The sequence below is a fragment of the Pseudidiomarina fusca genome, from assembly GCF_032227045.1.
GTDB classification, from domain to species: domain Bacteria; phylum Pseudomonadota; class Gammaproteobacteria; order Enterobacterales; family Alteromonadaceae; genus Pseudidiomarina; species Pseudidiomarina fusca.
On record NZ_JANFPJ010000001.1, the window covers coordinates 1 to 115343 of the forward strand.

At 47.3% G+C, this 115343-nt stretch carries 107 protein-coding genes, 9 tRNA genes, 3 pseudogenes and 1 riboswitch (1 of these 120 running past the window's edge); of the genes and pseudogenes, 97 read left to right on the forward strand and 22 right to left on the reverse strand.

Annotated features, from left to right (window positions below; all coding sequences use genetic code 11):
- The first annotated feature begins 69 nt into the window (after nucleotides 1-69).
- The 14 genes from NOG12_RS00005 to dnaB all read left to right on the forward strand — a co-directional run bounded on the left by NOG12_RS00005 (nucleotide 70) and on the right by dnaB (nucleotide 11057).
- A complete protein-coding gene (locus tag NOG12_RS00005; RefSeq protein WP_110076166.1) occupies nucleotides 70-426 on the forward strand; it encodes a hypothetical protein in 357 nt (118 codons plus the stop codon).
- Nucleotides 427-559: 133 nt separating this feature from the next.
- Nucleotides 560-1039, forward strand: coding sequence for a hypothetical protein (locus NOG12_RS00010; RefSeq protein WP_313932084.1), 480 nt, complete (start codon nucleotides 560-562; stop codon nucleotides 1037-1039).
- A 496-nt stretch (nucleotides 1040-1535) separates the two neighbouring features.
- On the forward strand, nucleotides 1536-1937 hold the full coding sequence (locus NOG12_RS00015) for a hypothetical protein (protein ID WP_110076169.1): 402 nt from the start codon (nucleotides 1536-1538) through the stop codon (nucleotides 1935-1937).
- A gap of 194 nt (nucleotides 1938-2131) precedes the next feature.
- Nucleotides 2132-4486: a ribonuclease R gene (gene rnr / locus NOG12_RS00020; RefSeq protein ID WP_313932085.1), complete on the forward strand. Its 2355-nt coding sequence runs from the start codon at nucleotides 2132-2134 to the stop codon at nucleotides 4484-4486.
- Nucleotides 4487-4515: 29 nt separating this feature from the next.
- On the forward strand, nucleotides 4516-5259 hold the full coding sequence (gene rlmB, locus NOG12_RS00025) for a 23S rRNA (guanosine(2251)-2'-O)-methyltransferase RlmB (protein ID WP_110076171.1): 744 nt from the start codon (nucleotides 4516-4518) through the stop codon (nucleotides 5257-5259).
- A complete protein-coding gene (locus tag NOG12_RS00030) occupies nucleotides 5252-5680 on the forward strand; it encodes a hypothetical protein (protein WP_313932086.1) in 429 nt (142 codons plus the stop codon). The genes rlmB and NOG12_RS00030 overlap by 8 nt, the downstream gene beginning before the upstream one ends.
- Nucleotides 5681-5817: 137 nt before the next feature.
- Nucleotides 5818-6192, forward strand: coding sequence for a 30S ribosomal protein S6 (rpsF, locus tag NOG12_RS00035; RefSeq protein WP_110076173.1), 375 nt, complete (start codon nucleotides 5818-5820; stop codon nucleotides 6190-6192).
- 34 nt (nucleotides 6193-6226) lie between these two features.
- On the forward strand, nucleotides 6227-6529 hold the full coding sequence (gene priB / locus NOG12_RS00040; RefSeq protein WP_110076174.1) for a primosomal replication protein N: 303 nt from the start codon (nucleotides 6227-6229) through the stop codon (nucleotides 6527-6529).
- Nucleotides 6530-6539: 10 nt separating this feature from the next.
- Nucleotides 6540-6767, forward strand: coding sequence for a 30S ribosomal protein S18 (rpsR, locus tag NOG12_RS00045; protein WP_006956988.1), 228 nt, complete (start codon nucleotides 6540-6542; stop codon nucleotides 6765-6767).
- 43 nt (nucleotides 6768-6810) lie between these two features.
- Entirely contained in the window at nucleotides 6811-7263 is a 453-nt protein-coding gene (rplI, locus tag NOG12_RS00050; protein ID WP_110076175.1) for a 50S ribosomal protein L9, read from the forward strand.
- A gap of 155 nt (nucleotides 7264-7418) precedes the next feature.
- On the forward strand, nucleotides 7419-7991 hold the full coding sequence (locus NOG12_RS00055; RefSeq protein WP_162014578.1) for an RNA polymerase sigma factor: 573 nt from the start codon (nucleotides 7419-7421) through the stop codon (nucleotides 7989-7991).
- Nucleotides 7975-8520 (forward strand): hypothetical protein, encoded by a 546-nt coding sequence (locus NOG12_RS00060; RefSeq protein ID WP_313932087.1) that lies wholly within the window; start codon nucleotides 7975-7977, stop codon nucleotides 8518-8520. The genes NOG12_RS00055 and NOG12_RS00060 overlap by 17 nt, the downstream gene beginning before the upstream one ends.
- Nucleotides 8521-8546: 26 nt before the next feature.
- Nucleotides 8547-9497: a DUF4097 family beta strand repeat-containing protein gene (locus NOG12_RS00065; protein ID WP_313932088.1), complete on the forward strand. Its 951-nt coding sequence runs from the start codon at nucleotides 8547-8549 to the stop codon at nucleotides 9495-9497.
- A 129-nt stretch (nucleotides 9498-9626) separates the two neighbouring features.
- On the forward strand, nucleotides 9627-11057 hold the full coding sequence (dnaB, locus tag NOG12_RS00070; RefSeq protein WP_313932089.1) for a replicative DNA helicase: 1431 nt from the start codon (nucleotides 9627-9629) through the stop codon (nucleotides 11055-11057).
- 26 nt (nucleotides 11058-11083) lie between these two features.
- Here dnaB and zur read toward each other — a convergent pair whose 3' ends face one another.
- Nucleotides 11084-11527, reverse strand: coding sequence for a zinc uptake transcriptional repressor Zur (gene zur, locus NOG12_RS00075; RefSeq protein ID WP_110076179.1), 444 nt, complete (start codon nucleotides 11525-11527; stop codon nucleotides 11084-11086).
- A 76-nt stretch (nucleotides 11528-11603) separates the two neighbouring features.
- On the opposite strand from zur, the gene NOG12_RS00080 reads away from it, so the two are divergent.
- From NOG12_RS00080 to NOG12_RS00195, 24 genes and pseudogenes are all read left to right on the forward strand, one after another.
- On the forward strand, nucleotides 11604-13136 hold the full coding sequence (locus NOG12_RS00080; RefSeq protein ID WP_313932090.1) for an amidase: 1533 nt from the start codon (nucleotides 11604-11606) through the stop codon (nucleotides 13134-13136).
- 62 nt (nucleotides 13137-13198) lie between these two features.
- The gene (gene dusA, locus NOG12_RS00085) at nucleotides 13199-14263 is read left to right on the forward strand and encodes a tRNA dihydrouridine(20/20a) synthase DusA (RefSeq protein WP_153826737.1); all 1065 of its coding nucleotides are present in this window, start codon (nucleotides 13199-13201) and stop codon (nucleotides 14261-14263) included.
- 165 nt (nucleotides 14264-14428) lie between these two features.
- Nucleotides 14429-14734 (forward strand): hypothetical protein, encoded by a 306-nt coding sequence (locus NOG12_RS00090; RefSeq protein ID WP_313932091.1) that lies wholly within the window; start codon nucleotides 14429-14431, stop codon nucleotides 14732-14734.
- Nucleotides 14735-14923: 189 nt separating this feature from the next.
- Entirely contained in the window at nucleotides 14924-16168 is a 1245-nt protein-coding gene (locus NOG12_RS00095) for a dipeptidase (protein WP_258306617.1), read from the forward strand.
- Between the two features lie 331 nt (nucleotides 16169-16499).
- Nucleotides 16500-16811, forward strand: coding sequence for a 30S ribosomal protein S10 (gene rpsJ / locus NOG12_RS00100; RefSeq protein ID WP_008488677.1), 312 nt, complete (start codon nucleotides 16500-16502; stop codon nucleotides 16809-16811).
- A gap of 38 nt (nucleotides 16812-16849) precedes the next feature.
- A complete protein-coding gene (rplC, locus tag NOG12_RS00105; RefSeq protein WP_110076183.1) occupies nucleotides 16850-17494 on the forward strand; it encodes a 50S ribosomal protein L3 in 645 nt (214 codons plus the stop codon).
- Between the two features lie 18 nt (nucleotides 17495-17512).
- Nucleotides 17513-18118 carry a 50S ribosomal protein L4 gene (rplD, locus tag NOG12_RS00110; protein WP_110076184.1) on the forward strand — a complete coding sequence of 202 codons (606 nt, stop codon included), beginning with the start codon at nucleotides 17513-17515 and terminating at the stop codon, nucleotides 18116-18118.
- A complete protein-coding gene (rplW, locus tag NOG12_RS00115; protein WP_110076185.1) occupies nucleotides 18115-18417 on the forward strand; it encodes a 50S ribosomal protein L23 in 303 nt (100 codons plus the stop codon). The genes rplD and rplW overlap by 4 nt, the downstream gene beginning before the upstream one ends.
- Nucleotides 18418-18431: 14 nt before the next feature.
- Nucleotides 18432-19256: a 50S ribosomal protein L2 gene (gene rplB / locus NOG12_RS00120; RefSeq protein ID WP_110076186.1), complete on the forward strand. Its 825-nt coding sequence runs from the start codon at nucleotides 18432-18434 to the stop codon at nucleotides 19254-19256.
- Between the two features lie 16 nt (nucleotides 19257-19272).
- The gene (gene rpsS, locus NOG12_RS00125; RefSeq protein WP_026860408.1) at nucleotides 19273-19551 is read left to right on the forward strand and encodes a 30S ribosomal protein S19; all 279 of its coding nucleotides are present in this window, start codon (nucleotides 19273-19275) and stop codon (nucleotides 19549-19551) included.
- Between the two features lie 12 nt (nucleotides 19552-19563).
- Nucleotides 19564-19896, forward strand: coding sequence for a 50S ribosomal protein L22 (gene rplV, locus NOG12_RS00130; RefSeq protein WP_110076187.1), 333 nt, complete (start codon nucleotides 19564-19566; stop codon nucleotides 19894-19896).
- A gap of 10 nt (nucleotides 19897-19906) precedes the next feature.
- The gene (gene rpsC / locus NOG12_RS00135) at nucleotides 19907-20596 is read left to right on the forward strand and encodes a 30S ribosomal protein S3 (RefSeq protein ID WP_110076188.1); all 690 of its coding nucleotides are present in this window, start codon (nucleotides 19907-19909) and stop codon (nucleotides 20594-20596) included.
- Nucleotides 20597-20607: 11 nt separating this feature from the next.
- A complete protein-coding gene (gene rplP, locus NOG12_RS00140; RefSeq protein ID WP_110076189.1) occupies nucleotides 20608-21021 on the forward strand; it encodes a 50S ribosomal protein L16 in 414 nt (137 codons plus the stop codon).
- The gene (gene rpmC / locus NOG12_RS00145) at nucleotides 21021-21212 is read left to right on the forward strand and encodes a 50S ribosomal protein L29 (RefSeq protein ID WP_110076190.1); all 192 of its coding nucleotides are present in this window, start codon (nucleotides 21021-21023) and stop codon (nucleotides 21210-21212) included. The genes rplP and rpmC overlap by 1 nt, the downstream gene beginning before the upstream one ends.
- Nucleotides 21212-21475 carry a 30S ribosomal protein S17 gene (gene rpsQ, locus NOG12_RS00150; protein ID WP_110076191.1) on the forward strand — a complete coding sequence of 88 codons (264 nt, stop codon included), beginning with the start codon at nucleotides 21212-21214 and terminating at the stop codon, nucleotides 21473-21475. Before rpmC ends, rpsQ begins: the two co-directional genes overlap by 1 nt.
- Before the next feature lie 155 nt (nucleotides 21476-21630).
- Entirely contained in the window at nucleotides 21631-23613 is a 1983-nt protein-coding gene (locus NOG12_RS00155; RefSeq protein ID WP_153826739.1) for a BCCT family transporter, read from the forward strand.
- Nucleotides 23614-23625: 12 nt separating this feature from the next.
- Nucleotides 23626-25008 carry a carbohydrate porin gene (locus NOG12_RS00160; RefSeq protein WP_194928197.1) on the forward strand — a complete coding sequence of 461 codons (1383 nt, stop codon included), beginning with the start codon at nucleotides 23626-23628 and terminating at the stop codon, nucleotides 25006-25008.
- A 53-nt stretch (nucleotides 25009-25061) separates the two neighbouring features.
- On the forward strand, nucleotides 25062-27083 hold the full coding sequence (locus NOG12_RS00165) for an NADPH-dependent 2,4-dienoyl-CoA reductase (protein WP_162014579.1): 2022 nt from the start codon (nucleotides 25062-25064) through the stop codon (nucleotides 27081-27083).
- Nucleotides 27080-27907, forward strand: a complete 828-nt coding sequence (locus NOG12_RS00170) for a PHP domain-containing protein (protein ID WP_153826740.1) — start codon at nucleotides 27080-27082, stop codon at nucleotides 27905-27907. Before NOG12_RS00165 ends, NOG12_RS00170 begins: the two co-directional genes overlap by 4 nt.
- Before the next feature lie 34 nt (nucleotides 27908-27941).
- On the forward strand, nucleotides 27942-28565 hold the full coding sequence (locus tag NOG12_RS00175) for an L-threonylcarbamoyladenylate synthase (protein WP_313932092.1): 624 nt from the start codon (nucleotides 27942-27944) through the stop codon (nucleotides 28563-28565).
- Between the two features lie 8 nt (nucleotides 28566-28573).
- Entirely contained in the window at nucleotides 28574-29392 is an 819-nt protein-coding gene (locus tag NOG12_RS00180; protein ID WP_416380904.1) for a segregation and condensation protein A, read from the forward strand.
- Nucleotides 29373-29954: an SMC-Scp complex subunit ScpB gene (gene scpB / locus NOG12_RS00185; RefSeq protein WP_110076197.1), complete on the forward strand. Its 582-nt coding sequence runs from the start codon at nucleotides 29373-29375 to the stop codon at nucleotides 29952-29954. Before NOG12_RS00180 ends, scpB begins: the two co-directional genes overlap by 20 nt.
- 6 nt (nucleotides 29955-29960) lie before the next feature.
- Nucleotides 29961-30776 (forward strand): annotated as a pseudogene (rluB, locus tag NOG12_RS00190) (23S rRNA pseudouridine(2605) synthase RluB); the annotation flags it as partial.
- 281 nt (nucleotides 30777-31057) lie between these two features.
- Complete coding sequence (locus NOG12_RS00195; protein ID WP_153826742.1) at nucleotides 31058-32095, forward strand: agmatine deiminase family protein; 1038 nt, start codon at nucleotides 31058-31060, stop codon at nucleotides 32093-32095.
- A 40-nt stretch (nucleotides 32096-32135) separates the two neighbouring features.
- Here the strand turns inward: NOG12_RS00195 and NOG12_RS00200 are convergent, their stop codons facing one another.
- Complete coding sequence (locus tag NOG12_RS00200; protein WP_153826743.1) at nucleotides 32136-32852, reverse strand: SIMPL domain-containing protein; 717 nt, start codon at nucleotides 32850-32852, stop codon at nucleotides 32136-32138.
- An 84-nt stretch (nucleotides 32853-32936) separates the two neighbouring features.
- Here NOG12_RS00200 and NOG12_RS00205 point away from each other — a divergent pair, with 84 nt between their 5' ends.
- From NOG12_RS00205 to NOG12_RS00255, 11 genes are all read left to right on the forward strand, one after another.
- Nucleotides 32937-33425 (forward strand): regulatory protein RecX, encoded by a 489-nt coding sequence (locus NOG12_RS00205; protein WP_153826744.1) that lies wholly within the window; start codon nucleotides 32937-32939, stop codon nucleotides 33423-33425.
- Nucleotides 33426-33503: 78 nt separating this feature from the next.
- Nucleotides 33504-36104 carry an alanine--tRNA ligase gene (alaS, locus tag NOG12_RS00210; protein WP_313932093.1) on the forward strand — a complete coding sequence of 867 codons (2601 nt, stop codon included), beginning with the start codon at nucleotides 33504-33506 and terminating at the stop codon, nucleotides 36102-36104.
- A 226-nt stretch (nucleotides 36105-36330) separates the two neighbouring features.
- Nucleotides 36331-36525 (forward strand): carbon storage regulator CsrA, encoded by a 195-nt coding sequence (csrA, locus tag NOG12_RS00215; protein ID WP_110076203.1) that lies wholly within the window; start codon nucleotides 36331-36333, stop codon nucleotides 36523-36525.
- 193 nt (nucleotides 36526-36718) lie between these two features.
- A tRNA-Ser gene (locus NOG12_RS00220) sits at nucleotides 36719-36811 on the forward strand.
- A gap of 19 nt (nucleotides 36812-36830) precedes the next feature.
- Nucleotides 36831-36907, forward strand: a tRNA-Arg gene (locus NOG12_RS00225).
- 44 nt (nucleotides 36908-36951) lie between these two features.
- Nucleotides 36952-37028, forward strand: a tRNA-Arg gene (locus NOG12_RS00230).
- Nucleotides 37029-37072: 44 nt separating this feature from the next.
- Nucleotides 37073-37149 (forward strand) — tRNA-Arg (locus tag NOG12_RS00235).
- Nucleotides 37150-37193: 44 nt separating this feature from the next.
- Nucleotides 37194-37270: transfer RNA gene (locus NOG12_RS00240), tRNA-Arg, on the forward strand.
- A 263-nt stretch (nucleotides 37271-37533) separates the two neighbouring features.
- Nucleotides 37534-37755, forward strand: coding sequence for an OadG family protein (locus tag NOG12_RS00245; RefSeq protein WP_110076204.1), 222 nt, complete (start codon nucleotides 37534-37536; stop codon nucleotides 37753-37755).
- Nucleotides 37756-37779: 24 nt separating this feature from the next.
- Entirely contained in the window at nucleotides 37780-39579 is a 1800-nt protein-coding gene (gene oadA / locus NOG12_RS00250) for a sodium-extruding oxaloacetate decarboxylase subunit alpha (RefSeq protein ID WP_313932094.1), read from the forward strand.
- Nucleotides 39580-39583: 4 nt separating this feature from the next.
- Nucleotides 39584-40714, forward strand: coding sequence for a sodium ion-translocating decarboxylase subunit beta (locus tag NOG12_RS00255; RefSeq protein ID WP_313932095.1), 1131 nt, complete (start codon nucleotides 39584-39586; stop codon nucleotides 40712-40714).
- Nucleotides 40715-40807: 93 nt separating this feature from the next.
- Here NOG12_RS00255 and NOG12_RS00260 read toward each other — a convergent pair whose 3' ends face one another.
- Together NOG12_RS00260 and NOG12_RS00265 are read right to left on the reverse strand one after the other, a co-directional pair.
- On the reverse strand, nucleotides 40808-40981 hold the full coding sequence (locus NOG12_RS00260) for a hypothetical protein (RefSeq protein ID WP_181394933.1): 174 nt from the start codon (nucleotides 40979-40981) through the stop codon (nucleotides 40808-40810).
- Nucleotides 40978-43263, reverse strand: a complete 2286-nt coding sequence (locus tag NOG12_RS00265; RefSeq protein WP_313932096.1) for a response regulator — start codon at nucleotides 43261-43263, stop codon at nucleotides 40978-40980. The genes NOG12_RS00260 and NOG12_RS00265 overlap by 4 nt, the downstream gene beginning before the upstream one ends.
- Nucleotides 43264-43311: 48 nt before the next feature.
- On the opposite strand from NOG12_RS00265, the gene gshA reads away from it, so the two are divergent.
- Both gshA and NOG12_RS00275 read left to right on the forward strand, forming a co-directional pair.
- Nucleotides 43312-44928 (forward strand): glutamate--cysteine ligase, encoded by a 1617-nt coding sequence (gene gshA, locus NOG12_RS00270; protein ID WP_313932097.1) that lies wholly within the window; start codon nucleotides 43312-43314, stop codon nucleotides 44926-44928.
- Nucleotides 44925-45548, forward strand: a complete 624-nt coding sequence (locus NOG12_RS00275; RefSeq protein WP_313932098.1) for a transglycosylase SLT domain-containing protein — start codon at nucleotides 44925-44927, stop codon at nucleotides 45546-45548. Before gshA ends, NOG12_RS00275 begins: the two co-directional genes overlap by 4 nt.
- On the opposite strand, the gene NOG12_RS00280 is transcribed toward NOG12_RS00275, so the two are convergent.
- On the reverse strand, nucleotides 45525-46802 hold the full coding sequence (locus NOG12_RS00280) for an HlyC/CorC family transporter (RefSeq protein ID WP_110076210.1): 1278 nt from the start codon (nucleotides 46800-46802) through the stop codon (nucleotides 45525-45527). The two genes, NOG12_RS00275 and NOG12_RS00280, sit on opposite strands and share 24 nt — an antisense overlap.
- 119 nt (nucleotides 46803-46921) lie before the next feature.
- On the reverse strand, nucleotides 46922-47710 hold the full coding sequence (locus tag NOG12_RS00285) for a cytochrome C assembly family protein (protein WP_313932099.1): 789 nt from the start codon (nucleotides 47708-47710) through the stop codon (nucleotides 46922-46924).
- A gap of 142 nt (nucleotides 47711-47852) precedes the next feature.
- On the opposite strand from NOG12_RS00285, the gene ffh reads away from it, so the two are divergent.
- From ffh to tyrA, 6 genes are all read left to right on the forward strand, one after another.
- Nucleotides 47853-49226: a signal recognition particle protein gene (gene ffh, locus NOG12_RS00290; RefSeq protein WP_110076211.1), complete on the forward strand. Its 1374-nt coding sequence runs from the start codon at nucleotides 47853-47855 to the stop codon at nucleotides 49224-49226.
- A 105-nt stretch (nucleotides 49227-49331) separates the two neighbouring features.
- Nucleotides 49332-49580: a 30S ribosomal protein S16 gene (gene rpsP / locus NOG12_RS00295; RefSeq protein WP_110076212.1), complete on the forward strand. Its 249-nt coding sequence runs from the start codon at nucleotides 49332-49334 to the stop codon at nucleotides 49578-49580.
- A 23-nt stretch (nucleotides 49581-49603) separates the two neighbouring features.
- Nucleotides 49604-50134, forward strand: a complete 531-nt coding sequence (gene rimM, locus NOG12_RS00300; protein ID WP_110076213.1) for a ribosome maturation factor RimM — start codon at nucleotides 49604-49606, stop codon at nucleotides 50132-50134.
- Nucleotides 50134-50910, forward strand: a complete 777-nt coding sequence (gene trmD, locus NOG12_RS00305) for a tRNA (guanosine(37)-N1)-methyltransferase TrmD (protein WP_110076214.1) — start codon at nucleotides 50134-50136, stop codon at nucleotides 50908-50910. The genes rimM and trmD overlap by 1 nt, the downstream gene beginning before the upstream one ends.
- Before the next feature lie 20 nt (nucleotides 50911-50930).
- A complete protein-coding gene (rplS, locus tag NOG12_RS00310; RefSeq protein ID WP_110076215.1) occupies nucleotides 50931-51296 on the forward strand; it encodes a 50S ribosomal protein L19 in 366 nt (121 codons plus the stop codon).
- Between the two features lie 102 nt (nucleotides 51297-51398).
- Nucleotides 51399-52526, forward strand: coding sequence for a bifunctional chorismate mutase/prephenate dehydrogenase (gene tyrA, locus NOG12_RS00315; protein ID WP_313932100.1), 1128 nt, complete (start codon nucleotides 51399-51401; stop codon nucleotides 52524-52526).
- Here tyrA and NOG12_RS00320 read toward each other — a convergent pair.
- Nucleotides 52491-52883 carry a response regulator gene (locus NOG12_RS00320; RefSeq protein ID WP_313932101.1) on the reverse strand — a complete coding sequence of 131 codons (393 nt, stop codon included), beginning with the start codon at nucleotides 52881-52883 and terminating at the stop codon, nucleotides 52491-52493. The genes tyrA and NOG12_RS00320 overlap by 36 nt on opposite strands.
- Before the next feature lie 57 nt (nucleotides 52884-52940).
- Between NOG12_RS00320 and NOG12_RS00325 the strand changes: the two genes are divergently transcribed.
- Nucleotides 52941-53573, forward strand: a complete 633-nt coding sequence (locus NOG12_RS00325) for a cytochrome b/b6 domain-containing protein (protein ID WP_110076218.1) — start codon at nucleotides 52941-52943, stop codon at nucleotides 53571-53573.
- Between the two features lie 8 nt (nucleotides 53574-53581).
- Here the strand turns inward: NOG12_RS00325 and NOG12_RS00330 are convergent, their stop codons facing one another.
- Nucleotides 53582-54058: a c-type cytochrome gene (locus NOG12_RS00330; protein WP_313932102.1), complete on the reverse strand. Its 477-nt coding sequence runs from the start codon at nucleotides 54056-54058 to the stop codon at nucleotides 53582-53584.
- Nucleotides 54059-54187: 129 nt separating this feature from the next.
- Between NOG12_RS00330 and NOG12_RS00335 the strand changes: the two genes are divergently transcribed.
- The 4 genes from NOG12_RS00335 to NOG12_RS00350 all read left to right on the forward strand — a co-directional run bounded on the left by NOG12_RS00335 (nucleotide 54188) and on the right by NOG12_RS00350 (nucleotide 60771).
- Nucleotides 54188-57301, forward strand: coding sequence for an amidohydrolase family protein (locus tag NOG12_RS00335; RefSeq protein ID WP_313932103.1), 3114 nt, complete (start codon nucleotides 54188-54190; stop codon nucleotides 57299-57301).
- Between the two features lie 11 nt (nucleotides 57302-57312).
- The gene (locus NOG12_RS00340) at nucleotides 57313-58599 is read left to right on the forward strand and encodes an amidohydrolase family protein (protein ID WP_153826755.1); all 1287 of its coding nucleotides are present in this window, start codon (nucleotides 57313-57315) and stop codon (nucleotides 58597-58599) included.
- A gap of 151 nt (nucleotides 58600-58750) precedes the next feature.
- Nucleotides 58751-59056 carry an STAS domain-containing protein gene (locus NOG12_RS00345; RefSeq protein ID WP_110076222.1) on the forward strand — a complete coding sequence of 102 codons (306 nt, stop codon included), beginning with the start codon at nucleotides 58751-58753 and terminating at the stop codon, nucleotides 59054-59056.
- Between the two features lie 50 nt (nucleotides 59057-59106).
- The gene (locus NOG12_RS00350; RefSeq protein WP_313932104.1) at nucleotides 59107-60771 is read left to right on the forward strand and encodes an ATP-binding SpoIIE family protein phosphatase; all 1665 of its coding nucleotides are present in this window, start codon (nucleotides 59107-59109) and stop codon (nucleotides 60769-60771) included.
- Between the two features lie 42 nt (nucleotides 60772-60813).
- Here NOG12_RS00350 and NOG12_RS00355 read toward each other — a convergent pair whose 3' ends face one another.
- Entirely contained in the window at nucleotides 60814-61155 is a 342-nt protein-coding gene (locus NOG12_RS00355; protein WP_258306620.1) for a translation initiation factor, read from the reverse strand.
- A gap of 98 nt (nucleotides 61156-61253) precedes the next feature.
- On the opposite strand from NOG12_RS00355, the gene cysB reads away from it, so the two are divergent.
- Nucleotides 61254-62228, forward strand: a complete 975-nt coding sequence (gene cysB / locus NOG12_RS00360; RefSeq protein WP_110076224.1) for an HTH-type transcriptional regulator CysB — start codon at nucleotides 61254-61256, stop codon at nucleotides 62226-62228.
- A 64-nt stretch (nucleotides 62229-62292) separates the two neighbouring features.
- Here the strand turns inward: cysB and NOG12_RS00365 are convergent, their stop codons facing one another.
- Genes NOG12_RS00365 through pabB form a run of 3 tightly spaced genes read right to left on the reverse strand, consistent with a single transcriptional unit; the run spans nucleotide 62293 to nucleotide 65646 of the window.
- On the reverse strand, nucleotides 62293-63666 hold the full coding sequence (locus NOG12_RS00365) for an L-serine ammonia-lyase (protein WP_313932105.1): 1374 nt from the start codon (nucleotides 63664-63666) through the stop codon (nucleotides 62293-62295).
- Between the two features lie 22 nt (nucleotides 63667-63688).
- Complete coding sequence (locus NOG12_RS00370) at nucleotides 63689-64285, reverse strand: CoA pyrophosphatase (protein WP_153826758.1); 597 nt, start codon at nucleotides 64283-64285, stop codon at nucleotides 63689-63691.
- The gene (gene pabB / locus NOG12_RS00375) at nucleotides 64282-65646 is read right to left on the reverse strand and encodes an aminodeoxychorismate synthase component I (protein WP_418055290.1); all 1365 of its coding nucleotides are present in this window, start codon (nucleotides 65644-65646) and stop codon (nucleotides 64282-64284) included. The genes NOG12_RS00370 and pabB overlap by 4 nt, the downstream gene beginning before the upstream one ends.
- A 221-nt stretch (nucleotides 65647-65867) precedes the next feature.
- Here pabB and NOG12_RS00380 point away from each other — a divergent pair, with 221 nt between their 5' ends.
- Nucleotides 65868-67379 (forward strand): fumarate hydratase, encoded by a 1512-nt coding sequence (locus NOG12_RS00380; protein WP_110076228.1) that lies wholly within the window; start codon nucleotides 65868-65870, stop codon nucleotides 67377-67379.
- Entirely contained in the window at nucleotides 67372-68751 is a 1380-nt protein-coding gene (gene rmuC / locus NOG12_RS00385; RefSeq protein ID WP_313932107.1) for a DNA recombination protein RmuC, read from the forward strand. The genes NOG12_RS00380 and rmuC overlap by 8 nt, the downstream gene beginning before the upstream one ends.
- Before the next feature lie 70 nt (nucleotides 68752-68821).
- Here rmuC and rimO read toward each other — a convergent pair whose 3' ends face one another.
- Together rimO and cysZ are read right to left on the reverse strand one after the other, a co-directional pair.
- Nucleotides 68822-70171: a 30S ribosomal protein S12 methylthiotransferase RimO gene (gene rimO / locus NOG12_RS00390; RefSeq protein WP_110076230.1), complete on the reverse strand. Its 1350-nt coding sequence runs from the start codon at nucleotides 70169-70171 to the stop codon at nucleotides 68822-68824.
- Nucleotides 70172-70239: 68 nt separating this feature from the next.
- On the reverse strand, nucleotides 70240-71004 hold the full coding sequence (gene cysZ, locus NOG12_RS00395) for a sulfate transporter CysZ (protein WP_313932108.1): 765 nt from the start codon (nucleotides 71002-71004) through the stop codon (nucleotides 70240-70242).
- 170 nt (nucleotides 71005-71174) lie between these two features.
- On the opposite strand from cysZ, the gene NOG12_RS00400 reads away from it, so the two are divergent.
- The 3 genes from NOG12_RS00400 (at nucleotide 71175) to ligA (ending at nucleotide 77830) form a co-directional block, all read left to right on the forward strand.
- Entirely contained in the window at nucleotides 71175-74645 is a 3471-nt protein-coding gene (locus NOG12_RS00400; protein WP_313932109.1) for a chromosome segregation SMC family protein, read from the forward strand.
- A gap of 69 nt (nucleotides 74646-74714) precedes the next feature.
- Nucleotides 74715-75743, forward strand: a complete 1029-nt coding sequence (zipA, locus tag NOG12_RS00405; protein ID WP_313932110.1) for a cell division protein ZipA — start codon at nucleotides 74715-74717, stop codon at nucleotides 75741-75743.
- A gap of 26 nt (nucleotides 75744-75769) precedes the next feature.
- The gene (ligA, locus tag NOG12_RS00410; protein WP_110076234.1) at nucleotides 75770-77830 is read left to right on the forward strand and encodes an NAD-dependent DNA ligase LigA; all 2061 of its coding nucleotides are present in this window, start codon (nucleotides 75770-75772) and stop codon (nucleotides 77828-77830) included.
- On the opposite strand, the gene NOG12_RS00415 is transcribed toward ligA, so the two are convergent.
- On the reverse strand, nucleotides 77827-79443 hold the full coding sequence (locus NOG12_RS00415) for a LysM peptidoglycan-binding domain-containing protein (RefSeq protein WP_313932111.1): 1617 nt from the start codon (nucleotides 79441-79443) through the stop codon (nucleotides 77827-77829). The genes ligA and NOG12_RS00415 overlap by 4 nt on opposite strands.
- A 44-nt stretch (nucleotides 79444-79487) precedes the next feature.
- A complete protein-coding gene (gloB, locus tag NOG12_RS00420; protein ID WP_313932112.1) occupies nucleotides 79488-80231 on the reverse strand; it encodes a hydroxyacylglutathione hydrolase in 744 nt (247 codons plus the stop codon).
- Nucleotides 80232-80343: 112 nt separating this feature from the next.
- Between gloB and NOG12_RS00425 the strand changes: the two genes are divergently transcribed.
- The 6 genes and pseudogenes from NOG12_RS00425 to NOG12_RS00450 all read left to right on the forward strand — a co-directional run.
- Nucleotides 80344-81069 (forward strand): methyltransferase domain-containing protein, encoded by a 726-nt coding sequence (locus NOG12_RS00425; protein ID WP_313932113.1) that lies wholly within the window; start codon nucleotides 80344-80346, stop codon nucleotides 81067-81069.
- 2 nt (nucleotides 81070-81071) lie between these two features.
- Entirely contained in the window at nucleotides 81072-81815 is a 744-nt protein-coding gene (locus tag NOG12_RS00430; RefSeq protein WP_110076238.1) for a sulfite exporter TauE/SafE family protein, read from the forward strand.
- A gap of 93 nt (nucleotides 81816-81908) precedes the next feature.
- On the forward strand, nucleotides 81909-82304 hold the full coding sequence (locus NOG12_RS00435; RefSeq protein ID WP_153826766.1) for a rhodanese-like domain-containing protein: 396 nt from the start codon (nucleotides 81909-81911) through the stop codon (nucleotides 82302-82304).
- 602 nt (nucleotides 82305-82906) lie between these two features.
- Complete coding sequence (locus NOG12_RS00440) at nucleotides 82907-83182, forward strand: hypothetical protein (RefSeq protein ID WP_137910630.1); 276 nt, start codon at nucleotides 82907-82909, stop codon at nucleotides 83180-83182.
- Nucleotides 83172-84566, forward strand: coding sequence for an ISL3 family transposase (locus tag NOG12_RS00445; RefSeq protein WP_105793888.1), 1395 nt, complete (start codon nucleotides 83172-83174; stop codon nucleotides 84564-84566). Before NOG12_RS00440 ends, NOG12_RS00445 begins: the two co-directional genes overlap by 11 nt.
- 16 nt (nucleotides 84567-84582) lie before the next feature.
- Nucleotides 84583-84789: pseudogene (locus NOG12_RS00450) on the forward strand (IS4 family transposase); the annotation flags it as partial.
- Nucleotides 84790-84923: 134 nt separating this feature from the next.
- Here NOG12_RS00450 and NOG12_RS00455 read toward each other — a convergent pair.
- A pseudogene (locus NOG12_RS00455) lies at nucleotides 84924-85844 on the reverse strand (FAD-dependent oxidoreductase); the annotation flags it as partial.
- Between NOG12_RS00455 and NOG12_RS13345 the strand changes: the two are divergent.
- A complete protein-coding gene (locus tag NOG12_RS13345; protein WP_418055291.1) occupies nucleotides 85838-86020 on the forward strand; it encodes a LysR substrate-binding domain-containing protein in 183 nt (60 codons plus the stop codon). The pseudogene NOG12_RS00455 and the gene NOG12_RS13345 sit on opposite strands and share 7 nt — an antisense overlap.
- A 71-nt stretch (nucleotides 86021-86091) precedes the next feature.
- A riboswitch (yybP-ykoY riboswitch) is annotated at nucleotides 86092-86266 on the forward strand.
- Nucleotides 86267-86273: 7 nt separating this feature from the next.
- Complete coding sequence (locus NOG12_RS00460) at nucleotides 86274-86846, forward strand: manganese efflux pump MntP (protein WP_008984046.1); 573 nt, start codon at nucleotides 86274-86276, stop codon at nucleotides 86844-86846.
- A 12-nt stretch (nucleotides 86847-86858) separates the two neighbouring features.
- On the opposite strand, the gene NOG12_RS00465 is transcribed toward NOG12_RS00460, so the two are convergent.
- From NOG12_RS00465 to NOG12_RS00480, 4 genes are all read right to left on the reverse strand, one after another.
- Nucleotides 86859-87347, reverse strand: coding sequence for a methyltransferase family protein (locus tag NOG12_RS00465; protein WP_008984045.1), 489 nt, complete (start codon nucleotides 87345-87347; stop codon nucleotides 86859-86861).
- A 1-nt stretch (nucleotide 87348) separates the two neighbouring features.
- Nucleotides 87349-89367 carry a heavy metal translocating P-type ATPase gene (locus tag NOG12_RS00470; RefSeq protein ID WP_313932114.1) on the reverse strand — a complete coding sequence of 673 codons (2019 nt, stop codon included), beginning with the start codon at nucleotides 89365-89367 and terminating at the stop codon, nucleotides 87349-87351.
- An 82-nt stretch (nucleotides 89368-89449) separates the two neighbouring features.
- Nucleotides 89450-91150, reverse strand: coding sequence for a phosphoethanolamine transferase (locus tag NOG12_RS00475; RefSeq protein WP_008984043.1), 1701 nt, complete (start codon nucleotides 91148-91150; stop codon nucleotides 89450-89452).
- A 115-nt stretch (nucleotides 91151-91265) separates the two neighbouring features.
- Complete coding sequence (locus tag NOG12_RS00480; protein ID WP_050979281.1) at nucleotides 91266-93254, reverse strand: LTA synthase family protein; 1989 nt, start codon at nucleotides 93252-93254, stop codon at nucleotides 91266-91268.
- Nucleotides 93255-93363: 109 nt separating this feature from the next.
- Between NOG12_RS00480 and NOG12_RS00485 the strand changes: the two genes are divergently transcribed.
- The 11 genes from NOG12_RS00485 to NOG12_RS00535 all read left to right on the forward strand — a co-directional run bounded on the left by NOG12_RS00485 (nucleotide 93364) and on the right by NOG12_RS00535 (nucleotide 104806).
- Nucleotides 93364-93720 (forward strand): diacylglycerol kinase, encoded by a 357-nt coding sequence (locus NOG12_RS00485; RefSeq protein WP_008223741.1) that lies wholly within the window; start codon nucleotides 93364-93366, stop codon nucleotides 93718-93720.
- 20 nt (nucleotides 93721-93740) lie between these two features.
- Nucleotides 93741-94409 carry a response regulator gene (locus tag NOG12_RS00490; RefSeq protein ID WP_008984041.1) on the forward strand — a complete coding sequence of 223 codons (669 nt, stop codon included), beginning with the start codon at nucleotides 93741-93743 and terminating at the stop codon, nucleotides 94407-94409.
- Entirely contained in the window at nucleotides 94399-95793 is a 1395-nt protein-coding gene (locus NOG12_RS00495; RefSeq protein WP_008984040.1) for an ATP-binding protein, read from the forward strand. Before NOG12_RS00490 ends, NOG12_RS00495 begins: the two co-directional genes overlap by 11 nt.
- Before the next feature lie 84 nt (nucleotides 95794-95877).
- Entirely contained in the window at nucleotides 95878-96156 is a 279-nt protein-coding gene (locus tag NOG12_RS00500; protein WP_008984039.1) for a metal/formaldehyde-sensitive transcriptional repressor, read from the forward strand.
- 78 nt (nucleotides 96157-96234) lie between these two features.
- Nucleotides 96235-96549 carry a hypothetical protein gene (locus NOG12_RS00505; RefSeq protein ID WP_008984038.1) on the forward strand — a complete coding sequence of 105 codons (315 nt, stop codon included), beginning with the start codon at nucleotides 96235-96237 and terminating at the stop codon, nucleotides 96547-96549.
- A 44-nt stretch (nucleotides 96550-96593) separates the two neighbouring features.
- Nucleotides 96594-97928 (forward strand): TolC family protein, encoded by a 1335-nt coding sequence (locus NOG12_RS00510; RefSeq protein ID WP_008984037.1) that lies wholly within the window; start codon nucleotides 96594-96596, stop codon nucleotides 97926-97928.
- Entirely contained in the window at nucleotides 97925-98905 is a 981-nt protein-coding gene (locus NOG12_RS00515) for an efflux RND transporter periplasmic adaptor subunit (RefSeq protein ID WP_313932115.1), read from the forward strand. The genes NOG12_RS00510 and NOG12_RS00515 overlap by 4 nt, the downstream gene beginning before the upstream one ends.
- 140 nt (nucleotides 98906-99045) lie before the next feature.
- On the forward strand, nucleotides 99046-102165 hold the full coding sequence (locus NOG12_RS00520) for an efflux RND transporter permease subunit (protein ID WP_008607707.1): 3120 nt from the start codon (nucleotides 99046-99048) through the stop codon (nucleotides 102163-102165).
- 320 nt (nucleotides 102166-102485) lie between these two features.
- Nucleotides 102486-102788, forward strand: coding sequence for a DUF6172 family protein (locus NOG12_RS00525; protein WP_313932116.1), 303 nt, complete (start codon nucleotides 102486-102488; stop codon nucleotides 102786-102788).
- A gap of 41 nt (nucleotides 102789-102829) precedes the next feature.
- Nucleotides 102830-104122 carry a DEAD/DEAH box helicase gene (locus NOG12_RS00530; RefSeq protein ID WP_313932117.1) on the forward strand — a complete coding sequence of 431 codons (1293 nt, stop codon included), beginning with the start codon at nucleotides 102830-102832 and terminating at the stop codon, nucleotides 104120-104122.
- Nucleotides 104123-104407: 285 nt separating this feature from the next.
- On the forward strand, nucleotides 104408-104806 hold the full coding sequence (locus NOG12_RS00535; protein ID WP_313932118.1) for a hypothetical protein: 399 nt from the start codon (nucleotides 104408-104410) through the stop codon (nucleotides 104804-104806).
- A gap of 215 nt (nucleotides 104807-105021) precedes the next feature.
- Here NOG12_RS00535 and rnhA read toward each other — a convergent pair whose 3' ends face one another.
- Nucleotides 105022-105492, reverse strand: coding sequence for a ribonuclease HI (gene rnhA, locus NOG12_RS00540; RefSeq protein ID WP_110075435.1), 471 nt, complete (start codon nucleotides 105490-105492; stop codon nucleotides 105022-105024).
- Nucleotides 105493-105699: 207 nt separating this feature from the next.
- Here rnhA and dnaQ point away from each other — a divergent pair, with 207 nt between their 5' ends.
- The 10 genes from dnaQ to NOG12_RS00590 all read left to right on the forward strand — a co-directional run.
- On the forward strand, nucleotides 105700-106383 hold the full coding sequence (gene dnaQ / locus NOG12_RS00545; protein WP_110075434.1) for a DNA polymerase III subunit epsilon: 684 nt from the start codon (nucleotides 105700-105702) through the stop codon (nucleotides 106381-106383).
- Nucleotides 106384-106554: 171 nt separating this feature from the next.
- Nucleotides 106555-106631 (forward strand) — tRNA-Asp (locus NOG12_RS00550).
- 29 nt (nucleotides 106632-106660) lie between these two features.
- Nucleotides 106661-106737: transfer RNA gene (locus NOG12_RS00555), tRNA-Asp, on the forward strand.
- 29 nt (nucleotides 106738-106766) lie between these two features.
- Nucleotides 106767-106843: transfer RNA gene (locus NOG12_RS00560), tRNA-Asp, on the forward strand.
- Between the two features lie 29 nt (nucleotides 106844-106872).
- A tRNA-Asp gene (locus NOG12_RS00565) sits at nucleotides 106873-106949 on the forward strand.
- Between the two features lie 40 nt (nucleotides 106950-106989).
- The gene (locus tag NOG12_RS00570) at nucleotides 106990-107337 is read left to right on the forward strand and encodes a YkgJ family cysteine cluster protein (protein WP_110075433.1); all 348 of its coding nucleotides are present in this window, start codon (nucleotides 106990-106992) and stop codon (nucleotides 107335-107337) included.
- A 104-nt stretch (nucleotides 107338-107441) separates the two neighbouring features.
- Complete coding sequence (locus tag NOG12_RS00575; protein ID WP_313932119.1) at nucleotides 107442-109619, forward strand: M3 family metallopeptidase; 2178 nt, start codon at nucleotides 107442-107444, stop codon at nucleotides 109617-109619.
- 96 nt (nucleotides 109620-109715) lie between these two features.
- Nucleotides 109716-110924, forward strand: coding sequence for an EAL and HDOD domain-containing protein (locus NOG12_RS00580; protein ID WP_313932120.1), 1209 nt, complete (start codon nucleotides 109716-109718; stop codon nucleotides 110922-110924).
- Nucleotides 110925-111050: 126 nt separating this feature from the next.
- Nucleotides 111051-113276, forward strand: a complete 2226-nt coding sequence (locus tag NOG12_RS00585) for an NADP-dependent isocitrate dehydrogenase (RefSeq protein ID WP_313932121.1) — start codon at nucleotides 111051-111053, stop codon at nucleotides 113274-113276.
- 153 nt (nucleotides 113277-113429) lie between these two features.
- A protein-coding gene (locus NOG12_RS00590) for an AAA family ATPase (RefSeq protein WP_313932122.1) crosses the window boundary here: on the forward strand, nucleotides 113430-115343 show its 5' portion. Its footprint extends 1398 nt past the window's final position; the window shows 1914 of its 3312 coding nt (coding positions 1-1914); the start codon lies at nucleotides 113430-113432; the stop codon falls past the right edge of the window.

Below are 115343 nucleotides of genomic sequence, written 5' to 3' on the forward strand. Positions count from 1 at the left end.
GCCGAAATCTATAAGGCGTCAATACGTCCTAAAATGGACGCTTACTCTAACTGTTCATAAGGAAATGCTATGAAGATTACTCTGTACTTTTTATTCGCGTTAATGATGATGTCGTGCTCAGAGAACATGCAAATTGACAGTGAGATGGCATCAGGAATCGAGAAGGATTCTATTGAATTACTAGGATTATACCCATCCGAAAATTTTGGCGTAGACATTACGGGTAGCGTTGTGATCAGTGATTTGAATCCTGAAAAAGTTTATGTTTCTGATAAGGGAATTTATATTGTTTTGAATTCTTCGCTAGCTACAGAAAGCGGTATCTATGTACCTAGGCCTGAGGTACAGGTTGATACATCAAATGGTAATGATCCTAGCTATGAACATGTGAGCGGAAGAGTATATAAATACAAAATAAAAGGGTAATAATTCATTCTAAATCCAAAGCCCCACCCTCACCAGTAACTCGGTGTCGGCGGGGCTTTTTGTTACCAAAGCAGACAACACTCTTCAGCAAATTCGCCATCTTTCCACTGGCCGAGAGACTTTTTGCCATCGGGTGTGGTTCGAACAAGGTGATTTGGGTAATCCGGCAGATGCAGCAGTGCAATACGCAACTTCAGGCTCAGTTGACTTAAAACAGTCGTTAATAAGTGGTGCTGTTGGAGCCGTAACGGGAGGACTAACTTCTTTAGCAAAGTCAGGATTAACTGTGGGAGGGAAAGTTGTCGCAACTCAATTTGAAAAAGCAGCTGCTGGAGCATTAGTTACTTCAGGTAGCGCCGTTGCTGGTACAGGCGGCTATGCAGTCAATGAGTCGCTGAACGGAAATACCCCTACTGCTGGGAATACTGCTGTAAATGGATTATTGTCAGCGACTGGCCCCGGTAAGCAAGTAGGCAATGCTATTGGAAAGGTTGCCGGTTTTACGAAAGACACATTCCGCTCCCTAGACAATCAAGCTACTGATCTTGCGACTCAAGCAACTTCAGAATTGGCTGGCAAATCAGTTGATGAGGCAATTAAAAAAGATGAATGATTCGACTAAAAAAAGCATCTTTATAAGAGCAATTAAGTTTAGCCTTATATCATCGGTAATTATCATATTACTGGTTATCTACAGGATGCTTACTTCAGACGTTGTTGGAACTCCAACAGAGATAATTATAAGGTTTATTGTTACATGCCTAAGTGTGGTAGGAGCAATGTACATTGTTTTTGTTATCTATCTTTACTTAAATCCTGAGGCAGATAAACCAAGAAACTGATAATTACTTCTGAAGTAAAAAAAGTTTGAATCCAAGCCTCTCCCTCAGGTGATGCTCAAGGACGGGTATATGTCACCACAGACCAGATTTCTGCGGCTGATGCTAACAATGCATTGTTTATGGGGCAAGGTGGAACAAAGGGAACCCATAGAGTTGAAATCACTCCTGACGATAATTTACCATTGCAGGGTGGTACGCAGCCAAACGAATTGATACACCAAGGCTCTATTAGAGATGGGCGTCAAGGAACCATTGAGGTAAAAGAAAATGACTTTTAAGTTATCAACTGACAATTATTACGAGTTATTAGCTCTACATAGAGCTTTATTGGAGTCTAAATTCAATAATGCTCCAAATGATTTTGATGTTTCTAAGAGTCCTATTGTGAATAAATTATATGCTGAGGTTCTCGAAACTCTTCTGCAAGCAGAATTAGAAAAAAATGGGGAAGCTGGAAAAAATAGATGGATTTCATGGTTTCAAATGGACAAAGCCAAACGTGAATGGAATGTTGCACTTAATACAGTAAAACGCGAACGTTTATGGTCTGATTGGGATAACCAAAAAAAGGAAGACTTTACAAAAGCAGTTGTCTACCCGTTTCAGCTTAATGAAGAAAACCTGCAAATGTTTATTACAGAAGCAGACAATTTAACCTGTAGCCAGTAATACTGACTTGAATCTAAAGCCTCGCCCTCGCAGTCACAATGAAGGCCAATAATCTTCTCTTTTCAATTCAAATCGTGGCATATTGCTTAAGTAACTAGCGTGACAGTCTTGACTAGCGCGGCTACTATGGAAATCTGTTATAATGCCCGCAATTACCCTGTTGCAACAAGGCTAACATGGGATATCGAGGAATTATGAGCACTAACGACCAATCATCTAATGCAGATACCATTCAATACGAAGTTGAAATCCCTTCTCGTGAAGAGCTTTTACATGCTGTCACAGCTAGATTAAAGCCGATAAGCTTTGATGAACTTGTCAAACATTTTAACTTGGCTGATGAACGGCAACTCGTTGGGATGAAACGTCGCTTGCGCGCGATGGAACGAGATGGCCAATTAATTTATACCAAAGCCAATGCTTATGGTTTACCAGAGCGAATGAGCCTAATTAAAGGACGTATTATTGGTCATCGTGAAGGTTTTGGTTTTTGTCGCCCAGACGAAGGTGGTGCAGACTTATTCATTCCTCACCACCAAATGTATAACGTTTTGCATGGCGATATTGTGTTAGTGCAGCAGCAAGGAACAGATAGCAAAGGTCGAGCCGAAGGACGCATTGTCCGCGTGATTGAACCGCGTTCAGGAGATATCGTTGGGCGTTATTTTGTTGAACACAATATTGGTGTGGTGGTACCAGATGATAGTCGTATAAGTCAGGATCTTATCATCCCCGAAGGCCAAGCAAATGGCGCTCGACATGGGCAAATTGTCGTAGCTGAGGTGACGCAACGACCAACTCGACGGAGTAGTCCAATTGGCACCATAACTAAAGTCTTGGGCGAGCATATGGCGCCTGGAATGGAAATTGAAATAGCCATTCGTGAACATAATATCCCAACGCAATGGTCATCAGCAGTTTCCCAAGAGTTAGAAAGCTTTGGAGAGGACGTGCCAGGTGAAGCTTATCAAGACAGGAAGGACCTGCGTAGCTTACCGCTGATCACAATCGATGGTGATGATTCGCGTGACTTTGATGATGCGGTTTGCGCAGAGCCGCATGGTGACGGTTGGAAGCTGTGGGTTGCCATCGCGGATGTGAGCTACTATGTAAGACCTAATAGTGCGTTAGACAAAGATGCCTTAGAGCGGGGAAATTCTGTTTATTTTCCGAACTTTGTCGTACCTATGTTACCGGAGAAGCTGTCTAACGGGTTATGTTCGTTGAATCCTAACGAAGACCGCCTATGCATGGTGGCGGAAATGACAATCAACAAACGAGGCAAATTAACGCACTCAGAGTTCTATCCTGCCGTGATGAAATCCCACGCCCGGTTAACTTATAACAAAGTAGCCGCAATATTGGCTGGGGATCCGACATTACGCTCTGATTATGCTTCAGTTTTAAGCAACATCGAGCATTTGCATGACTTATATAAGATACTTAAGCAAGCACGACAGCAGCGTTCAGCAATTGAGTTTGAAACTCTTGAAACGCGATTTATTTTTAATGCTCAGCGTAAAATTGAATCGATAGAACCTGTTCGCAGGAATGTAGCTCACACCATCATCGAAGAATGCATGATTATGGCGAATGTAGCGACGGCACGCCTGATTGAGGGCGATGATGAGGCGGGTGCACTATTTCGCATCCATGAAACTCCAAGCAGTGAAAAGTTAACGGCATTTCGTGGCTTTCTAGCGGAACTGGGGCTGCGCATGAAAGGTGGTGATGAGCCTAGTCCACGAGATTATGCGGAGGTGCTTGAACAAGTTGCTGAACGTCCTGATGCAGAATTGATTCAAACCATGTTGCTTAGATCGATGCAGCAAGCAGTCTATAGTCCTGATAACGTTGGTCATTTTGGCTTAGCGTTAACTGAATACGCTCATTTTACCTCACCGATTAGACGTTACCCAGATTTGATTTTACATCGGGCAATTAAAGCCATATTAAAAAAACAGCAAGGACCTTCGCCCGCCTTGAGCGGTGCTTGGATGTATCCAGACGAGCAATTGGATCATTTGGGTGAGCACTGTTCAATGACGGAGAGACGTGCTGATGATGCTACTCGTCAAGTGGATGAGTGGCTTAAATGCGAATTTATGCGCGACCACGTGGGGACTGAATTTACTGGCGTTATTGCAGCGGTAACTAATTTTGGCTTATTTGTTCGGATTGATGACTTACAAATTGACGGACTAGTGCATATTAGTAACTTGGATAATGATTATTATCACTATGATAGTGCGAAACATTTATTGATAGGGGAGAACAGTCGGCGGGTATTTCGGTTAGGTGATAAAGCTCGCATCCGGGTAAAATCAGTTAACCTTGATGAACGTAAAATTGATTTAGAATTACTCTCAGCGGAGAGCCCAACAGGGGTAACTCGCATGAATGAATCGTCTCCCCGAGCGTCACGAGATGGCACCTTAGCCCCTAACAAAAAAGTCAAAAAAGCAAAAAAAGAGAAAACAAAAGCGCGCATTAAATCCAAGCGCAAACAAAAAGAATCAGCACGTAAGGCGCGCAAACCTCAACGCTGATGGTCCTGTTTTATATCGATGAGTGAGTTATGAGTAAAAAAATAACGATTTTTGGAATGCACTCTGTGCGTGCTATTCTTGAACAACATCCTGAACGACTGGTTGAGGTTTTCGCTACTCGTGAGCGCCAGGATAAGCCTTTACAAGACTTGGTAAGTCAAGCGCAGCGATTGGGATTACGGGTACAGTTTGTGCCCAAAGCAACCCTCGATAAAAAGGCCGACAATGGCAATCATCAAGGTATTGCTATTACCGCTTTAGAAGCTCCACAGTTGACTGAGAATGATCTTGATGCGCTTTGTGCAAAAGCTGGCAAAGCTGCTTTGTTTTTAGTTTTAGATGGAGTAACCGATCCGCACAATTTAGGTGCGTGTTTGCGTACTGCTGATGCCGCGGGAGTAACCGCGGTGATAGCTCCAAAAGATAAATCAGCCTCACTCAACCCTACGGTGCGCAAGGTTGCTAGTGGTGCAGCAGAGACAGTTCCTTTTGTCCAGGTCACTAATCTTGCGCGTACTTTACGTCAGTTACAAGAAAACCAAGTGTGGGTTATTGGCACCGCCGGTGAAGCGAATGATAGTGTCTACCAAGTTGATTACACGGGGCCTGTGGCGATAGTGATGGGAGCCGAGGGCGACGGTATGCGTCGTTTAACTCGTGAAACCTGTGATCAACTGATAAAAATTCCATTGCTAGGTAGCGTAAGTAGTTTGAATGTCTCCGTTGCTACTGGAGTTTGTTTGTATGAAGTAGTGAGACAGCGTCATGTTTAATCGTCGCCGTATTCGTCCCATTATTATTTCGCTAATCATTATGGTGTTGCTGGCGTTGGCTTGGTTACCTACCGGTGACTTGCTCCCTGAACAGCGCAGTAATAAACCATTTTTATTTATCAGTTATAGCACACCAGTGCCGAATAATAGTGCGCTACAAGACGTGTTGTTTGATGTGCAGCAGCGCCTTGAACAACGTCATGAATGGAAGCTTATCGATGAGCCGGCAGATTATGCATGGCAATTAACGGTATCCGTTAGCCAACCCGATAATCTTGAATTATTAGGTGAACTTACAGGTCCTAATGCGGATCTTCAACGCTTTAAGATTCAAGGGCGCCCAGAAGCTATGGGAGCATTACCGGAGCAGTATGTAAAAGTATTGATAGATCTAGTAGAAGCCGGAGATAACGCACAATGATGCTTGTGATTGTGTGCTTTTTCGGCTAAGATCCCGCCGCTTAAATCAGTCTGAAGTTTTCATTCATCTAAAAAGCGTTCCTTGCTGCTGAGGGTGTGACTGAGCCCGTTAGTAGCTATGAACCATAAGGAGCAGAAATGCGTCATTATGAAATCGTATTCATGGTCCATCCAGACCAGAGCGAGCAAGTACCTGGCATGATCGAGCGTTACAGCGAGACCATCAAAGCAGGTAACGGTACCATTCATCGTTTGGAAGACTGGGGCCGTCGTCAATTGGCTTACCCAATCAACAAGTTGCACAAAGCACACTACGTGTTGATGAACATCGAAGCGACTGCTGAAGTTGTAGACGAGCTAGAAACAGCTTTCCGTTACAACGATGCGGTTTTACGCAACATGATCATGCGCAAGAAAGAAGCTGAATCTGAAGCATCTGTTTTGAGCAAGAAAGATGAGCCGCGTAAAGCTGATAGCCGCAACGAAGAGCAAGACGACAACGACGCAGCGTAAGCTGATAATCGTTGTGTCTACTATTGTGTAGTCTGTGCAAAATCACTTTGTTGTCAGTGGTGCAGTTGTTAAACCACCGCAATTAACCCACAGTCCGGCTGGCATTAGCCACTTGAAATTTGTTTTAGAGCATCGCTCAGAACAAATAGAGGCTGGATTACCACGACGTGCCTATGTACGCATGGTCACCGTAGTGAGTGGGGCATTAGCAACACAATGGGCAAATGAATTAAACGTTGGAAGTGACATACAAGTTTCAGGTTTTTTGAATCGAATAGAAGATAAAAACGGTATTGGTAAACTGGTATTGCATGCCCAGCAACTTGTGAAGATTTGAGGAGACCATCATGGCTCGTTTTTTCCGTCGCCGTAAATTCTGCCGTTTTAAGGCTGAAGGCGTTAAAGAAATTGATTACAAAGATATCGCTACTCTGAAAAACTACATCACTGAGAGTGGCAAAATCGTTCCTAGCCGTATCACTGGCACTTCTGCGAAGTATCAGCGTCAGTTGGCGCGTGCAATTAAACGTGCACGTTATTTGTCTTTGCTGCCTTACACTGATTCACATCAGTAAGCCGGCATTGCGAACGATCTCAAGAACTCAGAGGTAGCGAACAATGGAAATTATTCTGTTAGACAAAATTGCCAACTTAGGTGGCCTGGGTGACCAGGTTTCTGTTAAGTCTGGCTACGCACGTAACTTTTTGTTCCCGCAAGGTAAAGCAGTTCCTGCAACCGCTGCGAACATTCAAGTTTTCGAAGAGCGTCGGGCTGAATTAGAAGCTAAATTAGCTGCTGACTTAGCTGCCGCTCAAGAACGTGCAGAGAAAGTAAATGCATTAGAGCCAGTAGTTATTAGCTCAAAAGCTGGTGACGAAGGTAAACTGTTTGGTTCAATCGGTACTCGTGATATCGCTGATGCGGTAACTGCTGCAGGTGTTGCGGTAGTAAAATCAGAAGTATTGTTACCGAACGGCACGTTACGTGACGTTGGCGAATATGACATCGAGTTGCACTTGCACTCGGACGTATTTGCAACCGTTAAATTGCAGGTTGTTGCTGAAGATTAATTCAGCTGCTGCAAGCAAACTAGAAAAGCTGTCCATTTGGGCAGCTTTTTTTTTGGGATTTTTTATGACGCATTGTAAACCTTGCATGAGGAACGTGCGACATACTGATTAACTTAATAAGAATCGCTGTACAAAATACCAAGATAGGAATTCCCGTGACAGCTCAAACTTTAACAGCATCATATTTTGATGACCCGGATGTAAAGCTTGCGCAGCAGGCCGGACAAGGCGATTTGAAGGCGTTTCGTGAAATATATGAACGGCATCATCGGCGTGTTTACGGTTTGGTGATGCGTCTTGCAGGTGATTTGGATACGGCGAATGATGTGACCCAAGAAGTGTTTATTCAGCTATGGAAGCACTTAGCGAGTTTTCGCGGCGAAAGTAAATTTAGTACTTGGCTGTATACCGTCGCTACGCGCGTAGTCATAACTGAGTTGCGTAAACAAAACCGTCGTGTACAGCAGTTGCAGCTGGTCGGAGACGGACAAACTGAATTCGAACAGAACTTGGTACATAGTGATGGGCCAGATTTGGGGCGCCTTGATGGTTTGATTCAGCGACTGCCCTTGCAAATGCGCTGGGTGTTTGTTCTGCATTGCCTAGAGGGAATGCGTCATGAAGATGTAGCCGAAGAGTTAGGAATAGCGATAGGCACCAGTAAAGTTCAGGTGCACCGTGCCAGAGCGTTATTAGAGGAGTGGTTAAGCGATGACAACGCCGAATAGTAGTTCAAGCAACGCATTAGATTCGTTGATAGACGAAACGATGCGAAATGGTGGTGAGATAACGCCACCCAAAGACTTGTGGCGTGGCATTGAGGCGAGTATTAGCCGACAACAGCTCGGTTCGCAGTTGCAAGTAAACAATAACAGACGTTGGGTGATAGGTGTTGCTGCGTCATTATTCGTTGCCATCGGAGTGTTTATGGGTACTCACCATGTGCAAAAGTTGAGTCCAGGTAACAGGTTGCAAACCGAGGCGCAGATGAAATTGCTGACGATGGTAACCCAACAGCACCAGCAACAGCGTGAGTTGCTATTAAGCAATTACCAAGATGCCGGTTTTACGCCCTCATTTAGTGAATTAGAAGTAGAGTTACAACAACTACGTGAAGCAGCAATTAAAGTGACTCAGCAACTGCAACAAGAGCCCAATAATCTGGAGCTATGGAAGTTTTTACAGTGGTTGCACCAGCAGGAGCTTGAGCTATTGAAAACTATGTATATGCAGCCGCGCACTTATCGGCAGGTTTAAACAAAGCACAATAGAGGAATGTATCAATGAACAAATTAATTCAATTAGCCATGGTCGGCACGTTATTACTATTACCGAATTTAGCTTTAGCCAAAGGTGAACCGATAAACCAGAAACTTGAAATTCCTGCCAATACGCGGGTCGTGATTGATACGATGCGCGGCGAGGTTGACGTACGTGGCACTGATTCAAATATCGCTGAGGTGGTAGGTAACCTTGATGAAAGCGCGGAAGAATTTATTTTTGAACTGAATGGTAACACCTTAACTATTCGCGTGAAAATGCCAAACGATGGCAACTTCTCAAACAGCGACGGTAATGATTTGAGAATAACCTTACCGAAGACCGTGAGAGTTGAAGCGCAAAGCGTTTCGGCTGACTTTGTTTTTAATCGTTTTACGGGCAAGGTGATAATTAACAGCGTTAGTGGTGATATTACAACTTCTTATTTAACCGGTGGGGTGAATTTAGAATCGGTAAGTGGTGACATTAAGGGACGAGAATTAGCCGGTGAAATCACCTTAAACAGTGTTAGTGGTGACATAGAAGATCAGGGGAGTGATAGTTCGCGTGCAACATACGCCACTGTTAGCGGTAACGTAAAAGCTAAGACTAATGCTCGTGTAGTGCGTGCTGAAGGGGTATCAGGTGATGTGCAACTAACTCTGGCACATGTCGATTCACTAGACATTAATAATGTTAGTGGAGACGTTAATGTAAATACAGCTCTAAATGAAGGCGCACGAGTGAATGTAGAAACCGTGAGCGGCGATACGACGATACAATTAGGCAAGGTTATTCATGCCGATATTGAAGTGCGCACAAGCGCCGGTGGTAACATTATTAACCGCTTGAATGGCGTGAAAGCGGCAGAAAGTGAGTTCGGATTAGGACAAAGCCTGAAACTCGAGCTTGGCGAACGCAACAGCACAGTGAGTCTGCACAGTGTAAGTGGCAATATTGTTTTACATAAGTAAATGAATTAACGCCAATGTCTCAGAGCCAAGCTAAGCAAATCAGTAAATTTATGCTGATTTGCTTTCTTCGCGCTCGCTGATTTTGTATAGTCTCAGGTGAATTATTCATCTTCACTCACTGAGAGATACATGGCAGAAAAGCGCACTACCAAGCAAGCCTGGCAGGGACAGCAAAAGCTCAAAGACGCCAAGCTTGATGCAATAAAAACCCCTCCACATTCCATTGAAGCAGAACAATCCGTATTGGGTGGACTGATGCTGGATAACCAAGCGTGGGATACTATTGCTGGGGAGTTAATTGCCGATGACTTCTATCATCGCGGTCACCGCTTGATCTATCGTGCTATGCATCATTTAGCCGAGCGAAGCCAACCGATTGACTTAATTACGGTATCAGAAGTACTCGAGGCAAATAATGAATTGCAAGATGTGGGTGGTTTTGCCTATCTAGGTGAAATTGCAAAAAACACCCCGAGCGCAGCTAATATTAGGGCCTATGCACAAATTGTGCGTGAGCGAGCGATTTTGCGCGAGATGATCGCCGTTGCAAATGATATTGCTGAAGCTGGATTTGATACCCAGAATCGCACCAGTGCTGAGTTACTTGATATGGCTGAAACAAAGGTTTTAGCTATTGCTGAGAAGCGTACTAGCGAAAATGATGGGCCCCAAGCTATCTCTCCGATTTTGGCCAGAACTATTAGTAAAATTGAAGAGCTTGGTGCTATTAAGAATCATAATGGCGTAACTGGTGTTGCTACTGGCTTCTTAGATTTGGATCAGATGACAGCAGGTTTGCAACCATCCGACTTAATTATCGTGGCAGCACGGCCATCGATGGGTAAAACAACCTTCGCCATGAATTTAGTCGAAAACGTTGCCATGAGAAACGATAAACCGGTAGTGGTTTTTAGCCTAGAGATGCCTGCAGAACAAATCATGATGCGGATGATGGCGTCCTTAAGTTCTGTCGATCAAACTAAGGTTCGGACCGGCCGGTTGGATGAACAGGAATGGTTGAGAATTGCATCAACAGTCAATATTTTAAAAGAAAAGAATAATATTTATATCGATGATTCGTCTGGCCTGACTCCGACTGAAGTGCGCGCTAGAGCACGACGTATTCACCGCGATCATGGGGGTTTAGGCTTGATTATGGTGGATTACTTGCAGTTGATGACGGTACCTGGAATGTCTGAAAATCGGACGCTAGAAATAGCAGAGATTTCGCGCTCCTTGAAATCGTTAGCGAAAGAATTGAAAGTACCTGTCATTGCCTTATCTCAGCTTAACCGTTCACTCGAACAGCGTTCTGATAAACGTCCGGTGAACTCGGATTTGCGCGAGTCTGGCTCAATTGAGCAAGATGCCGACGTTATCATGTTTATTTATCGAGACGAGGTTTATCACCCGGAATCAGAAGAGAAGGGGATTGCCGAAATCATCATAGGTAAGCAGCGGAATGGTCCGATAGGACGGGTTAAATTGAAGTTTAAAGGGCAGTTTTCAAGATTTGATAATTTGGCCAAGATGGATATACCAGACGGGCCAGACTATTAATTGATTGAGCTAGCAGTTGCCAACTGCTAGCTCACGCAATCTCGACAGAGACCATGAGCTTCGATGGTTTGTGAAACGACCACAAACCCTTGGTCTTCTGCTTGTTTACGCAAAGCCTCGTAAACCCCATCTGATTGAATTTCTTGTACCGCACCACATTGCTCGCAAATCAACATTTGTACTGGATGCTGATGATCAAAATGAGAACACAAAACGTAGCTGTTTGAGGACGTGATTTTGTGCACAAAGCCCTGTTCTTGAAGAAAATCAAGAGCACGGTAAATGGTCGGTGGTTTAGCGTTAGGTACAGCCGCTTTAAGCTTGTCTAATAAATCGTAAGCTCCGATAGCGCCTTCTTGACCTGCTAAGATTTCAAAAACTTCGCGCCGTGCGGGCGTTAGTCTAGCCCCACGTTGTTCGCATAATTTTTCGGCCTTGTTTATCAGGCGTTGGGTTTCTTGTGTGTTCATGCAACGAAGTTTATCATCGCTTATGGATACGGCAAAGTATAACCTTTCATCAAACGTTTCGTGCTAGGAAAAATCAATGAAAATAATAAGAACATTAAGCACTGCCTTGGCTTTTGTTGCTTTGTTAACGACAGCACAAGTTCTGGCGCATGAGCGGACTATTTCTGATATTCAGGCGGAATTTCAATCGGGTAAGCTCACAAGCGTGGCACTGGTTGAAGAATATTACGCTACCATCAAAAAGCACAACACCGATGGTGCTGATCTACGTGCTGTGATTAGTTTAATCGATTTAGATACCTTACGAGAGCAGGCGCGGCAGTTGGATAACGAGCTAGCTGCTGGTCATAGTCGCGGTGAATTGCACGGTATTCCGGTATTGTTGAAAGATAATATTGATACCGCAGACGGTCTCGCCAATACTGCCGGTTCGTATTTATTACGTGATCATATGCCCCCTGATGATGCCTTTATTGTGCAACGGCTTAGAGCAGCAGGGGCGATTATTATGGGCAAAGCCAATTTAAGCGAGTGGGCCAACTTCCGCTCCACCAACTCGGCATCGGGGTGGAGTAGTTGGGGCGGCTTAGTTAAAAACCCTTACGATACTAGCCGTACAGCTTGTGGGTCGAGCTCGGGTTCGGCGGTTGCAGTTAGCGCTAATTTCACAGTGTTGGCCGTAGGAACTGAAACCGATGGTAGCCTTATTTGTCCAGCAGCTATCAATGGAATTGTCACCATCAAACCTACGGTCGGGTTGCTTAGTCGCGACGGTATTATTCCTATCTCTGCGAGCCAGGATACAGCCGGGCCTATGGCTCGCAATGTCACAGATGCGGTGTACATGCTTGATGCGATGGTAGGAAAAGATTCGGCTGATAGCGCCAGTTTTGCTCCGACTGCAAATTACAGTCGTCATTTGCGTGTCGATGGCTTGGCTGGGAAACGTATTGGTGTGGTGCGAGAGTTGATGGGCTACAACCAGGCGATGGATGCTATTTTTACTGAGCGTTTAGAACAACTAAAAGAAGCCGGCGCAGTTATAGTGGACGACGTGAAATTCACACAGGGACGTAACTGGGGTAACGACGAGTTCGCCGTTCTCTTATATGAGTTTAATCAAGGCATGACAGAGTACTTTGCCGCTAGCCCCCATACGCAGTATAGCTCGCTGCAAGACCTGCATGATGCAAACATAGCCCATGCTGAAACGACCATGCCTTGGTTTGGGCAAGAACTCTTTACTATGGCGCTAGCAGCTACGGATAAAGAGGCTTACCTAGCGGCGAAGAAAAATGCACGAGAAAAAGCTGGTAAATTAGCCATAGATGCCGCTATGGCTGACTATGATCTTGATCTACTAATTGCTCCATCGGTGTCGCCAGCTTGGAAAATTGACTTGATCAATGGCGATAACTTTAGCGGGTCAGCCAGTGGTGCTGCAGCTGTCGCTGGTTATCCACATATCACGGTACCCATGGGATTTGTCGAGCATTTGCCGGTAGGAATGAGTTTTTTTGGGACCGCAAAATCTGAACCTATCCTGATTGAAGCCGCCTATGCTTTTGAGCAGTTAAGCCAAGCTCGTCGCGCACCTGTCTTGCGGTAGTAGCAGGCAAAGGGTGCTTCAAGGTATACTATGGGGCTAATGTATTAACAAGAGTTAGCCCCATGTCTGAGCTGTATCACTCGCCTGCTGGTCCATCCCCTGAAGTTGCCAACGCCTATGCGTGGAACCGTCTCGTTTCCGTAGCCCCGATGCTGGATTGGACGGATCGCCACTGCCGTTACTTTCATCGACTGCTAAGTCAGCAGGTGGTGCTCTATACGGAGATGGTGACCACAGGTGCAATCATTCATGGCAAGGGCGATTTCTTACGATACGCTGCTGCTGAACAACCGCTGGTGCTGCAATTGGGAGGTAGTGATCCGGCTGCGATGGCGCACTGCACAGCCGTCGCTGCAGAACGTGGTTATCAAGAAGTGAATATTAATGTTGGTTGCCCATCAGATAGAGTTCAAAATGGTAGTTTTGGCGCCTGCCTCATGGCTGAGCCAGAAACCGTTGCCGCATGTGTTGCAGCCATGCAAGCAGCGGCACCAGAGACGGTGATTTCGGTTAAAACGCGGTTAGGTATAGATGAGCATGATAGTGACGACTATTTACAGCGTTTCTTAGAGCCGGTGATGGCTGCTGGGTGTCAATTTTTCACTCTACACGCCCGCAATGCGTGGTTAAAGGGCTTAAGCCCAAAACAAAATCGAGAAGTACCACCGTTGCGCTACGATCGTGTTTATCGCATGAAAGAGCGCTATCCCCAGTTACATATAACGTTGAACGGCGGGGTAAAGACTGTTGCTGAGATTCAACATCATTTAGAGTTTGTTGATGGTGTGATGATTGGCCGCGAAGCTTATCAAAATCCCACGCTACTTACTGAGTTTGATGCTCTGTGTGGTGACAGCCATCGCCCTGACTTACAACAAGTGATAGCGCAAATGGCTGACTATACTCAAGCCCATGTGGCTGAAGGCGGACGGGTCTGGCATGTTGTAAGGCATATGTTAGGACTGTTTCAAGGTGGCCCCGGTGCTAAACGTTGGCGTCAGGTCTTAAGCCAATACGGGCCTACAGCTAGTGATGCGCATGAGCTGTTGCAAATGGCTCTGCATGAGGTTGAAATAGCTCGTGAAAGAATTGCTCAAAAAATGGCGGATTACGCTAACGGTAGTTAAAAGTTGACATTAATTCTCAGCAAAGGCACTCCATCATCAGGGTGCCTTTTTTATTTATCTTTATAAAATACCTATTAATCATTGGTTTATGATAGTTGGCATGCTCTTTGCTTAAGTCTTAGTACCGAATCGTCGGTTTCACAATGGTACAAAAGGAGATAAGCAATGAAAACTTCAGTAACTATGTTGGTAGCATTAGGTGTCTTAGTAAGCCAGCTCTATGTAGGTGTAGCATCTGCACAAACAGCGGATCAAACCACCGATAATGTAGCGGTCGAACCGTTACTAACTGAATTAGTTCATGCCGATGCACAAGCTGTTAGTAGCTCAGTAAAGCAAGCAGCTGACAACGAACTCTTAGATTGGGTTAATGATATTAAGGTATCCTTGTCATTGCCTGCAATTGTTCGTAGTGCCGCTGATTATGCCAGTGAGATGTTGCCTAGCTTAACTGGTCAGCAGCCAGAATAAGGAGGTGGCATGCAGCAGAGTATCTTAGTTATGTTAATGATTGCGCCGGTAGTTGGTACCGTTGTTGCCGGTGCGGTCGTTACAGTTTCAGCTGCGGTGAGCGCCGGTAAATCTGAGTGATTGGAGATTAGAGCTGTGGTAGGCTGATGTTCCACCGCTCATAATCATAACAACAGAGGATACTGCCGCGTGAATAAATCCGTTACTTTCACTTATAGCTTGGCAGCACTTGGCGTAGCCAGTTTTCTTGGTCTAAGTGCTAGCAGCGCACTTGCACATGATGGTAAAGAAGGCCACAAACATTATACCGCCAGCGCAAAAGCGCATCAGATTGCGCAACAGAATTTAATTATTGATACCCATATTGATGTGCCTTATCGCTTAAAAAAGGATTGGGAAGATGTCACCAAGGCCACGGCTCGCGGTGATTTTGATTACCCGCGCGCCAAAGCAGGCGGTTTGAATGTACCTTTTATGTCCATTTACATTCCCGCGAATTTAGAGCGCACTCCCGGTGCTAGTTATCAGCTCGCGCATGAGTTAATTGATAGCATGGAAGCCCTTGCCTATCGAGCTCCAGGTAAATTTGCCCTAGCGGCAAGTGTTGACCAAGTGATGCAGCAGCAAGAGCGTGGCGTTATTTCTATCGCAATGGGGATGGAGAACGGCTCTCCGATAGAGGGTGACCTTAACAATTTGGTGAAATTCTACAACCGTGGCATTCGTTATATCACCTTAGCTCACAGTGAATCTAATCATATTGCTGATTCATCTTATGACATTCGCAAGCAGTGGAATGGTCTCAGCCCGTTCGGTAAAGAATTAGTAACAGCCATGAATGAGATTGGAGTGATGATAGACATATCTCATGTCTCCGATGATGCGTTTTGGCAGACCATCGAGTTATCCAAAGTGCCGGTCATTGCCTCGCATTCCTCTTTACGTAAATACACTCCCGGTTTTGAGCGAAACATGAGCGACGATATGATCAAAGCGCTCGCCGAAAACGGTGGAGTGATTATGATTAACTTCGGCTCATCTTTTGTAACCCAACAAGCCAACCGCTATGGTGCCATGATTCGTGGTCAAATCGAAAAAGTCCAAGAGCAATATGGCGCGGACTCTGATGAAGCCAAGCAGCGTATAGCTGAGCTACGAGCTAAAAACCCTTATCCGTTTGCTACCTTAGAACAGGTACTTGATCATATTGACCATGTGAAAAACCTTGTGGGTATCGACTATATCGGCATAGGTTCGGACTATGATGGGGTGGGTGATTCTCTACCTGAAGGCCTAAAGGATGTGTCGAGCTATCCTAATTTGGTGCAAGGTCTTTTAGACCGTGGTTACAGCGAAGCAGACATCGAAAAGATTCTCTACAAGAATTTTGTTCGAGTATGGCGTGAGGTAGAAGCCTACGCTGCTGCAAACTAACAGCGATGCTCGTTGCTCGTCCGTTTGCGTTGCTCACTGTTCAGGTTTGGTTTTTCGAACAGCGTGAAACGCGGACGACCAGCGAAGCGCACGAATAACGAATAACGAATAACGAATAACGACGTTGCTTTTTAACTACGAAAGTGTATAATTCGCGGCCACAGTTGATGAACTCCTTGGAGCTCTCGCGACTGTAATTGGTTGCCACAGCAGTCCCGATAGGGGATTGAATGGATTTTCGTTGAAAATACCTCGCCCGGTATGTGCCAGGGTGTAGGTTTTTTTCTGTGCTCTTTTTTAAATGCTCTTTTATTGAGGCTTTGATTTTATTATGGCTAATCAAAGAATTCGGATTCGCTTGAAAGCGTTCGATCATCGTCTGATTGACCAGTCGACTGCAGAAATCGTAGAAACTGCAAAACGCACTGGTGCTCAGGTACGTGGTCCAATTCCACTGCCAACGCGCAAAGAACGTTTTACTGTGCTTATTTCTCCGCACGTAAACAAAGATGCGCGTGACCAGTACGAGATCCGTACCCATAAGCGTCTGATCGACATCATGGACCCAACTGACAAGACTGTTGACGCTTTAATGCGTTTAGATCTTGCGGCGGGTGTAGATGTACAGATCAGCTTGGGCTAAGCGGGCAGTAATAGGATTACACACGAGAGGTTTTAACAATGGCTATTGGTCTAGTCGGTCGTAAAGTAGGAATGACTCGCGTCTTCCAAGAAGACGGCGCTTCTGTACCTGTTACTGTGATCGAAGTGACAGCAAACCGTGTGACTCAGGTGAAAACTGAGGAAACTGACGGTTACCGCGCGCTTCAAGTGACTGCAGGTACTAAAAAAGCAAACCGTGTTACTAAACCACTTGCTGGTCACTTCGCAAAAGCGGGTGTTGAAGCAGGTCGCGGTCTCTGGGAATTCCGCCTAGAGGACGGTGAAGGTGAAGAATACGCAGTAGGTTCTGAAATTACTGTAGAAATTTTCGCAGACACCAAAAAAGTAGACGTTACCGGTACCTCAAAAGGTAAAGGTTTCCAAGGTGCTATTAAGCGCTGGAATTTCCGTACTCAGGACGCTACCCATGGTAACTCGTTGTCGCATCGCGCGCCGGGTTCTATCGGTCAAAACCAGTCTCCTGGTCGGGTTTTCAAAGGCAAGAAGATGGCAGGTCAGATGGGTAACAAACAAGTAACCGTACAAACTCTTGATGTAGTACGTGTTGACGCAGAGCGTGGTTTGTTGCTGATTCGTGGCGCTGTCCCTGGTGCTACTGGCGGCGATGTAATCATCAAGCCAGCAGTCAAGGCTAAGGCGTAACGTCTGAGGAGAATGGTGATGGAATTAACATTAAAAGACGCAAAAGGCGCTCTTGAAGTTTCCGAAGCTACCTTTGGACGTGAGTTCAACGAAGCTTTGATTCATCAGGTAGTAGTTGCCTATGCAGCTGGCGCTCGTCAGGGTACCAAAGCGCAAAAAACGCGTTCTGAAGTATCTGGCGGTGGCAAAAAGCCATGGCGTCAAAAAGGAACTGGCCGTGCTCGTGCTGGTACTATCCGTAGCCCTATTTGGCGCTCAGGTGGTACTACTTTCGCAGCGAAACCACGCAGCCACGACCAAAAAGTAAACAAGAAAATGTACCGCGGTGCAATGAAGAGCATCTTGTCTGAATTAGTTCGTCAAGATCGTCTAATCGTGGTTGAGAGCTTTGCAGTAGAAGCTCCAAAAACAAAAGAATTAGCAGCTAAACTGAAAGCTATGGATTTACACGATGTATTAATCGTGACTAAAGAAGTAGACGAGAACTTGTTCTTAGCATCACGTAACCTACACAAAGTAGACGTGCGTGACGTACAAGGTATCGACCCAGTAAGCCTGATTGCTTTTGAAAAAGTATTGATGACTGCTGACGCAGTGAAGCAAATTGAGGAGGTGTTATCATGATGCGCGAAGAACGTTTGCTGACTGTAATCCTAGCTCCTCATGTTTCTGAGAAGTCTACTATGACTGCAGAAACTGCTAACACTGTCGTGTTCAAAGTAGCAACGACTGCAACCAAAGCACAAATCAAAGCAGCAGTAGAAAAGCTGTTTGAAGTTGAGGTTGATAGCGTTCGTACTGTGAACGTAAAAGGCAAAACCAAACGTACCGGTATGCGCTTCGGTAAGCGTAGCGACTGGAAAAAAGCGTATGTCACCCTGAAAGAAGGTGCGGACATCGACTTCGTCGGCGGCGCTGAGTAACAGGAGGAATTCACATGGCATTAGTTAAGTGTAAGCCTACGTCTCCAGGTCGTCGCCACGTTGTTAAAGTGGTTAACGAAGACCTGTACAAAGGTAAGCCTTACGCCCCATTGTTGGATAAAAACAGCAAAAATGGTGGTCGTAACAACAATGGTCGTATTACTGTTCGTCATATTGGCGGTGGTCACAAGCATCACTACCGTATGGTTGACTTTAAACGCGACAAAGACGGCATCCCTGCAAAAGTAGAGCGTTTGGAATATGATCCAAACCGTTCAGCTAACATTGCATTGATTCTGTATGCAGACGGTGAGCGTCGTTACATTCTTGCTCCTAAGGGCATGAAAGCTGGCGATAAAGTACAGTCTGGTTCAGATGCACCAATCAAAGCGGGTAACGCTTTGCCACTGCGCAATATCCCAGTGGGTGCAGTTGTACACGCAATTGAAATGAAGCCTGGTAAAGGTGCTCAGCTAGCTCGTTCAGCTGGTGCGTCAGTACAGGTATTGGCTCGCGATGGCGCGTACGTAACAGTACGTCTGCGTTCTGGCGAAATGCGCCGAATTCAGGCGGATTGCCGTGCAACCATCGGTGAAGTAGGCAACGCAGAACACATGCTGCGTCAATTGGGTAAAGCTGGTGCGAAGCGCTGGCGTGGTGTTCGTCCTACCGTACGTGGTGTGGCGATGAACCCGGTTGATCACCCGCACGGTGGTGGTGAAGGTCGTACTTCTGGTGGTCGTCACCCGGTTACCCCATGGGGTACTCCGACTAAGGGTTATAAGACCCGTAAGAACAAGCGTACTGATAAGTTCATCGTACGTCGTCGCAACAAATAAGAGTTGAGGATTAGACATGCCACGTTCTCTTAAAAAAGGTCCATTTATCGACCTTCACCTATTGAATAAGGTGGAGAAAGCGTTGGAAGCCGGGGACAAAAAGCCAATTAAAACTTGGTCCCGTCGTTCAATGATTATCCCTGATATGATCGGCTTAACTATCGCTGTTCATAACGGTCGCCAGCACGTGCCAGTATTCGTTTCTGACGAAATGATTGGTCACAAGCTTGGTGAATTTGCACCAACCCGCACTTATCGTGGCCACGCCGCTGATAAGAAAGCCAAGAAACGCTAAGGGAGAGTTGAAATGGAAGCTATTGCTATTCACAAATTTGCTCGCCTATCAGCGCAGAAAGGCCGGTTGGTTGCTGACCAGATTCGCGGTTTACCAGTAGCGAAAGCTCTGGAAATTTTGGCTTACAGCCCTAAAGATGCAGCTGGCCTGCTGAAAAAGGTGTTGGAATCAGCCATTGCGAATGCTGAACACAACGAAGGTGCCGACATCGACGAGTTAAAAGTTGCAAAAGTAATGGTAGACGAAGGTCCTACTATGAAACGCATCATGCCTCGTGCGAAAGGTCGTGCTGATCGTATCTTTAAGCGTACCAGCCACATTACTGTGGTTGTATCGGATAGCTAGGAGATAAGTTATGGGTCAGAAAGTACATCCTAATGGTATTCGCCTAGGTATCACCAAACCATGGAATGCAACCTGGTTCGCGAATACAAAAGATTTTGCTGATAACCTGCACAGCGACCACTTGGTTCGTAAAATGTTGCAAAAAGAGCTGGCGGCAGCGTCAGTTTCTCGCATCGTTATCGAGCGTCCAGCTAAGAGCATCCGTGTAACTATCCACACAGCCCGTCCAGGTGTTGTGATTGGTAAGAAAGGCGAAGATGTAGAGAAATTGCGTCAAGCAGTTTCTAAATTGACTGGCGTTCCTGCGCAAATCAACATCTCAGAAGTACGCAAGCCTGAGCTTGACGCACAACTGGTTGGTGAAAACATCGCAGGCCAATTAGAGCGTCGTGTGATGTTCCGTCGTGCTATGAAGCGCGCGGTACAGAACGCAATGCGTCTTGGCGCTAAGGGTATCAAAGTGGAAGTAAGCGGTCGTTTAGGCGGCGCTGAAATCGCTCGTAGCGAGTGGTATCGTGAAGGTCGTGTTCCATTGCACACATTGCGTGCGGACATCGATTACGCTACTGCCGAAGCAAGCACCACTTACGGTATTATCGGCATTAAAGTTTGGATCTTCAAAGGCGAAGTTCTAGGCGGCATGCCAGTTGCTGAAGAAAAACCAGCAGCTCCAGCAAAACGCCCTAAAGGCCGTAAGTAAGGAGATACGATATGTTACAACCAAAGCGTACAAAATTCCGTAAGGTACACAAAGGCCGCAACCGTGGTCTGGCGCAAGCAGGTAACAAAGTTAGCTTCGGTACTTTCGGTTTAAAATCGGTTGAACGCGGTCGTATGACTGCGCGTCAAATCGAAGCAGCTCGTCGTGCCATGACGCGTCACGTGAAACGTCAAGGTAAGATTTGGATCCGCGTATTCCCAGACAAGCCAATTACTCAGAAGCCACTTGAAGTGCGTATGGGTAAAGGTAAAGGTAGCGTGGAATATTGGGTAGCTCAAATTCAGCCAGGTCGTGTCCTGTATGAAATGGACGGTGTTTCGGAAGAGATTGCTCGTGAAGCATTTACTCTTGCGGCACGTAAGCTGCCATTCAAAACCACCTTTGTGACTCGGACGGTGATGTAATGAAAGCGAACGAACTGAAAGAAAAAACCGTTGAGCAGCTGCAAGAAGAATTGCTAGGTTTGCGTCGTGAGCAGTTTAACCTGCGCATGCAAGCTGCAACTGGCCAGCTGAATCAAACTCACATGTTGAAGCAAGTGCGTCGTGATATCGCACGTGTTAAAACTATTCTGACTGAGAAGGCAGGTGCGTAATGGCTGAAGAAAAACGTATTCGTACTCTGCAAGGTCGTGTAACTAGCGACAAGATGGACAAGTCTATCACTGTTGCAGTAACTCGCCGTGTTAAACACCCGGTATATGGTAAGTACATTACCCGTACCACTAAGTTACACGCACACGACGAAAACAACGAGTGTAAAGCTGGCGATACCGTGATTATTCGCGAAACTCGTCCAGTATCTAAGACTAAGTCTTGGGCATTAGTTGAAATTGTAGAGCGCGCTGAAGTTATCTAATGGATCACTCGTTTGAGTGATAAATTGATACTTAAGACGTAATAAACGAAAGCGAAAACGGCTCCATCTGGGGCCGTTTTTTTTGGGCGCGAGAAAATAATATTAAAATCATCTATAATTAAGGCACTTACGAATCATCACGCAAGGAATTGTGTATGCATAGTACGACGCCTGCAAGACTCAATCCGCCGGTCTTCTATTCGGCCGCCGGGCTTATCACCCTTATCTTACTTTTCTCGGCTATTTGGCCTGATATCGCAAATCAGCTCTTTCAAACGGTACAAACAGCAATTATTGATAACGCTAGTTGGTTTTATGTGCTTGCGGTAGCAGTGATTCTATTGAGTGTGGTGTACTTGGGGTTTTCCCGTTTTGGTTTGATAAAATTGGGGCCTGACCATTCCGAACCTGATTACTCAAAAATAACTTGGTTTTCGATGCTATTTTCTGCGGGAATGGGTATTGGCCTCATGTTCTTTGGTGTAGCTGAACCTATCATGCATTTTTTGGCGCCTCCCGTAGCTGAAGCTGGTTCGGTGGAAGCGGCCCGCGAAGCCATGAAGATTACCTTTTTCCATTGGGGCTTACATGCATGGGCAATCTACGCCATCGTGGCACTGATCCTAGCCTTTTTTGCATACCGTCATGGCCTGCCGCTGACCTTACGATCTGCCTTGTATCCGTTAATCGGAGATCGTATTTATGGGCCTATCGGCCACGCGGTGGATGTGTTCGCGGTGATCGGAACCGTATTTGGGGTTGCTACCTCGCTTGGCTATGGCGTAACACAAATTAATGCCGGAATTAATTATTTGTTTGATATTCCTGTGTCAAACTTAGTGCAAGTGTTGCTGATTATTGGCGTTACCTTGTTAGCCGTGATTTCTGTAACAACCGGCTTAGACAAGGGCATCCGCCGCTTATCTGAGTTAAATATGGGGCTGGCAGTGTTGCTGTTAGTCTTTGTTTTGGTTTTGGGCCCCACGGTCTTTCTATTACAAGCTTTTGTACAAAACACGGGTGCCTATGTTTCTGAAATTGTCAGTAACACCTTCAATTTATTCGCTTACCAAAAAACCGATTGGATTGGCGGTTGGACCGTTTTCTACTGGGGATGGTGGCTAAGTTGGGCACCATTTGTGGGCTTGTTTATCGCGCGGGTATCGCGCGGTCGAACCATTCGCGAGTTTGTACTCGGGGTGTTATTGGTACCGGCCGGTTTCACCTTAATGTGGATGACCTTTTTCGGTAATTCGGCTATTGATATGGTGCTTAACCAAGGCGCGGAAAGCTTAGGTAAGGCGGTGCAAGAAGATGTCTCGGTAGCCCTGTTTGTCTTCTTAGAGCAGTTTCCATTCAGTACGGCATTATCCTTCATTGCGACCTTGATGGTGGTGGTGTTCTTTGTCACCTCTTCAGACTCAGGCTCAATGGTGGTAGATATGCTTTGTTCAAACGGACGTGATGATACGCCGGTATGGCAACGGATCTTCTGGGCCAGTGGCGAGGGTATTGTGGCGATTATTCTGCTGCTAGCAGGTGGTTTAGGGGCGCTACAGACAATGACCATTGCTAGTGCCTTACCTTTTACCATTGTCCTGATGATAGCCACCTACGGTCTAATTAGGGCGTTGCGTGTTGATGTGCACAAAAAAGACACCTTGCAGAATAACTACCTCACAGCGTCGGCAATGAGCAATAAGAACTGGCGTGAACGATTGCACAATATCATCGATTTCCCTAGTAAAGCCGTGGGTGAACGCTTTTTAGTTCAAGTGATTACGCCAGCCTTTAAAGAGGTTGCTGAGGAGATGCGTGCCAGTGGCTTAACGGTCGTGTTGGACACAAATGAGCAAGGGCAAAAGACCTTTCGAGTTCAGCATGGCGACGAGATAGACTTTATTTACCAAGTGAAATTGGCTGCTCACATACAGCCAGCCTTTTTGCATATGGATGAGGTGAGTGCCACCGCGGCAGCTGTCGAGGTTGCCGAGGAGCAAAAATACTACCGAGCAGAGGTGCATTTGCGTGAGGGCGGGCAAGATTATGATGTGCTGGGTTGGTCGCGCGAAGCGGTTATTGGTGACCTAATAGATCACTATCACAAGCATATGCATTTTTTACATATTCTACGCTAAGGAGAAGTCCCTATGAAACCTACCTCGGTAGCACTAGCGCTAGCAACCCTTGTTAGTTTGAATACGAGTGAAGCTGTTGCACAAGATGCAGAAACAGCGGCTGAATTAAAAGCCGTAATGCAACAGTTACAACAACTGCAACAACGGGTTATTGAATTAGAGCAGAAACTTGCTGAGCAATCAGACTCAGCAGCAACGACTACAACAACAGCAACGACAAATGCCACAGCGAACCAACAAGTAGAGCAAGTGGCGGCGCGTCGACAAGCTAAAAGCTCGGCCTTGGCAGCACGTGTTGAACGTTTAGAAGAGGATGTACAAGCAGCACAGAATGATCCTATCAGAATCGGTGGTGCTGTGCGCATGCAATACAAATGGGAAGATTATAACGATCCTCTTAAAGACCGCGGTGGTGATTTTGAATTTGATTTGGTCCGCATCGACTACAGCGGTGAAATAGGAGATGTCGTGCTGTCAGCACAGTATCGTTGGTTCCAGTACATGGATACGGTGCAACATGCATGGGTAGGTTACAACTTTTCTGAACAGTGGCAGGGACAATTGGGCGTCACTAAAGTGCCGTTTGGGATCACGCCCTATAATTCCAACAGCTACTTTTTTAGCTCGAACTTTTATGTAGGCCTTGAAGATGATCACGACTTAGGTGCCAAGCTACTTTACCGCAGTAGTGATTGGGACTTTGACGTTGCCTTTTTTAAAGGTGACGAAATGGGTGGCGTCAATGGCCTATCGCCAAGCAAAGCCGATCGTTATGCCTACGATGCCTTGGGCGTTCGTCTGGCTGGTGAAGGACTCTACGATGACCCTACTGCACTAGTGGCTGAATCGAATAGTGTGGCCTTGCGGGCGGCGCGTAAATACGACTTAGCCGCTGATAAGTCGGTTGAAATTGGTGCCAGCTGGCAGTTCGGTGATATGAATAACGGAACTGATAATATAGGTGAGCGGCAGGCATGGGCGGTGCACGGTGTCTATAATATCAATCGCTGGACCCTTATGGGGCAGGTGACTCAGTATGATTATGATATGGAGCTAGCTGAACAAGGTATCGTTGTTGGTGCTTATGCTTATTACGATACGATTCCTAGCAAAGCGACTTTGTATAGCGCTAACTTGGCCTATAGCCTTCCGGTGCAATGGGGACCTGTCACAGATCTTACCTTTTACAACGATTTTAGTTTAATGACGAATAAGCGCTTTTATACGGAAGATACGGTGATGAATGTGTTGGGCGTGGCTGTTAGCGCCGGTGGTTTGTATACTTATTTTGATTTAGTTACTGCGCGTAACCAACCGTTTGTAGGTGGCTCTATGAGTGGCGATAGTAAACAGACCAACACCCGTTTCAACGTCAATATAGGCTATTATTTTTAGTCAAAAATGAGTACAGTGGCTTTATTCAAACACTTGTTTAATTAGGGGTTAACGTGACGTCGCCATACACGCATTTATTTCAGCCGTTAGACTTAGGTTTTACTCAGATTAAAAATCGCATTTTAATGGGGTCTATGCATACTGGCCTTGAAGAAGAAAAAAATGGATTTGAAAAACTAGCGGCGTTTTATGCTGAACGAGCTAAGGGTGGCGTTGGGTTAATAGTTACTGGCGGTATTAGTCCGAATTTCCGTGGTCGTATCAGCCCTTTTGGGAGCGAGCTGAGTCGGCCTTGGCAAGTGGCCAAGCATCGAAAAATCACGACGGCTGTACATCAACATGATGGCAAGATCTGTATGCAAATTTTGCATACAGGTCGCTATGCCTATCATCCTTTTTCAGTAGCTCCGAGTAAACTCAAAGCACCGATCACGCCGTTTACTCCGAAAGCGATGACAGAGCGGCAAATCCAAACCACCATCAAGCATTTTGCACGGGCCGCTAAACTGGCACAGAAAGCTGGTTATGATGGGGTTGAGGTGATGGGCTCTGAGGGCTATCTAATCAATCAGTTTATTTGTCCGCGCACTAATCAGCGTAACGATAAGTGGGGTGGCGAATTTGATAACAGAGCGCGTTTCCCGGTAGAAATTATTAAGGCTATTCGTGCTGCGGTAGGTCCTGAATTTATCATTATTTATCGATTGTCCATGTTAGACCTAGTGCCAGATGGTAATCAGTTCGATGAAGTGGTTGAGTTAGGTAAACGGGTAGAACAAGCCGGCGTGAATATTATTAATAGCGGTATTGGTTGGCATGAGGCAAGGGTTCCTACCATTGTGACGTCGGTACCACGCGCTGCATTTAGTTGGATAACCGCGCGGGTACGCAAACACCTATCGGTTCCAGTGGTTGCTGTGAACCGAATTAATACGCCCGAAATAGCCGAACAAATCTTGGCTAATGATGAAGCGGATATGGTGTCTATGGCTCGGCCACTGCTGGCTGACCCCTATTTTGTGAACAAGGCAGCAGCGAACCAAGCTCAACACATCAATACTTGTATTGCCTGTAACCAAGCCTGTTTAGATCATGTGTTTGAGAATAAACGAGCCAGTTGTTTAGTTAACCCACAAGCATGTTATGAAACCGAGTTGGTCTTTAAGCCGGTGCTACAGCCGAAAAAACTTGCGGTGGTAGGTGCAGGCCCAGCCGGACTAGAGTTCGCCTGTCGCGCTGCGGAACGAGGTCATGAGGTGCACCTATTTGATGGTAGTGACGACATTGGTGGGCAGTTTAACTACGCTAAACAAATTCCTGGTAAGGAAGAGTTTTATGAAACCTTGCGGTATTTTAAGCAGCGCTTGCAAACAGCTGGAGTAAACGTGCATTTGGGCCAGCGACAAACTGCCGACAGTTTACAGCAACAAGGGTTCACCGAAGTGGTTTTGGCAACGGGGGTAGTACCTCGTGAAGTAGCAATAAGTGGTAGTGATTCGCCTAAGGTCTTGGGTTACTTGGATGTGTTGCGTGATCATAAACCAGTGGGCAAACGTGTGGCCCTTATCGGTGCTGGAGGGATTGGCTTTGATGTGGCCGAGTATTTAACGACGGCAACATCGCCATCGCTTGATATTAAAGAATGGTCTGCGATTTGGGGCGTTGATGATAGCTATCAACAGCGGGGTGCTCTAGCCGCACCCAAAGCCGAGACAAGTGAACGTGAGGTGTATTTACTGCAACGTAAAACCAGTAAAGTTGGCGCTGGCTTAGGTAAAACCTCTGGCTGGGTGCATCGTGCTACGCTCAATAAAAAAGGCGTTAAAATGCTAGCTGGAGTGACCTATCAAAAAGTCACGGACGAAGGTTTATGGATCGAGCAAGATGGGCAAAGCCAACTACTTGAGGTTGACCACATTGTTATTTGTGCCGGGCAAGTACCTCAGCGAGAACTGCAGCAGCAATTAGAGCAAGCGGGGATGCAAGTACATTTAATTGGTGGGGCCGATGTCGCAGCTGAACTCGATGCCAAACGAGCCATTCGTCAAGGGGCTGAATTGGCTGCTAAGATATGACCCTTTGTTACGATCTGCATTGTCATAGTAATTATTCTGATGGCGGCTTAACTCCTGCGGATCTCGTGGCGCGGGCTCATCACTATGGTGTGACCCATTTGGCGATTACTGATCACGATACCATTGATGCTCTGCCCGCAGCGCGTGCGGCAATAACGCAACAGCAGTTGCCACTGACGTTGGTGAACGGCGTTGAATTAACCTGCCGTTGGCAGCAACATGAAATTCATTTGGTCGGGGTGAATTTTGATGCCGAAGACGATAAGTTACGTCAATTGCTAGCGCAGCAGCAGCAGGTCAGGCGCGACCGTTACGCCGGTATGGTGGCTAAGCTTGCCAAAGCAGGTATTGCAATTGAGCCGCCCCTAGCAGAACAACTGACCATGCCAACGCGCAAGCATTTGGCTGAGGCTTTGCTCGAAGGTGGCTGGGTTAGTAGCTTTGAAGCCGCATTTCGGCGTTATTTAGGCAAAGGACAACAAGCCTATGTTGCAGCTGAGTGGGTTGATTTAGCCACTGCGATTGCGACGATAAAAGCAGCAGGGGGATCCACTGTATTGGCGCATCCTCACGCTTATCAGTTAAGTAACAAGTGGTTGCGGCGGTTATTGCAAGACGCCAAGGCAGATAATCTCGATGCCTTAGAAGTAGCCATAGGCGCACAAAGCCCTGGACACCGAGAAGCGTTGGCAACCTTTGCTAGCGAAATCGGCTTGCTGGCGTCGGCTGGTTCAGATTTCCATAATCCAGGTAGGTGGCGTGAGTTAGGCAAAAATCTTTGTCTACCAGCACACTGTGTGCCAATATGGAATACATGGCAGTAAGTTAATTTAAACCCTCGTAATAAGTTGAAGTGATATGAGCCAGTATTTCAGTATTCATTCAGAAAATCCGCAAGCGCGGCTGATACAGCAGGCTGTACAGATTATTATGCGCGGTGGGGTAGCCGTTTATCCCACCGACTCGGGTTATGCGATTGGCTGCCGTATCGGTGATAAAAATGCGATGGAACGTATCTGTCAAATTCGTGATATCGATAAAGAGCATAATTTCACCCTCATGTGCCGTGATTTATCGGAGTTATCAACTTACGCAAGAGTTGATAATACCGCCTTTAGGTTACTCAAGAATAATACTCCAGGGCGCTACACCTTTATTCTTAAGGGCACCAAAGAAGTGTCAAGGCGCTTACTTAATCCTAAGCGTAAAACGATTGGTATTCGAGTGTCCGATGACCCTATCACGATGGCTTTATTGGAAGCCATGGGCGAACCAATCATGTCGACGAGTTTAGTCTTGGGGCAGAATGAATTTGCCGAGTCGGATCCCTACGAAATTCGTGAACGACTTGAGCGTCAGGTGGATGTGATCATAGATGGTGGACATCGTGGTGAAGAGCCAACAACCGTGATTGATATGGCCGACGATGAAGTTAAGGTAAGCCGGGTTGGTGCAGGTGATATCACGCCCTTTGCAGATTAGTAGGTGTCATGATGCCGGCTGAGCAGCAATCACTCCCGTTGGGTTTTGTTCGTGGTGAACCCGTTATTGAAAAACCGGAAGATCTTTATATTCCGCCAGAGGCACTAGAGCTTATCCTCGAGAGTTTTTCTGGGCCGATGGACCTGCTTTTGTATTTAATTCGGCGGCAGCAATTAGATATTGTCGAACTGCCTATCCTCCCCATAACTCAGCAATACATGGAATATGTGGCCATGATGAAAGAGCTGAAGTTAGAGTTAGCAGCAGATTATCTCGTGATGGCAGCAATCTTGGCCGAGATTAAAAGCCGGATGTTGCTACCTAAGCCGGTTGCTGATGACGATGACGAGATCGACCCACGAGCGGAATTGGTGCGGCGCCTCCAAGAATACGAAGCTATTAGACAGGGAGCTGCGCAGCTTGAGCAATTACCACAGGCAGGGCGCGATTTTTCACCGATACAATTAGCTACGGACGTACGAGACCAGCTTGAATTACCAGAACCTAACGTCAGCTTGGCTGAATTGGCACTGGCCTTTAGTCAAGCATTGGCAACGGCACAATTACAGCATCACCATCAAGTAGAACGAGAAAAGTTATCAACGCGCGAACGCATGAGCCGAATTCTTGATCTCTTACAGACTAAGCCTCGCATTCGACTGCAAGAGGTTTTTACTGCTGCTGAGGGCCGACAGGGGGTAGTGGTTAGTTTCTTAGCTACCTTAGAATTAGTTAAAGAAGCCTTGATTGAGGTGGTCCAAGTGGAACCCTTCAGCGACATCTATCTATCGCAACGAGTAACTGCCGATGCAATTGAGACAGCTTAAGCAAGCTTTGGAAGCACTCTTGTTTGTTACCGAGCAACCGCTGTCTGAACAGCAGTTGTTAGCTTACTTTGCTCCTGAACAAGTGTCTAAAAAACAGTTGCTTGCGGTATTGGACGAATTACGACAAGACTATGCCGAGCGAGGTGTGCAACTGCAACAAGTTGCATCTGGTTATAGATTTCAGACGCGCACCGAATTGGGTGGTATAATAAGCCGTTTGTGGCAAGAAAAGCCGCCGCGGTACTCGCAAGCTTTACTAGAAACCTTAGCACTGATTGCCTACCGACAACCCATTACACGCGGCGATATTGAAGAAATCCGCGGGGTTAGTGTGAGTTCGCAAATCATGAAAACCTTGCAAGAACGCGGTTGGGTTAAGGTAGTCGGGCATCGAGAAGTACCCGGGCGGCCCCAGCTTTATGCCACTACAAGCGAATTTCTGGACTATTTTAGTTTACAGGATTTATCCGAATTACCGGCTATTCCCGACGCTCCGGCGCCGCTCAGGAATAGCGCGCAAGCAGCTCAGATACCCGCTGAGACAGCGACAGATATAGAGTAAATGCTAATGAGTGAAAAGTTACAAAAAGTTCTCGCCCGATCAGGCCATGGTTCGCGTCGCGAATTAGAAGCGAAAATTGCAGCAGGCCGAGTCAGTATTAATGGTGAAGTTGCCACGCTTGGCGAACGTGTTGATGCGGACGCTAAAGTTCGTATTGACGGCCATGAAGTGACAATTAAGCCGCCAGAAGATGTCATTTGCCGCGTGTTGATGTATCACAAACCCGAAGGCGAGCTTTGTACCCGACGTGATCCTGAAGGGCGTCCTACCGTTTACGATAAACTTCCAAGAATGCAGGGCGCACGCTGGGTTGCGGTTGGTCGTTTGGATGTTAATACTTCGGGGCTATTGCTCTTTACTACCGATGGTGAGCTGGCCAACCGGTTGATGCATCCAGGCCATGAAATTGAGCGTGAATATGCCGTGCGAGTGTTTGGTGACGTTGATGATGCAATGTTGCGCAAACTCAAAAAAGGCGTACAACTAGAAGACGGGCCGGCAGCTTTTAAAGAGATTAAACGTGGCGGTGGTGAAGGCATGAACCAGTGGTTCCGCGTGATGTTAACTGAAGGCCGCAACCGTGAGGTACGGCGTTTATGGGAATCACAAGGGGTGCAAGTAAGCCGCCTCATGCGTGTGCGCTACGGTAATATCAAACTCGAACAAGGCTTGCCACAAAGCGGCTGGGGCGAGTTATCCTTAACGCAAATTAACTACTTACGTGAACTGGTAGGATTACCTGCTGAAACGCGTAGCTTTGTTGATCCGCGTCAGCAAGAAACACGGCAGAAGCGCTATTCACGCGCTCGTCGAATGCAGGCACAAAAGCTGGAGCAGAACCGTAAAGGTAGCTCTGGCTCGAAAACAGCTGAGCCGAAACAGCCGACTGCTGCCGCTAAGCCAAAAGGTAAGCCACGCCGTCAAGAAAGCAGAAAAGATGCTTTCAATGAGCAGCAGCAAGAGCGAGCTGGTGGCCGCTCTAGCAATCGGCCTAGTAAAGTACGGGGCAAAGGCACTGGTAAAGCTACCGGCAAACCTAGTTCACGGCAAGGTACTCAGCATCAACAAACTAAGCAATCCGGCAAAGCTCGTAACCAATAAGGATGGGGTTATTAGCTGATTGGCAGCAACAACAGACGCTGTTGTTGCTGTGGCCTTATCGTGATGATGTATGGCGTTTACAAGGGCGACCTGCCCAGCAACAATTGCGGCAATTAGTGCAATTAGCAGCTCCCTATTGCAATATTTTCGTGGGTTGCCATCCTACCCAATTGGAGTATGCTCGCACCCAACTGCCGGCAACGGTCGAGTTGCTAGCGCTGAATTATGACGATGCTTGGGCACGAGATATCACACCGCTTTATACCGCACCGCAGTGGGGCGGTTCCGAGCAATTGTTTGCCCACGGTTTTCAGTTTACCGCTTGGCATGGGCTGTACCCTGATTTTCAGCAAGACCAAGCTTTCGCTAAACAACTGGCACGGCGCTTGTGCCAACGTTTTATCGCTCATGATCTGGTACTAGAAGGTGGCGCGATCACAACGGATGGTGCCGGCACCGCAATCGTACATCAAGCCAGCGTGCAGCGTAACAATCCGCAATGGACACTCGTGGCAATAGAAGCCTATTTAAAGCAGCAGTTACAGCTTCAGCAAATTGTATGGATGCGCTGGGCTAATCCGCTGGATGAGACTGGCGGCCATGTCGATAATCATGCGCAATTTATCGCTCCTGACACCCTTGTCACCAGCTTACCGCAGCCTTCAAGCCCGTGGTATCAGCATTACGCTGCACAGTTAGAGCAATTAAGACAATTAACCAATGTCTGCGGCGAGCCATATCATATTCTGGTGTTACCGCAACCTGCTGCGATTGTCCCAGAGCCAGATGAATTTGCCAGTATCAGGCGCCAACCTGGTGTCAAAGTTCGGGGCACAACTCCGTTATTAGCCAGCTATGTTAATTTAGTTAATCTGACGCAGTGTATGTTAGTGCCACAGTTTGGCTTACCCAGCGATGCTGAGGCGCTACAGATCATGCAGCAGTGGGCTGGTAAACGACCGGTACTGGCAGCCGCTGCCGACGAATTTATCAAAGCAGGAGGTGGTTTACATTGCATGACGGCCACCATTCCAACTTAAGTGACCGCTATAGGTTGGCTGAAATAGATAGCGGCGCCCGTTAGCGTAATGCAAAACTCACGCTTACTCGAGCTTCAATTTGAGTGGTGCCTGGTAGGCTGACATCGGCCATGGCTCTACTTCTAAAGGCCTCAACCGCTTGCGTTTTGACCGCTCTCGGTGCTTGACTATGCTCGCTAATTTGCACCACTTCGCCCAGCTCTGCGCCAGCCGCTGACGCCATCAGTTCTGCTTTTTGTTTCGCCACTGAAATGGCAGCTGCTAAGGCCTCATCATACCGCGCCCGCGCATCGCTAAAATCATACCTAGGCATGCCAACATCGGTCACGCCTTGGGCGAGGGCAAATTCAACAATACTATCGTAGTGATCTGGATTACGGAGCACTATGTTCATTTCACGTGACACAAGATAACCGCTAAGCTCGCGTTTGTTGTTGTCATAGTGATACATAGGTTGGGTAAAGAGTCGGTAAGAACTGATGTCTTGCTTCGCAATATTGAGTTGCTCTAATTGTTGTAAAAGCGCAGCGGTGATAGTGTCTACGGTTTGCTTCAGCTGAACCAGTTGTTGTCCCTCTTGACCAATAGAAAGCGTAAATTGCATGCGGTCAGGCACTTCAACTAAGCTAGCATCACCGCTTACTTGGATCGTACGTGCCGGCGCTGAAGGTGCGTTAGAAGCGGGCTGGCAGCCCAACAGAAAAGTACTGCCGAGCAGCAAGAGAGAAACTTTAGTTAAGTTAGAAATCCGTGACATAGCTTATTCCTTGATAGTTATTTGCTACCATTGTGTGGTTGATTAAATGGTTGGACCGCAACTAAGGCTAAAAGTTGAATTTTTATGACTGATACTAAAAAGACCGCTCAAGAACTTAACCAACAGCAGGCCGAAGAGGTACTGCTGCGACTGTTAGCCCGTCGCGAACACAGTGCCTTAGAGCTGAAGCAAAAACTACGGCAGCGAGGCTTTACCCAGCAACCATTAGAAGCAGCGCTTGCTAAAGCCCAGCAATTGGGCTGGCAAAGTGATCAAAGGTTTACCGAAAGCTGGGTTAAGCAATGCTTAGAAAAAGGCGATGGGGTGCGAAAAATACAGGCGCAAGCCCAACAAAAAGGGATTAGTGAAGCGCTGTTACAACAAGTATTGCTGGCGCACCAGCCAGACTGGCATCAGCAATGCTATCAGCGGCTCATCAAGAAATTTGGTGAGCAGCCTCCGGTGGACCAAAAACAACGCGATAAAATGATTCGCCATTTGTTACAACGGGGTTTTTCTTTTGATAGCATAAAAATTGCTCTGCAACGTCAATCAGACGCTGCGGCAGACTAGGCGTACCCTATGAATCGTGATAGGATTTTGCGCTAACTTTTAATTCATTTACACCCAATTTCTCGTAGGAAGTAGTCAATGAGTATGACCAGTGCCGATATCCGTGAAGCGTTCCTTGCTTATTTTGCCAGTAAAGGTCATCAGCGAGTCGCCTCGGCGTCATTGATTCCTGGCAACGATCCCACGTTGCTATTTACCAATGCTGGAATGGTGCCATTCAAAGATGTGTTTTTAGGTGATGAGCAACGAGATTACGTTAGAGCGACCTCATCGCAACGTTGTTTGCGCGCCGGTGGAAAGCACAACGACCTAGAAAATGTTGGCTATACTGCACGCCACCATACTTTCTTTGAAATGTTAGGTAATTTCAGCTTTGGTGATTACTTCAAACGCGAAGCTATTCAATACGCATGGGAATTTTTGACCGGTGTATTGCAACTGCCAAAAGAGAAATTATGGGTGACCGTCTTTACTGAAGATGATGAGGCTTACGACATCTGGGCCAAAGAAATTGGCGTGCCTACAGATCGTATTTCGCGCATTGGTGCCAAAGATAACTTCTGGGCCATGGGTGATACGGGACCCTGTGGTCCTTGCTCTGAAATTTTCTACGACCATGGTGCTGAGGTGTGGGGTGGCCCACCAGGCACACCAGAAGAAGACGGTGATCGTTATATCGAAATCTGGAACCTAGTATTCATGCAATATAACCGTCAAGCGGATGGCACCTTGCTGCCATTGCCGAAGCCGTCGGTGGATACGGGGATGGGATTAGAGCGTATTGCCGCCGTATTGCAGCATGTTCACAGTAACTACGACATTGATCTATTTCAGGCGTTAATTGCAGCAGCGGCAAAAGTTATCGGTACGGAAGATCTAACCAGCAAGTCGCTGCGCGTTATTGCGGATCATATTCGGTCATGTAGCTTCTTGATTGCCGATGGGGTGCAGCCGTCTAACGAAGGTCGTGGCTATGTATTGCGCCGGATCATTCGGCGAGCAGTTCGTCATGGCAATATGCTAGGTGCCAAAGGGCCATTTTTCTACCGTTTGGTCGCCGAGTTGGTGACGCAAATGGGCCAGGCTTATCCCGAGTTGGTTGATAAGCAAAGTGTGATTGAACAGGCACTGAAGCGCGAAGAAGAACAGTTCGGTAAAACACTTGAGCGTGGTTTAACCATTTTAAACGATGCCTTAGCCGAGTTAGAAGGCTCGGTGTTGCCAGGAGATTTGGTGTTTAAACTGTATGACACCTATGGCTTCCCGATGGATTTGACCGCTGATATGGCGCGCGAAAAAGGGCTGACGGTAGACGAGGCAGGTTTTGCCAAAGCGATGGACGAACAACGTCAGCGTGCTCAGCAAGCGTCTAATTTTGGTATGGATTATAACGAGCGTTTAAAATCCGCGCAGCGCAGTGAATTTACAGGATACGATCAGGTTGCTGGTAGCGCACAGGTGGTTGAGTTGTTCGCTGATGGTGAGCAAGTAGAACATTTAGCCGCCGAGCAACGGGGTATTGTGGTACTTTCGGCAACACCATTTTATGCCGAAAGCGGAGGCCAGATTGGCGATACTGGTAAGCTCATCGTTAATGGTGGCGAATTTATTGTTACCGATACGCAATATATCGGCAAAGCAATTGCTCATCATGGTCACACCACAGCTGCCATCAACCTTGGTGACTCGGTACAAGCCCATATTGATGCTGAGCGCCGTGCTGCGATAAAACGAAACCACTCAGCAACCCACTTATTGCATGCAGCGCTACGTAATCTACTTGGTGAGCATGTGACGCAAAAAGGTTCTTTGGTTACTGCTGAGCGTTTGCGCTTTGACTTTTCTCACTTCGAACCAGTAACCGCAGCTCAATTAGATGCTATTGAGCGCCAAGTTAACGAAGAGATAGTTAGTAATCACGCACTGCAAGCTGAGTTGATGTCAATTGATGCTGCTAAAGCTGCTGGCGCCATGGCTTTGTTTGGCGAAAAATACGATGATCAAGTGCGCGTAGTTCGTATGGGCGATTTTTCGATGGAATTGTGCGGCGGTACCCACGTGGAAAGAACTGGTGATATTGGTTCATTGCGTATTGTTAGTGAAGCAGGTATAGCTTCGGGTGTTCGCCGGATAGAAGCCGTTACTGGTATGGCTGCAAGCCAATACACCTTGCAACAACAACAACAGCTACGAGCGGCTGCTGGACTGTTCAAAACGGATTGGACGCACTTGGTTGAACGTATCACCCAACAGCAAGAGCGCAGCAAAGGCTTGGAGAAGACCATAACTGAACTGCAGCAACAGCTAGCAGCTCATGCTGGTTCTGATTTAGTGGCTGGTGCCGAAAAAATAAACGATGTTAAAGTGATCGTGGCGCAAGTACATAACGTAGAATCTAAGGCATTACGCAGTATGGTTGATGATTTGAAAAATCAGCTGCAAAGTGGTGTGGTGGTATTAGCCCTCGCCACCGACGATAAAGTAAGTTTAATCGTAGGTGTCACGTCAGATTTGACCCAACGAGTGAAAGCTGGCGATGTGGTTAACATTGCAGCACAAGCGGTTGGTGGCAAAGGGGGTGGTCGTCCAGATATGGCGCAAGCTGGTGGACAACATCCAGAACAGATCCCAGCTGCGTTAGCCGCGGCTAAAGAGAAGATTACTGAATTATTGCGATAGATGGTCGCGTGAAAATGTTCGGAAACATCCCTGTGCGGGTGTGCAAATAGATAAAGCCTGTTAGAATAAAGAACATCGGTTTATATCCAACTGCACAAAAACGCACAGGGTGCGTGACTATTATAACGTTTGTGATATATTTGATACGACTTTAAGAAAGGCTGAAACTGCGGTGAGGTGTGATGCCAAGCCGTCTGGAAATTGGATGTAGGGAAGGAGTGGGCACATGTTAATCTTAACCCGCAGAGTGGGTGAGACGTTAATGATAGGTGACGATGTCACTGTTACGGTACTTGGTGTGAAAGGTAACCAAGTTCGTATTGGCGTCAATGCACCTAAAGATGTCTCAGTACATCGCGAAGAAATATACAATCGAATTCAGGCAGAACATCAAGACGGCGACAAGTCTGAAGAGCCTTAATAGAGTAATGTCTGAAAGCTGGCCCACGGGTCAGCTTTTTTGATTGTGCGATTGCTAGCAAAACACTCTAAATTAGCGGTTGTGTGGAAAATTTAGTCGAGATGCCTAAAAATCCCACAAACGAACGCTGAAATAGAAAAAACTGTTTGACATATTTTTCAAGGTCGCTATCATTCATCGCCACAAGACAAGCGGTGAGGTGGCCGAGAGGCTGAAGGCGCTCCCCTGCTAAGGGAGTATAGGGTTTGTAGCTCTATCGAGGGTTCGAATCCCTCCCTCACCGCCATTTTGTGAAACAAACCAACGCACTCGTAGCTCAATTGGATAGAGTACTCGGCTACGAACCGAGCGGTTGGAGGTTCAAGTCCTCCCGAGTGCGCCATTGTTTCAACAGCAAAATGCAAATCGTCTTATCAATATGAATGTGCACTCGTAGCTCAATTGGATAGAGTACTCGGCTACGAACCGAGCGGTTGGAGGTTCAAGTCCTCCCGAGTGCGCCATTGTTTCAACAGCAAAATGCAAATCGTCTTATCAATATGAATGTGCACTCGTAGCTCAATTGGATAGAGTACTCGGCTACGAACCGAGCGGTTGGAGGTTCAAGTCCTCCCGAGTGCGCCATTGTTTCAACAGCAAAATGCAAATCGTCTTATCAATATGAATGTGCACTCGTAGCTCAATTGGATAGAGTACTCGGCTACGAACCGAGCGGTTGGAGGTTCAAGTCCTCCCGAGTGCGCCACTTCATCTCCTCCTTAGTTATTCCAGAATTATCCCCAAATTATCCCCAAATTATTCCAAAGTTATCCAAATAAATCTCCAGTACGCAAACATCGCACTCATCTATCCATAAATTCAAACCTAACCCTGCGAATCTGTTGCTTAAAAACCTATAACTCCCGCTTATGACTCGTATAGCCCGTGATAAGTCTCGTAATGAACTACTTTGTGTTATTCTGCTTTTCAGTTAGGATGTTGATATCTTTTTAACAAAAGAGGTAAGTCATGGGAGAGCTCTTTACTGACGCTTTAATGATCATGGTGACCGGTATGGTCACAGTATTTGCGTTTCTGAGCCTATTAATAGGTGCTATGGCGGTGTTACGTAAACTGGCCGATGCGCCGGAAGTAACGACCACCAGCAATACCCCCGCCACCTCTGCGCCGAACGCTGCTGAATATGCTGCGATTGCAGCAGCAGTGCATCAGTACCGTCGCAATCACTAATAAAAGAATAAGAGGACCCCTCGGATGAAAAAACCGTTGCAGTTAACCGAGCTAGTTTTACGTGATGCTCATCAGTCGCTGTTAGCAACTAGAATGCGATTAGATGACATGCTACCGATAGCAGAGAAGCTTGATAATATGGGCTATTGGTCAATGGAATCTTGGGGCGGTGCAACCTTTGACGCCTGCATTCGTTACCTGGGCGAAGACCCGTGGGAGCGGATTCGCGAATTGAAAAAAGCCATGCCGAAAACGCCACAGCAGATGCTTTTGCGTGGCCAGAACTTATTAGGTTACCGTCATTATGCCGATGATGTGGTAAAGCGCTTTGTCGAGCGAGCCAAAGAGAATGGCGTTGATGTGTTTCGTATTTTTGATGCTATGAATGACGTGCGTAATCTAGAGGCAGCCATTAAAGCTACAAAAGCTGTTGAAGGACATGCCCAAGGTACGCTTTCTTATACCGTGAGCCCGGTGCATACCTTAGATACTTGGGTGACGATGGCGCAACAAATGGCTGATTTAGGCTGTGATTCTATTTGTATTAAGGATATGGCAGGGTTATTGCGTCCGGAGCCAGCATTTGAGCTCATTAGTGCGTTAAAACAAGCCGTAGATATCCCTATCGCCATGCAGTGCCACGCCACGACCGGTTTAAGCACAGCCACCTATCAGAAAGCCATTGATGCGGGCATTGATATGTTAGATACCGCCATTTCGTCAATGAGCATGACTTATGGCCATTCAGCCACCGAAACCATTGTTGCTATGACTGAAGGGACCGACCGTGATACCGGTTTAGCTTTGGAAAAGCTTGAAGAAATCGCCAGTTATTTTCGTGATGTGCGTAAAAAGTATGCCCAGTTTGAAGGCTCATTAAAGGGCGTTGATGCGCGTATTTTGTTAGCTCAGGTACCAGGTGGCATGTTAACAAACATGGAGAGCCAACTAAAAGAGCAGGGCGCCTTAGATAAATTTGATCAGGTATTGGCGGAGATCCCGAAAGTACGTGAAGATCTTGGGTTTATCCCATTAGTGACACCAACGTCGCAGATTGTCGGCACCCAAGCTGTGCTTAACGTGCTTAGTGGTGAGCGTTATAAGTCGATATCCAAAGAAACGAAGGGTGTTTTGACGGGTGAATATGGTGCAACCGCAGCCCCAGTAAATAAAGAGCTGCAAGCACAAGTGCTGCAAGGTAAAGAGCCTATTACTTGCCGCCCAGCTGATTTGCTTGATAACGAATTGGATAGCTTAGCAGATGAGCTTAACCAGCTTGCACAAGAAAAAGACATTAAACTGGCTGATGCGGTGATCGACGATGTGCTTACTTATGCGTTGTTCCCGCAAATTGGTCTTAAGTTTTTGCAAAATCGCGGCAATCCAGATGCGTTCGAACCGGCTCCGCAATTGCAAGCACAGGAGCCGTCAGCGCCGGCGGTTGCGAATAATAAACCAAGTGGAAGTAGTACTGGCGAGGCAGCTAGTTACGATGTCACAGTCGATGGCAAGCGCTTCAAAGTAGAGGTGGCGCCTTCCGGCACTATTACCTCAGCTACCGCTGCTGAATCAACCGCAACAACGGCACCTGCTGCCGCAGCAGATAGCGCTACGGCAGAAATCAAGGCGCCCTTGGCTGGTAACCTGTTTAAGCTGCTGGTCAAGCCAGGTCAACAAGTAGCTGAAGGTGATGTTGTTATCATTCTTGAAGCGATGAAAATGGAAACGGACATTAAAGCCCACCAAGCCGGAACCGTCGCCGATATTCTGATGAAAGAAGGTGATAGCGTGAGTGTTGGTGATGTTCTGGTAACCTTGAGGTAACAGCATGGAGCGCTTATTAGTTCTCTGGGATAGCACGGCAATCTCAGCCTTTACTTGGGGACAAGCGGCGATGATGGCGGTTGGTGCCTTGTTGCTTTATCTTGCCATTAGTAAAAAGTTTGAGCCCTTGTTGCTGCTCCCTATTGGTTTTGGAGCTATTCTAGCCAACATCCCACAGGCCGGCTTTAATGAGCCAGGTGGCTTACTTTACTACGTCTATTACGTTGGTATAGAAACGGGCGTGTTCCCGCTGTTGATTTTTATGGGCGTGGGGGCGATGACGGATTTTGGGCCCTTACTTGCTAATCCACGGACGTTGTTGCTTGGTGCAGCGGCTCAGTTTGGTATTTTTGCAACCTTGCTGGGTGCTATTGGCTTAAACTTCATTCCTGGCTTCAACTTTAGTTTAGCGGATGCCTCAGCTATCGCCATCATTGGTGGTGCTGATGGACCTACCGCTATTTTCCTTGCTTCACGGTTGAGCCCAGACTTACTGGGGGCTATTGCCGTGGCTGCCTATTCCTACATGGCGTTAGTACCCATCATTCAGCCGCCAATCATGAAGTTGTTTACGACGGAAGCTGAACGTAAGATTCAAATGGAGCAATTACGGCCGATAGCCCGCCGCGAGAAGATTTTATTCCCCCTTGCAGTGTTACTTTTAACCTTGCTATTTTTGCCAACGGCCACGCCACTGGTAGGAATGTTTTGCTTGGGTAACTTAATGCGAGAGGCCGGAGTGGTGGAACGCTTAAGTAAAACGGCGCAGAATGAACTGATCAATATTGTCACTATTTTCTTAGGCTTGGCGGTCGGTTCCAAGTTATCAGCCGAAGAATTCTTGTCAGTGCAAACCCTAGGTATTTTGGTGCTAGGTGCAGTCGCCTTTGCCGTAGGTACGGCGTCAGGAGTATTGATGGCCAAAGTGCTGGCGAAGTTTAGTAAAACTCCGATTAATCCACTCATTGGTGCAGCCGGTGTATCTGCGGTGCCAATGGCCGCTCGGGTGGTTAACAAAGTAGGGCTAGAGGCTAATCCTCAGAACTTTTTGTTAATGCATGCGATGGGTCCAAACGTCGCAGGGGTGTTAGGCTCAGCGGTAGCAGCTGGCATTTTGCTAGCATTAGTCGGTTAATGAGCCGATTGGATAATAGGTAACTAACGTTAACTGATAGCTTCCAGCTCATAAGAGTCACGTTTCACCGAACTCTGTGAGCTGGATTCATTTTTATCGACCGGTTAGCCACAGCATTAAGCTATAGAAAAGCGCAATAAAACCGCTAACTATCGCAATATAAATAAAGCCTCGCAGACCTTGCTTGAAGGTCCAGCCATTAACCCGTAAGTAGATAAACCAAGCGATGCTCAGCACCAACGGAATTAAAAATAAGAGGCGGATCATGGCGTGTCTCCATTTTGTTGCTGGTGTTGATGCCACAAAGCTAAGTCGCTAGCAGCCTGTTGTGCTTGTTCAAGCAGGGGATCAAGTTTCACGATTTGGTCAGCAACTTGGTCAATAGCACCTTGCGCCATACTTTCTTCTAGTTGTTTTGCCACCAAATGAATTCTGGTTAAACCTAAGTTCGCTGCAGCACCTTTAAGTGAGTGAAAAAAGCGTCGAGCTTGATCATGTTGCCCTTTACTTAAAAACTCGACAATTTTTTGCGGTGCTTGTTGGTATTCCTCAGTTAACCGCTCCACTAAACTTTGATAAAGCGGAATATTATGTCCGAGGCGGTCTAGCGCGCTAGCAAAGTCGATATCTCGGTGATTGGGATAACGTTGACGGCTGTTGTTGCTTACCGCAGTAGGCGTTGTTGTGGGCTGAGCTGATTGAGCTGCATAATCACCGCGTACACACCACTTATTAATGGCTTGTAATAATCGTTGCTCATCGATAGGTTTGCTAATGTGGTCCTGCATACCAGCGGCTAATGAGCGTTCAATGTCCTCGCTACTGGTATTGGCAGTCATGGCTATAATAGGCAGCTGCTGGTAGGAATACAATGCGCGAATTTTTTCGGCGGCGGTTAAGCCATCCATAATTGGCATTTGTATGTCCATAAATACCAAGGCATATTGCTTTTCGGCTACCTTAGCAACAGCCTCTTGGCCATTTCTTGCTAAGTCTACGACTAAGCCGGCATGAGTCAGCATTTCTTTGGCAATAATCTGATTAATATCGTTATCTTCTACCAGTAACACAGGTGCATTGCAGAGATCACATGGTACCCCTTGGTGAGGCTGCATGGTGGTTTCCGTTGTAAGTGCTAATGCCGAACATAACACTCGCAGCAGTGCTGAACTGGTGTAAGGTTTAACAATGTACTCAGCCACGCCAAGCTGTTTCGCTTGAGCTATCATGTCTTGAGCATGATAGCTGGTAGCAAGAATTAAGCGAGGTGCTTGTTCTGGTTGGCGCAACACGTTCTGACAGAAGCTTAAACCGTCCATACCTGGCAACTGCCAATCGACAATAACGGCATCAAAGTCTTCTTGTTCGAGCCACTGCAAGGCTTCTTCCGCACTTCTACAGGTGGTTACTGCCACCGCATAACTGCGTAATAGCTCCGTGAGCATTTCGCGGGTGGTTAAATTATCCTCAATGGCCAGAACCCGTTTGCCCTGTAATCGAGCTTGCAAAGATTCATGACCGTTTTGATTAAACTCAGTTTGCGTGGGCAGACTCAATTCCAAAAAGAAAGTTGAGCCCTGACCGACACTACTCAATACCCCTAAGCCGTGGTTATTCATCAGTTTTACAATGCGCTGGCTGATTGCCAAGCCCAAACCAGTACCACCATATTGGCGAGTCGTCGAAGTGTCAGCTTGGGTAAAAGCATTAAATAACTGAGCGCGTTGCGCTTCGTTCATCCCAATCCCAGTATCAGTGACTGAAATACGTAGGTAGACATCCTGATCGCTGCGGTCAAGCAGGGTTACAGCTACGACAATTTCACCGTGCTCGGTGAATTTGATGGCGTTACTCACCAAGTTAACTAGCACCTGATTAAGCCGCAGTGGGTCACCAATCAAACGCTTAGGAATGTTGGTGGGGAGGTTAATAATAAACTCTAGATTTTTATCGTAAGCGCGATAGGCAAACATATCCGCTAAGTTACTGAGTACTTCTTCTAAATCGAAGGGGATATGTTCAATACTGAGTTTGCCGGCCTCTATTTTAGCAAAGTCGAGCATGTCATTAACAATGCCCAGCAAGGTCTTTGACGAGTTTTCAATAGAGCGCAAATAGCCGCGTTGTTGGTCGTGTAAGTCAGTTTTTAAGCAGAGCTGGGTCATCCCCAAGATGGCATTGATAGGCGTGCGTATTTCATGGCTGACATTAGCTAGGAATTCACTCTTGGCTTGGTTGGCTGCTGCCGCTGCTTCAAGTTCTTGCTCTTTAATAGCAATCCGTTCGGCGTCTTGCTGCGTATGAGATGCCGCAGTTACTTTGCGCCCCAGCCGCTTTAGCCAATTCAAAGTTGTCATGGTAGGTTCACCGTATGCGCTACTAGTCTTGGTATGATGCCACGAGTTAGGCACTGTGCCAATGGTGGTAGTTGCTATACTTTCATAGACTAACGAGCGATAAAGCTTTAGTATTTCGGGATGTCGTTCAACCTTATGAGCAAAATTAAACCCAACTGCCGTTGCATGCTTTTCTGCAGGTTTCGTGCGCACACATCGTTGGCTTTAACTTTGCTCGTTTAAGCAAGGCAGGGAATTATTTTGCAGTCACAATTTGCCACTAGCGTCGCACTGTTAGCGACCGCCGAGAACATCGGAACCTTACGCGATATTCAGCGTGGTGTTGAACGCGAAGCATTGCGCATAACCACCCAAGCGAAATTGGCGCCAAGCCCTCATCCATTAGCTTTGGGAGCAGCGTTAACGCATCCACTCATTACTACCGACTACGCTGAAACTTTAATGGAGTTTATTACTCCAGTTAGCACTGATATTGCTATTACCTTGCAGCAACTTGAAGATATTCATACGGTTACCTATCAGCACTTAGCTGACGAGCTGCTTTGGCCATTGAGTATGCCATGTTTTGTGGGTGAAGAAAGCGACATTGTGATTGCTCAGTATGGGCAAAGTCATAGCGGCAAAATGAAGACCTTGTATCGACAAGGTTTGACTCATCGTTACGGCGGTGCGATGCAGATTATTGCTGGAGTGCATTATAATTTTTCGGTACCCGATAGTGTCTGGGAGATCCTTGCTGAGCAAGAGCAGGTGGCCTTAACCAGTGATTTTGTGTCTGCGAAATATTTTGGTTTGATTCGTAACTACAAGCGGATCTGTTGGGTTATCCCTTATCTATTTGGTGCCTCACCTGCCATTTGTAAGTCTTTTTTGCGCCATACCGAAGGCAACATGGACTTTAGTGAAACTGGCAAAGGTACTGTGTATCGGCCTTATGGCACCTCATTACGAATGAGTGACTTAGGCTACACCAATAAAGAACAAGCGGATTTAAAAATCACCTACAACTCGCTGAACGAGTATGTGGCTGGTTTGCGTCGGGCGATTTCCACACCCTCGACGGCATTTGCCAAAATTGGCGTAAAAGATGGAGATACTTATCGCCAGCTCAATGCCAATATTCTACAGATCGAAAATGAGTTTTATTCACCGATTCGACCCAAACGAGTTACTCGTGCTGGTGAGACGCCAACGCAAGCATTAGCTCGAGCTGGGGTTGAATATATTGAAGTTCGTGCATTGGATGTGAACCCCTTTAGTAATGTGGGTATAACCGCAGCGCAAATGCGTTTTTTAGATATGCTACTCATGTATTGCGTGTTAAAGCCAAGCCCGACTATGGATTGGGATGCACAGGTAGTGGCGGATAAGAATTTTAATCGGGTGGTTATGGATGGTCGTAACCCGCGCCTAACTTTGCTTGATGGTGATTATGAACGCCCGATTGCTGACTGGTTAGAAGATATTTTTGCCGACTTACAGAGCCTAGCTAAGTTATTTGATCAAGCTCATGCAACGGATGACTACACGAAGACGGTAGCTGATCAATATCGAGCCGTACTGAACCCTGAACTCACCTTGTCTGGCCAATTTATGGCGCAGTTGTTAGAACAAGGTTTAGATAACATTGAAGTTGGGATGCGCTTGGCGCACGCCTACAAAGCGCAGTTGCTAGAACGGCCGTTACAATATTTTACTGAAGCGGAATTTGAGCGCTTGCGTGAAGCTTCGCTAGATGCACAATTGCAACTTGAACAGCAAGATGAACTCACTAGCTTCAGCGATTTTCTAACGGAATACTTTGCGTCGGCGGCACAAAGTGCTGCACCCCAAGCACAAACGGACGAGATGGCATGAAGGTACGGGTAGCAGCAGGGGTAGTGGCGGCTTTAGTAGCAACTCTGTTAAGTGGGTGTGCTACACCGCCACCGAAAGAACCTGAAAATTTATGTAAGATCTTTTATGAGAATCGAGATTGGTACGATGCAGCCGCTAACATGCGCGACAAGTGGGGCGTTCCGATCCAAGTGCCGATGGCCATCATGTACCAAGAGAGCTCGTTCAAAGCCGATGCTTTGCCGCCTCGAGATTATCTGTTATGGGTGATTCCTTGGGGACGGGTCAGTAGTGCCTACGGTTATTCACAAGCAAAAACAATGACCTGGGAAGATTACGTACGCGAAACGGGAAACAGCTGGTCCTCGCGCGATAATTTTGATGATGCGATTGATTTCATGGGATGGTTTATTCATAAAAGCCACCAAGTTAATGGCGTATCTAAATGGGATGCCTACGCTCAGTATTTAAATTATCACGAAGGGTGGGGCGGCTATAAACGCGGTACCTACCGCAACAAACAGTGGTTAGTTAACACCTCAAAACGTGTCGCTGAGCGGGCCTCGCGTTACGGGGAGCAACTACGAGGCTGTGAAGAAGACTTACAACGTGGTTGGTTATGGCGTCTGTTCTTCGGCTAAAAAACGCACCCGTTTAACTAAGCTGTCAGTACTCTCGACAATCTCAATGGCGTGGCCATTGATGCGTAAGCACAACGGATATTGTGGGATATCGCCCAGCTGCTCAATGATCAGGCCACTGACAGTTTTTGGTCCATCGGTAGGCAGCTGCCAATTCATTTCTTTATTTAAATCACGAATATTGGCCACACCTTCTACCAATACTGAGCCGTCAGCTTGCAGTTGCGCCGTTTCACTCGGTGCCGGTGCGATGCTAGTAGTAAAGTCACCAACGATTTCTTCGAGAATATCTTCTAAGGTCACTAAACCCTGAATATCGCCGTATTCGTCAACGACCAGACCAATGCGCTCTTTGGCGCGCTGAAACTTCAGCAATTGCACGTTGAGTGGGGTCCCCTCAGGGATGTAATAGATATCCCGTGCCGAACGAATAATTTCAGCTTTATCGGTTTCTTGGTTGTTCTTGGTGAGCAGTTGCATGATATCGCGAGCATGCAAAAAACCAATCGCATCATCAATTTCACCGCGATACAGTAACAGTCGAGTATGTTGGCTTTGACTCAACTGTTTGATCATCGATTTCACATCATCTTGCACATCGATACCGGCGATTTCTGCACGTGGTACCATCACATCTTCCACGGTCACTTTCTCTAAATCAAGAATGCTTAATAGCATCTCTTGGTGACTACTAGGAATCATCGAGCTAGCTTCGTTCACTACGGAACGCAACTCGTCTGAACTGAGAGCGTCTTGGCTACCAGCGGCCGCTGGATTAACTCCAAGCATGCGCATAAAACCATTGGTAATAAAGTTTACTGACGCCACTACCGGATAAAGAAGCGTAAGCATAGGCTTGAGTAGCAACGAGCTAGGAAAGGCAACGCGCTCTGGATGGAGCGCAGCAATAGTTTTGGGGGTAACTTCAGAAAAAATTAATACCAGTAAGGTCAGGCCAAAAGTTGCAACAACAATACCGGCATCACCAAAGAGTCGAATACAAAGAATCGTGGCAATAGAAGACGCTGCTATATTGACTAAGTTGTTGCCAATCAGAATCAGGCCAATCAGACGATCAGGACGGTCAAGCAGAAACTGAACGCGATTTGCGCCGGGGTGTCCTTGTTGTGCTAAATGTTTTAGTCGATAACGGTTGACCGACATCATGCCAGTCTCTGAACCCGAAAAATATGCTGAGCAAATAAGTAAAACCGCCAGCATGATGACTAGGGTTGAGGTTGATATTGCGTCCAAAAAAACTTACCTGTTTTTAAAATAATTAGGTCTAATTTAATCACCCCACTGATCAAGTCAAGCAGATAGCGTTGAAATGCGGTGAATAATGCGTATGGGTAGTAAATTTGCGTTAATGATTACATCGAAAGCAGAATATCTCTCACCATGCGGCTACCAAAATAAGCGAGTGTCAGAATACCGCTACCAACCACACTAGCGATAACTAAGCTGCGTCCGCGTACCTTTCTAACACGATGGAAAAATAGCACCATGGCATAGATGATTAACGCGATGAAGGTAAGGATGGTTTTGTGAGCTTGACCTTGTTCAAACATGTTGTCGAGAAAGATAAAGCCACTGCTAATCGCCAACAACAACATCAAGGTACCGGTAGCAACCAACCGAAAAAAGTAGCGCTCTACGGTCATGAGTGGCGGAAAGTAACCCGTTAGTAAGTTACTACGGTGATGTTTGAGTAAATAGGTAAGATAGAGAATTTGAACCGCGTACAAACTCGCGAGTACTAATACTGCGTAGGCCAGTAGTGAAAGGACGATGTGAATGGCTAGACCATTCGCAATATCAACGCTAGCACCCCAATTAACCGGGCTAGCTACCATCAGCACCAGACTGACTGCGGCAAAAATGTAAATGATAGGACGCAATAGCAGGCTGTTGGCACGCTTATTCTTAACTAAAGTGAGCGCGCTCAATAAAAACGCTACGGTGCTTAAACTGCTGGTTATATTCAAATGATCAAAGTCGTCACTTTTCAGGTAGCTCCATAATAAGCCTGCATGACAAAGCAGTGCCGCAAACGGCAATAACCACTGCCAGCGTACCGCCTGAGCACGGGTGAGGCCTCGCCACACCACAATGGCGCTAACCACATAGAGAGCTAACGTAATTAAAAGCAAGATAATCATAGGTATCATCAGCATTGAAACAAGTAAACCTAGTATATGCATTGTTGTTGCTAAACCCAATAGGATCAGGAAACTTTGCTTGAATTAAGATATACTCGGCGCAATATGGTCAACAACCCAGATAGAAAGTGGATGCATTGGCATGTTTGAAAATTTAAGTGAACGTTTATCCCAGTCGTTACGCAACATCAGCGGGCGTGGTCGATTAACGGAAGAAAACATTAAAGAAACCTTGCGTGAAGTGCGAATGGCACTGCTCGAGGCCGACGTGGCGTTACCGGTGGTGCGTGAATTTGTCGCACGGGTAAAAGAACAAGCTGTGGGTGCTGAGGTGAATAAAAGCCTGACGCCAGGGCAAGTGTTCTTAAAAATTGTTCAAAAAGAGCTTGAGCATGCGATGGGGGATGGCAATGTCCCACTTAACCTAGCTACGCAGCCGCCGGCCGTGGTGTTGATGGCTGGCTTACAAGGTGCGGGTAAAACCACCAGTGTGGGTAAGCTAGCGCGCTATTTACGCGAAAAGCAAAAGAAAAAAGTGTTAGTGGTGAGTGCGGACGTCTACCGTCCTGCAGCGATTAAGCAGTTAGAAACCCTAGCAGCGGAAGTTGAAGTTGAGTTTTTTCCATCAGACATAAGTCAGCAGCCTGTTGCCATTGCCGAGGCTGCCATCGCGCATGCCCGCAAAAAGTTTATGGATGTGGTGTTGGTGGATACTGCCGGACGAACCGCAATTGATGAACAGATGATGGCGGAAATCAAACAGTTGCATGCGGCCATCAAGCCAATTGAGACGCTGTTTGTGGTAGATGCCATGACTGGTCAAGATGCGGCAAATACCGCAAAGGCGTTTAGCGAAGCGCTGCCATTAACCGGGGTGGTGCTGACTAAAACAGATGGTGATGCTCGCGGCGGTGCTGCTTTATCGATTCGTCATATTACTGGCCAGCCCATTAAGTTCTTGGGGGTTGGCGAAAAGAATACTGCGTTAGAACCGTTCCATCCTGAGCGGGTAGCTTCGCGAATTTTAGGGATGGGCGACGTGCTCTCCTTGATTGACGAGCTAGAACAAAAAGTTGATAAAGCAAAAGCTGAGAAAGTAGCCAAAAAGGTCATGAAAGAAGGTAAGTTTTCGTTAGAAGACTTCCGTGACCAGTTGGCGCAGATGCGTGATATGGGCGGCATGATGGGGCTGATGGATAAATTGCCGGGGATGGGCAATATGTCAGCACAAATGAAAGGCCAACTTGACGATAAAGTAACGGTTCGGATGGAGGCTATCATCAACTCCATGACTCCGAAAGAGCGAGAGCATCCAGATTTAATCAAGGGCTCTCGCAAGCGTCGAATCGCGACTGGGTCTGGTACTCAAGTGCAAGACGTGAACAAATTGCTGAAGCAATTTATGCAGATGCAAAAGATGATGAAGAAAATGAAAGGTGGCGGAATGGCAAAAATGATGCGCGGCCTAGGTGGCATGGGTGGTAAATTACCGCCAGGCATGTTCCCCAAACGCTAGACAAAACTTGCATTTCGCACAAATTTCGGTAAAATTGCGCGGCTCTTCGACCTAGGTCGGAGCTTTTACTATTTACTTAACATTAAAACTGTATCGAGGAACGTAATGGTAACCATTCGTTTACAACGTGGTGGCGCTAAAAAACGCCCATTCTACCAAATGGTAGTTACTGACAGTCGCAATGCCCGCGACGGTCGTTTTATTGAAAATGTAGGCTTCTTCAACCCACTAGCTCGTGGTCAAGAAGAAACCTTACGCGTAGATTTAGATCGTGTTGACCACTGGGTTGGTACTGGCGCGACTTTATCTGAGCGTGTAGCTAAGTTAGTTAAAGACGCTCGCAAAGCGGCTTAATTTTTATTGCGCATTAGGTAGCTATGAGCACAACATCTGAAACAGTAGTACTTGGTCAACTTGGTGCCGTATACGGTGTTAAAGGTTGGCTTAAGGTGCAAAGCTATACCGACGATGCGGAAGCCATTTTTACATACAGCCCTTGGCAAATTGTAATCCAAGGCAAGCAGCAAACAGTCACGGTCGAAGAATGGCGTCGACATAATAAAGGACTGATTGCGAAGTTGGCTGGCATTGAAGATCGGGACCAAGCTCATTTAATGACTGGTGCTGACATCATTATCCCAGCAGAACAATTGCCAGAATTGCCAGCGGATGAATTTTACTGGCGCGACCTGATTGGTATGACTGTAGTGAACACTGACGGTTATAACATGGGGGTAGTTGACCAGATTATGGCCACAGCATCGAATGATGTGATGGTGGTGAAAGCGAACAATAATGATGCGTTTGGTCGCACTGAACGTTTGATTCCGTTTATTCAGAGTCAATATGTGCAGTCAGTAGATAAAACAGCTCAGCGCATTATTGTTGATTGGCCGTCGGATTTTTAATGACTAAACAATTACAGGTAGGGGTGATTAGCCTTTTTCCTGAAATGTTTCAAGCCATTACCGACAACGGTGTGACCGGCAGGGCGGTTCGTGACGGGTTATTGGATATTCATCTGATTAATCCGCGTGATTTTACCCACGATCGGCATCGTACCGTTGATGACCGTCCCTATGGAGGCGGGCCAGGCATGTTAATGATGGTGCAGCCGCTCACTGATGCGATTGCAGCAGCCAAACAGCAGCTTGGGGCCGATGCTAAGGTGATTTATTTATCACCTCAAGGTCGCAAGTTGGATCATGCTGGAGTTAAGCAATTAGCTCAGTATAGCCAACTTATCCTAATCGCCGGTCGCTACGAAGGCATTGATGAACGAGTGATTACTCGTCATGTTGATGAAGAATGGTCGATTGGAGATTACGTGTTAAGTGGTGGTGAATTACCGGCCATGGTGTTAATTGATGCTGTTGCTAGAATGATTCCTGGAGTTTTAGGACATCAAGATTCAGCTAGCGAAGATTCTTTTGCCACCGGGTTGTTAGATTGCCCACACTACACACGACCAGAAGTTTTAGATGGTGAGGCGGTTCCTGCTGTATTGCTCAGCGGTAACCACGAAAATATACGCAAGTGGCGTCTACAACAATCACTAGGTCGTACCTGGTTAAGACGTCCTGAATTAATTAATCACCTAGCTCTGACTGACGAGCAGCGGCGACTTTTAGATGATTTTATTGATCAACAACAAGTTGCAACTGATAACGAATCGGGCAGTTAATCTAGGCAAGTGAGGCTATTATGGCAAAAGTTAGTCAGAATTTGATCAAAGCGATCGAAGACGAGCAATTAAAAACCGACCTGCCGGCGTACGCGCCAGGCGATACAGTGGTCGTTAATGTTAAAGTAACTGAAGGTAACCGTGAGCGCGTTCAGGCATTTGAAGGTGTGGTTATCGCAAAACGTAATCGTGGCTTACACAGCGCAGTAACCGTTCGTAAAATCTCTAACGGTGAAGGCGTTGAGCGTACTTTCCAAGTACACAGCCCAATCATTGATAGCATCGTAGTTAAGCGTAAAGGTGCGGTTCGTCGCGCTAAGCTTTACTACCTACGTGAGCGTTCAGGTAAATCTGCACGTATCCGTGAGAAGTTGTCAGCTAAATAAGCTAGCTCAAGCTTATATCGAAAAACCCGCCGCTGGCGGGTTTTTTTATGGTACAAATAAGCACATGATTCACTCCCCCAATAATGCATGAGGTAGCCTTCCATGTTAGATCCACAGCAGCACTTGCAGCAACTGCGCGAGGCCATTGATAACACCGATAGTGAATTGGTTCAGATCCTTCTTAAACGCAGACAACTTGCAGCAGAAGTGGGGGTGGTGAAACGCCAATTAGGGCAGCCATTGTATGTTCCCGAACGAGAAGCAAGCATGCTGGTAGCGAAGCGCAAACAAGCGGAGCAAGCTGGACTTTCTCCCGATCTTATTGAAGATGTGCTGCGCCGCATTATTCGCGAGTCTTATCAACAGCAGCAAGCGGCAGATGTGCATTTAAATGACAAGACAGTAGTGATAGTTGGTGGTAACGGGGCGCTGGGGCAACTTTTCGTACGTTTATTTAGCTCTGCTGGCGCTAAGGTACTCATACTAGATAAAGACGATTGGCAGCACGCCGAGCATTTTTGCGAGCAAGCAGATTTAGTGCTGATATCCGTGCCTATAGCTCATACCTTGACTGTTATTGAAGCATTACCCAGCTTGCCTCCAGGTTGTATTTTGGCAGATTTAACCAGTGTAAAGCGGCAACCCTTGAATGCCATGTTGGCCAAACATAGTGGCCCTGTTGTGGGCCTTCACCCAATGTTTGGCCCCAAACAAGTCACCCTAGCTAAGCAGTTAGTGGTGGCCTGCCATGGTCGTGATGAAGACCAATACCAATGGCTATTAGCAAGCATTGAACGCTGGGGTGCCCATATTAAGGCGCTCACAGCAGCAGCACATGACCAAGCGATGGCGTTTGTGCAGGTACTGCGACACCTATCTAGTTTTGTCTATGGTTCGCATTTAGCCGCAGAACAAGCTGATCTGCAGCAGTTATTAGATTTAAGTTCACCAATCTATCGCCTCGAGCTGATGATGGTAGGGCGTCTGTTTGCCCAAGATGCCGAGCTGTACGCCGATATATTGCTGGCTGAGCCGAATAATATTGCTATGTTAAGGCGTTATGTTCAGCGTTTTGAAATGGAACTAAAGCGGCTCGAACAAGGTCGTAAAGATGAATTTTTACAAGAGTTTACTCGTGTGCGCGAGTATTTTGGCGAATTTGCCGAGCGCTTTTTAAGCGATAGCCAGCGGCTGTTAGATACCGCTGGCGATAGCCATCAAATCAGCTAATTGGGTGGGAGATACCGGTTTAGTCAGCTGATGTTTGATTCCAATCGTTTGGCATTCTGCGCTTATTTCGGCTGTGCTATGGCCGCTGATCATGGCTGCTAGAGGGGCGTCATCACCTAACTCCGCAACGATTTTGCAATAGGCTTCAAGGCCAGTGAAATCCGGTAACTCTTGGTCTAGGAGAAGCAAAGCAGGCCGTTCAGCTAGTGTTTTAGCAACAGCCTCGGAACCAGATTGAGCGGTAATAATTTCGACAGAATAATGACTTAACATAGCTTTGAGCACTTCAAGCGAAATAAAGTCATCATCAACTACCAAGACTTTGGCGGGTGCTGAGTGAGCGTTTGCTGCGGTCATTGGGTACTCCTATGATTGATTGTTGTTACTAGCTATTGAACAGAAGGAAAGAAGAAAATGCAACGGGTAAAAATTTGGGACGCATTCGTGAGGCTTAATCACTGGCTGATGGTCGCTTTAGTGGTAGCGCTTTGGTGGACCGCCGAGCAGGGTGAAATGGAACGTCACTTACAGTTGGCTGGCATATTGGGCGGTTTAATCGTTGCACGCATACTGTGGGGCCTTTTCGGTAGTGAATCAGCACGCTTTAGTCGCTTTGTAAAAGGCCCTGCTGCAGTCGTTGAGCACTTCAAAGAATTAGGGCAAGGACAGTATCAACCAGGCAATACTCATAATGCAGCTGGCGGCTGGGCGGTCGTTGCTCTACTGCTAGTATTGTTGGTGCAATTTACCACAGGGTTATTTGCCGATGATGAGATTTTCTTTAGTGGCCCGCTGGCTAGTGCTGTAAGCGGTGACTTGTCAGATTTTTTAACGGGTATTCACAAAGATAACTTTAATGTGTTGATTGCTGTTGTGGTGTTGCATGTTGTCGCAATTATTCTCTATCGCTTACGCGGCATTAACTTAGTTGCGGCCATGATTCACGGCAAACGAGAAGGGGTAGCAGCGCCGCGTTTGGTCAATGCTTGGTGGGCAATAATAGCGGCAGCCGCACTGGCTACCGCATTCTATTTCTTCATTAACTAAGTATTGGTTTAGTCTTTGTATTGGTCGTGGCAGGCTTTGCAGTTTTTCGCCGCGGCCATAAAGGCTTTGCGAATATCACCTTGGTCACCAGACTCCGCTGCCGCAGCTAAGGCTGCAGCGTCTTGTTGAAATGACTCGGCGCGCTGCATAAAGTCGTCCCAATTATCCCAAATGGCAGGTAAAGCATCGCTGTTATTACCTGGCATTGCACCAGTTTGGCTAAAGCCAATCCAAGGCATAGCGCTTAAGGCTGAAAAATCTGCCGCTCGAGCTTTAAAAATTTCACCATCAAATTCCATATCACCTTTCACCATATCGCCAAGGTAAGCAAAGTTATTTTGCATGAGCGAGAGTGCTTTTTGACGATATTCTACGGCTTTATCGGCATCATTAAAGGCATGTTGTGCTTGCACCGGGCTGAAAGCTACCGCACCAAACACTACAATGCCGCTTAGACATGACCACAGAGCTGATTTTAAACGCATAATAATCTCCTTGATTTTAGCTATTTAACGTTTGCAGTACGCTTTTCATCCCTAAATGGATTGCACACTGATAAGACTCAATTTACTGTAGCATGATAATAATCACAAAACCTTATTAAGGGGAACCAGATGAAAGGGAATAATCACCTAAGTAAACTGGCGTTGGCACTATGCGCAGCCTTACCGGCTACTGTCATGGCATCACAAACAACGCCAGTACAAGGGTTACACGATCACAGTTCAAGTTTTGTGGCACTGCAAAATGCTACAGTTGTTACTGAGCCAGGAAAACAACTTAAGAATGCCACATTAGTTATCCGCAATGGTAAAATTGAATCTATCTTAACCAATAATCAAGCTCCTGCTGGCGCTCGGGTTGTAGATGCGAGTGGTCACACGATTTATCCTGGATTCATTGACGCCTACAGCGACTACGGTTTGCCTAAAGCGAATGGTGGTGAACGTGCGCCTTATCGCAGTCAACCACCGCAATACAACAACAAGCGTGAAGGTGGTAACGCAGCGAACGATGCAATTCATGCTCAAGTAGATTGGGTGGATTCTTTCGCAACCTCAAGTAAAGATGCTAAAAGCTACATCGAACAGGGCTTTACGGCGGTTCAATCAGCTCGCTTAGACGGTATTTTCCAAGGGCAAGCGACCACTGTGTCACTAGCCGATACGATTGCTAATAATGCCGTGTACAATGCCAAAGCACGACATTTTGGTTCGTTCGATAAAGGCTCATCAAAGCAACAATATCCATCTTCTTTAATGGGCTCTATTGCGTTGATTCGACAAACTTTGTCTGATGCTGCCTGGTATGAAGACGCAGCTGGCAAACAAGCTTACAACGGCCCGGTAGAATATAATGCCGCACTGGCAGAATTAGCTCCCATAGAGCAAGAAGGCATGGTTTTTAAAGTGTCTGACGATAAAGACTTGCTGCGTGCCTATGATGTCTTTAGTGGATTTAAAGTTCCTGTAACTTTTGTTGGCTCTGGTTTTGAATACGCTCGTTTAGATGCGATTAAAGCAACTCAAGCACCAGTCATTCTTCCTCTTAACTTTCCGGCAGCACCGGAGGTAAAAGGAGTGGATGATGATCTTGATGTGAGTCTTGCTGACTTACGTCATTGGGAGCGTGCGCCGGGTAATGCTGCTGCATTAGCGCAAGCTGATATTGACTTCTCTTTTACGTTACACCAATTAAAGAAGGCTAGTGACTTCTGGCCTAATTTACGTAAAGCCGTAGCCCACGGGTTATCTAGCGACAAAGCCTTGGCCGCGCTAACAACCGTACCAGCACAAATTGCTGGGGTTAGCGATAAAGCAGGAAAATTGGCTGCAGGTTATATGGCCGACTTTGTGGTTGTCGAAGGCGATTTGTTCGTTGATGGAACCATTAAATCAGTTTGGCTACAAGGACAAGAAGTTGAGTTGGAGCCACTGCAACAAGCTGATTTTGCCGGCAACCTCACTCTTAACCTTGCGGATAGTGAGGTAAGTCTTGAACTCAAAGATGGTAAGCGGCCATCTGGCAAGCTCAAAGTAGGGGACGAATCCGTTGCCTTGAAAGATCTTCGTCGCACGGAGTCGACCTTAGAATTCGTAGTCAACACTGCACTGTTGGATCAGACAGGTGCTTGGCGCATTCGTCTCGATCAAACCGCTGCTGATAGCTTTACCGGTGTGGCTATAGCTCCAAATGGCTCTAGCCTACCAATCAGTGCTAATCGTGCCGCTGCAGCAGAGCCCGCTGCAGAAAAAGCAACCACAACTCAAGCGAATTATGTGAGCCGGTTAACCTTCCCGAATGTGGCGTACGGTTTAGATGCTTTGCCTGAGCGTCAGAATGTACATATTAAAAATGCGACCGTGTGGACCGCCGATGAAGCGGGCGTCCTCGAAAATACTGATGTGTTAATTCGTAATGGTGAGTTTTACAAAATTGGTAAAGATCTTGCGACGCCATCCGGGTATACCCTGATTGACGGCACTGGCAAACATGTGACGCCAGGCATTATTGATGAACATTCACACATTGCTATTGAAGGCGGCGTGAATGAGGGATCAGAAGCGATCACTGCTGAAGTGCGAATTGGTGACGTGGTTAATCCAGATGACATCCACATTTATCGCTCGTTGGCAGGCGGTACCACCATGGCGCAACTACTTCATGGCTCAGCGAACCCTATGGGTGGACAGGCGCAAGTTATTAAACTGCGTTGGGGAGCAACGGCCAACGACATTAAATTTGATGCAGCGCCACCAAGCATTAAATTTGCGTTGGGTGAAAACGTGAAGCAAAGCAACTGGGGCTCGGCTTACACCGTACGTTATCCACAAACGCGTATGGGCGTTGAGGCAGTTATGCGTGATGGCTTTATTGCTGCACGTGAATATCAACAACGTCGCGATGCCTACAACAAGCTAAGCCGTAAGGAGAAGGCGCGTACTGCACCACCACGTCCAGATTATCGCTTGGAGACCTTACTTGAAATCCTCAATAAAGAACGATTTGTTCATGCGCACTCGTATGTGCAATCAGAAATCTTGATGTTATTGCGCTTAGCTGAGGAGTTTAACTTCACGCTAACCACCTTTACCCACATTTTGGAAGGCTACAAAGTTGCTTCAGAAATGGCCAAACATGGCGCTGGTGCATCGACCTTTGCTGATTGGTGGGCATTTAAGTTTGAAGTTTATGATGCCATTCCTTACAACGCCTGTCTGATGGCTGACAAAGGCGTGTTAACCAGCATTAACTCGGATAGTAACGATTTGCAGCGGCGCTTAAATACTGAAGCAGCGAAGTCTGTAACCTACTGTGGTATGTCAGAGCATGAAGCTCTACAAATGGTCACTTTGAATCCTGCTAAGCAACTTAAAATTGACCAATACGTAGGTAGTATCAAAACCGGTAAGCATGCTGATTTTGTGATTTGGAGTGGTCATCCATTAAGCGCTTACTCGCACCCAGAACAAACTTGGATCAATGCTCGTAAATACTTTGATCGTGAGTACGACCAGCAGTTGCGGGCGCAGTTGCAGCAAGAAAAGCAAGGCCTGATTCAGAAGGTATTAGGTGCCACTGATGAAGAGCGTCAGGGGAGTGCTAATGGTTACAAACCACAGCAGCCAACCTGGCACTGTGATGACAATCATGATGTCTGGAGCGATGCTTATACCGCTCATGGTGAGCACATCCACATCAACCATTCGCACACTCAGGCTGAATAAGGAGAGCAACGATGAAAAAATTAGTAACAGCGGTAGTTGCCGCCAGTTTAAGCGTTGCTGCATCAGCACACGATATGGTGCCTGGCAAAGCACAGCAACAGCCCATTTTACTGCAAGGTGGCACCTTGCATACAGTGACCAATGGGGTACAGCAAAATACTGATTTGCTGTTTGAAGATGGCAAGATCACAGCCATTGGCAACGATTTAACAGTACCAGCGAATGCTCGTGTGATTGATGTGAGCGGACGTCATGTTTATCCGGGTTTAGTTGCCCTAGATACCACGCTAGGTTTGATTGAATTAGAGGCAGTGCGTGCTACGAACGATATGCGTGAAGTTGGCCAAATCACTCCTGAAGTAAGTGGTCATGTGGCTTACAACCCTGATTCGGAAATTACTCCAACGGTGCGTTTTAACGGCATCACTCATGCCCAAATCGTACCACAAGGTAATTTGATTGCGGGGCGTTCAAGCTTATTGCAAACCGATGGCTGGACTTATGAAGATGCTGCGGAAGCACTCGATGTGGGCGTGCATGTCAATTGGCCACGAGCAGGGCTTAATAATGCTTGGTGGGAGCGCCGTTCAGCTGATGAGCAGCGTAAAGCCAATGCCGAGGCACTAAAAAAATTAAAGCGTGCCTTTACCGACGCGCGGGCTTATTTTGAAGCGAAAAAGGCTGGTCAGCTGAATGGCACAGATGTGCGCTGGGAGGCTATGCTTGGGTTGTTTGCTGGTAGCAGCAAACTGTTTGTGCATGCCCACGACAAACGCCAAATGGAACAAGCACTTGAATTTGCTAAAGAACAAGGCTTTGACTTGGTATTGGTGGGCGCCCGTGATGCGTGGCGTATCGCTGACCAACTAGCGGCAGCTGACGTGACTGTTGTTTACGGCGAACCCTATGGTTTACCAAGCCGTCATGACGAAGCTTATGACCAGGCCTATAGTACGCCTGCATTATTAGCAGCAGCTGGCGTTGATTTTGCCTTGGCTTATTCTACGGGCTTCTGGGATGTGCGTAATTTAGCATTTGCCGCAGGTAATGCGGTAGCTTACGGCCTCGATAAAGAACAGGCGTTAGCAGCTATTACGATAAAACCAGCAGAAGTCATGGGCGTTGCGGATAAAATCGGCTCGTTGGAAGTTGGAAAACAAGCGTCGTTGATTATTTCGCAGGGCGATGTCATGGATCATTTGGGGCAAAAAATTCAGCATATGTTTATTGATGGTGCTGAAGTAGACCTAAACAATCGACATAGACAGTTGTATCAGAAATATCAGCAAAAGCCTTGATTTTAAAGGGCTGACGTATAAAAAAGAGCTCCATCTGCAAAGCTGGAGCTCTTTTTATTTAAATAGCTGTTATGGGTGCGATAAAGTATTGTAATGTGCAGCGCAAGTTGGCAGTATCTTGCTATTCATAACAGTTGAAGAGGACGTGCAGATGCCTTTACATCGCCAATTCGCCAATGATGGCAAAGAACTCATTATTGCCATCAAAGGCAAATTTGACTTCAGTTTAGTGCAAGAATTTCGCCAATCCTATAGCGATATAGGGGACCAACAGCCCACCGTATTTATAGACCTGCGTGAAACTGAATATTTAGATAGCTCAGCGTTAGGAATGCTACTGAATATGCGCAAATCCCTTGGTAAGTCAGTGAAATCTATCCATGTGATTAACTGTCGACCAGAAGTGCGTAATATTCTTGATATTTCGCGTTTTGATAAGCTTTTTGTAATTGAGTAAGTTCCTTGTATACCAAGGTTATGGCACCGTCCTTGTCAGCAACGAGTGAAATGAATAGCCGCACAAACTCAGCTGCAGCAGCTCCTTTGTGGGTACTGCAGGATGGGTCGGCTAATGCTCAGGCCTTATTGCAGCGTTTACAGCAGTTGGGTTACCACGTGGAGGTGATTCAGCCAGCGCAGTTGTTAACAACAGAGGTTACTGTGGTTCCTTTGGTTGTTATCGTTAATGAAACGCGCGAAGCATTGCTATCTGAGTGGTGGCAACAGGTATCCAGTTACCTGCGTAACTCGGCTTTATTAGTGTCGGATAGCCAGGCCTTGGTACAGAATCATGCACACAAATTTGCGTATGTAGCCTCTTATCACGATGTTGATGACGTGTTGCGGTTGAAAATTCAGTTATTAACTAACCAGAGTTGTTACCGCCAGCAAATAGTGGAGCTCAAACAGGCACTGTCTTGGCATAAGGCGCGGGTAGACCGAGAACATCAACTGGTTGAGCATATCTTTCAGAATGCTCTTAGTCGTAACTACCTGGATTATCCTCACGTAAATACTTATTTAACGCCGGTGTCCAAATTCAATGGCGATCTTTGCTTAATAGCTCCGGGGCCGTTGGGGAATTTGTACATGTTAATGGCGGATTTTACCGGTCATGGTTTAGCACCAGCAACAGGAGCCTTACCGTTGTCGCAGGCGTTTTTTGCGATGTCAGATCGCGGTGTTTCGGTCGCAGAGATGGTGACTGAATTTAACTTTCGGTTAAACCGGTTACTCCCTAACGATATGTTTTGTGCCGCAATTTTACTAGAATTATCAGCCAATGGTGAACGCGTCACTTATTGGAATGGTGGCATGCCAGCAGCCTTGGTCTGTGATCAAGCAGGAACCGTGTTACGGCGCCTAGATCCGCAGCATATGGCGCTAGGGGTGTTAGATGATGATGATTTTGATAGCCGTGTCACCACATTTAGAGCGGCACCACATAGTTCCATCGCCATGTTCACTGACGGTGTGATAGAGTTACTTGGCCATCAGCAAGAGTTTCTTGGGGCTGATGCGCTTGAAAAAATGCTAAGCCAGTATCCTAACACAGAGCGCTTTAATGAGCTGGTCAACGAACTTGAACATTTTCGTGGCGAAACGCCATTACGCGATGACCTATCGTTAGCTATTCTTTATTGCCGTCCCACCGGTTTAGGTGAAGTTAAGCCAGAGCCGGATATGCAAAGTTTACCTTTCAAATTAACTAGTGAGCTCCACCCTGAGCAGTTACGAAGCATTGATCCGGTCAGTAATTTAATGGCGGCGCTAAGCCAATTACCCCTATTACGACGGCATCGTACCACTATCTATCTGTTGTTAGCGGAAGCCTTTAATAACGCATTAGAGCATGGCTTATTGGGGTTAGACTCGGCACTGAAGAGCCAGCCAGAAGGGTTTGCTGAGTACTATCAACAACGTGCCGATAGGCTCAATGCACTTCAGCATGGCTGTATCTTGGTCACCATAGAGCTTCAAGCGAGTACTAAGCAGCTCAAAATCACCGTGGCTGACAGTGGTGATGGCTTTATCGCACCCCCAAGTGAGCCCTGCGTTAGGGTGGCAACGGAACAGAGTTACGGGCGAGGATTAGAGCTATTACGACAGATGACAACTGATTTACAATGGAACCAGGCGCAGCGCGAAGTCTCTTTTACCTACAGCATGTAGTCGACAAGTTTGCATGGCTTTGCCATTACATCTTATCCAAACTTAACCACCAGCGAATTTAACCTTGTAGCCCTGTTGTTCTAACCACTGTTTGGCGCGCTCACGCTGATCGCCTTGCAGTTCGATCGTGTCCTGCTTTACAGCACCGCCAACGCCGCAATGCTTCCGTAAGGCAGAAGCCATATTGGCCAACAATTCTGGCTGCTTGGGAAGATCTAGAATAACGGTTACCCCTTTACCTTTACGTCCTTTTGTTTGACGTTGCAAACGTAACGGATAATCGCTCGGTTGTACGCTAGTTTCATCGGCTTCTGGATTACTTTCAGCGGCTGTGTCCGTGAGTTTAAACCCCAGCCCCTGTAACTGATCTTGTAAACTACTCACCTTCACCTCGAACTTGTTACTAGTGAAAACTGCCAAGTTGATATATATTTTAGTTATAACGAATGCGGTTATAAAACCTTAAATGCTATGAGGTGTCTATGAAGTTACAACAGCTCCGCTATATTGTGGAGATATTAAACCACAACTTAAATGTTTCAGCGACCGCAGAAAGTTTGTATACCTCTCAGCCGGGTATTAGTAAACAGGTAAGAATGCTAGAAGACGAATTAGGAATTCAAATATTTGCCCGCAATGGCAAGCTGCTAGATGCCGTCACCCCAGCGGGCCAAGAAATTATCAAAATTGCACAGCAAATGTTAGCTCATACGGATGCCATCAAGGCAATTGCGGCAGAATACACCTTACCTAATCAAGGTAAGCTCCATATTGCTACAACCCATACCCAAGCTCGATATGCTCTGCCAACCATGATCAAAGCTTTTACCAAACGCTATCCGCAGGTAACTTTGCACATGCACCAAGGGTCGCCAGAACAAATTAGTGAGGCGGCAGCCAAGGGTAAAGCGGATTTTGCTATTGCGACCGAGGCGTTACACCTCTATCAAGACCTGATCATGTTGCCGTGTTATCACTGGAATCGCTCGATTATTGCCCCACCAGATCATCCTCTAGGGCAACTAGCAGAAGTGACCCTTACTGATTTAGGCAACTATCCCATCATTACCTATGTGCATGGTTTTACTGGGCGCTCCGAGTTGGATAAAGCATTTAATCAAGCGGGTATCAGACCCAACGTGGTATTCACGGCAACCGATGCCGACGTGATTAAAACCTACGTACGAATGGGCTTAGGAGTAGGCGTGGTAGCAAGTATGGCGGTAACTAAAGAGCAAGATAGTGATCTGATATGTTTACCAGCACAGCATTTATTTGCGCCTAGCACCACTAAAATAGGCTTTCGTAAAGGGACTTTTTTACGTAGCTACATGTACGATTTTTTGGAAGGTTTTGCGCCCCATTTGAGTCGCAGTAAAGTGGATGAGGCCATGCAAAAACGTTCACAAGAAGAAATAGATAGAATGTTTTTGCATACCCAGTTACCTACTTGGTAAAGCGTCTGTGCGCAGCATTAAGTGAATTCATGCTGCGCACTATTGAGCTAGTTAGGTTTGGTCATTAGCACTCGATGATATTTACCGCCAAACCGCCGCGAGCCGTCTCTTTGTATTTGGTTTTCATATCATTCCCTGTATCCCACATGGTTTTGATGACTTTATCCAAGGACACTTTATGATCGCCGCTACCACGCAATGCCAACCGCGCCGCATTTATAGCTTTTATCGATCCCATTGCATTACGTTCAATACAAGGAACCTGCACTAAACCGCCGACCGGGTCACAGGTAAGCCCGAGGTTATGTTCCATGCCTATTTCTGCAGCATTTTCTACGGCACTTACGCCGCCACCCATGAGCTCGGCCAAAGCTCCGGCTGCCATCGAACATGCAACACCAACCTCGCCTTGGCAGCCCACCTCGGCGCCAGAAATCGAAGCGTTCTTCTTGTATAGAATGCCAATTGCCGCAGAAGTGAGTAAAAAGCGCACCACGGTTTCTTCATCCAAAGGGGCAATGAACTTGTCGGCATACTTCATCACCGCCGGAATAATTCCAGCTGCGCCATTGGTGGGCGCAGTCACGACTCGTCCGCCTGCTGCGTTTTCTTCATTCACCGCTAACGCAAATAAGTCCACCCAGTCCATCGCTTGCATGGGGTCTGTTGATTTTTCATTCTTCAGACGTTGGTAGAGGCCCGGTGCACGCCGACGTACTTTCAAGCCCCCGGGTAAAATGCCTTCGGTGCGGATGCCGCGGTCGATGCAGGCATCCATGGTATGCCAAATGTGCATCAAGCCACTACGAATATCGGCCTCACTGCGAAATACTTTTTCGTTTGCCAACATCAGCGAACTAATCCTTAGCCCGTGTTCATGACATAGCTTGAGTAATTCATCACAACTATCAAATGGATACGGAATAGGTTTGCTTGATTGCTCAATAGCTTCTTCTAAGCTGTCGTCAAAATCAGCATCTCGGACAATAAAACCACCACCAATAGAGTAGTAGAGATCTTTGTAGATCACCTCGTCTGCGCGATACAGCCGTAGTTCCATTGCGTTAGCATGACGTGGCATGGTTTTGCGACGGTGGAAAACAATCGCCCCGGTAGCAGGGAACTTCACCGGATATTTGCCTAGTAAAGCCAATTCTTGAGTGGTTTCAGTTTGTTGTAAAAACTCATCAACTTTGGTGGTATCTACGGTTTCAGGTTGCTCTCCGGCTAAGCCAAGGATCACGGCTTTACCTGTACCATGGCCTTTTCCGGTTTGCCCGAGTGAGCCAAATAGTTCCACCACAATGCCATCCGCTTGTTCGAGGCCTACGGCTTGTTCTGCTGCTAATAAAAATTCGTAAGCAGCCCGCATGGGGCCCACAGTATGAGAACTTGACGGGCCGATGCCAACTTTGTAGATATCAAACACGCTAATCATAAATAGGTTCCATATTTAAAATTTAATCATTTAAAGGGCGATAGAATAACTTACGTTCAGGGTAAATGTGGTCTGCTAACTCACGTAACATACCTGCCGTGGCGCCCCAAATATTTCTTTGTTGATAGGGGATAAAGTATACCTGATCGTAAATAAAACGCTGTAGCCGATACACATAATGTTGATGTTGATGCAGCACATCTTGTAGCGGCACGGTAAAAATTTCCGCAACTTCGCGTTGCTCAGGGACAAAGGGTCGTTGGGGCGTGATCAAGCCTACATAGGGGCGGATCAGAAAATTACTAATGACGGGATAATCTTGTAGTTGCCCCACAATCGTTACATCTTCTGGGTGTAAGCCTATTTCTTCGTGACTTTCGCGTAAGGCGGTGGCCAATAAATCTTGGTCTTGAGGGTCTTGGCGGCCGCCAGGAAAGCTAATTTGTCCCGCGTGATTACGCAATTGCGCACTGCGCTGAGTTAAAACCACATGCAATTGGCCATGCTGTTCTAACAAGGGAATCAGCACCGCTGCCGGGCGTAGTCGTTTGAGCACAGGCCGCTGCAGTGGCTGTCGGTGATGGAGTTGGAAACGCTGCAAAAACTGTTGCCGATTCATGTCTGTGCCTCTGGTTTTGGGAGAGCGCTTAAGACTGGCAAAATTCGCGCAACCTTATCAAAGGTTTCTTGATATTCGCTGGCGCATTCAGAGTCGGCAACTAAGCCGCCGCCGGCCCAGCAATGGATGGTACCGCTATGACTATTACCGGGCTGTGTATGAGTTGCTACTAAGGTGCGTATAGCAATACTGGTGTCAGCTTGGCCATGTTGTGAAAAATAACCAAAGCTACCGCAATAGTAACTGCGCCGATGAGGCTCTAACTCTTCAATAACTTCCATGGCGCGGATTTTGGGCGCGCCAGTAATAGAACCACCAGGAAAGCATTGTCCCAGTAGTTGCAGGCCTTGATTTGCCTGCGCTAACTTACCAACCACGGTGCTGACCAAGTGATGCACAGCAGGGTAAGACTCAATGGCGAATAAGCGAGGCACTTTGACCGAGCCCGGCAAACAACAGCGACTTAAATCGTTACGCAATAAATCGACAATCATGACGTTTTCTGCTCGATCTTTACTGGCTTGCTGTAGCTGGTCAGCTAAGAGCTGATCTTGAGCAGGATCTGGATGACGTGGCCGAGTGCCTTTGATCGGTTTAGTCTCTACGTCACCCGCAGGTGAAATAGCTAAAAAGCGCTCAGGCGATAGTGAGAGTAGAGCTCCCTCAGGCAACTGCATATAGGCAGAATAGGGAGCATTATTGTGGCTTCTTAAGGCTTGGTACGCAGCCCAAGTCGAGCCTTGAAAAGAAGCGCTAAAACGCTGAGCTAAATTCACTTGATAGCAGTCGCCAGCACGTAGATAAGCTTGTACTTGAGCAAATTTTGTCGCATAGCTAGTGGCGTCCATATTGGCTTGCCAGTCACCCGCCAACCAGAATGATGCTGGAGTTTGCTGTTGGCAATGTTGCTGTGCCGTTAGCCAGAAGTCGGTTAATTGCTGTACTTGGGCGGCTGGCGCTAGCAAGTAAGTATCACCACTACTGCGCTGTTGCATCAGGGCTTGGTGATAAACGCCAACATTCAGATCTGGTAGTTCAATGTCTGCCGTTGCTAAGCTGGGCAACTGTTCTAAAGCGCGGCCACAGTCATAACTCCAAGCCCCAGCAAGGCCCCCTTGAAAGGGTAAAAAATCGGGACCAGTATAGGCTGGTACTTGGGCTAACGCTTGCGCCAATTGCTGCGGCCAAGCCTGGCTATTGGTTACAGTGGTCACCGGTTGACGAAAGATCATATCCCATTGCGCTTGAGCATTATTACAACTATCTAGCAAGAGTGCCCAAGGCTCGCTGGCGCAGTAGCTAAAAAGCTGCGCTAAGGTTAGTTTAATCGGAATTTTTACGGCAACTAACTTCAAACTGATAACTCCTGTAACTTATTCGCCGCTAGCATAGCATAAAGTCGTAGTCTGCAAGCATTAGCAAAACTGGTCAGAGCCGTGACAAAAGGCTATCATACCGTCAACTTTACGTTACCTGCCGCAACTCCGAAGAGTTCCTTGCCCGCGTTCTATTAAGCTAGCTCGAGCAAGGATCAGAGAGGTGGCTATTAGGTATCCCATCTAAGTGACAACCTGAGGTATCCATGGCTATTATTCGTCAGTCTGATTTTATTGAAAGCATTGAAGATGCGTTGCAATACATTTCTTATTACCATCCACTTGATTTTGTTCAGGCATTAGAAAAAGCCTATCACCGCGAACAAAGCGAAGCTGCTAAAAATGCCATCGCACAGGTGTTAACGAACTCTAGAATGTCAGCCCAAGGGCACCGTCCAATTTGCCAAGATACTGGTATTGTCACTTGTTTTGTGAAAGTTGGCATGGGAGTGCAATGGGACAAGACTGATATGACAGTACAGCAGATGGTGGATGAAGGCACACGCCGCGCTTACACTAATCCAGATAACCCATTACGTGCATCGATTGTGGCGGACCCAGCAGGCAAGCGAAAAAATACTGGCGATAACACCCCGGCCGTAGTGCATATTGATATGGTTGCTGGCGATCACATCGAAGTGATGATTGCCGCCAAAGGGGGCGGTTCGGAAAACAAATCCAAAATGGTCATGCTCAATCCTAGCGATAACATCGCTGACTGGGTAGTGGAGACCATGCCTAAATTAGGCGCAGGTTGGTGTCCACCGGGTATGATTGGGCTAGGAATCGGTGGTACGGCAGAGAAATCTGCGGTGCTAGCTAAAGAAGCTCTGATGGATCCTGTTGATATTCAAGAGCTATTAGATCGCGGTGCGCAAACTGCCGAAGAAGAACTGCGCTTAGAAATTTATCATCGCGTGAACAAGTTAGGGATTGGTGCCCAAGGTTTAGGTGGTGTCACCACAGTGATGGATGTGAAGATTAAATCTGCACCAACTCATGCCGCATCAAAACCGGTTACCTTGATTCCGAACTGTGCAGCTACACGGCACGCACACTTTGTTTTAGACGGTTCTGGTCCGGCGGACTTACAACCACCTAAATTAGAAGACTGGCCAGATATTACCTTTGAGCTAGGTGATAACGTACGTCGCGTTAACTTAGATACCGTAACCCAAGCGGATATCGAAACATGGAAGACCGGTGAGACTGTGCTGTTGTCGGGTAAAATGTTAACTGGCCGCGACGCAGCACATAAGCGAATCAAAGATATGCTGGATCGCGGAGAGCAGCTACCGGTGGATTTCCGTAATAAGTTTATCTATTACGTGGGCCCTGTTGATCCGGTAGGTGATGAAGTAGTGGGTCCGGCCGGCCCAACTACTGCAACTCGCATGGATAAATTTACCGACATGATGCTAGAGCAGACCGGTATTCTAGGCATGATTGGTAAGGCTGAGCGTGGGCCAGCAACGGTTGCAAGTATTAAGCAACACAAGGCGGTGTACTTGATGGCCGTGGGTGGTGCAGCTTACCTTGTTGCTAAGGCGATTAAAAAAGCACGGGTGGTAGGCTTTGAAGATTTAGGAATGGAAGCCATTTATGAGTTTGACGTAGAAGATATGCCAGTGACGGTGGCAGTGGATAGTACCGGTGAAAATGCCCACGAGACTGGGCCAGCCATTTGGCGGGTAAAATTGGAAGCTGCCGATGCTTAACTTGCCGTTATGGCAGATACTAGTGAGTGTTGCTGGTATCGCGGCGATTGGCATGTTGTTAGCTTGGTTCGTCTGGGTGCCGCGTTTGCGCACCCAGCTGCGGCATCAACAACAGCATGCGCAGCAGCAACTGGACTTTGCCCAGCAACAGTTGGCTCAACTGCAACAGCAGTTACAACAGCAACAAAGTGATGCGGAGCAGCGGTTAGCCAAGGCTGAGCAACAGCGTGAGTTAGCTCAGCAACAGGCTCATACTGCGCAAGCTAAGCTGGCCGCCTTAACAGCTGAGTTGCAAGCAAAACTTGCTAGTGCAAAAGAAAAGCAACAGCTGCTAGAAGACAGTGAAGAGCGCTTAAAACAGCAATTTGAGCGTTTGGCACAACAGATTTTTGAGCAAAAATCTGAGCGTTTACAGCACACGAGTAAGCAAACGCTAGAAACGACTCTGGCACCTTTTAAGCAGCAACTTGAGGCTTTTAAAACTCAGGTGAGCCAGCAATACGCTGATGAAATAAAGCAACGTTCTGCGTTATCAGAGCAGGTGAACTCGTTGCGTGAACTCAATCAGCAGATGGCGGCCGAAGCTGAGGCCTTAACTAAAGCATTAAAAGGTGATGTAAAAACTCAGGGTAACTGGGGCGAGGTCGTGCTTGAACGTATACTTACCCAATCAGGTTTACGCGAAGGCCATGAGTATGAAACCCAAAGTCATTATCGTGATGACGATGGTAAAAGTTTTAAACCTGATGTGATTGTGCACTTACCTCATGCCAAAGACGTAGTGATCGATTCAAAGGTCTCACTGGTTGCCTACGAGCGTTATTTTAACAGTGATGACGAGTTAGCCCGCGAACAGGCGCTGAACGAGCATGTCACGTCGCTACGAAATCACATTAAAGGCTTGGGTAAGAAGAATTATCAACAGTTAGACGGGGTTCGAACTCTTGATTACGTGTTGATGTTTATACCTATTGAACCTGCTTTTTTATTGGCTGTTGATAGAGATCCTGAGCTGATTCGACTGGCGCTAGACAACAATATTATGTTGGTAAGTCCAACCAATCTGCTGGTGGCATTAAGAACGGTCAACAATATTTGGCAATACGAGTATCAGAATCAAAATGCTCAGAAGATAGCTACAGATGCAGCAAAATTATACGACAAGTTTGTCGGTTTTATTGATGATATGCAGCGAATTGAAGGTAGTTTAGATGCTCTTCGTAAGCATTACGATGGAGCGATGAACAAACTTTCTACGGGGCGTGGCAACTTAGTGGGTAGGGTTGAACAATTCCGTAAGATGGGAGTGCAAACCAGTAAGCAACTTGATCCTAAATTACTACAAAACGAAACTACCGACGATAATGAGTGATGGTTCTATTTGGATGTACAAAAAAGCCCGCTATAAGTAACGGGCTTTTTATTTGTGACCGTATTAACGGTTAAACCAGAGAACCCCACAAATCGTACTCGTCTGCATGCTCAATGAGCACCTCAACACGGTCGCCAGGTTGTACGTTGTGTTCGCCATTGAGGTAGACCAAACCATCAATTTCAGGGGCGTCTGCATAACTACGGCCAATAGCACCTTCGTTATCAACCTCATCAATCAAAACGGTTAAAGTACGACCAATTTTAGCCTGTAACCTAGCTGCACTGATTTCTTGCTGCACTTGCATAAAACGTTCATAACGCTCTTGCTTAATATGTTCTGGCACAGGGTCAGGTAGATCATTAGCTTTGGCGCCTTCGACATCAGAGTAGGTGAAACAGCCCACTCGATCTAACTGTGCATCGCGCAAAAATTGGAGTAGCTCTTCAAATTCTTCGTCAGTTTCACCCGGAAAGCCAACGATAAAAGTGCTACGAATGGTTAAGTCTGGGCAGATTTTTCGCCAGTTTTGAATACGTTCAAGCGTGCGTTCTGCTGAACCTGGGCGCTTCATTAAGCGTAAAATACGCTTATTGGCATGTTGTAACGGAATATCCAAGTAAGGCAAAATTTTGCCCGCCGCCATCAGTGGAATCACATCGTCTACAGAAGGGTAGGGGTAGACGTAGTGCAACCGTACCCAGATGCCGAGTTTACCAAGGGCTTCGCACAGAGCAAGCATGCTGGTTTTAACCGGTTGGCCATCCCAAAAACCAGTCTTATGTTTTACATCCACGCCGTAAGCACTGGTATCTTGAGAGATCACCAGTAATTCTTTTACACCAGCATTTGCCAGTCGTTGGGCTTCGCTTAGTACATCACCAATAGGACGGCTGACTAAATCGCCACGCATGGATGGGATGATGCAGAAAGTGCAGCGATGATTACAGCCTTCTGAAATTTTTAAATAGGCGTAATGACGGGGAGTTAGCTTAACTCCAGTGTCTGGAACTAAGTTCTCAAACGGAACTCGCTCAGGTGTTGGCACGTATTTATGCACATGCCCCATTACTTCTTCATAAGCATGCGGGCCCGTAATAGCTAGCACGTTAGGATGAACTTCACGAATCTCGTCATCTTTGGCACCGAGGCATCCGGTGACAATTACTTTGCCATTTTCAGCCAAGGCTTCACCGATAGCATCTAACGATTCTTGTACGGCTGAATCGATAAAGCCACAGGTATTAACGATAACAAGGTTGGCATTATTGTAGCTGTTAACGATATCGTAGCCTTCGGTACGCAGCTGCGTAAGAATGCGCTCTGAATCGACTAAGTTTTTTGGACAGCCGAGGCTAACAAAGCCAATTTTTGCGCCAATATCATTGGCTGTTTCAGGGGTAAAGGTTTCAACACTCATGCCAACACTCTGCAAGTTTCATAAAATAGCCGCAGATTATAGCACCCACGGCTATTTGTTGCCTATGGCTACGAGCTGATCCGATTAAACTTAATATGATCTACCCACAATGCAGTGGCACCACAGACTGCGACTGGAATCATGATTAAGTTAACTAGCGGAATGGTCGCTAAAAAAGCAACTAAACAGCCAAAAGACAGGCTTTTACCTTGGCGCGCACTCAGTTCTTGGCGCATTGCTTTGAAGCTTATCTTATGATTATCGAACGGGTAATCAGCGTATTGAATGGTCATCATCCAACCACTAAACAAAAACCAAAGAACCTGACCAATAATAGGCACAAATAGAAGCAGTAAGCCAAAGGCTAATGCTCGAGGTATAAAATAAATGATTTTCTGAAACTCGCGACCAATAATGCGCGGGATATCTTTAATCATACCGCTAACACCGCCATCGACAGGGACAATCCCAGTAAGTTTATATTCTACTTTTTCAGCCAACAGGCTGTTAAAAGGAGAGGCGATAATATTAGCGACACTGGTAAAGGTGAGAGCAAAAATCAAGACCACGCCAATCACGATGAGTGGCCATAGTAAAATTTCTAACCAACGTAACCATTCGGGTAGCCAAGCCACCAATTGCGTAACACCGATACTGGTGTAGTGAAAGGTAGCGTAAATGGCCACAGAAAATAAGAGAATGTTAATGATTAGAGGAATAAGCACATAACGTCTTACTCCCGGCTGAAAAGCTAATTCAAATCCGCGCGCCACGTAGCTGGCACCAAAATCGCTGTAGGCAATCATTCTTGATCCTTGAGTTGAATTATCCATTGCAGTATATCTTGCCCAATGGCCGTTCTATAGGTCAAATTGTAAGGGTAAGTTACAAGCTTGAAAATAAGTAAATAGATTACAAATAACAGGAATATTTGCTAAGGTTTTGCTTGTATCTTTAACGGGGCCATGTGCACTTGTATGAGCTCACAATATAACGACAATAAATGCGCTTAAAATACATAAAACTCGTTGGTTTTAAATCTTTTGTTGATGCCACTAAAGTTCCTTTCCCACACCAGATGACTTGTGTGGTTGGCCCTAATGGTTGTGGCAAATCAAATGTCATCGATGCGGTGCGTTGGGTGCTGGGCGAGAGTTCGGCCAAAAATTTGCGTGGCGATGCCATGACGGATGTCATTTTTAATGGCTCAACGGCACGTAAACCCGTATCACAGGCTAGCGTTGAGTTGGTGTTTGATAATAGCGCCGGACGGATGCAAGGAGAATATGCAAATTACGCCGAGATTTCTGTTAAACGTCTAGTGACTCGCGATGGCCGCTCTGATTATTTTTTAAATGGGAGCAAATGTCGCCGTCGTGATATCACTGATTTATTTCTTGGTACCGGTTTAGGTCCGCGTAGTTACGCGATTATTGAACAGGGCATGATTTCGCGCCTGATTGAGTCTAAGCCGCAAGAATTACGTGTTTTTCTTGAAGAAGCCGCCGGTATCTCTAAGTACAAAGAACGGCGTCGAGAGACTGAAACGCGCATGCAGCATACTCGCGACAATTTAGATCGCTTAAACGATGTCCGTGAAGAACTGGGCAGTCAATTAGACAAACTGCAACGACAAGCCGCAGCAGCCCGCCGTTATAAAGAACTTAAACAGCAAGAACGACGTTATAAAAGTGAGCTACAAGCATTACGTTGGTTAGCAACGGAGCGTCAAGCCGAACAGTTGCGTCTACAACAAGCTGAACAAACCACAGAATTAGAGCGCTGGCTAACTGAGCAACGAGGTAGTGAGCGAGGCAGTACTGAGTTACGCGAGCAAACGGCACAGAGTAAACAGCAGTTAGAACAGGTACAACATCAGTTTTATCAACTAGGCAATGAGGTAACTAGGCTCGAGCATCAGTTGCAACATCACCAGTTACAACGACAGCAGCGACAACGTCAGCAACAACAGCTACAACAAGAATTAACGCAACTGTCAGAAACGCTGGCGCAAGATAACGATCAACATCAGGTATTGGCCGCGCAATTACTTGAACTTGAACCTGAGCAAGCGCTAACTGACGAACAAGTGGTTGAAGCTCAGCTCCGATTTGAACAACATGAAGAAGCTTGGTTAGCTTGGCAAGATGATTATCAAGCAGCATTGAATCAGGCGCAGCACCAGCTGCAGCAACAACAGCAATTACATTTGCAACACGAACGCCAACGAGACCAAGTAGCTAAGTGTGCAGAAGCGATTGATGCTAATCAGCAGCAACAACAGCAACTGCTAGCTGAACTTGAGCACTATAACCTAGCCGCTACGGATCAACAGCGACAGCAGTTACAGCAGCAGATTAATGCAGCACAACAACAGGTTGCAGCATTATCAGAACAACTGAATGTGCACCAACAACAGTTTGAGCAAGTTGAACAGCAACGCCAGCAGCAGCAAACTCAGCAGCAACAAAACTTAGGCCTGCAAAGTGCCTTGCAACAAGCCCTCAAACAAGGCACGCATGAAGCGACCACCATGGACGTGCAACATTGGTTGCAGCAGCACCAATGCCCAGCGTTGGGTCAAGTGCAACAATTACTGAAGGTTGAACAGAGCTGGCAGTTAGCGCTAGAACAACTGGTACAGCCCTGGCTGGGGGCATGGGTCATCACGCAGCCGTTGCCAGAGTGGCCTCTCTTCGCTGGTGCTCAAGTGGTACAGTTACAAGTAAAGCAGCCCCCAAAGGGGAGTGTGGCAGCGCTAGTAAGCGGACCTTTGCAACAATGGAGCTGGTTGCATTGCATTGCTGCCGTTGATGATGCGGCACAGGCGCAACAGTTGCTACAGCAAAACCAGTGGCTAGGTGCTATCAATCAAGCTGGGCAACTATGGTTAGCTGGAGGGTATCAAGCCAGCACAATGGATGCTGCTGCTAGTAAGCTCTTGCAGCAGCAACAGTTATTGCAGGTAGAAGCAGATCTAACTCGATTACAACAGCAGTTACAAGATTCCAGCCTTCGTAAACAGCAACTTCAGCAGGAGTTAAAGCTCCGGCATCAGGAATTGGATCAGGCCAAACAGACTTTGCACCTCTATCAAGCGGATTTACGTTCGATAGACGAGCGTTTTCAATGGCAACAACATCAGCAGCAGCAATTAGAGCAACGTCTACAGCAAGCCAAACAGCAGCACCAACAGTTGCTACAACAGCTCGTTACCGGCCAGCAGCAACAGCAGCAATTAGCTGAGCAGTGTGAGCAAGCAACGGAGCAGTTGCAGCCACTTGATGAGCAGCATTGGTTAACGCAACGCAATCACTTGCAACAACAACGTCAGCATTTACGTGAGGCATTAACAGCCCTACAACAAAGGCAAATGACGCAAGCAAGTGAGGTACAACAACTGCGCCAACAATTAACGCATTATCAGCAGTTAGCTCAACGAGCACGACAGCAACAGCAACATCTCCAAGCGCAGTTACAGCAATTGAAGCACCCAGAACAGGATGACGATACTGACGTAGAAATGTTAGCGCTAACGTTAGAAGAAACCTTAGCGCAACGCGAGTTGATTGACGAGCAACGACGCGACTTAGCTAATAAAGTGCATGAATACGAAGAGCAATTACGCCAGTTGACCAGCGGTGCTCAAGGAGTGCAGGCAAAGATTGAGCAAGCAAGGATGCGAGTACAAAGCACGCAAATGGAGCTAGCTGCAGTGCAAGAGCGTAGTCGCAGTATTTTAGCTGTATTAGCTGACCTGCAACAGTCACTTAAACCTATTCTTGAGGGGTTAGCTGAGGATGCTAACGAAACCGAGTGGCAAAGTAAGTTGGAACGCATCCAACAGGCTATCAGTCGCTTAGGTGCAATTAACTTGGCAGCTATCGAAGAAGCTGAGACACTAGCTGAGCGTAAGCAGTATTTGGATCAGCAGAATGATGACTTAGCGGCATCATTAGCAACGCTCGAGGGAGCTATTCGTACCATAGATAAAGAAACCCGACAACGATTTAAGGCAACCTATGATGCCGTGAATCATGGCTTACAAGAGCTGTTCCCAAAAGTGTTTGGCGGCGGGAATGCGTATCTTGAACTTACTGATGATGATTTACTTGAAACCGGAGTGACTATTATGGCGCGTCCCCCCGGTAAGAAAAATAGTACAATTCACCTGCTTTCTGGTGGTGAAAAGGCGTTAACAGCTTTATCATTAGTGTTTGCCATTTTTAGACTAAATCCAGCGCCATTTTGCTTGTTGGATGAAGTTGATGCACCTTTGGATGACGCCAACGTGGGACGTTTTTGTCGGTTGGTAGAAGAAATGTCGCAAAGTGTGCAGTTTATTTATATCAGTCATAATAAAGTCGCGATGGAAATGGCCTCGCATCTTGCCGGTGTTACCATGCAAGAACCCGGTGTATCGCGCTTAGTTGCTGTAGATATTGAACAAGCTGTAGCATTAACAGAGGCTTAGAGTACGATCCAATGCACCTGAGTGCGAGCAACATACAACAGGAATATCGACATAAATGAGTCACATGTTATGAATACAGTGCTGATTATTGGTGGTTCGTTATTAATTATTGCCATTATTGCTCATGGTATGTGGACCATTCGTAAGAATGAAAAACGCCAGCGTGAGCAAGTAGATGCTATTGCCAACAAACGGCGACAGGTGGATTCAGGGGGCTTTGATGATGATGGCGTAGGAGCGGTTCGGGTTATTGCTAGTGCTAGTGCTAGTGCTAGTGCTAACAAGAGCAAGACTACTACGCCAAAAAGCGGCGCCAAAGCGCGCCCCAGCGAAGCTAATAAACCAGCTCAAACCAATGAAACCACGCCGACTGTAACTCAGTCAGCAGCCGTGGTAGCGACGGCTGCCGAGGATGCGGCTATCCCTGCGGTGGCGTCCGATACCTCAGCAATTCGTGCTACGGATGATGGATTACCTGACGAGCTGCCTTTGGCGCCGATTCGGGCTGAACATGATGATTTGTTTGCGCGAGGTCAACAGCCAGCGAGCTCGGTTGCGGACAAAGCAACAGCCGCGGTTAAAAAAAACCGAGATTCAGCGCCGGCCGAAACACCGCAAAGTATGGAACTACCGTTACAACATAGTGAGCAGGAGCCGGTCCTAACTGAAGAACCAGAAGAAGTTATTGTGCTGCATGTGGTCGGTCATATTGAAGGCAGCGTGTTGTTGCAACAAATGACCGAGCTTGGATTTAAATATGGAGATTTCGATATTTTCCATCGGCACGTAGATACTGCTGGTACTGGCCCTGTGCTGTTTAGTTTGGCTAATATGTATAATCCCGGCACGTTTAACATAGACACCATAGAAACCTTTACCACAGGCGGGGTTGCCCTGTTCTTAGCGTTGCCGATAAAGAGTAATTCGATGACGGCCTTTACCATGATGCATAACGCCGCAGTCAAATTGGCAGCTGCTATCGATCAAGGCCAAGTGTTAGACGAGCACCGTAATCCGCTCACTCGTCAAGCGACACAGCACATTCATCAGCGCATTCGAGAGTTTGAACGCAAGCGCCTGATAAGTGGTAAAGCTTAAGCCAAATCAGACCAAGACAGTGAGTTATGACCAACGATTTATTTGCTGACCAAGATGCTAGCAACCAGACTAGCGCAACCCATACACAACTGCGCTATCAGCAGCTGGTGCAACTTATCATGCGTTACAATCAAGAATACTATGAGTTGGATCAGCCGAGTGTTCCTGATGCTGAATACGATCGTCTATTTCGTGAGTTACAGCAATTAGAGGAGCTCCATCCAGAGCTAGCTAGCCCCAGTTCACCCACCCAAAAAGTAGGTGGAAAGGCCTTAACGGCTTTCACCCAAGTGACTCACGAAGTACCCATGTTAAGTTTGGATAATGCATTTGATAGCACCGAATTTATCGCTTTCGCTGAACGTGTGGCTGAACGATTAGATAGTGCAGAGGCAATCAGCTTTTGCTGCGAACCTAAACTTGATGGCGCTGCAGTAAGTATTCTATACGAGCAGGGCCAATTAGTTAGGGCCGCAACTCGTGGCGATGGTCAAACGGGTGAAGACATTACTGAAAACGTTAAAACCATACGTAATGTACCGCTGCAACTGCAAGGAGATTTTCCGCAGCGCTTAGAGGTACGTGGTGAAGTCTTTATGCCGCTAAAAGGCTTTAATTCATATAACCAGCAAGCGGCAGCTGCCAGTGAGAAAGTGTTTGCGAATCCGCGTAATGCGGCAGCTGGTAGTTTGCGGCAATTAGATTCCACTATTACGGCAAAGCGGCCACTCCATTTTTATGCCTATAGTATGGGTGTGGTCAGTGATGAGACACAACTCGCAGGCACTCACTTTGGGCGATTGCAGCAACTACAGCAATGGGGTTTACCCATCAGTGATGAGATTAGAGTGGTTGCTGATGCCCATGGTGTTAATGCTTACTATCAAGATATTTTGCAACGTCGAGCTGAATTGAGATACGAAATTGATGGGGTTGTGATCAAGGTTGATGATATTGGTCAACAACAAAATTTAGGCTTTGTATCGCGCGCACCTCGTTGGGCAATTGCATGGAAATTTCCAGCTCAAGAAGAGCTGACGCAACTGTTAGGAGTGGATTTTCAAGTCGGGCGTACTGGTGCAATAACGCCGGTAGCAAGGCTTGAGCCAGTTACTGTGGCCGGCGTAGTGGTCGCCAATGCCACCCTGCATAACGCCGATGAAATAGCTCGGCTTGATATCCATATTGGCGACACAGTGATTATTCGCCGAGCTGGTGACGTCATCCCGCAAGTGGTACAGGTGGTGTTAGATAGGCGTCCAGCCTCTGCCCAGTCAATTCAATTTCCTCAGCACTGCCCGGTGTGCGGATCGCATATTGAACGTGCAGAAGGCGAAGCAGTTGCCCGTTGTACAGGTGGACTTATTTGTGCAGCACAGAGGCGTGAAGCCTTGAAACATTTTGCCTCCCGAAAAGCAATGGATATCGATGGACTAGGTGATAAGCTAATTGAGCAACTGGTCGACAAAGAGTGGGTGAAATCGCCCGCTGATTTGTACCGTTTAAATACTCGTGAATTAGCTTTCTTACCTCGTATGGGAGAAAAATCGGCTGATAAAATAGTAGCCGCTATTGCCGCAAGTAAACTTACGACCTTGGCTCGATTTATTTATGCCCTTGGTATTCGAGAGGTAGGCGAGGCTACTGCGGCTAATTTAGTGGCTCACTTTGCGTCACTCGAGGCCTTGCAACAGGCTAGTTTAGAAGAGTTAGAGCAGGTTAGTGATGTTGGCCACGTGGTAGCAAACCATATTTTTCAGTTCTTTCGAGAGCCGCATAATCAAAAGGTGATTGACGAATTGCTTGAACTTGGCATTCATTGGCCGGCGGTGACTAAACTGAGTAGCAGCGAGGCTACATTGGCAGGTCATACTTACGTGTTAACTGGCACTTTGACCCAATTAACGCGTGACCAAGCTAAGCAAGCTTTGCAGGCGCGAGGAGCTAAAGTTGCGGGAAGTGTATCAGCAAAAACGACGGCAGTGATTGCAGGCGATAATGCGGGTTCAAAATTAGCCAAAGCTGAGCAACTCGGTGTGAGTGTACTCAGCGAAGATGATTTAATTCAGTTAATACAGCCAGATTAACTTTGTGAGCTTAGCCGGGTGACATCAACAAGCAGTTTAAGTTGTTGTCCCGGCTGAAGGTATTTACTGCGACTAATTTGGTTCCATTTTTCAATATCCTGAATACTGACATTAAAGCGCGAGGCAATGCGAGCAAGGGAATCACCGGCCCGAACTTTATATTGTACACTGCGGACTACACCGCTAGCTTTTTGTTGTTGCGGTAACCATACCACCAACGTTTTACCTGGGCGCAAAGGGTCGGTTGGCGCCATACCATTCCAGCTCGCCAACGAGCGTAAATTCACTTCGTATTCACGGCTGATATCCCACAAAGTATCTCCGCTGACCACAGTATGCTCTATTTTATAAGCTCCGCGTGTTTGTGCTTGGGTACTTGCTAAACGCTGATCTGCGGACAAGCTGTAATCGTCTAAATCGCGAGTGGCCACCGGCACTAATAAATGATCACCAGCGCGAATAATATGACCATTAATATTATTGGCTTGTTGAATGGCTTGGGCAGTGGTGTGATAACGTTTTGCAATCACCAATAAGCTCTCACCCTGCTTTACCTTGTGGCGTGTCCACTGCACTAGCTCACTAGCATCTGCGCTGTTTAGCCATTGTTGTAACGTTTCTGCTTGTGGTAGCGGTAATAATAAGCGATGCGGGCCGTTAGGATCCGTGGCCCAACGATTATAGGCTGAGTTATAGTGATGGAGGGTGTCTAAATCTATGCCGGCTTGCTCAGCTGCTTTGGCTAAATCGATTTGAGCGTTTGCTTCAACCACCGCCAAAAATGGCATATTGGCAATCGGTAACCAGTGCTGTGCATACTCATCGTGATTGCGTAAAATATCAGCTAAGGCTAACAATTTGGGTACGTAAGCACGAGTTTCACGAGGTAAGTCAAGGGCCCAAAAGTCAGTTGGTAAGCTTTGCTGTTTATTGCGACGAATAGCGCCCGCGACACGCCCTTCACCAGAATTGTAGGCGGCTAAAGCATGCAACCAGTCGCCATCAAAACGTTTTTGTAGTGCATCTAAATAATCTAAAGCAGCGTGAGTTGCAGCATAAACATCACGTCGACCGTCGTACCACCAATTGATCTCCAAGCCATAGTGGCGTGCAGTTCCTGGAATAAATTGCCAAATTCCAGCAGCTCGACCATGGGAGTATGCAAAGGGATCAAAGGCGCTTTCCACAATAGGGAGTAAAGCCAATTCTAATGGCATGTCACGCTTTTCAATTTCTTCCACAATCATGTACATAAAAGGTTCAGCGCGCTTAGCCACTCGCTCCATATACTGTGGATTATTCATGTACCAGTTGCGTTGGCTAATGAGTCGCTGATTTTCTGGAGCTTGCATGGTTAGCTGGCGGCGAATACGCTGCCACAAATCGGCCTCTTGTTGTGGGCTTAGTTGCTCTAACTCAAACGTTGGCTGATCGGTAAATACCATCAGGGAACTTGTGGTGGTGACAGGCTCTGCAGGTTCTGCTACCTCATTGGCTAGGTCTGTGTTTACATTCACAGCAGAGCTAGCTGTTTTGTTATCAGCGGTAAGGTTACAACCTACAGTACTTACTGAGGTTAATGCGCAGAGTGTTAAGGCCAGCCATTTATTCATCTTGTAGTTATTTCCATTATTAATGCAAATTGCAGTTTACGGTATTAAAAGTTGTCTTTCCAGCGCCTTAATCGAGCAAATTCTGCGACCGACTGAGCTCGCAGAAATGGATTTATTTCCAATTCTTTCCCTAGTTGGCTTGGTAAGCTGCTTAATCCTTGCTGGCGTTGCTGTTTAACCCATCGTTGATGCATGAGCAATGCTTGATTCTCTGGTTCAGCTGCTCGCGCGAAGCGCAAATTTGCCTCGGTGTATTCATGTGCACAATAGACGTTGGTACTAGCTGGTAGTTCAGCTAAAGACTGTAAAGATTGCTGAAATTGCTCAGCGGTACCTTCGAACATGCGTCCGCAACCAGCTGAAAAAAGGGTATCACCGCAGAATAAGTAACCGGGAGTATAAAAGCATAGGTGATCTAACGTATGCCCTGGTGTGGCAAAGACTTGCCATTGGTTATCAAGCTCAGGGAGACGGAAGAGCTGACCATCATGCAAAGGATCGGTAATGCAGGCAATGGGTGTGGTTAAAGGTGCTGCCAAGGCTGGATCTGGGCCGAAGACTGGGATGGGCTGTCGCGGATAAGCCTCCAGCAAAGCTGCGATGCCATCGGTATGATCCCAATGATGATGGGTGATTAATATGGCTGCCAATGCCACTTGTTGTTCTGCAAGCCACGCAAGGACAGGCTCAGCGTCACCAGGGTCAACAATAACCGCAGCCGACCCCACCCGTGCTTGAATAGCCCAAATATAGTTATCATTAAAGGCTGGGATAGCTGAAACTAACATAAAGAATCTCCATCAGGTAAGTCGCATTAGATTACGCTTTCACCAGATTATCGCTTGAATAACTGTTTGATTAAAGTCTACTCTGAATGGAGCCTAACTTAGGAGTATCAATATGTGGTTTGAACCGGCGTTGCGACCTGATATCGCAGCAGGCCCGACTGATTGGCAGCAGCTTGTTCATGGCATTTGGCTGCGCGAACAAATCGAACAGCAACTAGATCCTCATTTGACCAAAATGTTTGGTTACCATTTTGTTCGTGTCGGCCAGTTAGCGCAGCAATTACAACTGACCCAAATACGCATCGGACACGAACTCCAAGTCGCTAAACAGTTGCCAGCAGAAGTGCTGGCTGACACCAATCATTGGCCTTTTGCCGAACATAGTCTGGATGCCATTCTCATGGTTGCAGAGCTTGAATTTGAGCGTGATCCGCATCAAGTACTGCGAGAGATGAGTCGTAGTTTAATTGCAGATGGGTATCTGATATTGGTAGGGTTCAATCCTTTTAGTCCCGCATTATTGCCAGGTCTTTGGCCTGGGCGAGGTGATCGTTTTCCGTGGTGTGGACGTTATTTTAGCAAAGCGCGAATTAATGACTGGCTTGCGCTGTTAAACTTTGAAATAATCACCAGCGAGTATTTTGTTCCAAGTTTATTTATTGAGCGTTTAAACCCAGCTAATAGTGTCTTGCAGCGTCTTTATCAGTGGTTTCCGCAACTGGGTAGCATGTATCTGGTGGTGGCGCGTAAGCGTGAAATGCCGTTGACGCTAACCCGCCAACGGGCACCCTTAAAAGCGAAACTGAAGCAGATGCCAGTGGCAAATAGAGTGGAGTAGTAATGGCAATTTTAGCGGCACTAATTATCGGTTTGAGTTTGGGATTGTTTGGTTCAGGCGGCTCTATCCTTACCGTCCCTGTGTTGTTGTATTTACTTGGTTTTGCTCCAGATATGGCGATTGCCGCATCTTTATTAATCGTTGGAGCGATCAGTTTGGGAGCATCGATACCGAACTTAACCAAACGCATTATTAGCTGGCGGCATGTGGCCTTTTTTGGTATCCCAGGAATGGTAGGAACCTATGCCGGTGCTTGGCTGGGCGGTTTGTTAAACCCAACCATTCAGTTGGTTACTTTTGCGATACTAATGCTGCTAGCAGCGGTCATGATGTGGCGTAAACGAGCTGCCGTAAATCCTGCGCCAGTAGCAATCAATCCTGTAAAGATCATCATTGAAGGCACCGTGGTTGGTATTATTACTGGCTTCGTCGGAGTAGGTGGTGGTTTCTTAATTGTGCCAGCCTTGGTCTTACTTGGCGGACTTAATTTAGTTGCTGCAGTGGCAACAAGCTTGGTGATTATTGCGCTAAAATCTTTTGTAGGCTTTTTCAAATATTACGAAATCCTAATAGCTAAGGGTTTTGAGTTCGATTGGCCAGCTATTACTGTGGTGATTATTGGCGGTATTGTTGGTAGTTATGCTGGTGGTTGGTTAGGAAAACGGATTGCCACTGCACCATTGCAAAAGGGGTTTGCTGTGTTTCTAGTGATCATGGCGGCTTTTGTGCTCTGGCAAAGTTTGTAGGTGACTGAAGCAACTGCTGTTTAGCAAAGATAACAGGGTTCAAAAGAACTCCAAAATAGCTGGTTAAACAATGTACATTATGGAGAAATGATCATGATTAATTCCCAAGATTTGTGTGCACGAGCTCGTGCTAATGTTAAAGAAATCGATGTCCATACCTTGCAACAAAAAATTGCCGAAGGTGCCCGAGTGATTGATGTGCGGGAACCTGCTGAGTATGCCGTTGGCCATATTCGGCAAGCGGTAAACATGCCACGAGGCGTGTTAGAAATGCAAATTAACCAGCATCCGGCTGTAGCTGGCTACGATGATGCCTTACAACGTATTGCAGCTGAACCCTTGTATTTAATTTGTCGTAGTGGTGGACGTTCGGCGCTGGCAGCAGAATCTTTGTTACGGATGGGATTTGATGCCGATAAGGTGATTTCAGTAGCAGGTGGCATGAATGCATGGGAGGAAGCTAAATATCCGCAAGTTGCTGGAGAGTAATCAACGTGAAGGCTTAGTTGTGACAAAGTCAGTTTGAGGAACTGGCTCTATCTCAATTTAGCAATATAGGTTGCCAGCAGTGGGCAGAACTACGCCTACGAGGGCCACAACCGCCGCGTTAAGGTGGCGGGCAACGGTGATACCCGCTACTATCTCTACAGCCGGTCGGGGCAGCTGTTATTGAGCGAAGACAACGGCGTTCAAACGAACTACATTTACCTTGGCAATAGGCTTATCGCTGAGGACCGCCAGGCAACAACCACCTTTATCCATACAGATAGGTTGGGCAGCCCGGTAGCACGAACCAACAGCGCAGGAGCGGTAGACCTTAACGCGGTGGTTGTAGGTATACCTCATCTAACAGTATCCGCTCCGTTGTAAGCGCAAGGCGGCCGTTTGTTTGTCGTCACGCTCTGGATAGGTGTGTTTTAAGTAGTAGAGCGCAGCATTAAGTTAAAACATTTTGGGTATTCGTAAAAGTGGGTTGTAGAGCGCCCTGCTGCCCGTCGATGCGCACGCATCAACATTCGTAAAAGCGTGTTGCTTTCTACTGAAAGACGGTGCATAGTTATACCATCAAAAATCGCAAAACGGTGTTGGTCATGAGTGCAGAAATCAAGTCTCTTGTTCTGGATACTTGGGCAGGCCGCCGCTATTACGCCGTCGAAATTGTTGGCCAGACTCCCAAGAAAGTGCGAGTTCGTGTTCTCACGCCGGGCGGCGTCATGCTGCCGGGTCGCCGCTACGTCAATTGTGGCGAGACTGTTTTGGTTCCCAAGCACGCAGTTGTTGACCTCCCCAAAGATACTCACAAGGTCGAACAGGGGTACTACGACGGCCATTTAAATGGCTATGGAGGCGTGGTTGATGCCCGCTAATATTCTGAACCTCCCGCAGTACAGGGTGCTGCGGGTTGAGGAAACCGACCACGATTACCACGTCACCGCCGAGCCGGTGGACGTGTCATCAAGCTGTCCGCACTGTCAGTCCGACCGCCTGACCTCGTGGGGCACCCGTCAGCAGGTGTTCAAGGACTTACCCATGCACGGCAAGCGCGTGGGCATCTACATCGACACCAAGCGGCTACGCTGCCAAGCCTGCGGCAAGACCTTCTCGCAGGCGCTGCCAGTGCTGGCCGAGAACCGGATGATGACCGACCGGCTGGTGAAGTGGATCGGGCAGCAAGCATTGAAACGCACCTTCACCTCGCTGGCCGACGAAACCGGCGTGGTCGAAGGGACGATCCGCAACATCTTCCGCGACTACATCAACGAGCTTGAGCAGACCGTCCGCTTCGAGACGCCGAAGTGGATGGGCATCGACGAAATTCACATTATCAACAAGCCGCGCTGCGTCGTCTCGAACATCCAGAACAACACCATCGTGGACATGCTCCAAAACCGGAACAAGGACACGGTGGCGAAGTACCTGTTCAAGATGCCGAACCGGGACAAGGTGCAGTATGTTGCGATGGATATGTGGACGCCCTACCGCGATGCGGTGGGCGCGGTGCTGCCAGACGCCACCATCGTCATCGACAAGTTCCACGTCCTCAGGATGGCGAACGATGCGATGGAGAAGACCCGCAAGGGGCTACGAGGCGAACTGACTATCAAGCAGAAGCGCGGGCTGATGCACGACCGCTTCGTGCTTTTGAAGCGCGAGCGCGACCTGAACGACCAGGAGCGGCTGCTCCTGGACGGCTGGACAAAGAACTATCCAGCTTTGGGAGAAGCCTACCGGCTCAAAGAGGACTTCTACGGCATCTACGAGGCCGGGACGCCAGAGGAAGCCATGCGGCGCTACGAGGCGTGGTACAGGGCAATATCGACCGAGATCAGACCCTACTTCGCCGACCTGATCCGCGCCTTCACGAACTGGCAGCCCTTCATCCTCAACTACTTCGAGCACCCCGTCACCAACGCCTACACCGAGAGCCTGAACAGCTTGATCCGGGTGATGAACCGGCTGGGGCGCGGCTACTCGTTCGAGGCGCTACGGGCCAAGATTCTCTTCACCGAGGGCATCCACAGCAACAAGCAGAAGCGACCACGGTTCGAGCGCAAGCGCGAGGCGGAGCCGGTCGAAATGGGATATGGACTGCCGGACGATGCCATCGGCTACGGGTTGCCGGTGATGGAGAAAGTGCGCTCGATGCGTCCGCCCGAAGCCTACGACCCACACAAGCACGAGAAACGGGAGAAGAACTACGGGGCGGACATTTCAACACTCATCCGCATGATCGAGGCGGGGGAGCTTTGACCCCCGTCCCAACCCACTTTTACGAATACCCAATAAATCTTACAAAGAACCCTGGTTATTGGTGTCATCGTTACCTGAGTGTCTTGACTATGCGGATAAAATCGCCAAATGCTACAGCAGCCGGATGCAAATTGAAGAAAGCTTCCGAGACCAAAAAAGCCCGCGCTATGGCTTAGGGAGTGACTTGCACGGCACCAAATCCAAGTCACGTTTGAACTTATTAGAGTAGCGCTTCGTTGCAATTTGATGGTCTGATGCAGGCTATGCGGGTTTGCTTCAAAACTGAAACAGGTAGACCACCATCTCAACAAAAGCGCACAACCAGGCCATGCGCTTCCTCCCAGGGGGAAAGGACCACTAAATCGGTTGGGCGAGAGCTTGAAGAGAGCTGCGCATAATTTGTGTGTGCTCCTCTTTGTTGCCACCCTCAATTTCAATTTGTGCTAAGCGACCAGAGTTTTCGACCACCATTTTACAGCGCTCATAGCGTCTTTTCTGAAAGCTGGCTAAGGCGAGTTCTGCGGTGTGCTTTGTAGCTAACTCTTCAGCAAGCACCAATGCATCCTCGATGCCAATACAGGCACCTGAAGCTAAATGAGGTGTTGTTGCATGAACTGCATCGCCGATTAGCACGATCCGATTTTTGTACCAAGGCGCCGGCATTAGCACACGTTCCAGTGGTCTATACTGGATTAACGAAGTTTCATTTAACATCGAAGCCATTTGTTGCACCAGCGGGGCAGGGAATGCTTTTAAGAGTTCTTTTAGCCCAGACAAAAAAGTCGACGGTTCGATAAAATCGTTATTTACGCGATTTTCTGTCAGGAAAAGATACATAGAATCAGCTGACATTGGATTAACGCCAACCTTTAGATGCTGACTTACCCACATCATGGTGTTGTTTACTTCTGGCAGCCGAGGCAAAACTGCCCGCCACACACCTTGTCCAATGTACTCGGGCGGCTGAGCGTTCGGAAATACAGCTTTGCGCACCTGCGATAGTAGGCCGTCTGAACCGACAACTAGATCATAGTTTGCGCTGGTACCATCAGAAAAGGTGACAACAACGCCATTCTCTGAGTTTTCAAGTTTAGAGAATGTGATACCGAGTTTAACATTAGTACCAGCCTGCCGGGTCTTCTCTGCAAGAATTTTCGCCAAAGCCGGTCGCATAATAGCGCCTGAGCCCGGTAATTCATCTCCGCCAATCGGAGGTGTAGGGATGTGAGCCAAATGCACACCGTGTGGTGCATGAATGTCCACGCCGCTATGTGCGCTGCCGGTTTTGTGAGCAGCTTGCTAATGGTCAGTTGATCAGACTGTTAGCTGATGTCACTGCGCTCCCTGAACCTATTTCAATCCTGTATCCGCAAAGCCGCCATCTTTCTCCGGCTATTCGTGCTTTTATTGACTGGTGTACAGAGATCATCAGAAATGAAGCCTATGGTTGGTGAGTCTGGCACAGAAGTGCTGGTATGCGGTAATACCTGATATTTACACATGCTATATTCTTGGGTAGAATCTGCAGCTTCTCTTTGGGGAGTAGCCGGCTTTCGAACGTTGTGTTGAAAGCGCCTGTATCAACATACTCGGTATTACCGTGGTGCAGGCAACCGAATTGGTAGGCGAGACCAACGGGCAACCCGCGCCGTCAAGGCCGGACGCATGGGCTGTTCGTTGTATGTCTTATCGGCCGGAGTAACTTCCATGAATCCTGTTTCAATTCTTTTACTTGGCCTTGCCATGTCTACCGATGCTTTTGCCGCTGCTTTGGGTAAAGGTGCGGGAATGCTTAAACCACGACTTTCAGAAGCTCTGCGTATCGGTTTGATCTTTGGTGTAGTTGAAGCCATAACTCCTGTTATCGGATGGCTGCTCGGCTCTGCAGCTTCCAGCATTATTGAAAATATCGACCACTGGATTGCCTTTGGATTGTTGTCTGCTCTTGGTGTTCATATGATTTATAAGGCCCTTAAGGCTGATGACACCGCTGAAGCAGAAAGCATGGAGAAAAAGGGATTACTACCTATTCTGCTGACAGGACTTGCAACCAGTATTGATGCTATGGCGGTAGGTGTCGGCCTTGCTTTTATCGAGGTAAACATTTTCATCATTGCAGGGGTAATCGGATTTTGTACCTTTGTGATGGTTACGATAGGCATTATGGCCGGAAGAGTTCTTGGATCGTTAATAGGAAAGCGTGCCGAAATTGCCGGAGGCATCATTCTTGTCTTAGTCGGCACGACTATCCTTTATGAACATTTGAACGCAGTATCGTAGCCAGTCATGCTGTTACAGCCAGCGGCGCACACTGGCTGTATAGCGGGTGTATTCACTACCAAACTGAGTTGTTAATATTTCTTCTTCAGGTTTAATCTGAAACATTGTCAGATACCAGATGAATACCGGAATACAGGCAAAGGCAGATAACTTACCCAGGAAAAATGCCCAGGCCAGCAACAGTAACAGAAAACCTAAGTACATAGGGTTACGGGTATAGTGATAAATCCCTGTGACAACCAATGAACTGGCTTTTGCCGGATCTGTCGGATCGACAGTAGTTCTGGCCAGCCGGAAAGCCAGAACACCTGCCAAGCAGATTATGATACCAAGCAGTGCCAGTATGGTTGTGAGCAAAAAAGATAGCGCTATGCCAGGAAGATACATTCCGGCAGGAACGGCCCACATCATACCGGCAATCAGCAAGGTTAGGGCAACTGGCGGCACTTTCAGAGCCAGTTGCTGAGAGCAGGAATGCCATCGTTTTTTATATTGAGTCATGTTATTCCGCTATGTTTTTGGCTGGAGTATAAGCCAGCAGACGCAGGGCGTTAAATACCACAATCAGTGTTGAACCTTCATGTACAGCCACCGCAGCACCGATGCCCAGCCCCATTATGGTTGCTGGCACCAGTAATGCTACGATACCAAGGCTGACAAATACATTCTGCAGAATAATGCGGCGGGTACGACGGCTTAAATCTACCGCAAAAGGCAGATGGCGCAGGTCGTCTGCCATCAGGGCAACATCTGCGGTTTCCAGTGCAACATCAGAGCCGGCTGCGCCCATGGCAATGCCGACACTGGCATTCGCCATAGCCGGTGCATCATTAACACCATCACCCACCATCGCAACCTGGGTTGTTTCGCGTAATTTACGGATAGCAGTGACTTTATCCTGTGGCATTAAATCGCCCCAGGCTTCATCCAGGCCAACTTCTTTTGCCACAGCTTCTGCAACCTGCTGGTTATCACCGGAGATCATAATCATTCTTGAGATACCCAGCTGCCGTAAGGTCGCTAACGCAGCTTTAGCGGCAGGGCGGGGGGTATCCATCAGGCCAATAGCGCCTAAATCGCGCTCTCCGTGGCGTATTGCCATAACAGTACGGCCACTGTTGCGCAAATCATTGATGGCTTCTGTTGTCTGCGGGTTTAGTGGCGCGATAGCTTGACCGGTTTCTTCATTACCAAACATCTTGGCTTTGCCAATCCAGACCGTTTTTCCATCCAGTTGTGCACTTACTCCCAAACCGGCATAGCTTTGCAGGTTTTCTGCCTGGGCTGGTTCTTTACCGGCCAGCCGTTTGCGGCCATCACGGGTGATTGCTGCGGCCAGCGGGTGGTCACTCAGTGCTTCTACTGCAACGGCTACACGCAGCAGTTCTTCTTCTGATACACCTTGTGCCACAACAATATCGGTAATATGCGGGCGGCCTTCAGTCAGCGTGCCGGTTTTATCAAACGCCATGGCGGTTAGTGCGCCCAGCTCTTCCAATGGTGCGCCGCCTTTAATTAATACGCCGCCACGGGCAGCTCTGGCAATACCGGATAATACGGCACTGGGGGTGGCAATGGCCAGTGCACAGGGGCTGGCGGCAACCAGTACCGCCATGGCACGGTAAAAACTATCGCGGAAAGGCTCGTCAATAACGACCCAGGCAAACAGCAATATCACGACCAGTCCCAGTACGGCGGGCACAAAAATACGCTCGAATTTATCGGTAAAGCGTTGAGTAGGGGACTTGCGTATCTCTGCTTCGCTCACCATCTTGACCGCACGGGCCAGAGCGGAATCGCTGGAGCGGCTGGTCACTTCTATCTCAATGGCTCCGCCACCATTTATGGTTCCGGCGAACACTTTGCTGGCAGCTTCTATAGAATCCGGGCGCTTGCGGGCAAACTCCGGATCATCAACCGGGTGTTTATCAACCGGAATACTTTCCCCGGTAACCGGCGCCTGGTTAATGCTGCTGGTGCCTTTAATCAGAAAACCGTCTGCAGGCAGGCGTTCGTTGGGGCGAACGACCACAATATCGCCCACTTCCAATGTTTCTACCGGAATTACCAGCAGTTGCTCATTACGGCGAACCATCGCTGTTTTAGGGGCCAGCTCCGCCAGTGCTTCGATAGCCCGTTTAGCTCTGCCCATGGCGTAGTGTTCCAGCGCATGTCCCAGACTAAACAAGAACAATAACAAGGCACCTTCAGCCCAGGCACCCAAAGCAGCCGCACCAGCCGCCGCAACCAGCATCAAGGTGTCAATTTCAAAACGTTTATGGCGAAGGTTTTCAATTGCTTCACGCAGGGTAAAAAAGCCACCGAAAAAATAGGCGCTAAGGTAACAGATAAAAGGTAGCCAGGCAGGCGTACTTGCTGACACTTTACCGATAATAAAACCAGCCGCCAGCATAAAACCACTGGCAAGTGCGAACAAAAGCTCTGTATTGGCGCCTAAAAAACCGGCATGTGAATGGGGTTCTGTCTCAGAATGAGAGTGATCTTTATGTTTATCGCTCATATCGGCTCCTTATATCTCACCTTTATACTATACCCCAGTATAGTAGTTGCTGTTTTGAGCAGGATCAATTGCTGAGCAGATTTTATTTATACGCTGATAGATCATTCTGGCACTGGCTAAACAATTCAAGTTGTGTTTCTCGCATCGTGGTTTGTACGTTAAATATTGCCAGCAGGGTATGAAAAAGGTTGTCGTGGCTGGCTTTCTGTTCTGTCTGCTGCTGTATACATGAGGTGTTTACCTTTTGACCTGTGATGTAGTTTTCGGACATCCACCATAGCAGTGGTATATGTGTCTGAGCTGTGGGAGCCATCCAGTACGGTAGCCCATGCAGGTAAATGCCATTTTCGCCCAGAGATTCCCCATGATCTGAAACATATAGCATGGCGGTTTGATAGTCCTTGGCCGCTGACAACTGCTTGATAACGGTAGCCAGCAACTGGTCGGTTGCAATAATGCTGTTATCATACGCATTGATCACATCTTGCTGTGAACACAACGGTAGTTGCTTGTTTTGACATTCCGGCACAAAAGCTTTGTCGGTTATTGCACTGCGCCGGTAATACTCCGGGCCATGACTGCCCAGTTGATGAAGCACGATCAGGCGGTCTTTTGTGGCGGTATTAGCCTTGCTAAGGTAAACCGGTAGCCGCTCGGTGAGTACACTGTCCAGACACTGGCCTTTGTCACAGCTGGAGTGATTTTGTTGCTCAAATAAAAACTCTGACGGTACACGGTTGCACACGCCTTTGCAGCCTGAGTTATTATCAAGCCAAGACACTTCAACACCGGCGTGTTGCAGTATATCCAGAACATTACTGCTGTTTTTGGCAGTGCTTTCTATATAGTCGGTACGCGACAGAGCCGAAAACATACAAGGTAAAGAGTGAGCCGTAGCCGTACCGCATGATGACGCTTGTTTAAAGCTATATACAGGCAGTGCACTGAGCAGCGGGGTGGTATTTCTGACATAACCATTTAGCCCAAAGTGATCGGCCCTGGCTGTTTCTCCGACCACCAAAACAATCAGCTTGGGTTTTGTCGAGGACGTTGCCGCAGGTAGCTGTTTGGCATCGAGACCAAGCTGATTAAAACTGACCGGAAATGCCGTTTTACGGATGTTATTGGCCAACGATACTGTGGCTGACAGGGTGCTGACGGGCAGTGCCAGATAACGTACTTCGCGGAAGTTGCGAAAAAAAGGCGCTAACTGTGAGTAATTGATTGTAACAATACTGAGCAGCGTTAGTATAATCAGCAGTATTGCCGCCAGCCAGTGCAGTAAAAAGCGTTTGCTGCGCACCATTTTGGTTCGGATAACGGTAACCGCCAGCAATGGAAACAGCATCAGCTTGGTCAATTGCCACAACATCCCGCCAGACAACAACCCTTGTGCTTCAGCCGGATCGGTTTCCAGTGCATTTTGCAGCATACTTTTATCAATGACGACACCGTAACTGGTATTAAAATACAGTGCGGTTGAGCCCAGCAGAAAGAGCAATAAAAATACCGGCTTTTGTACAGGCCGGAAGCTGAACAAGGTGAGTAACAGAAAATTCAGTAAAAATAATAATGATACAAGGCTGAGTTGTAATGAATACTGGCCTGCTGCCCTGGCTTGTATGGCATCGAAAAAGGGCGTGTTCAGTAGTAGGGTCATTGCCAAAGCGCCGACAAAAGCAAACCAGAGCGGATGCCATAGTGGCGAGCTATGGTTAAATGCTATGGTTTGCCGGGGCAGGGGTACTGTTTGCAAATGTGCGGTGGGCGTTAGGTCTGACATAAGCTTTCCATAATCTACTGATATGCAACGCAGCTTATGGGGCGGTGCTTAAGAAATGCTTAAATTCCTGTGGATCCTTAACAAACTATTGCTGCTACCTATAGCAGAAAGCCCTTTAAGGGCTTTCACAAGGGATATCATCGTTGTATTTACGTTCACGATACAGGTAAGAAGGAAGTTGTACCTGTGCTAAAGCCTGCTGTTGTTGCAAGGGGCTTACCGCTTCTTCAGAGAGCGTTAATTGCTGGTGTTCACGATTATAGTTGGCACTAACCGCCTTACCATCGGGTTTCAGAATAGTAAGTTTATCCTCTGTCATCAGGGCAAACAGATTGTCAAACTGTATCAGAGCCCGCCCAGAACTGGTACTGTCCAGCAACAGATCACGTCCCGTCATCGGGTGACAGGACGATATCCCAGCCATGCTAAGCAGAGTGGGAGCCAGATCAATCTGACTACTTAAGGTTGTGAGTATTTCAGGCTGAGTGTCTGCGCCCAGAATTAGTCCTGGAATGCGAAACTTTTCCACCGGGATCAGGTTACTGCCATATACCCTGTTATCATGATCTGCTACTACCAGAAACAGCGTATCCTGCCAATAAGGGCTTTTCATTGCTTGCTCAAAAAAGCGGCCCATTGACCAGTCTGCATATTTCACTGCATTGTAAGCCGTATTTTTAGGCTCTTGGTATAGTGAAATCCGGCCGTCCGGGAATTCGAAAGGTTCATGATTGCTAGAGGAAAATATCAGGCTGAAAAACGGTTGCTGCTGTTGATGCAGGGCCAATAACTGCTGATGTGCAGTTCTGAACAAGTCTTCATCGCTGGCTCCCCAACTACCTACCAGCACCGGATTACTGATTTTAGGTAAATCCACAATCTCCTGAAAACCATTGCCGGTAAAAAAGCTACGCATATTATCAAAGTGTGCTTCGCCACCATAAATAAACTGAGTGTGGTAGCCCTGTTTTTTTAAGATGGATGCCAGAGTGGTAAAACCTTGCTGACTGTTTGACAGCTTTACCGTGCTTTGGGCCGGTGTCGGCATAAAGCCGGCAACAACCGCTTCAATACCGCGTACTGAGCGAGTACCGGTAGCATACAGATTGTCAAACCAGATGCCTTGCTGTTTCAGCTGTTCCAGCTCTGGAGTGACCGGTGCGCCGCCAAGTGATTCAACAAAGGTGGCGCCCTGGCTTTCCATCAACACTATTACTATGTTCAGCGGTTTATTACGCTGTTTTACGGCTTGTTGCCAGTGTAAGGTTGGGTATTCTGCATTATTAAAATCATATTGCTGCAGCCAGGGCCAGTTAAGGCTTAAATTCAGCATTTGTGTCTCTGGCAGTTTACCGTATATTTCGCTGGAACGGGCTTCATGTTTGAGGTTATACAAGGCAAATAAAACCGAATAGCCCGAGTTGATGACGAGAGAATTCACCATAGCATCAGAGGTAATTGCAAACAGCGCCGGGTTAGCAGGGCGGTGTGCTGTAGTGGAACGGATGCCGGCAAATACCATAAAAACCACCAGGGGCCACAGTAGTAAATGCTGGCGCAGTGGCCATACTTGCAATGTGTGCTTCGGTAGCCTTAGCGCCCGGTGCAGCAGTAGAGCGGCTGCGACAGTTAACACGGTTCCTGCCACCAGTGGCAATCGGAAGCCATGCCATAAGGTAGAGAAAACTTCTTTCGGGTATTTCAGATACTCAATGTACAAGCGGTTTGGCCGTATATCGTATTGCTGAATAAAGGCAGGGGTGGATAGTTCGATAAATGCAATAAGGATTAAACCCGTCAGGCACCACCAATAGCTAAAACGAAACCAGCTGTGCTGTAATCCGGGACGCGCCCAGCACAGCGATAACAGAACGGGTATTGCAGACCAGATACAAAGTAGAATCAGGTCGGCCCGAATCCCCTGCAGGAATATCATGCCCAATTGGTCTGTAGGTGCTACCCTGTCATATAGCCATAGCACCAGACCAAGCCGGGCCGCACTTAATAGTACCAACCCGATAAGAATCATACGTAGTAAGTAGGTGTAGGGACCGCATGTTATTTGTCGTAATACCGGGAATTTTACTGCAGAAACTTTAGTCATAGAGGCTCGCCGTACTGCCAGATAGAGTGGCTGCAAGGCTAACGAACAATGCTTAAGACTTTCTTAAGACTGTGCTTTTATACTGTTATCTCCAATCATAGGGGGGTATATGAAATCAGAGGCTAAAGGGGTTAAACGGATCATGCTGGCCGGAGTCAATTCGTGGCAAGGGCTGGCCAGTAGCTGGAGATCAGAAGCGGCAATACGGCAGGAAATTATCTTATTACTGGTATTGCTACCTGTAGCCTTGTGGGTTGATGTATCTGCGGCCGAGCGTGCGCTATTGTTATTGAGTGCATTACTGATTCTGATCGTGGAGCTATTAAATACCGGCATTGAAGTGGTGGTGGATCGCATTGGCAGTGAATATCACGAGCTAAGCGGTAAAGCGAAAGATATTGGGTCGGCAGCTGTATTAATAACGCTCGTTGCCAGTGCCGCCGTCTGGTTATGTATTTTACTCTAAGCTAGCTGGAAAAAGCCTTTATGAGATTGTTACTGGTTGAAGATGATAGCCTGCTTGCGCAGGGGTTAATTACTGCATTATCACGTATGCATTACCGGACAGAACACTGTATTACCGGTTCGCAAGCCATAGTGGCAGCAACCAGTAGCGGGTTTGATGTGATTATTCTGGATCTGGGGTTGCCAGACGGGTTGGCATTACATGTAATTAAAACCTTACGGGCTAAAAAGGTTACAACACCTATTCTGGTGCTGACGGCATGGGATCATCTTGAAACCAAGGTTGAGGCATTAAATGCCGGCGCTGATGATTATGTGCTGAAACCCTGCGATAGCAGAGAAATTGAAGCCCGTTTAAGAGTATTACTGCGGCGTTATCAGCAACGACAGCAGGACATCCTGACTTGTCAGGAAGTAGAAATGAATATGCAGCAGCATCTTTGCCGCTATCAGGGGCGGGATATAGTACTGACTTCACGTGAGTTTTTGATCCTGAAAGAGTTTATGTTACATCCGGATAAAATTCTGAGTAGACAGTATCTGGATGAACTCAGTTCGGGCTGGACAGGCGAAACAGAAAGTAACTCCATAGAGGTGCATATTCATAATATCCGTAAAAAAACTACAGCATCGCTGATAAAAACGGTCAGAGGAGTCGGTTATATGCTGGTGAGTCATCGTGAAAATTAACAGTATTCGCCGGATGCTGTTGCTCAGTGTTAATGCGGTTATCCTGTTAATGTTACTGATTACCAGCCTGAACACATGGTTTAATGTTCATCATGAAATTGACGAGTTATTTGATGCTCAGTTGGCACAGTATGCACGGTTAGTTCGTCATTTACTGGTAGAGCCCAATACTCCCCTGACTGCAGATAGTGATCACGCCATTGAAATGCCATTTTTGCTGGACGATGGCATAGAGCGTACTTCTGCAGAAGAACGGTATTCCGAGGGGCATAAGTACGAAAGCAAAATTGCAGTTCAGGTCTGGCATGAAAATGGTCAACTGTTAATCCGTTCCGGTAATGTCGGCAAAACGCCATTGTTGCCCAAACAGTCAGGTTTTCACGAGATCCGGCATAATCAATACCTGTGGATTGGCTTTAGCTTATATGTGCCTGATGAAAAAGCCTGGATCTTTACTGCGCAACGGGAAGATGTTCGGGACGAGTTAAGCTGGCATTTAACACTGAATCAGTTGTTACCGCTGGGGATAGCGATATTGCCAATAATATTACTGGTTTGGCTTGCTGTGGAATGGGGCACGAAGCCGGTGCGGGAATTATCGAAAAAGCTGGCAGAAACCAACCCTACTGAATTACAACCTATTGAGATGCCGTTGCCGCGAGAGTTAAAGCCATTCAAGGACGCTGTGAATAAACTAATGGCTGAGTTAAAAGCTTATCTTAAAAAAGAAAAAATGTTTATTGCGGATGTATCTCATGAATTAAGAACCCCGCTTAGTGTTTTACAAGTGCATACCGATAATCTGGAAAAAGCGACCGATAGCCAAGAGCAACGTACAGCGATACAAGCCATTGGAAAAAGTACACGCCGTCTGGCACACCTGGTTAAGCAGTTAATGGAAACAGAAAAACTGGAGCATAATATTGTACTGCAATATCAGGAAATTCAGCTTCTTAGGCTAACAGAAGATGCTTTGGCGTCGGTTGATTTGCCGCTAATTGATCGCGTAATTTGGGTGGTCGATATACCAAAGCAGCTACAGGTTCGTGTCGATCCTGCATTATTTCATGCTGCATTGCGTAATTTACTGGACAATGCGGCTAAGTATGCACCTGCTCAAAGTGAGGTCAGTATCAAGGCGCGTATAGAACAGCACGCTGTAGTGATAAGTGTGAGTAATGCAATTAATGGTGATATTACGCTTGAGCTAGCCCGATTGGGAGAGCGCTTTTTCCGGAGTTATGGTCATCAGGATGTTGCAGGAGCTGGCCTTGGATTATCGATTACCCGCAAAATTGTTAACTTACACGGCGGAAAGTTAGTTTTTTCACAAGACATAACCGGGCGTTTTGTAACAGAGCTCTTTTTGCCACAAACAACATAAAATAAGAGACAGCTTTTATAGCTACAGACTTGAGAAAGATTAAAACTGACTATACTATAGGGGAGTATAGTTACGGAGTACGGTATGACTCATTCAATTACCAATAAACCCAAGTTACTGACGCGGGTACGGCGGATTAAAGGTCAGGTTGAAGGGCTGGAAAAACAGCTGCTGGCCGAAGGTGATTGTAGTAAAGTACTACAGCAAATTGCTGCGGTGCGAGGTGCTATAAATGGCCTGATGACTGAGATACTGGAACACCATATTCGTGATCATCTGGCAGGCGATAACCTGGAGCCTTTACAGCGCGACGCGGATGTAGAACAGGTTATTAGCGTATTGCGCTCGTACCTTAAAAGCTAACTTCGTTAAATTAGTAAGGCGGTCATTATTTTGATAAGCAACTACGCACTGACTAAAACACCACTAAGCAGAATGTTGATGGCATTACTGCTGGTGGTGCAATTGTTATGCGTAGTTTCCAGCGCTTTCGCTGTTGAACATTCTGCTGATGATATTCATCATCAAATATCATGGTCTGACACCAGTACGGTTGTAGCCGCAGAACAATCATCATTAACTGATGCCTCACTTCATGCAGGTTGCGACCATTGTAGTCATTGCCATGCCGCACATATTGGCTTGTTTAAACCAGCTCCGGCTTTGCCGGTAATTGGTAATGAATTGCTGGTGTCTTACTTAAATTATCTACCCTCTTCCCCTAAACGAAGCATTTACCGCCCACCCATCAGCTGATTCTGTTTTTTTGGTTTTTACATTACCTATAACAGGATTTTGCTATGTTCTTAAAAATGAATTGCAAACGCTTTGCAGCGTTAGGTTTATTGGCTGCTGGCAGTGTGCTGCTGAGCCTGACAGTAAATGCCGCTGAACCTGCAACAGCAGAGTTAACGCTGCAACAGGCAGCAAAGCGGGTGTTACAACAACATCCACAGCTACACGTATTTGATTGGCGCTTAAAAGCAGCGGCGGGTCAGCAGCAATTGGCAGAGCTAACGCCAGGCTATGAACTCGGCGTGCAGGCCGATAATGCCTTTGGCACTGGTGATATGTCGGGTGTTAAAAGCCTCGAAGTTACGGTGTCGTTGTCTTCCGTTATTGAGCTTGGCGATAAGCGCCAGGCCCGGATGGCGGTGTCCAGTGCAAGTCAGGGATTATTGCTGGCGCAGCGCCAGGCCGCGAGCCTGGATTTACTGGGCGAGCTGACCCAGCGTTTTGTAACTGTGCTGACATTGCAGCAAAAAACGGCGCTGGCGGCACAAACCGTCAGTATGACTGAGCAGGCTTTAACGCTGGTGACGCAGCGGGTGCAGCGTGGTGCAGCACCGGAGGCCGAGCAACTAAGGGCGAAAGTGGCTTTTAAGCAAGCACAGTTGCAGCATGGCTTACTGCAAACCGAGCTGGATAGCAGCAAGTTGGCGCTGGTCAGTTTATGGGGGGCGGAACAAGCCGATTTTAATCAGGTTAGTGGTGATTTATTTCAGCTGGCGCAAAGCCCCTCCTTTCAAACACTTTATCAACAAGTGCTGGCAACCCCCACTGTGGAGGTTTTTGCAGCCCGGCAACGCTTGCGTGATGCTGAGCTGACACTGGCGCAAAGTCAGTCGGCGGGTGATGTACGCTGGCAGATTGGAGCCATGCGTTCACAAGAAAGCCGGGATTTTGGTTTGGTTGCCGGCGTGTCAGTGCCTTTGTTTAGTAAACAGCGTAATCAGGGTGCGATAACTGCGGCGCAGGCAGAGTCTCAAGCGGAACAGTTTGAAAAAGAAACTGCCTTGCTGGATTTACGCGCCCGCTTGTATCAGGCCTGGCAAACTCACCGTTACAGCAGTATGGCTGTGAAAGATATGCAGCGCGATATTCTGCCGGTGTTGGAGCAGGCACTACAACAAACTGAAGACGCATACCGCCGTGGCCGTTATGGCTATGCAGAGTGGATTTCTGCTCGTCAGGCACTACAGGACGCTCAGCTTGAGTTGGTTAATGCTGCCAGTACCGCACTGAGCAATCAGGTACTGATTGAACAGCTTGCCGGTGTTGCGCTTGCGGCATCACCTCTGGCGATAAAGACACCCACTCAGCTTATCACTACTGAATCAGGATCTTCCAAATGAAATATTCCGCGTTATTCCTTGCATTACTGATCGCTCAGGGTATGGCTGTTGCACCTGCTCAGGCCGGGCCGGGCCATAGCCATGATGAAAAACCGAAAACGGCACAAACAAACAGCGCTCATGCCCATGATGATAGCGGGCACGATCATGGCAGCGACCATGATGATGATCACGATGAAGCCGCAACGATTGATGCCGACATGGCAAAAAGGGTAGGGATTGAAGTGGCGACGGCAGGTGCTGGCACCATTGAACGCCATATTCCGTTATACGGTGAGCTTGTCATCCCACCTAACCGTCAGGCACAGGTGCGAGCCCGTTTTCCTGGCATGATTACCCAGATAAAGCCTGCAGTTGGCGACACAGTGAAAAAAGGTGAGGTGCTGGCGCTGGTGGAATCCAATGACAGCCTGCGCACTTATCCGGTTACCGCGCCGATAGCGGGGGTGTTATTACAGCAATATGCCAGTCAGGGCGAATACACAGCCGGTGAAACGTTATTTTCACTGGCAGACAGCAGCATACTGTGGGCTGAGCTGAAAGTATTCCCGGCCGCAATGGATGAGATAAAAACGGGTTTGCCGGTGCATATCGAAGCTCGCGGTGGCAGGGTTGATAGTCAGATCACCCATATTTTGCCGGCCTCCGGCCAGCCTTATGTATTGGCGCGGGTTGAACTAGATAACAGCAACGGCCGTTTTTCTGCCGGAGAGCGGGTCAGTGCGCTGGTGGATGCTGAAATCATAGCTGTTTCTCTGGTGATAGATAACACGGCCTTACAGGATCTGGGAGGTAAGCCGGTGGTGTTTGTGCGCGAAGGCAACCGCTATGAACCGCGGCCACTGCAGCTAGGCCGCACCGATGGGCGCTTTACTGAAGTGCTGTCTGGTCTACATGCTGCTGAAGAGTATGTGGTGGTAAATAGTTATCTGATTAAGGCTGAGATCGAAAAAGCCGGCGCAGCTCACGAACACTAAAATTTGCCTGGCTGCGCTTTGGTTCTGCGGCGTTAAAAACCGGCTCAGCATGCTCATTTACCGCATGTAAACTGCGCTGCTTCGCCCGTTCTTGCCTTGCGTAACCTTTGCTCGCTCAGGCAGATGAAAAGGAGATAAACATGATTGAAGCTATCGTTCGTTTCTCAATTGAGCGACGGTATCTGATGCTGGGCCTGATCTTGTTACTGATTGGCGCCGGGCTGTGGAGTTACCAGCGATTACCTATCGATGCAGTACCTGATATTACCAACGTACAGGTACAAATTAACACTGAAGCGCCTGGCTATTCACCTTTGGAAGCCGAGCAACGGATTACCTTTGTGGTGGAAACGGCGCTTTATGGCTTGCCAAAACTAAAATATACCCGTTCGTTGTCACGTTACGGGCTGTCACAGGTTACGGTGGTGTTTGAAGAAGGCACCGACATTTATTTTGCCCGTAACCTGCTTAATGAGCGGCTTGGCAGTATCAAGAATGCACTGCCTGCCGGACTGGAACCACAAATGGGACCCATTGCTACTGGCCTGGGTGAAATATTTGTTTATACCGTCGATGTTAAACCCGGCGCTACTGATGCAAATGGCAAACCGCTTGATGCCATGTATTTGCGTGAAGTACAGGACTGGATTATCAAACCGCAACTGGCGCAAGTGCCCGGTGTGGTTGAGGTTAATACCATCGGTGGTTATGACAAACAGTACCACGTGATGCCTGATCCGGCAAAAATGCTGGCCATGGGTGTGACATTGCCGCAACTGTCAGAGGCGCTGCTTAGCAATAATGCTAACCGTGGGGCAGGTTATATTGAGCGTAATGGCCAGCAATTACTGGTGCGTTCGCCCAGCCAGCTCAGTACTATCAGCAGTATTGAAAATGTGGTGGTAGCGCTAAATGGCTCAGTACCTATCCGGATAAAAGATGTGGCAGAAGTAGGGCTTGGTAAAGAGTTACGTACCGGTGCCGCCACCCGTGACGGCCACGAAACCGTAATGGGTACGGTGATGATGCTGCTGGGTGAAAACTCGCGGACCGTTGCCCGCGATGCTGCTCAAAAGCTGGAAGAGATAAAAGCTTCCCTGCCAGAAAATGTGATTGTTGAAGCGGTATATGACCGTACCACGCTGGTAGATAAAACCATTGCGACTGTGCAAAAAAATCTGCTGGAAGGGGCATTACTGGTCATTGTGGTGCTGTTTGTGCTGCTGGGGAATATCCGCGCGGCACTGATTACCGCCGCCGTAATCCCGCTGGCAATGTTGGCCACCATTACCGGTATGGTACAGCAAGGCGTATCAGCTAACTTGATGAGCCTGGGAGCGCTGGATTTTGGCCTGATTGTCGATGGTGCGGTGATTATTGTCGAAAACTGTATCCGGCGCTTAGGAATGGCACAACACCAAAATGGTGGCTTGCTGGCACTGCGCGAACGCTTAAACGTGGTGTTTGCTGCAACGACCGAAGTGATTAAACCCAGTTTGTTTGGGGTAGCGATTATCACGGTAGTGTATATCCCGATTTTTGCCCTGACCGGCGTTGAAGGCAAAATGTTTCACCCAATGGCCGCTACAGTAGTAATGGCATTACTGGCCGCTATGGTGCTGTCACTGACTGTGGTTCCTGCCGCCGTTGCCGTGTTTATGAGCGGTAAAATCAACGAACAGGAAAGCCGGGTTATTGTGGCTGCAAAATCACTGTATCGTCCGGTGTTGCATGCCGTAATCAAGCTGCGTTTGCTGGTTGCTGGTTTGGCAACGCTGCTGGTCGCGGTTTGTTTATGGCTTGCCACCACGCTGGGATCGGAATTTATCCCACAATTGGATGAAGGCGATATTGCCTTGCATGCGATGCGGGTAACCGGTACCGGGCTGGAGCAGTCAGTTGCAATGCAGGAAGTACTGGAGCAGCGGATTAAGCAATTTCCTGAAGTTGATAAGGTTTTTGCCAAAATTGGTACGCCGGAAGTAGCAACTGATCCGATGCCGCCGAACGTTGCAGACAACTTTGTTATTTTAAAACCGCGCAGCGAATGGCCGGATCCGCGTAAAACCAAAGCGGCGCTGGTAGCTGAAATGGAACAGGCACTGGAACAACTGCCTGGTAATAACTACGAGTTTACCCAGCCGATTCAGATGCGTTTTAACGAGCTGATTTCTGGTGTGCGTTCGGATGTGGGCATTAAAGTGTTTGGTGATGACCTGGATGTGCTGTTAAGCGTAGCAAACAGCATTGAGCAGGTTGCCAACAGTATTAGCGGCGCGGCAGATGTGAAAACAGAACAGGTATCCGGTTTACCGGTACTGTCGGTAATGCCAAAGCTAACGGCTTTATCCCGTTACGGACTAACAGTCAGCCAGTTTCAGGATATCATCGCCATGTCGATTGGTGGCGAAGAGGCGGGGCTAATCTATGAAGGTGATCGCCGGTTTCAGCTAATAGTTCGTTTACCGGAGCAAATCCGCAGTGATATTGATAGCCTGTCATGGCTGCCTATTCCAACGCCGGATGGAGGCTATGTACCGCTAAATGAAATTGCTACGCTGGATATTCAACCGGCACCGGCACAAATCAGCCGCGAAAATGGTAAGCGCCGTATTGTGGTATCGGCTAATGTGCGCGAGCGCGATCTGGGTAGCTTTGTTGCCGAACTGAAACAGCGGATTAGTGCCGACGTCACTCTGCCAGCCGGTTACTGGCTGGATTATGGCGGTACTTTTGAGCAATTGGAGTCGGCCAGTAAACGGCTGGCAATCGTAGTGCCGGTGACCTTATTGCTGATTATCGCCTTGTTGGTGATGGCGTTTAATTCGCTCAAAGATGCACTGATTATCTTTACCGGTGTGCCACTGGCACTGACGGGGGGCGTACTGGCACTGTGGCTGCGCGATATGCCGCTGTCTATTTCAGCCGGTGTCGGCTTTATTGCCTTGTCTGGTGTCGCGGTGCTGAACGGTCTGGTAATGGTATCGTTTATGCGCCAGCTATGGCAGGAAAAAGGCGATTTACTGTATGCCGTGGTTGAAGGCGCGTTGATCCGGTTACGTCCGGTATTGATGACAGCGCTGGTGGCCAGCCTGGGGTTTGTGCCAATGGCGTTGAATACCGGCACCGGGGCAGAAGTACAGCGCCCGCTGGCAACAGTAGTGATTGGCGGTATTATCTCGGCTACTTTGCTGACATTAGTAGTACTGCCGGCGTTATACCACTGGCTGCATCAGAATGACCAAAGGTTAGCTGATTAGATCGTTGTCATCCTCAATTCAATAATGTGGCAAGCGTTACCGCGGGATGACCCTATCGGTTATCCCGCGCATGCTACAACCGTAAAAGGTAAAGTGTTCTGCCTCTGCCAGAGCGGGAGAGTTTTATCGCGTTTGTCTAGGGCGTGTTGGCGGCGCTACCGCAATAAAATCGGGTTAAAACAGTGCTGATTTTGCACAGCAAAACCTGAGATAAGTTATTTATCTCAGGTTTTGGCGGCTATCTTCTACACTTACAGGTAGAATACGCCTTTATTTGCGCGTCTGCCGTCTTTGTTCAGCGCCCACCTGTAGGATCTGTGATGAAAAAAACCTTTGCCTTAACTCACCCCAAGCTGCAACCGGCGCGTTTAGTTGACGCTATTAAACACGAAATTCGCAAATATCTGGCCCGTGAACGGCGCAAAGCGGTGCCGGCCGGTAAAGACTATTGGACCTTTGATTGCCGCTTTGGCGCCTCAGAGGCGGAAGCAAAGCCAATGTTCACCTCAGAAATCAACCAACATATCGATGCAGCGGCTGCGCAGCAGTGGCCACAGTTTTATATCGAAATTCTGGCCCGTGCCTGTAATCACAAGCCGCGCCCGGATAGCGATCTTGAGTAAGCTTCACTTTTAAACTGCAGCCAGGCTGCAGAGGAATTCTTATGCAATTTTCAGCTTTAAATTTGGCACCAGACTTACTGCGTGGCTTAACAGCATGTGGTTTTAGTGAGCTTACGCCAGTGCAGGCGCAGGCGATAGTGCCGGCGCGGCGCGGCAAAGATTTACAGGTTACTGCGCAAACCGGAACCGGTAAAACCGCGGCCTTTGCTATTCCATTATTACAACGCTTGGTAGATACGCCGCAAGCCGTGGTTGAGCGGCGGCCCCGGGCGTTAATTTTAACGCCAACCCGGGAGCTTGCCGAGCAGATTGCCAATGCGATTAGTGCCTATGCCCAATTTTTGCCCCTTAGCGTCACTGCGATTTATGGCGGCGTTAAAATGGGCGGGCAGGCCAGTAAATTACAGGCCGGCGTTGATATCGTGGTCAGTACGCCGGGCCGCTTAATTGAGCATATGGCGCTGGGTAACGTGATCTTAAGTGACGTTGCTTTTGTGGTGCTGGATGAGGCTGATCGTATGCTTGATATGGGCTTTAGTACTGATGTGCTGAAGTTAGTGGAGATGACCGCAGCCAGCCGGCAAACACTGCTGTTTTCTGCGACCACGTCGCCGGCAGTGAATGAACTGTCTCACAAGATTTTGAAAAATCATCAGCAAATCCGGGTAGCGAAAACCAACAGCACTGCCGACACGGTGGAGCATGTGGTGTATCCGGTAGAGGAAAGTCGCAAAATCGAGTTATTTGAGCAACTGTTAGCTGAGCACAACTGGTTTCAGGTGCTGGTTTTTACCAGTACCAAAGAGCAGGCCGATCGGTTACTCGCCGATCTGCAAAAAGCTAAAGTCAATGCTGCGGTTTGTCATGCCGATAAAAGCCAGGGCAGTCGTCGCCGCGCACTGGCCGATTTTAAATCAGCCAAACTGCAGGTACTGATTGCTACTGAAGTTGCCGCCCGGGGTCTGGATATCCAGGGGCTGGATTATGTGGTGAACTTTAACTTGCCGTATTTACCGGAAGACTATGTCCACCGCATAGGTCGCACCGGGCGCGCTGGCGCCAAGGGGCAGGCGATCTCCTTTGTCAGCCGTGAAGAAGAGCAGAGCCTGGAGCGCATTCAAAAGCTGATTGGCAGTACTATTGCGCGGGTGGTGAAACCCGGCTTTGAAGTCAGCAACCGCGGCAGCTTGTTAAAAAGCATTTCGCGTAAAGTGCTTGGCACCCGCGCCAATAAAGCCAGCGCGACCCAGATTGATGTTGCCACCCCGAAAGCAAAAGCAAAAAAGCCAGCCGGCAGCGCAGCGGTAAAACCTGGTAAAGCCCGCCGCAGCTAAGCTCAATACATTCACAGCACGCAGCGCAAACCGTTATCGTGAATGGCGGTTCTGCGCTGGCGCACCGTGCGACTTTAGTCGATAGCTTAAATCTGCAGCACTTACGCCAGAATGCCGTTATTACAAGCAGTTACACTCAATAGTGCGGCCTGGTCAGTGTGCGGGGAATGGCATAAAAATCACGATGAATAACGCTTAGCGCTTTACTTCCTACCGCTAAGGGTTAGAATACGCGCGCTGTTCTGAGCAAAGACTACACCGCTCTGGTTATATAAGGTAATTGCAATGCATCCGATGTTAAACATCGCGGTCCGCGCTGCCCGTTTCACCGGTAACGTCATCATTTTCGTCGGTATTATGCTGGCCGGAATCCTCTGTCTGGTTTCGCAACGCCGTGTCTGTAAAACGCCCGTCCTTATGTTATCTGCCAAGCTCTTGCCTCAGTCTCAACCTCTTTATTTGCTGCGCTGTTTTATCTCCCGCGTCCGCCATCTTAGGGTGTATTACCACTATGCCGGACGCCCTGATAACAGCCGGCACGCCAGGGTCGGCCCAACGTATTCCTGCCTCCCTGCCAACCGCTTTTCGTTTACTACCGCTGTTTTGTCGCTGTTATCTGTCGCCCTGAGCAAGCAAGCCTGTGCTGCCACAGGGATGCAGGGCGCTTATGGTCACTCAGGCTAAAAGACAAAACACAGTTCAGTTAACGGCAAGGTTCACTCACTTTTAATTTAAACCGTGCAATATCTAGCGGAGAGCTTTGGCAATGGTACTGACTCTGACATCCACACTGGCACTATTTGTATTAATAGCGCTGTCGACCGTGGTTTTTTTCGCAGCTAAACGTTTTTGAACTCAAAGCGCAGAAAGTCAGTAAACCTAAATACAGGTCAGTTGACTCAAATTTGAATTGTTTCGAAACCCTCATCAACAGCTAAATCGCTACCACTTGCGGCAGTGCGCGCTAATTCATCACAGCGTTCATTTTGTGGATGACCAGCGTGGCCCTTAACCCAGTCCCAGCGCACGTTATGGCGAGCTGCCGCAGCATCTATTAAACGCCATAAATCAGCGTTTTTGACGGGTTTGCGATTGGCGGTTCGCCACCCATTGTTTTTCCACTTGTGAATCCACTCTTCAATGCCTTGTTTAAGGTATTGGCTATCCGTGGTTAGTACCACATCGCACGGTCGCTTTAACGCGTCTAAGCCGATAATCGCGGCTAACATTTCCATTCTATTGTTCGTGGTTAACCGAAATCCAGCAGCAAACTCTTTGCGATGTTTACCGTATTCAATAACCACGCCATAACCGCCAGGGCCAGGGTTACCTAAGCAGGAGCCATCCGTATATATATGCACTGTTTGCATGCTAAAACGTTATCTCTAAGTAATGATTTAAGGCGCAGTTTAGCAGACCTGACAAATAAATGCGTCATAGCAAAGTCAGTATACAGTTGTTAAACTCTAACGATTATTGTTGGTGTGCAGGATTGCTAGCAGTCTTCCACAGGTAAACGTCAGGTTTATCACTGGGCAAGTGATATCAATTTAATTTGGAAAGAAGCACAAACTCTTATGCGGCAAATCGTTTTAGATACAGAAACTACTGGGTTACGCCCAGAAGAAGGCCACCGAATTATAGAAATTGGCGCCGTTGAAGTCATCAAGCGCAAGCTAACGGGGCGTACCTTTCATGTCTATATCAATCCGCAGCGGGTAGTTGAGCAAGAAGCGATTGATGTACACGGTATCACCAATGATTTTTTACAAGATAAACCGGTTTTTGCACAAATTGCGGAAGAGTTCATTGATTTCATCCAAGGTGCAGAATTGGTTATCCATAATGCCCCCTTCGATGTGGGCTTTATGGATCATGAGTTTGCTTTATTGCGCAACGGCACGGGGAAGACTATCGACTATTGTAGTGTGCTCGATACCCTCAAGTTATCGCAACAGATGCGTCCTGGCCAACGCCACACTCTAGATGCTTTATGTCGTGCCTACGGGGTAGATAACTCAAACCGGACTTTTCACGGCGCATTATTAGATGCTGAATTATTAGCGGATGTGTATTTGCTTATGACGGGTGGGCAAACCGCATTAGAGTTGCCCGGTAACCGAGCGAACGGAGAACTCAGTAGTGGTTGGACACCAGTGCTAAATAAACCCGCACTTAAGGTAGTGCAAGCATCAGCAGCAGAGCAACAGGCTCACCAACAAAGGTTAGCGTTAATCAATGATGCATTGTGGCAAGAATAGGCCATAGCAGAGTAAGTGGTAGGGTAAATTGAACAAATTTTGCGGCTTTTGCATTTTTTTTAAGCAAACGATTCAAAAACACAAAAAAAGGGTTGACGGAACATTCCAGCACTCGTAATATTCGCTCCGCATTCAGGGGGACCCAGTCGGGTTGCCCAGAGTTAGGAAAGCGGAGCGGTAGTTCAGTTGGTTAGAATACCGGCCTGTCACGCCGGGGGTCGCGGGTTCGCGTCCCGTCCGCTCCGCCACTTTCCTGACATTGGTTTCATACCGCTGCGGAGCGGTAGTTCAGTTGGGTAGAATACCGGCCTGTCACGCCGGGGGTCGCGGGTTCGAGTCCCGTCCGCTCCGCCACTTTCCTGAAATTGGTTTCATACCGCTGCGGAGCGGTAGTTCAGTTGGTTAGAATACCGGCCTGTCACGCCGGGGGTCGCGGGTTCGAGTCCCGTCCGCTCCGCCACTTTCCTGCAATTGGTTTCATACCGCTGCGGAGCGGTAGTTCAGTTGGGTAGAATACCGGCCTGTCACGCCGGGGGTCGCGGGTTCGAGTCCCGTCCGCTCCGCCATTTCAAACAAATTTCTTATTTTCTTTTGGAGTGTCGTGCGATGAGTTTGGCTGATGCCTGCTTGACGTGTGGGGCTTGCTGCGCGTCTTATCGTGTGTCTTTTTATTGGGGCGAAGCAACAGGCGCACCCCAAGGTCATGTTCCAAGCGAACTAACCGAATCTTTTCATCCTCATCTTCTTTGCATGCAAGGCACGAATCAACGTGAACCTCGTTGTATTGCCTTAGTTGGCGCTATCGGGGAGCAGGTTAGCTGCAGCATTTACCCGGATCGACCCAGTCCATGTCGAGAATTTGCTATGTCGATAGACGGTAGTAATCCCTACTGTGATAAAGCCCGCGCGAAGTATGGCCTGTTACCACTCATTTCGGTGCATGAAGTAGCCTAACAGGTTAAAACGCAAAGATTGTGCCACGAATAGCTCTTGAGCCTTACTCCTTAGGCAGGTACATTAGTACGGTTAAAGCATTTAACCACAAGGGAGATAAGATTATGCGCAAGAGCCTTATTGCTGTTGCTATCGGTGCGGCCATTTCAGTTGCCGCTTGTTCTGATAAAGACGCTAGCCAAACCACCGTTGAGTCAGCTAAAACTGAGCAGGTTGCGGCTAGTTCACTAAGCCAAAGCAATCCATTCTACGCTGCAAGTACACTTCCATATCAGGCTCCAGATTTTACCAAAATCCGTTTTGAGCATTATCAACCAGCATTTGAAGCTGGTATGGCAGAGCATAGTAAGGAAATTGAGGCTATTGCTAACAACAGCGCAGCACCAACTTTTGAAAACACCATCGTAGCTATGGAAAAAGCAGGTGCTTTATTAAGCCGAGTTTCTTCAGTTTTTTATAACGTTGCTGGATCGAATGGGAACGATGACACTCGGGCTTTGCAAGGCGAGCTCGCACCAAAAATGGCACAGCATCGCGACAATATTATGCTTAATCCAACCTTGTTTGCTCGGGTTAAAGCAGTGTACGACAACCGAGCTGAACTAGAAGGCGAAGCGTTGCGCTTGGTTGAAGATACGTACAAAGGTTTCGTTCGTGCTGGTGCTGAACTAGACGCTGAGGCGCAAACCAAGATCCGTGCAATTAACTCTGAAACGTCTTCATTAACCACAGAGTTTCAGCGTAACCTGATGACGCTAGCTAACGAAAACTTGATCGTTGTTGATAGTGCTGACGAATTAGCTGGACTTAGCGAGAGTGAGATTCAAAGTCTGGCCGACGCTGCTGCGGCTGCTGGTCATGAAGGTAAATATGCCATTCGGATTACCAACACGACCCGTCAACCAGTGTTGGCATCATTAGAGAATCGTGAACTACGTCAGCGTATTTGGGAAGCTTCCGCTTATCGTGGTACTGGTAACACAGCGACAGATAACCGTCCTTTAGTAAAACGCTTGGCTGAACTACGTGCTCAAAAAGCTGAGCTACTTGGTTACGACACTTGGGGTGATTACGTATTAGAAACTAGCATGGCCGCTAAGCCAGCAGCAGCGCAAGCTATGTTACGTGATTTGGTACCAGCAGTAGTGAGTAACGTGGCCGCTGAACAAGTTGCAATTCAAGAGATGATTGAGGCAGAAGGTGGCGATTTCGAAGTGCAGCCATGGGATTGGGCATATTATGCCGAAAAAGTTCGGGCAGAAAAATATGCTTTAGATGCTAACGAAGTGAAGCAATACTTTGAGTTTAATCGAGTGGTTGAAGATGGCGTGTTCTATGCTATGAATCAATTATTTGGTATTACTTTCGAAAAACTAGATAACATCCCAACTTATGGTGATGACATCATGGTTTACGAGGTTAAAGACGTTAATGGTGAAACATTAGGCCTGTTCTATGGCGACTGGTTTACTCGTGATGGCAAGCGCGGCGGAGCTTGGATGAGCTCATTCGTGTCTCAGTCACACTTATTAGATAGCAAGCCGGTTATTTTGAATAACCAGAACATCAAAAAAGCAGCCGAAGGCCCAACGCTGTTGAGTTTTGACGAAGTAAGCACCATGTTCCACGAAATGGGACACGCTTTGCACGGAATGTTCTCTGATGTCATGTATCCATCGTTGGCAGGTACGTCAGTATCACGTGACTACGTTGAATTTCCTTCAACTTTCCAAGAAGATTGGATGTTGAACGAGCAAGTATTAAATAACTTTGCTAAACATTACGAAACCGGTGAACCGATTCCTGCTGAATTACTTGATAAAGTGTTGGCTGCGAAAAACTTCAACATGGGTTATGACACCTTAGAATATATTGCGTCAGCCTTGTTGGATTTGGAATACCACACGCTATCAGCTGATGCTGCTAGCAGCATTGACGATGTGGCGGCGTTTGAAGCAGCCGCGCTTGAACGCAATGGTGTAGCAGTAGCTGCAGTACCACCGCGTTATAAGTCGACTTTCTTTGCGCACGTTTTTGCTGGTGGCTATTCAGCTGGTTACTACGCTTATATGTGGTCTGAAGTGTTAGCCGCTGACGCCTTTGCCTTTATGCAGCAAAACGGTGGTTTGACCCTAGAAAACGGTCAAGCATTCCGTGACACTATCCTTTCTAAAGGGAATAGCAAAGAGCCGATGCAGCAATACATCGATTTCCGTGGTCAAGAGCCTACCGTTGAAGCCTTATTACAACGCCGTGGCTTAACTGCTCCGAAAATTGATTAATAGCTGATTTCGTACAATAAAAGAGGACAGAGCTAGCTCTGTCCTCTTTTTTTTGGTATATAAGCAGGTAAATATTTTGTAACAGCGAGTTTTTGAATGCCTGATGTTTTGTTCGCCTCTCAGCCTATCTACGATCGCGAAGGCAAGGTTTATGCGCATGAGTTACTTTACCGTCACGAACATGGCATTACTGCCTTTGAAGTTGGCGACAGTGTGGCTACCAGTGAGGTGTTATTTAACCTTTGTACTGGCGTCTTAGACTATGTAGAACATCACAAGCAACCAGTTTGTATCAATGTATCCACGGATTTTCTGCTCTCTGGGCAATTTTTGCCGATTGCACCAGAACATGTCATTATTGAACTCGTAGAACGGTTAGAGCCAACAGCAGAAATTATTGAGGCAATAAAAAATTGGGTCGCTAAAGGGTTTCGGTTTGCTTTGGATGATTTTGAATTTCAACAAAGCTGGGATCCACTGCTTGAATTTGCTGCAATCATCAAGGTTGATATCGAGCGAACAGGATTAGAGCTGGCGCAGCAACGGTTGCAGCAGTTGCAGCATCTTGATGTATTGTGGCTAGCCGAGCGGATTGAAGATGAACTTACGCTTAATCAGTATCGTGAGCTTGGCTTTGATTTGTTTCAGGGATACTTCTTAGCTAGACCCAAACTGATTGAGGGCACAAAAGTGCCTTCGCCTGCAGCACAGCAATTAACCTTGTTGATTAATCAGCTGTTTGTCGATGAACCGGAGCTTTATGAGATCGTGGCTGCCTTACAAACCGACCCGGTGTTGGTCGTTAACTTGCTCCGAATCGCCAATAGTCCTTATTATGGTTTGACTCGCAAAATTGAATCACTTAAAGAAGTCGTCATGCTCTTGGGTTTAGAGCCGTTGCGAAAGTGGGTGTTGTTGATTTTATCCGTGCAAGGACATACGCCTGAACAAGCGAAATTGGTATTGACTCGGGCCTATATGTGTAGCGAGTTAGTTCGTGCTAAAGACCCTTTTAATCGACTTTCTGGGCCTGCTTTTTTAGCGGGTTTACTGTCTGGTTCTGATATTCTATTAGGGTTAGATAAAACTCAGTTTATTGAAGGTCTTAATATTGCTGATAATGTCCGCGATGCTGTCCTAAAAGGCAAAGGTGAGTTAGGCGTGGTGCTGGCGGCAGTAGAGCGCTTCGAGTACGACCTAGCGATGAAACGACCTTTGCAAAGGCAAGAACAATTGTTTGAAATTTATCAACAATGTCATTTCTTAGTAGAGCAGCTGCTAAGCCACGTTGGAGCTAGTCAATAACTCTATACTGGCAATATTCCCTACCAGTTACGACCCTTGTATAAGATGCAGGCGCTAGTGCACGGCGCCTGATCCTGCTATAATCCGCATCACTTTTTAGACCTGAACTGATGAATAGGAATCACTATGTCGATTGATAGTTCAAAGATTATCTACACAGAAACAGATGAAGCTCCTCGTTTAGCAACGTATTCGTTACTGCCGATTATTCGTGCGTTTACTGATGCTGCAGGAGTCGTGGTGGAAACTCGTGATATTTCTTTAGCGGGTCGAATCATTGCTAATTTTTCAGAATACTTAAAGCCAGAGCAGCGCATCAATGATGCTTTGGCAGAATTGGGCGAGTTAGCCAAAACTCCTGAAGCCAATATTATTAAATTGCCCAATATCAGTGCTTCTATTCCACAGTTAACTGCAGCTATTAAAGAATTACAAAGCCAAGGTTATGCGTTGCCGAATTACCCATTTGAGCCACAAACGGATGAAGAACGCGATATTAAAGCGCGTTATGACAAAATTAAAGGCTCAGCAGTAAATCCTGTCTTGCGTGAAGGTAATTCAGATCGTCGTGCTCCAGCATCGGTAAAAAACTATGCTAAAAAACATCCGCACCGCATGGGAAGTTGGAGTAAAGACTCCAAAACTCACGTGGCGCATATGCATGATGGTGATTTTTACAGTAGTGAGCAATCAACCACCTTTGCTGCCGCAGATGATCTGAAAATTATTCTAAATACTCCAGCTGGCCCAACAGTACTGAAAGAATCCGTTAAAGTGATGGCAGGCGAAGTTGTCGATGCGGCATGTATGAACGTGCAGGCATTACGCGAGTTTTTTGCCACTGAAACAGCAGCAGCAAAAGAACAAGGTGTGCTGTTATCTTTGCATTTGAAAGCGACCATGATGAAGGTGTCAGATCCCATCATGTTTGGCCATGCCGTAACTGTATTCTTCCAAGATGTGTTTGCTAAGCATGCGGATACCTTCAAGCAGCTAGGCGTAGATGCAACGAATGGCTTTGGTGATGTGTTAGCCAAGATCGCAGATTTACCAGCCGACCAACGCAGCGCTATAGAAGCGGATATCGCGGCAGTGTACAGCGAGCAACCTAAACTAGCTATGGTGAACTCAGATAAGGGTATTACTAACCTTCATGTGCCTAGTGATGTGATTATTGATGCATCGATGCCAGCGATGATTCGTGATGGCGGCAAGATGTGGGATGCGGATGGTAAAACCCAAGATACAAAAGCGATGATTCCTGATCGCTGTTATGCGGGTGTGTATCAAGCAACGATTGAATTCTGTCAGCAACATGGCGCATTTGATCCAGCCACTATGGGTACCGTTCCGAACGTAGGCCTGATGGCTCAAAAAGCGGAAGAGTACGGTTCACATGACAAAACTTTTGAAATTCCTGCCGACGGTACCGTTGTCGTAGTGAACCAAGCCGGTGAGCAAGTGTTTTCTCATGACGTGCAGAAAGGCGATATTTGGCGGATGTGCCAAGTAAAAGACGCGCCCATTCGTGACTGGGTTAAGTTGGCAGTCAATCGTTCACGCTTAAGTGGTATGCCTGCGGTATTCTGGTTGGATGCTGCACGAGCTCACGATGCTGAATTAATTAAAAAGGTAAATCAGTACCTGCAAGAGCATGATACAGATGGCCTCGATTTACGCATTATGGCACCTACAGAAGCGACCTTGCACACGCTGGCGCGTATGAAAGAAGGCAAGGACACGATTTCTGTTACTGGGAACGTATTGCGCGATTATTTGACTGACTTATTCCCGATTCTTGAGTTGGGAACCTCAGCTAAAATGTTGTCGATTGTACCCTTGATGAACGGCGGTGGTTTATTCGAAACTGGTGCAGGCGGATCAGCACCTAAACATGTGCAGCAGTTTGTAGAAGAAAACTACTTACGTTGGGATTCGCTAGGCGAGTTCTTGGCATTAGCAGCATCGTTAGAGCATTTAGCACAGCGTACTAACAATGATCGCGCGCAAGTGCTGGCTGATGCGTTGGATGCAGCAACTGCTAAGTTCTTAGAGAACGATAAATCACCAGCGCGTAAGTTAGGGCAGATTGATAATCGTGGTAGTCACTTCTATCTTGGCATGTATTGGGCTGAGGCATTAGCTGCACAAACCAAGGATGCAGCGTTAGCTGAGCGATTTGGTAAGTTGGCCGCGTTTTTAACTGAAAACGAAGCAACTATCGTGGCTGAATTAAATCAAGTGCAAGGTACACCGGTAGAAATCGGTGGCTACTATGAACCAAATGCTGATTTAGTTGCGAAGGCGATGCGCCCATCTGCAACGTTAAATGAAGCACTTGAGCGCTTGTAAGTCATAGCAAATAAGAGTCATGAAGAGCCCCGCACTAGTGTTTAGTGCGGGGCTTTTTTTATGGCTAAACATAGATTAATTTGTGATTATTGCGAGGCAAGGTGTTAATCTTGGTGCAAATCAATGACTAACAATGATAAGAGATATTGATTCATGAGCCTGTATCAACACCCTGTACTTGAGGCCTTTCTACGCCAGTTATACATTGCTAACTTAGTTGACGCTGAAGCAGTGATGCAATACACCAAGCAGCCAGGAGGGCATCGTGATCCCTCTACTTGGGATGTCATAGGCATCGAAGATGTGCAGGTGTTAAGTGCGTTGTTAAGCACTCCTGTATTAGCTGAACTCTGGGCAAAGCGGTTACGCCGAACGCCCGCTACCTTAGTTTACCCTGCTGTCGTATATCGCTTTCGCGAAACCATGGATACTATCATTCCGCAGCGCAGCTTTCAGGACAAAACCGATACCACCAAGGATTGGTTTCGTTGTGCGTTTGAGGTGGCTGAGCGTTTTAAAAGAGTGTTTGAGCCCTTTGTGGAGTTTAAGTTAGGCTGTAAATTTAACGCAGTGACCAGCCCAGAGCACTTTATTGATCTACTTATCCAGTATGCAAGCTCGGGCGACAGTAACTTATTCGCAGAGTTTATAGCGCTTAATCCGCCTCGTAGCTTAGCTGATATAAAAGCTCACATTGAACAACTGGAGCACTACCTCCAAGGGCGTGTATTGGGGCAATCCCATGCTGTACGAACCGTAGTGAGACATGAGTTAGCAAGCGGCTGTATCGATAATGGCCGACAACGAGCTATTTTCACGTTTGTGGGGCCCAGTGGGGTAGGAAAAACAGAGTTAGCACGCAGCTACGCCCATGCATTGAGTGATGCTACCGGCTCGGGGTATCGCTTTCGTGAGTTTAGTATGGAAGCCTACGCTGACGACAAAGCATACATGAAATTGACAGGGTCTGGCTCGTATTATACTGACTCAGCGTTAGGTGACTTAACTCGCCACGTACAGTGTTATCCGCGTTCCGTGATTTTATTTGATGAAATCGAGAAAGCTCATCCTAGTGTGATTCAATCCATGCTTAGCATGTTAGATAGTGGTCGCATGACGGATATCACCTCGAATGAAGTGGCTGACTTTTCGCAGACGATTGTTATTTTTACTTCTAACCTAGGCCAAGCAGAATTTAATAAAGCCACTGGGATGGGAGAGTTAGATGTCTTTGATGTTCTGCGTCAAGCCAAACGTCCGGGCGATAGTCAGCCGGCCTTAACACCAGAATTAGTTGACCGATTAAAAAGCGGGGCAGCAATACGATTTAAGCCGCTCAGTGCCAGTACGCTCTTAGCCATTGCCGAACTGCGTGTGCGGGACTATTTGCAAGCAGGCTTCTCAGTGGTTGATTTAGATTTTACTGTGGATTTTTATGCGGCTTTACTGTTTGCGCAACTACCTAAACCCTCTGCTCGAGGTATTCAGGGTGTTGCCAATAATCTTTTGGCGGGTGCTAAGCGTGACATGTTTAGGCAGTTAACGAGCGCACAGTTACAACAGATTACTCAGTTGCAATTGCATTTAGATGAGAGCTGTTACGAACGTGTGCGCGGCAGCCACAAAGTATTATTAATCAATTGTCCAGCGGCACTGGTTGCACACCTTCAACAGCAGCTGCCGCGTTATGAATGGCAAGCTATATCACTGGTGGCTGCGTTAGAATTAAAACATCAAGTGAGTCAGTACGCTGCGGTATTAATTGCCGCCGGTGTGAGTGCTGATAGTTCTAGTGCCACACCCGAGCTGGCCGAGTTGGCTGCTGCTATTCGTCAATTACACAGATTTGCTGCTGGCGTACCCTTATTGATGGTGGCGGAACACACGATTGATGATGATGAATTTGACTTGCTCGATGAGGTGATTTCTGCTGCAAGCCTATTGGCAACCCCGACCCGATTGCAACGCCTGATTGAAGTTAATGCAAGGTTGCAGATTGGCCGGCGGCAAGAACAGCGATTTGATTATGACTATCACCTGCAACTCGATGGTAGCCAACTAAAGATA

Bases quoted from the DNA above. Each gene is read 5' to 3' on its own strand.
- NOG12_RS00320 (WP_313932101.1), bottom strand. From the start codon at position 52,883: ATGACCGCAGCAAACGCTCACTCAGCACCCGCCAAAGTCTTGGTAGTT.
- NOG12_RS00400 (WP_313932109.1), top strand. From the start codon at position 71,175: ATGCGCTTAAAATACATAAAACTCGTTGGTTTTAAATCTTTTGTTGAT.
- NOG12_RS00575 (WP_313932119.1), top strand. From the start codon at position 107,442: ATGCGCAAGAGCCTTATTGCTGTTGCTATCGGTGCGGCCATTTCAGTT.
- NOG12_RS00480 (WP_050979281.1), bottom strand. From the start codon at position 93,254: ATGACTAAAGTTTCTGCAGTAAAATTCCCGGTATTACGACAAATAACA.
- NOG12_RS00065 (WP_313932088.1), top strand. From the start codon at position 8,547: ATGAACAAATTAATTCAATTAGCCATGGTCGGCACGTTATTACTATTA.
- NOG12_RS00180 (WP_416380904.1), top strand. From the start codon at position 28,574: ATGATGCCGGCTGAGCAGCAATCACTCCCGTTGGGTTTTGTTCGTGGT.
- ligA (WP_110076234.1), top strand. From the start codon at position 75,770: ATGACCAACGATTTATTTGCTGACCAAGATGCTAGCAACCAGACTAGC.
- rpsS (WP_026860408.1), top strand. From the start codon at position 19,273: ATGCCACGTTCTCTTAAAAAAGGTCCATTTATCGACCTTCACCTATTG.
- rpsQ (WP_110076191.1), top strand. From the start codon at position 21,212: ATGGCTGAAGAAAAACGTATTCGTACTCTGCAAGGTCGTGTAACTAGC.
- cysZ (WP_313932108.1), bottom strand. From the start codon at position 71,004: ATGGATAATTCAACTCAAGGATCAAGAATGATTGCCTACAGCGATTTT.
- tyrA (WP_313932100.1), top strand. From the start codon at position 51,399: ATGTTAGATCCACAGCAGCACTTGCAGCAACTGCGCGAGGCCATTGAT.
- rnr (WP_313932085.1), top strand. From the start codon at position 2,132: ATGAGCACTAACGACCAATCATCTAATGCAGATACCATTCAATACGAA.
- dnaQ (WP_110075434.1), top strand. From the start codon at position 105,700: ATGCGGCAAATCGTTTTAGATACAGAAACTACTGGGTTACGCCCAGAA.
- rpsR (WP_006956988.1), top strand. From the start codon at position 6,540: ATGGCTCGTTTTTTCCGTCGCCGTAAATTCTGCCGTTTTAAGGCTGAA.
- NOG12_RS00175 (WP_313932092.1), top strand. From the start codon at position 27,942: ATGAGCCAGTATTTCAGTATTCATTCAGAAAATCCGCAAGCGCGGCTG.
- NOG12_RS00430 (WP_110076238.1), top strand. From the start codon at position 81,072: ATGGCAATTTTAGCGGCACTAATTATCGGTTTGAGTTTGGGATTGTTT.
- rpmC (WP_110076190.1), top strand. From the start codon at position 21,021: ATGAAAGCGAACGAACTGAAAGAAAAAACCGTTGAGCAGCTGCAAGAA.
- NOG12_RS00325 (WP_110076218.1), top strand. From the start codon at position 52,941: ATGCAACGGGTAAAAATTTGGGACGCATTCGTGAGGCTTAATCACTGG.
- NOG12_RS00515 (WP_313932115.1), top strand. From the start codon at position 97,925: ATGAAATATTCCGCGTTATTCCTTGCATTACTGATCGCTCAGGGTATG.
- NOG12_RS00080 (WP_313932090.1), top strand. From the start codon at position 11,604: ATGAAAATAATAAGAACATTAAGCACTGCCTTGGCTTTTGTTGCTTTG.
- NOG12_RS00015 (WP_110076169.1), top strand. From the start codon at position 1,536: ATGACTTTTAAGTTATCAACTGACAATTATTACGAGTTATTAGCTCTA.
- rlmB (WP_110076171.1), top strand. From the start codon at position 4,516: ATGAGTAAAAAAATAACGATTTTTGGAATGCACTCTGTGCGTGCTATT.
- rpsC (WP_110076188.1), top strand. From the start codon at position 19,907: ATGGGTCAGAAAGTACATCCTAATGGTATTCGCCTAGGTATCACCAAA.
- csrA (WP_110076203.1), top strand. From the start codon at position 36,331: ATGTTAATCTTAACCCGCAGAGTGGGTGAGACGTTAATGATAGGTGAC.
- oadA (WP_313932094.1), top strand. From the start codon at position 37,780: ATGAAAAAACCGTTGCAGTTAACCGAGCTAGTTTTACGTGATGCTCAT.
- NOG12_RS00570 (WP_110075433.1), top strand. From the start codon at position 106,990: ATGAGTTTGGCTGATGCCTGCTTGACGTGTGGGGCTTGCTGCGCGTCT.
- NOG12_RS00530 (WP_313932117.1), top strand. From the start codon at position 102,830: ATGCAATTTTCAGCTTTAAATTTGGCACCAGACTTACTGCGTGGCTTA.
- NOG12_RS00275 (WP_313932098.1), top strand. From the start codon at position 44,925: ATGAAGGTACGGGTAGCAGCAGGGGTAGTGGCGGCTTTAGTAGCAACT.
- rplI (WP_110076175.1), top strand. From the start codon at position 6,811: ATGGAAATTATTCTGTTAGACAAAATTGCCAACTTAGGTGGCCTGGGT.
- NOG12_RS00470 (WP_313932114.1), bottom strand. From the start codon at position 89,367: ATGAGCGATAAACATAAAGATCACTCTCATTCTGAGACAGAACCCCAT.
- NOG12_RS00525 (WP_313932116.1), top strand. From the start codon at position 102,486: ATGAAAAAAACCTTTGCCTTAACTCACCCCAAGCTGCAACCGGCGCGT.
- NOG12_RS00535 (WP_313932118.1), top strand. From the start codon at position 104,408: ATGCATCCGATGTTAAACATCGCGGTCCGCGCTGCCCGTTTCACCGGT.
- NOG12_RS00580 (WP_313932120.1), top strand. From the start codon at position 109,716: ATGCCTGATGTTTTGTTCGCCTCTCAGCCTATCTACGATCGCGAAGGC.
- NOG12_RS00340 (WP_153826755.1), top strand. From the start codon at position 57,313: ATGAAAAAATTAGTAACAGCGGTAGTTGCCGCCAGTTTAAGCGTTGCT.
- zipA (WP_313932110.1), top strand. From the start codon at position 74,715: ATGAATACAGTGCTGATTATTGGTGGTTCGTTATTAATTATTGCCATT.
- NOG12_RS00415 (WP_313932111.1), bottom strand. From the start codon at position 79,443: ATGAATAAATGGCTGGCCTTAACACTCTGCGCATTAACCTCAGTAAGT.
- NOG12_RS00335 (WP_313932103.1), top strand. From the start codon at position 54,188: ATGAAAGGGAATAATCACCTAAGTAAACTGGCGTTGGCACTATGCGCA.
- NOG12_RS00260 (WP_181394933.1), bottom strand. From the start codon at position 40,981: ATGATCCGCCTCTTATTTTTAATTCCGTTGGTGCTGAGCATCGCTTGG.
- NOG12_RS00285 (WP_313932099.1), bottom strand. From the start codon at position 47,710: ATGATTATCTTGCTTTTAATTACGTTAGCTCTCTATGTGGTTAGCGCC.
- rplW (WP_110076185.1), top strand. From the start codon at position 18,115: ATGATGCGCGAAGAACGTTTGCTGACTGTAATCCTAGCTCCTCATGTT.
- NOG12_RS00345 (WP_110076222.1), top strand. From the start codon at position 58,751: ATGCCTTTACATCGCCAATTCGCCAATGATGGCAAAGAACTCATTATT.
- NOG12_RS00350 (WP_313932104.1), top strand. From the start codon at position 59,107: ATGAATAGCCGCACAAACTCAGCTGCAGCAGCTCCTTTGTGGGTACTG.
- rplC (WP_110076183.1), top strand. From the start codon at position 16,850: ATGGCTATTGGTCTAGTCGGTCGTAAAGTAGGAATGACTCGCGTCTTC.
- NOG12_RS00005 (WP_110076166.1), top strand. From the start codon at position 70: ATGAAGATTACTCTGTACTTTTTATTCGCGTTAATGATGATGTCGTGC.
- NOG12_RS00170 (WP_153826740.1), top strand. From the start codon at position 27,080: ATGACCCTTTGTTACGATCTGCATTGTCATAGTAATTATTCTGATGGC.
- NOG12_RS00585 (WP_313932121.1), top strand. From the start codon at position 111,051: ATGTCGATTGATAGTTCAAAGATTATCTACACAGAAACAGATGAAGCT.
- rpsJ (WP_008488677.1), top strand. From the start codon at position 16,500: ATGGCTAATCAAAGAATTCGGATTCGCTTGAAAGCGTTCGATCATCGT.
- scpB (WP_110076197.1), top strand. From the start codon at position 29,373: ATGCAATTGAGACAGCTTAAGCAAGCTTTGGAAGCACTCTTGTTTGTT.
- rimO (WP_110076230.1), bottom strand. From the start codon at position 70,171: ATGAGTGTTGAAACCTTTACCCCTGAAACAGCCAATGATATTGGCGCA.
- NOG12_RS00505 (WP_008984038.1), top strand. From the start codon at position 96,235: ATGGCATTACTGCTGGTGGTGCAATTGTTATGCGTAGTTTCCAGCGCT.
- NOG12_RS00365 (WP_313932105.1), bottom strand. From the start codon at position 63,666: ATGATTAGCGTGTTTGATATCTACAAAGTTGGCATCGGCCCGTCAAGT.
- NOG12_RS00435 (WP_153826766.1), top strand. From the start codon at position 81,909: ATGATTAATTCCCAAGATTTGTGTGCACGAGCTCGTGCTAATGTTAAA.
- gloB (WP_313932112.1), bottom strand. From the start codon at position 80,231: ATGTTAGTTTCAGCTATCCCAGCCTTTAATGATAACTATATTTGGGCT.
- NOG12_RS00330 (WP_313932102.1), bottom strand. From the start codon at position 54,058: ATGCGTTTAAAATCAGCTCTGTGGTCATGTCTAAGCGGCATTGTAGTG.
- NOG12_RS00475 (WP_008984043.1), bottom strand. From the start codon at position 91,150: ATGTCAGACCTAACGCCCACCGCACATTTGCAAACAGTACCCCTGCCC.
- NOG12_RS00380 (WP_110076228.1), top strand. From the start codon at position 65,868: ATGGCTATTATTCGTCAGTCTGATTTTATTGAAAGCATTGAAGATGCG.
- ffh (WP_110076211.1), top strand. From the start codon at position 47,853: ATGTTTGAAAATTTAAGTGAACGTTTATCCCAGTCGTTACGCAACATC.
- rplS (WP_110076215.1), top strand. From the start codon at position 50,931: ATGGCAAAAGTTAGTCAGAATTTGATCAAAGCGATCGAAGACGAGCAA.
- rplD (WP_110076184.1), top strand. From the start codon at position 17,513: ATGGAATTAACATTAAAAGACGCAAAAGGCGCTCTTGAAGTTTCCGAA.
- rplB (WP_110076186.1), top strand. From the start codon at position 18,432: ATGGCATTAGTTAAGTGTAAGCCTACGTCTCCAGGTCGTCGCCACGTT.
- NOG12_RS00500 (WP_008984039.1), top strand. From the start codon at position 95,878: ATGACTCATTCAATTACCAATAAACCCAAGTTACTGACGCGGGTACGG.
- rplV (WP_110076187.1), top strand. From the start codon at position 19,564: ATGGAAGCTATTGCTATTCACAAATTTGCTCGCCTATCAGCGCAGAAA.
- rpsP (WP_110076212.1), top strand. From the start codon at position 49,332: ATGGTAACCATTCGTTTACAACGTGGTGGCGCTAAAAAACGCCCATTC.
- NOG12_RS00245 (WP_110076204.1), top strand. From the start codon at position 37,534: ATGGGAGAGCTCTTTACTGACGCTTTAATGATCATGGTGACCGGTATG.
- NOG12_RS00090 (WP_313932091.1), top strand. From the start codon at position 14,429: ATGAAAACTTCAGTAACTATGTTGGTAGCATTAGGTGTCTTAGTAAGC.
- NOG12_RS00490 (WP_008984041.1), top strand. From the start codon at position 93,741: ATGAGATTGTTACTGGTTGAAGATGATAGCCTGCTTGCGCAGGGGTTA.
- rimM (WP_110076213.1), top strand. From the start codon at position 49,604: ATGAGCACAACATCTGAAACAGTAGTACTTGGTCAACTTGGTGCCGTA.
- NOG12_RS00465 (WP_008984045.1), bottom strand. From the start codon at position 87,347: ATGACTCAATATAAAAAACGATGGCATTCCTGCTCTCAGCAACTGGCT.
- NOG12_RS00200 (WP_153826743.1), bottom strand. From the start codon at position 32,852: ATGTCACGGATTTCTAACTTAACTAAAGTTTCTCTCTTGCTGCTCGGC.
- trmD (WP_110076214.1), top strand. From the start codon at position 50,134: ATGACTAAACAATTACAGGTAGGGGTGATTAGCCTTTTTCCTGAAATG.
- cysB (WP_110076224.1), top strand. From the start codon at position 61,254: ATGAAGTTACAACAGCTCCGCTATATTGTGGAGATATTAAACCACAAC.
- NOG12_RS00485 (WP_008223741.1), top strand. From the start codon at position 93,364: ATGAAATCAGAGGCTAAAGGGGTTAAACGGATCATGCTGGCCGGAGTC.
- alaS (WP_313932093.1), top strand. From the start codon at position 33,504: ATGAGTATGACCAGTGCCGATATCCGTGAAGCGTTCCTTGCTTATTTT.
- rmuC (WP_313932107.1), top strand. From the start codon at position 67,372: ATGCTTAACTTGCCGTTATGGCAGATACTAGTGAGTGTTGCTGGTATC.
- NOG12_RS00510 (WP_008984037.1), top strand. From the start codon at position 96,594: ATGTTCTTAAAAATGAATTGCAAACGCTTTGCAGCGTTAGGTTTATTG.
- dusA (WP_153826737.1), top strand. From the start codon at position 13,199: ATGTCTGAGCTGTATCACTCGCCTGCTGGTCCATCCCCTGAAGTTGCC.
- rplP (WP_110076189.1), top strand. From the start codon at position 20,608: ATGTTACAACCAAAGCGTACAAAATTCCGTAAGGTACACAAAGGCCGC.
- NOG12_RS00425 (WP_313932113.1), top strand. From the start codon at position 80,344: ATGTGGTTTGAACCGGCGTTGCGACCTGATATCGCAGCAGGCCCGACT.
- rpsF (WP_110076173.1), top strand. From the start codon at position 5,818: ATGCGTCATTATGAAATCGTATTCATGGTCCATCCAGACCAGAGCGAG.
- NOG12_RS00195 (WP_153826742.1), top strand. From the start codon at position 31,058: ATGGGGTTATTAGCTGATTGGCAGCAACAACAGACGCTGTTGTTGCTG.
- dnaB (WP_313932089.1), top strand. From the start codon at position 9,627: ATGGCAGAAAAGCGCACTACCAAGCAAGCCTGGCAGGGACAGCAAAAG.
- NOG12_RS00255 (WP_313932095.1), top strand. From the start codon at position 39,584: ATGGAGCGCTTATTAGTTCTCTGGGATAGCACGGCAATCTCAGCCTTT.
- NOG12_RS00060 (WP_313932087.1), top strand. From the start codon at position 7,975: ATGACAACGCCGAATAGTAGTTCAAGCAACGCATTAGATTCGTTGATA.
- rnhA (WP_110075435.1), bottom strand. From the start codon at position 105,492: ATGCAAACAGTGCATATATATACGGATGGCTCCTGCTTAGGTAACCCT.
- NOG12_RS00160 (WP_194928197.1), top strand. From the start codon at position 23,626: ATGAAACCTACCTCGGTAGCACTAGCGCTAGCAACCCTTGTTAGTTTG.
- NOG12_RS00460 (WP_008984046.1), top strand. From the start codon at position 86,274: ATGAATCCTGTTTCAATTCTTTTACTTGGCCTTGCCATGTCTACCGAT.
- NOG12_RS00520 (WP_008607707.1), top strand. From the start codon at position 99,046: ATGATTGAAGCTATCGTTCGTTTCTCAATTGAGCGACGGTATCTGATG.
- NOG12_RS00030 (WP_313932086.1), top strand. From the start codon at position 5,252: ATGTTTAATCGTCGCCGTATTCGTCCCATTATTATTTCGCTAATCATT.
- zur (WP_110076179.1), bottom strand. From the start codon at position 11,527: ATGAACACACAAGAAACCCAACGCCTGATAAACAAGGCCGAAAAATTA.
- NOG12_RS00155 (WP_153826739.1), top strand. From the start codon at position 21,631: ATGCATAGTACGACGCCTGCAAGACTCAATCCGCCGGTCTTCTATTCG.
- NOG12_RS00440 (WP_137910630.1), top strand. From the start codon at position 82,907: ATGAGTGCAGAAATCAAGTCTCTTGTTCTGGATACTTGGGCAGGCCGC.
- NOG12_RS00205 (WP_153826744.1), top strand. From the start codon at position 32,937: ATGACTGATACTAAAAAGACCGCTCAAGAACTTAACCAACAGCAGGCC.
- NOG12_RS00370 (WP_153826758.1), bottom strand. From the start codon at position 64,285: ATGAATCGGCAACAGTTTTTGCAGCGTTTCCAACTCCATCACCGACAG.
- NOG12_RS00445 (WP_105793888.1), top strand. From the start codon at position 83,172: ATGCCCGCTAATATTCTGAACCTCCCGCAGTACAGGGTGCTGCGGGTT.